94 protein-coding genes and 2 tRNA genes (1 of these 96 running past the window's edge) are annotated in these 115,343 nt (G+C 52.3%); 50 read left to right on the top strand and 46 right to left on the bottom strand.

Annotated features, from left to right (window positions below; translation table 11 throughout):
* A protein-coding gene (locus X474_RS04570) for a phospholipid carrier-dependent glycosyltransferase (RefSeq protein WP_044347075.1) crosses the window boundary here: on the top strand, nt 1-1,209 show its final stretch. It extends 2,118 nt beyond the left edge of the window; 1,209 of the gene's 3,327 nt are visible here — the last part of the coding sequence; the start codon falls outside the window, past its left edge; the stop codon is at nt 1,207-1,209.
* A gap of 3 nt (nt 1,210-1,212) precedes the next feature.
* Here X474_RS04570 and X474_RS04565 read toward each other — a convergent pair whose 3' ends face one another.
* The 5 genes from X474_RS04565 to hisC form a co-directional block, all read right to left on the bottom strand.
* Nucleotides 1,213-1,992, bottom strand: coding sequence for an EI24 domain-containing protein (locus X474_RS04565; RefSeq protein ID WP_156360622.1), 780 nt, complete (start codon nt 1,990-1,992; stop codon nt 1,213-1,215).
* Between the two features lie 30 nt (nt 1,993-2,022).
* Nucleotides 2,023-2,904 (bottom strand): signal peptide peptidase SppA, encoded by an 882-nt coding sequence (gene sppA / locus X474_RS04560; RefSeq protein WP_044347073.1) that lies wholly within the window; start codon nt 2,902-2,904, stop codon nt 2,023-2,025.
* A 6-nt stretch (nt 2,905-2,910) separates the two neighbouring features.
* A complete protein-coding gene (locus X474_RS04555) occupies nt 2,911-4,743 on the bottom strand; it encodes a 30S ribosomal protein S1 (RefSeq protein ID WP_044347072.1) in 1,833 nt (610 codons plus the stop codon).
* Nucleotides 4,744-5,006: 263 nt separating this feature from the next.
* Nucleotides 5,007-5,663 (bottom strand): (d)CMP kinase, encoded by a 657-nt coding sequence (gene cmk, locus X474_RS04550; RefSeq protein WP_044347071.1) that lies wholly within the window; start codon nt 5,661-5,663, stop codon nt 5,007-5,009.
* Nucleotides 5,660-6,778 carry a histidinol-phosphate transaminase gene (gene hisC / locus X474_RS04545; RefSeq protein ID WP_044347069.1) on the bottom strand — a complete coding sequence of 373 codons (1,119 nt, stop codon included), beginning with the start codon at nt 6,776-6,778 and terminating at the stop codon, nt 5,660-5,662. Before hisC ends, cmk begins: the two co-directional genes overlap by 4 nt.
* 455 nt (nt 6,779-7,233) lie before the next feature.
* Here hisC and X474_RS04540 point away from each other — a divergent pair, with 455 nt between their 5' ends.
* From X474_RS04540 to X474_RS04525, 5 genes are all read left to right on the top strand, one after another.
* The gene (locus X474_RS04540; RefSeq protein WP_044347067.1) at nt 7,234-7,986 is read left to right on the top strand and encodes a cyclase family protein; all 753 of its coding nucleotides are present in this window, start codon (nt 7,234-7,236) and stop codon (nt 7,984-7,986) included.
* A 5-nt stretch (nt 7,987-7,991) separates the two neighbouring features.
* Nucleotides 7,992-8,930, top strand: a complete 939-nt coding sequence (locus X474_RS04535; RefSeq protein ID WP_044347065.1) for a beta-keto acid cleavage family enzyme — start codon at nt 7,992-7,994, stop codon at nt 8,928-8,930.
* A 20-nt stretch (nt 8,931-8,950) separates the two neighbouring features.
* Nucleotides 8,951-9,124, top strand: a complete 174-nt coding sequence (locus tag X474_RS26005; RefSeq protein ID WP_156360620.1) for a hypothetical protein — start codon at nt 8,951-8,953, stop codon at nt 9,122-9,124.
* A 19-nt stretch (nt 9,125-9,143) separates the two neighbouring features.
* Nucleotides 9,144-10,202: a TAXI family TRAP transporter solute-binding subunit gene (locus X474_RS04530; protein ID WP_044347063.1), complete on the top strand. Its 1,059-nt coding sequence runs from the start codon at nt 9,144-9,146 to the stop codon at nt 10,200-10,202.
* A 200-nt stretch (nt 10,203-10,402) separates the two neighbouring features.
* Entirely contained in the window at nt 10,403-12,331 is a 1,929-nt protein-coding gene (locus tag X474_RS04525; RefSeq protein ID WP_044347061.1) for a TRAP transporter permease, read from the top strand.
* Between the two features lie 87 nt (nt 12,332-12,418).
* Here X474_RS04525 and lpxC read toward each other — a convergent pair whose 3' ends face one another.
* From lpxC to speB, 5 genes are all read right to left on the bottom strand, one after another.
* Nucleotides 12,419-13,336, bottom strand: a complete 918-nt coding sequence (gene lpxC, locus X474_RS04520) for a UDP-3-O-acyl-N-acetylglucosamine deacetylase (protein ID WP_044347059.1) — start codon at nt 13,334-13,336, stop codon at nt 12,419-12,421.
* 327 nt (nt 13,337-13,663) lie between these two features.
* On the bottom strand, nt 13,664-14,281 hold the full coding sequence (mobA, locus tag X474_RS04515) for a molybdenum cofactor guanylyltransferase (protein WP_044347057.1): 618 nt from the start codon (nt 14,279-14,281) through the stop codon (nt 13,664-13,666).
* A gap of 184 nt (nt 14,282-14,465) precedes the next feature.
* Entirely contained in the window at nt 14,466-17,414 is a 2,949-nt protein-coding gene (locus tag X474_RS04510) for a glycosyltransferase family 39 protein (protein WP_082464143.1), read from the bottom strand.
* A gap of 632 nt (nt 17,415-18,046) precedes the next feature.
* Nucleotides 18,047-19,135, bottom strand: a complete 1,089-nt coding sequence (locus tag X474_RS04505; protein ID WP_044347054.1) for a homospermidine biosynthesis protein — start codon at nt 19,133-19,135, stop codon at nt 18,047-18,049.
* A 10-nt stretch (nt 19,136-19,145) separates the two neighbouring features.
* On the bottom strand, nt 19,146-20,006 hold the full coding sequence (speB, locus tag X474_RS04500) for an agmatinase (RefSeq protein ID WP_044347053.1): 861 nt from the start codon (nt 20,004-20,006) through the stop codon (nt 19,146-19,148).
* Between the two features lie 308 nt (nt 20,007-20,314).
* Here speB and X474_RS04495 point away from each other — a divergent pair, with 308 nt between their 5' ends.
* Together X474_RS04495 and X474_RS04490 are read left to right on the top strand one after the other, a co-directional pair.
* Nucleotides 20,315-20,887, top strand: coding sequence for a pyruvoyl-dependent arginine decarboxylase (locus X474_RS04495; RefSeq protein WP_044347052.1), 573 nt, complete (start codon nt 20,315-20,317; stop codon nt 20,885-20,887).
* Between the two features lie 22 nt (nt 20,888-20,909).
* Complete coding sequence (locus tag X474_RS04490; RefSeq protein ID WP_044347051.1) at nt 20,910-21,554, top strand: hypothetical protein; 645 nt, start codon at nt 20,910-20,912, stop codon at nt 21,552-21,554.
* Nucleotides 21,555-21,567: 13 nt separating this feature from the next.
* Here the strand turns inward: X474_RS04490 and X474_RS04485 are convergent, their stop codons facing one another.
* Both X474_RS04485 and X474_RS04480 read right to left on the bottom strand, forming a co-directional pair.
* Complete coding sequence (locus tag X474_RS04485) at nt 21,568-22,740, bottom strand: serine hydrolase domain-containing protein (protein ID WP_044347050.1); 1,173 nt, start codon at nt 22,738-22,740, stop codon at nt 21,568-21,570.
* A 56-nt stretch (nt 22,741-22,796) separates the two neighbouring features.
* Entirely contained in the window at nt 22,797-24,284 is a 1,488-nt protein-coding gene (locus tag X474_RS04480; RefSeq protein ID WP_197281971.1) for a serine hydrolase, read from the bottom strand.
* Nucleotides 24,285-24,725: 441 nt separating this feature from the next.
* Between X474_RS04480 and X474_RS04475 the strand changes: the two genes are divergently transcribed.
* The 5 genes from X474_RS04475 (at nt 24,726) to X474_RS04460 (ending at nt 28,692) form a co-directional block, all read left to right on the top strand.
* Nucleotides 24,726-25,556 carry an AraC family transcriptional regulator gene (locus X474_RS04475; RefSeq protein WP_044347049.1) on the top strand — a complete coding sequence of 277 codons (831 nt, stop codon included), beginning with the start codon at nt 24,726-24,728 and terminating at the stop codon, nt 25,554-25,556.
* A 10-nt stretch (nt 25,557-25,566) separates the two neighbouring features.
* Nucleotides 25,567-26,175 (top strand): LysE family translocator, encoded by a 609-nt coding sequence (locus tag X474_RS04470; protein WP_044347047.1) that lies wholly within the window; start codon nt 25,567-25,569, stop codon nt 26,173-26,175.
* 185 nt (nt 26,176-26,360) lie between these two features.
* Nucleotides 26,361-27,071: an Abi-alpha family protein gene (locus X474_RS04465; RefSeq protein ID WP_044347045.1), complete on the top strand. Its 711-nt coding sequence runs from the start codon at nt 26,361-26,363 to the stop codon at nt 27,069-27,071.
* Between the two features lie 562 nt (nt 27,072-27,633).
* On the top strand, nt 27,634-27,993 hold the full coding sequence (locus tag X474_RS26000) for a hypothetical protein (protein WP_156360619.1): 360 nt from the start codon (nt 27,634-27,636) through the stop codon (nt 27,991-27,993).
* Between the two features lie 33 nt (nt 27,994-28,026).
* On the top strand, nt 28,027-28,692 hold the full coding sequence (locus X474_RS04460) for an RES family NAD+ phosphorylase (RefSeq protein WP_197281977.1): 666 nt from the start codon (nt 28,027-28,029) through the stop codon (nt 28,690-28,692).
* A gap of 131 nt (nt 28,693-28,823) precedes the next feature.
* Here the strand turns inward: X474_RS04460 and X474_RS04455 are convergent, their stop codons facing one another.
* From X474_RS04455 to X474_RS04400, 12 genes are all read right to left on the bottom strand, one after another.
* Nucleotides 28,824-29,609, bottom strand: a complete 786-nt coding sequence (locus tag X474_RS04455) for an aspartate/glutamate racemase family protein (protein ID WP_044347043.1) — start codon at nt 29,607-29,609, stop codon at nt 28,824-28,826.
* 58 nt (nt 29,610-29,667) lie between these two features.
* A complete protein-coding gene (locus X474_RS04450; RefSeq protein ID WP_044347042.1) occupies nt 29,668-29,868 on the bottom strand; it encodes a 4Fe-4S dicluster domain-containing protein in 201 nt (66 codons plus the stop codon).
* A 1-nt stretch (nt 29,869) separates the two neighbouring features.
* Nucleotides 29,870-30,739 carry a succinate--CoA ligase subunit alpha gene (gene sucD / locus X474_RS04445; protein ID WP_044347041.1) on the bottom strand — a complete coding sequence of 290 codons (870 nt, stop codon included), beginning with the start codon at nt 30,737-30,739 and terminating at the stop codon, nt 29,870-29,872.
* 4 nt (nt 30,740-30,743) lie between these two features.
* A complete protein-coding gene (locus X474_RS04440) occupies nt 30,744-31,874 on the bottom strand; it encodes a succinate--CoA ligase subunit beta (RefSeq protein ID WP_044347040.1) in 1,131 nt (376 codons plus the stop codon).
* Between the two features lie 23 nt (nt 31,875-31,897).
* Nucleotides 31,898-32,440, bottom strand: a complete 543-nt coding sequence (locus X474_RS04435; protein WP_044347039.1) for a 2-oxoacid:acceptor oxidoreductase family protein — start codon at nt 32,438-32,440, stop codon at nt 31,898-31,900.
* Between the two features lie 17 nt (nt 32,441-32,457).
* A complete protein-coding gene (locus tag X474_RS04430) occupies nt 32,458-33,255 on the bottom strand; it encodes a thiamine pyrophosphate-dependent enzyme (RefSeq protein WP_044347037.1) in 798 nt (265 codons plus the stop codon).
* Nucleotides 33,252-34,397: a 2-oxoacid:acceptor oxidoreductase subunit alpha gene (locus tag X474_RS04425; RefSeq protein WP_052514860.1), complete on the bottom strand. Its 1,146-nt coding sequence runs from the start codon at nt 34,395-34,397 to the stop codon at nt 33,252-33,254. The genes X474_RS04430 and X474_RS04425 overlap by 4 nt, the downstream gene beginning before the upstream one ends.
* A 66-nt stretch (nt 34,398-34,463) precedes the next feature.
* Nucleotides 34,464-35,636, bottom strand: coding sequence for a pyridoxal phosphate-dependent aminotransferase (locus X474_RS04420; RefSeq protein WP_044347036.1), 1,173 nt, complete (start codon nt 35,634-35,636; stop codon nt 34,464-34,466).
* Nucleotides 35,637-35,811: 175 nt separating this feature from the next.
* Nucleotides 35,812-38,421: a TRAP transporter permease gene (locus X474_RS04415; protein ID WP_052514859.1), complete on the bottom strand. Its 2,610-nt coding sequence runs from the start codon at nt 38,419-38,421 to the stop codon at nt 35,812-35,814.
* A 322-nt stretch (nt 38,422-38,743) separates the two neighbouring features.
* Nucleotides 38,744-39,736 carry a TAXI family TRAP transporter solute-binding subunit gene (locus X474_RS04410; protein ID WP_044347035.1) on the bottom strand — a complete coding sequence of 331 codons (993 nt, stop codon included), beginning with the start codon at nt 39,734-39,736 and terminating at the stop codon, nt 38,744-38,746.
* 27 nt (nt 39,737-39,763) lie between these two features.
* Nucleotides 39,764-40,942, bottom strand: a complete 1,179-nt coding sequence (locus X474_RS04405; protein WP_044347178.1) for a M24 family metallopeptidase — start codon at nt 40,940-40,942, stop codon at nt 39,764-39,766.
* 70 nt (nt 40,943-41,012) lie between these two features.
* Nucleotides 41,013-42,110 carry a mandelate racemase/muconate lactonizing enzyme family protein gene (locus X474_RS04400; protein ID WP_044347033.1) on the bottom strand — a complete coding sequence of 366 codons (1,098 nt, stop codon included), beginning with the start codon at nt 42,108-42,110 and terminating at the stop codon, nt 41,013-41,015.
* A 782-nt stretch (nt 42,111-42,892) separates the two neighbouring features.
* Between X474_RS04400 and X474_RS04395 the strand changes: the two genes are divergently transcribed.
* Together X474_RS04395 and X474_RS04390 are read left to right on the top strand one after the other, a co-directional pair.
* A complete protein-coding gene (locus X474_RS04395; RefSeq protein WP_052514858.1) occupies nt 42,893-43,642 on the top strand; it encodes a GntR family transcriptional regulator in 750 nt (249 codons plus the stop codon).
* Between the two features lie 296 nt (nt 43,643-43,938).
* Complete coding sequence (locus X474_RS04390; RefSeq protein WP_044347031.1) at nt 43,939-45,087, top strand: M20 family metallopeptidase; 1,149 nt, start codon at nt 43,939-43,941, stop codon at nt 45,085-45,087.
* A gap of 84 nt (nt 45,088-45,171) precedes the next feature.
* Here X474_RS04390 and X474_RS04385 read toward each other — a convergent pair whose 3' ends face one another.
* The 6 genes from X474_RS04385 to X474_RS04360 all read right to left on the bottom strand — a co-directional run bounded on the left by X474_RS04385 (nt 45,172) and on the right by X474_RS04360 (nt 50,265).
* On the bottom strand, nt 45,172-45,441 hold the full coding sequence (locus X474_RS04385; RefSeq protein ID WP_044347030.1) for a DUF6538 domain-containing protein: 270 nt from the start codon (nt 45,439-45,441) through the stop codon (nt 45,172-45,174).
* A gap of 97 nt (nt 45,442-45,538) precedes the next feature.
* Nucleotides 45,539-45,633: transfer RNA gene (locus tag X474_RS04380), tRNA-Ser, on the bottom strand.
* 16 nt (nt 45,634-45,649) lie between these two features.
* Nucleotides 45,650-46,123: a tRNA adenosine(34) deaminase TadA gene (tadA, locus tag X474_RS04375; RefSeq protein ID WP_269433160.1), complete on the bottom strand. Its 474-nt coding sequence runs from the start codon at nt 46,121-46,123 to the stop codon at nt 45,650-45,652.
* Between the two features lie 217 nt (nt 46,124-46,340).
* Nucleotides 46,341-47,303 (bottom strand): putative metalloprotease CJM1_0395 family protein, encoded by a 963-nt coding sequence (locus tag X474_RS04370; protein ID WP_197281970.1) that lies wholly within the window; start codon nt 47,301-47,303, stop codon nt 46,341-46,343.
* A gap of 163 nt (nt 47,304-47,466) precedes the next feature.
* Complete coding sequence (sat, locus tag X474_RS04365) at nt 47,467-48,681, bottom strand: sulfate adenylyltransferase (RefSeq protein ID WP_044347028.1); 1,215 nt, start codon at nt 48,679-48,681, stop codon at nt 47,467-47,469.
* A gap of 399 nt (nt 48,682-49,080) precedes the next feature.
* Nucleotides 49,081-50,265 (bottom strand): DegT/DnrJ/EryC1/StrS family aminotransferase, encoded by a 1,185-nt coding sequence (locus X474_RS04360; RefSeq protein ID WP_044347027.1) that lies wholly within the window; start codon nt 50,263-50,265, stop codon nt 49,081-49,083.
* Between the two features lie 233 nt (nt 50,266-50,498).
* On the opposite strand from X474_RS04360, the gene X474_RS04355 reads away from it, so the two are divergent.
* The 18 genes from X474_RS04355 to X474_RS04270 all read left to right on the top strand — a co-directional run bounded on the left by X474_RS04355 (nt 50,499) and on the right by X474_RS04270 (nt 76,117).
* The gene (locus X474_RS04355; RefSeq protein WP_044347026.1) at nt 50,499-51,248 is read left to right on the top strand and encodes an SIR2 family NAD-dependent protein deacylase; all 750 of its coding nucleotides are present in this window, start codon (nt 50,499-50,501) and stop codon (nt 51,246-51,248) included.
* Nucleotides 51,249-51,623: 375 nt separating this feature from the next.
* A complete protein-coding gene (pseC, locus tag X474_RS04350; protein WP_044347024.1) occupies nt 51,624-52,820 on the top strand; it encodes a UDP-4-amino-4,6-dideoxy-N-acetyl-beta-L-altrosamine transaminase in 1,197 nt (398 codons plus the stop codon).
* Between the two features lie 276 nt (nt 52,821-53,096).
* The gene (locus tag X474_RS04345; protein ID WP_044347022.1) at nt 53,097-54,470 is read left to right on the top strand and encodes an MATE family efflux transporter; all 1,374 of its coding nucleotides are present in this window, start codon (nt 53,097-53,099) and stop codon (nt 54,468-54,470) included.
* A 220-nt stretch (nt 54,471-54,690) separates the two neighbouring features.
* On the top strand, nt 54,691-56,058 hold the full coding sequence (locus tag X474_RS04340) for an MATE family efflux transporter (protein WP_052514856.1): 1,368 nt from the start codon (nt 54,691-54,693) through the stop codon (nt 56,056-56,058).
* 450 nt (nt 56,059-56,508) lie between these two features.
* A complete protein-coding gene (locus tag X474_RS04335) occupies nt 56,509-58,014 on the top strand; it encodes a hypothetical protein (protein ID WP_044347018.1) in 1,506 nt (501 codons plus the stop codon).
* Nucleotides 58,015-58,031: 17 nt separating this feature from the next.
* The gene (locus X474_RS04330; RefSeq protein WP_044347016.1) at nt 58,032-58,547 is read left to right on the top strand and encodes a hypothetical protein; all 516 of its coding nucleotides are present in this window, start codon (nt 58,032-58,034) and stop codon (nt 58,545-58,547) included.
* Between the two features lie 11 nt (nt 58,548-58,558).
* The gene (locus tag X474_RS04325) at nt 58,559-60,151 is read left to right on the top strand and encodes a hypothetical protein (RefSeq protein WP_044347014.1); all 1,593 of its coding nucleotides are present in this window, start codon (nt 58,559-58,561) and stop codon (nt 60,149-60,151) included.
* A 58-nt stretch (nt 60,152-60,209) separates the two neighbouring features.
* Entirely contained in the window at nt 60,210-63,689 is a 3,480-nt protein-coding gene (locus X474_RS04320; RefSeq protein ID WP_044347012.1) for a hypothetical protein, read from the top strand.
* A 63-nt stretch (nt 63,690-63,752) separates the two neighbouring features.
* Nucleotides 63,753-64,844: a hypothetical protein gene (locus tag X474_RS04315; RefSeq protein WP_044347010.1), complete on the top strand. Its 1,092-nt coding sequence runs from the start codon at nt 63,753-63,755 to the stop codon at nt 64,842-64,844.
* 265 nt (nt 64,845-65,109) lie between these two features.
* Nucleotides 65,110-66,762: a phosphoglucomutase (alpha-D-glucose-1,6-bisphosphate-dependent) gene (gene pgm, locus X474_RS04310; protein ID WP_044347008.1), complete on the top strand. Its 1,653-nt coding sequence runs from the start codon at nt 65,110-65,112 to the stop codon at nt 66,760-66,762.
* A 118-nt stretch (nt 66,763-66,880) separates the two neighbouring features.
* Nucleotides 66,881-68,314 (top strand): sigma-54-dependent transcriptional regulator, encoded by a 1,434-nt coding sequence (locus X474_RS04305; protein WP_044347006.1) that lies wholly within the window; start codon nt 66,881-66,883, stop codon nt 68,312-68,314.
* An 87-nt stretch (nt 68,315-68,401) separates the two neighbouring features.
* Complete coding sequence (locus tag X474_RS04300; RefSeq protein ID WP_052514855.1) at nt 68,402-71,158, top strand: PAS domain-containing hybrid sensor histidine kinase/response regulator; 2,757 nt, start codon at nt 68,402-68,404, stop codon at nt 71,156-71,158.
* Between the two features lie 485 nt (nt 71,159-71,643).
* A complete protein-coding gene (locus X474_RS04295) occupies nt 71,644-72,570 on the top strand; it encodes a CoA transferase subunit A (RefSeq protein ID WP_044347004.1) in 927 nt (308 codons plus the stop codon).
* 34 nt (nt 72,571-72,604) lie between these two features.
* A complete protein-coding gene (locus X474_RS04290; protein ID WP_197281969.1) occupies nt 72,605-73,330 on the top strand; it encodes a CoA-transferase subunit beta in 726 nt (241 codons plus the stop codon).
* Nucleotides 73,331-73,503: 173 nt separating this feature from the next.
* Nucleotides 73,504-73,713, top strand: coding sequence for a DUF2080 family transposase-associated protein (locus tag X474_RS04285; RefSeq protein ID WP_044347002.1), 210 nt, complete (start codon nt 73,504-73,506; stop codon nt 73,711-73,713).
* A 21-nt stretch (nt 73,714-73,734) separates the two neighbouring features.
* A complete protein-coding gene (locus tag X474_RS04280) occupies nt 73,735-74,160 on the top strand; it encodes a GNAT family N-acetyltransferase (protein ID WP_044347001.1) in 426 nt (141 codons plus the stop codon).
* Nucleotides 74,161-74,790: 630 nt separating this feature from the next.
* A complete protein-coding gene (locus X474_RS04275; protein WP_044346999.1) occupies nt 74,791-75,093 on the top strand; it encodes a hypothetical protein in 303 nt (100 codons plus the stop codon).
* A 166-nt stretch (nt 75,094-75,259) separates the two neighbouring features.
* The gene (locus tag X474_RS04270) at nt 75,260-76,117 is read left to right on the top strand and encodes a phosphodiester glycosidase family protein (protein ID WP_044346997.1); all 858 of its coding nucleotides are present in this window, start codon (nt 75,260-75,262) and stop codon (nt 76,115-76,117) included.
* Nucleotides 76,118-76,418: 301 nt separating this feature from the next.
* Here X474_RS04270 and ftsZ read toward each other — a convergent pair whose 3' ends face one another.
* The 15 genes from ftsZ to mraZ form a co-directional block, all read right to left on the bottom strand.
* A complete protein-coding gene (gene ftsZ / locus X474_RS04265; RefSeq protein ID WP_082464139.1) occupies nt 76,419-77,612 on the bottom strand; it encodes a cell division protein FtsZ in 1,194 nt (397 codons plus the stop codon).
* 23 nt (nt 77,613-77,635) lie between these two features.
* Nucleotides 77,636-78,862 (bottom strand): cell division protein FtsA, encoded by a 1,227-nt coding sequence (gene ftsA, locus X474_RS04260; protein ID WP_044346995.1) that lies wholly within the window; start codon nt 78,860-78,862, stop codon nt 77,636-77,638.
* On the bottom strand, nt 78,859-79,758 hold the full coding sequence (locus X474_RS04255) for a cell division protein FtsQ/DivIB (protein ID WP_044346993.1): 900 nt from the start codon (nt 79,756-79,758) through the stop codon (nt 78,859-78,861). Before X474_RS04255 ends, ftsA begins: the two co-directional genes overlap by 4 nt.
* Nucleotides 79,751-80,704, bottom strand: a complete 954-nt coding sequence (gene murB, locus X474_RS04250; RefSeq protein WP_082464138.1) for a UDP-N-acetylmuramate dehydrogenase — start codon at nt 80,702-80,704, stop codon at nt 79,751-79,753. Before murB ends, X474_RS04255 begins: the two co-directional genes overlap by 8 nt.
* Nucleotides 80,646-82,034, bottom strand: coding sequence for a UDP-N-acetylmuramate--L-alanine ligase (gene murC, locus X474_RS04245; RefSeq protein WP_044346990.1), 1,389 nt, complete (start codon nt 82,032-82,034; stop codon nt 80,646-80,648). The genes murB and murC overlap by 59 nt, the downstream gene beginning before the upstream one ends.
* On the bottom strand, nt 82,034-83,137 hold the full coding sequence (gene murG, locus X474_RS04240; protein WP_044346989.1) for an undecaprenyldiphospho-muramoylpentapeptide beta-N-acetylglucosaminyltransferase: 1,104 nt from the start codon (nt 83,135-83,137) through the stop codon (nt 82,034-82,036). Before murG ends, murC begins: the two co-directional genes overlap by 1 nt.
* Nucleotides 83,134-84,204, bottom strand: coding sequence for a putative lipid II flippase FtsW (gene ftsW, locus X474_RS04235; RefSeq protein ID WP_044347168.1), 1,071 nt, complete (start codon nt 84,202-84,204; stop codon nt 83,134-83,136). Before ftsW ends, murG begins: the two co-directional genes overlap by 4 nt.
* A 61-nt stretch (nt 84,205-84,265) precedes the next feature.
* Nucleotides 84,266-85,615: a UDP-N-acetylmuramoyl-L-alanine--D-glutamate ligase gene (gene murD / locus X474_RS04230; RefSeq protein WP_044346988.1), complete on the bottom strand. Its 1,350-nt coding sequence runs from the start codon at nt 85,613-85,615 to the stop codon at nt 84,266-84,268.
* Between the two features lie 5 nt (nt 85,616-85,620).
* On the bottom strand, nt 85,621-86,703 hold the full coding sequence (gene mraY, locus X474_RS04225) for a phospho-N-acetylmuramoyl-pentapeptide-transferase (protein WP_044346987.1): 1,083 nt from the start codon (nt 86,701-86,703) through the stop codon (nt 85,621-85,623).
* A complete protein-coding gene (locus tag X474_RS04220) occupies nt 86,703-88,097 on the bottom strand; it encodes a UDP-N-acetylmuramoyl-tripeptide--D-alanyl-D-alanine ligase (RefSeq protein WP_044346986.1) in 1,395 nt (464 codons plus the stop codon). Before X474_RS04220 ends, mraY begins: the two co-directional genes overlap by 1 nt.
* Nucleotides 88,090-89,637, bottom strand: a complete 1,548-nt coding sequence (locus tag X474_RS04215; RefSeq protein ID WP_044346985.1) for a UDP-N-acetylmuramoyl-L-alanyl-D-glutamate--2,6-diaminopimelate ligase — start codon at nt 89,635-89,637, stop codon at nt 88,090-88,092. The genes X474_RS04220 and X474_RS04215 overlap by 8 nt, the downstream gene beginning before the upstream one ends.
* Nucleotides 89,637-91,619 (bottom strand): penicillin-binding protein, encoded by a 1,983-nt coding sequence (locus X474_RS04210; protein ID WP_044346984.1) that lies wholly within the window; start codon nt 91,617-91,619, stop codon nt 89,637-89,639. The genes X474_RS04215 and X474_RS04210 overlap by 1 nt, the downstream gene beginning before the upstream one ends.
* Complete coding sequence (locus tag X474_RS04205) at nt 91,616-91,936, bottom strand: cell division protein FtsL (protein ID WP_044346983.1); 321 nt, start codon at nt 91,934-91,936, stop codon at nt 91,616-91,618. The genes X474_RS04210 and X474_RS04205 overlap by 4 nt, the downstream gene beginning before the upstream one ends.
* Nucleotides 91,933-92,874, bottom strand: a complete 942-nt coding sequence (gene rsmH / locus X474_RS04200) for a 16S rRNA (cytosine(1402)-N(4))-methyltransferase RsmH (RefSeq protein ID WP_044346982.1) — start codon at nt 92,872-92,874, stop codon at nt 91,933-91,935. The genes X474_RS04205 and rsmH overlap by 4 nt, the downstream gene beginning before the upstream one ends.
* Before the next feature lie 10 nt (nt 92,875-92,884).
* The gene (gene mraZ, locus X474_RS04195; protein WP_044346981.1) at nt 92,885-93,325 is read right to left on the bottom strand and encodes a division/cell wall cluster transcriptional repressor MraZ; all 441 of its coding nucleotides are present in this window, start codon (nt 93,323-93,325) and stop codon (nt 92,885-92,887) included.
* A gap of 585 nt (nt 93,326-93,910) precedes the next feature.
* On the opposite strand from mraZ, the gene X474_RS04190 reads away from it, so the two are divergent.
* The 13 genes from X474_RS04190 (at nt 93,911) to X474_RS04130 (ending at nt 109,068) form a co-directional block, all read left to right on the top strand.
* Complete coding sequence (locus X474_RS04190; protein WP_052514851.1) at nt 93,911-94,198, top strand: HU family DNA-binding protein; 288 nt, start codon at nt 93,911-93,913, stop codon at nt 94,196-94,198.
* A 403-nt stretch (nt 94,199-94,601) separates the two neighbouring features.
* A complete protein-coding gene (locus tag X474_RS04185) occupies nt 94,602-96,866 on the top strand; it encodes a chemotaxis protein CheA (RefSeq protein ID WP_044346980.1) in 2,265 nt (754 codons plus the stop codon).
* A 304-nt stretch (nt 96,867-97,170) separates the two neighbouring features.
* On the top strand, nt 97,171-98,052 hold the full coding sequence (locus tag X474_RS04180; protein ID WP_156360616.1) for a CheR family methyltransferase: 882 nt from the start codon (nt 97,171-97,173) through the stop codon (nt 98,050-98,052).
* Nucleotides 98,053-98,054: 2 nt separating this feature from the next.
* The gene (locus X474_RS04175; RefSeq protein WP_044346978.1) at nt 98,055-98,540 is read left to right on the top strand and encodes a chemotaxis protein CheD; all 486 of its coding nucleotides are present in this window, start codon (nt 98,055-98,057) and stop codon (nt 98,538-98,540) included.
* On the top strand, nt 98,537-99,388 hold the full coding sequence (locus tag X474_RS04170) for an HDOD domain-containing protein (protein ID WP_044346977.1): 852 nt from the start codon (nt 98,537-98,539) through the stop codon (nt 99,386-99,388). The genes X474_RS04175 and X474_RS04170 overlap by 4 nt, the downstream gene beginning before the upstream one ends.
* Nucleotides 99,389-99,409: 21 nt before the next feature.
* On the top strand, nt 99,410-99,829 hold the full coding sequence (locus X474_RS04165; protein WP_044346976.1) for a response regulator: 420 nt from the start codon (nt 99,410-99,412) through the stop codon (nt 99,827-99,829).
* On the top strand, nt 99,786-100,259 hold the full coding sequence (locus X474_RS04160) for a chemotaxis protein CheX (protein WP_156360615.1): 474 nt from the start codon (nt 99,786-99,788) through the stop codon (nt 100,257-100,259). Before X474_RS04165 ends, X474_RS04160 begins: the two co-directional genes overlap by 44 nt.
* A 93-nt stretch (nt 100,260-100,352) precedes the next feature.
* Nucleotides 100,353-101,402, top strand: a complete 1,050-nt coding sequence (locus tag X474_RS04155; protein ID WP_044346974.1) for a protein-glutamate methylesterase/protein-glutamine glutaminase — start codon at nt 100,353-100,355, stop codon at nt 101,400-101,402.
* Nucleotides 101,403-101,443: 41 nt separating this feature from the next.
* Nucleotides 101,444-101,989: a type I restriction enzyme HsdR N-terminal domain-containing protein gene (locus tag X474_RS04150; RefSeq protein ID WP_082464132.1), complete on the top strand. Its 546-nt coding sequence runs from the start codon at nt 101,444-101,446 to the stop codon at nt 101,987-101,989.
* Between the two features lie 166 nt (nt 101,990-102,155).
* A complete protein-coding gene (gene gltX / locus X474_RS04145; protein ID WP_044346973.1) occupies nt 102,156-103,583 on the top strand; it encodes a glutamate--tRNA ligase in 1,428 nt (475 codons plus the stop codon).
* A gap of 128 nt (nt 103,584-103,711) precedes the next feature.
* Nucleotides 103,712-103,788: transfer RNA gene (locus X474_RS04140), tRNA-Arg, on the top strand.
* A gap of 1,235 nt (nt 103,789-105,023) precedes the next feature.
* Nucleotides 105,024-108,347, top strand: coding sequence for a response regulator (locus X474_RS04135; RefSeq protein WP_197281968.1), 3,324 nt, complete (start codon nt 105,024-105,026; stop codon nt 108,345-108,347).
* 25 nt (nt 108,348-108,372) lie between these two features.
* A complete protein-coding gene (locus X474_RS04130) occupies nt 108,373-109,068 on the top strand; it encodes a response regulator (protein ID WP_044346972.1) in 696 nt (231 codons plus the stop codon).
* A 29-nt stretch (nt 109,069-109,097) separates the two neighbouring features.
* Here X474_RS04130 and X474_RS04125 read toward each other — a convergent pair whose 3' ends face one another.
* Complete coding sequence (locus tag X474_RS04125) at nt 109,098-110,213, bottom strand: ABC transporter substrate-binding protein (protein WP_052514847.1); 1,116 nt, start codon at nt 110,211-110,213, stop codon at nt 109,098-109,100.
* Between the two features lie 791 nt (nt 110,214-111,004).
* Here X474_RS04125 and X474_RS04120 point away from each other — a divergent pair.
* From X474_RS04120 to X474_RS04110, 4 genes are all read left to right on the top strand, one after another.
* Nucleotides 111,005-111,442 (top strand): MarR family winged helix-turn-helix transcriptional regulator, encoded by a 438-nt coding sequence (locus X474_RS04120; RefSeq protein WP_044346970.1) that lies wholly within the window; start codon nt 111,005-111,007, stop codon nt 111,440-111,442.
* A 62-nt stretch (nt 111,443-111,504) separates the two neighbouring features.
* Nucleotides 111,505-112,764 (top strand): MFS transporter, encoded by a 1,260-nt coding sequence (locus X474_RS04115; protein ID WP_052514846.1) that lies wholly within the window; start codon nt 111,505-111,507, stop codon nt 112,762-112,764.
* 479 nt (nt 112,765-113,243) lie between these two features.
* Nucleotides 113,244-113,372 carry a hypothetical protein gene (locus tag X474_RS27000; RefSeq protein ID WP_269433157.1) on the top strand — a complete coding sequence of 43 codons (129 nt, stop codon included), beginning with the start codon at nt 113,244-113,246 and terminating at the stop codon, nt 113,370-113,372.
* 237 nt (nt 113,373-113,609) lie between these two features.
* Nucleotides 113,610-114,809 (top strand): DUF4344 domain-containing metallopeptidase, encoded by a 1,200-nt coding sequence (locus X474_RS04110; protein WP_197281967.1) that lies wholly within the window; start codon nt 113,610-113,612, stop codon nt 114,807-114,809.
* Nucleotides 114,810-115,343: the final 534 nt, after the last annotated feature.

Raw genomic sequence — 115,343 nt, 5'->3', positions numbered from 1 at the left:
CATAATTTCACGGGTTATCATCCGGCTCTACTCAGGAGGTCCCTTTCACTTTGTTTTGTGCCGGATTTTGAGCCCTCAGGCTATGCACCCAGACAACAAACCTTTAAAGGCAAAGATTTCACAGGGGTGTATCTGCGTAAAAATGCAAGTCATAATCATGGTTGGTTAAAGCTTCTACTTGAACCTCCTTTCCCCAAGGGAGGGCTTAAGGCCCGTTTCCACCTCACCATGGCTCCCGGTGAAAAACTTGCCCCTCAAGACCCGGTTGTCAGACTGGAATTTTGGGAGGCGAACGGCAAAAACAATACACGCCTGGCCTCCAGGCTGTTGACCCGGGACGAAATATCTCAAAGCCGCAATCCTTTTGAGCTTGCCTTTATGAACCCGCGGGAGGGCGCGAAACTCCAGGCCAGGCTGGTATTTCTAACCAGCAGGGAAATACTTTTGGAGAAACTGGAATTGGGGGTTAACCTGGCCGCACATATGCGGCATGTGTTGCGCTGGTATTATGATGCCTGGGGCAGGGTTTCACTTAATACCGGCTCTTTTCAAAGGGCCAGGCAATCCTTTGACTCCCTTTTGGCCCTTGACCCGGATTTCAGGGATGCCTATCTTCCCCTGGCCAAAACCCTTTTGGACAGCGGACAGACGAGCCAGGCTTATGATAGAACCAAATCAGCCGAACTTTTGTTCCGCGCCAATCCCGAACAGCTTTTACAGGTCAGAGACCTGTATCAACTTATGGGCAAGGCAGGGGACGTAGCCAGGGTGGATGACAGTCTGGCCCACTTGCGCCCCTCCTTGAAGCTGGAAGCGCGTTTTGCAGCTGGATTGGAACTGCTGGGGTATGACCTGCCCAAAGCGGAAGTGAAACCCGGCCAAAAACTGGACGTGAACTACTATTGGCGCTGCTGGTCCAAGCCACCGATGAACTATTTCATATTTGTACATTTAAGAGGCATGGATCGCACCGTCACCTTTGACCACCTTTTGGACCACGGCAGGCAGTTCATGACCGAACTGGAGCCGGGACAGGTCATCAGGGAAGACTATCAAATCCGGTTGCCGGAAAATTTGGCGCCGGGCGAGTACAAGCTTGTGGTGGGTATTTGGGACCCACGCTTTACCGGTAAAGGAGTGCCGGTTATTCGAGGCGCTGGTCAAGGCTCCGAAGAAGTGGTGTTGGGCAAGGTAAAGGTCCTGCCATAACGTTTATATTCGGCCATTGGATTTGACCGGATTCTTCAGATAATAGAGCGTGCCCCCAACCGCGGCGACCGGCAAAAAGGCCAGATTCAGAAGCGGCACCAAAAAACCAGCCATTACCGAAGCCCCGAAGAAAAGGCCGCCGAGCTTCAAACGCCAGGCATAGGCCAGCTTGGCTTTCAGGGAAAGTCCTCTTCTTTCCAGTGAAAAATCCATGAATTCCAGGCAAAGAAAAAAACAGGTCACCCAAAAGGCCAAGATGGTGTAGAAAACCGAGCCCAGAACAGGCACCAGGTGAAAAACCAAAAGTCCTGCCATGATCAGCAGATAAAGCACCATTTTTTTTGCTTCTTGAAAAAGCACCCTCAAGATGCCTTCCCAAAAACCAAAATCCGGCGCATTATGGCTGCGCCCCAGGGCAATGGTCTCGGTGCGTCTGGTCAGAATCTCCAGAAATGGGGCCGCCAGAATTCGGCCGACAATTACAAACAGGTAAACCAAAAGCCCTAAAAAAGCCAGAATCACCAGAACAAAAAGCAGATAATATAAAAGGGACCACCACCAGGCATCACCTGTGGGCAGCCAGGAATGAAGCCAATTTTGAAAGGCGAAAATGCCAAGCCAAAGAGCGAGGCCGAACAACAGAATATTCAAAAAAAAGGGGGCTAAAGCCAAAAGCCATAGCCCCCGGTTTCCCAAGAGAAATATAATTGCCCGCCAAGGCGCAATAAGTCCGGCCACGGGTCCGTCGGGGAGTATGCCTGGCCCGTTATTAGGCAAAACCATGGCTGCACCTTTTCTTTTGTTCACCGGCCTTTAGTCAATTTGCCAGCGGTAGTCCAAGCCCCTTCCATAAAGCTCCAGCTTGATCCTTTGGATCAGCCATTCCGCTTTTTCCTCAAACATTCGGTCAACCCAGTTCTTTTTAGCGGATTCGGGCCGCATCAACTGCGGGGTGTCTTTGATGCCCGCCATATCGGCCGCCATTTTTACGGCAGTCTCAAAGCCGCCCAAGGTGTCCACCAGCCCCAAATTTTTGGCCATTCGGCCTGTGTATATGCCGCCTGTGGCCAGATCCTGCACCCTGGCCAAGGGCATTTTTCTGGTCTCGGCCACATCCTTGACAAACTGGGCATGGGTGTCGTCTATGGCTGCCTGCAACATGGCCCGTTCGGCAGGGTTGAGCGGCCGGGATATATCGCCTGTGCCCTTCAGAGCCCCGCTTTTTACGGTCTGCATCTTGATGCCGAGCTTATCAAACAGTTCTTTGAGGTCGGGAAAGGATATTATAACACCGATCGAACCGGTCATGGTGGAAGGATTAGCCACAATCTTGGAGCAGGCGCTGGCAATATAATAGCCACCGCTGGCCGCCACGGCTCCCATGGAGCACACTACGGGCTTCGCTCTAGCCAACCGTTTAACTTCACTGAATATTTCTTGGCTGGCAGCGGCTCCGCCGCCGGGTGAATCTATCCGGATGACCACAGCTTTGATACTGTCGTCTAAACGAAAGGCCTTGAGATCGCGATTTATCTTTCGGGAATCGGTGATAGTCGCGATTATCTCTATTACGCCCACCTTGTCGCTGAAAAGTGACTTTTCAGGGTTTTTGCCCATGGTCATGAAGACCAGGGCAAAAACCCCTACGATCAAGGCGGACACCCCGACGGCCAGGGCCAAGGGGTGTTTCCTCATAGAGCTTTATTCCTCGGTTTTGTCGTCGTCGTCGTTTTGAGCGGCCAAGCCCTGTTTCAGCAGTTCGCCCAGGTTGCTGGTGGCAGCCTGAGTGGAATTCAGGTACTCGCTGTAAACAGCGCGATCGGCCTCGTCCTCCAGCCTGCGCAGGCTAAGGGCTATCTTGCGGTCACGTCTGGAAACGGCCACCACCTTGGCAGTGACATTTTCGTTCACGTTGAACATGCCCACAGGAGTCTTCACCTTCTCATTGGAGATCTCGCTGACATGGATCAGGCCCTCGATGCCCTCTTCAAGTTCAACAAAGACGCCAAAATCGGTGACATTGGTGATAAGGCCGGTGACAGAGGTGCCGACTTTGTATTTCTGGGGAATCTCGTCCCAGGGATCCACCTCGAGCTGTTTGATGCCCAGGCTGAAGCGCTCGTTCTCGCGGTCGATATTAAGGACCACGGCGCGGACTTCATCGCCCTTCTTGTAGATCTCGCCGGGGTGTTTGATGCGTTTGGTCCAGGAGATATCGCTGATGTGGACCAAACCGTCGATGCCCTCGTCGATGCCGATGAACAGACCGAAATCGGTGATATTCTTGATGCGGCCCTCGATGGTGGTGCCGACGGGGTATTTCTCGGCAATGACGTCCCAGGGGTTGGGCTCGACCTGCTTCATACCCAGGCTGATGCGCTTGGCCTCGGGGTTGATGGAGAGAACCACGGCCTCTACCACATCGCCCACGTTCACTATCTTGGAAGGATGACGGACTTTCCTGGTCCAGGACATCTCGCTGACGTGAATCAGGCCCTCGACGCCTTCTTCGACCTCCACAAATGCGCCGTAGTCGGCCAGGGAGACCACGCGGCCCTCAATGCGGGTTCCCACGGAGTATTTTTCGGCCGCGGCGATCCAGGGATCTTCCTTGAGCTGCTTCAGGCCCAGGCTCACCCGCTCGCGATCGCGGTCAAAATTCAGCACCTTGACGTTGATCTCGTCGCCAATGCCGAACATCTCGGAGGGATGACCCACCCTGCCCCAGCTCATGTCGGTGATGTGCAGGAGGCCGTCGATGCCGCCCAGATCCACGAACACACCGTAATCGGTGATGTTCTTGACCACACCTTGCATAACCTGGTTGGTCTCCAGGACTTTCAAGGTCTCGGTCTTCTTGACCTCGCGCTCTTTCTCCAAAAGAACCCTACGGCTAAGCACGATGTTGGAGCGCTTCTTGTTGAACTTCAAAATCTTGAAGTCAAAGGTCTGCCCCACCAGGGCATCTAAGTTGCGCACCGGGCGCAGGTCCACCTGGGAACCGGGCAGGAAGGCGGGGACGCCGATATCGACGCTCATGCCGCCCTTGACGCGGCCCACGATGGAGCCTGTGATCTCGCCGTCGTCGTTGTAGACCCGGCTGATCTCGTCCCACACCTTGATCTTGGCGGCCTTCTCCTTGGAAAGGATGATGGTGCCCTCATCGTCTTCGGTGCGCTCCAAAAGGACGTCCACTTCCTGACCCACCTCGGCCTGGATCACGCCGTCGACGTCCTTGAATTCATTAATGTCGATCTGACCCTCGGACTTGTAGCCGATGTCCACCACGACATAGTCTTTTTCCACCGCGACGATCGTACCTTTGGCGACCTCTCCCTCCTGGATTGTACGGAATGACTGTTCATACAGCGCCTCCATATCCTCCATGTTCAGGTCATCCTCGGACGAGGGAGCCTCTTGGGCCTCTGCTGCCTGCGGAGCCTCTTGCTCTGCCGGGGTTTCCTCCACCGTCTGGCTTGCGGTCTCTGCGGTTTTTTCCGCTACTTGGTCCTTGTTCAGATCGTTGTCTGCCATCTCGATTGCCTTGTTAAAAGTTTGGGTTAATGGTTTTGGTCAAACATCCGCAAAGCGGCTCTTCCGCCATCGGATAAAAAATGCCTGTAAAACTATATTGTATTACCAGAATCGTGCGGCTATTACTACCAGAATCATCAGCTTAAAACAAGGATTCTTTATACCTTGCCTAAGGTATGACGATCCCAAAAATCAAGCCGCGCAACCAGGCTTTTTGAGCCGGGCGTCCCGGCATCAAAACCCATATTTAAACCAAGCGGTGACTACTTGGTTTTGATCCGTTTATTCATCACCTGGACAACCTGGTCCAGGCTCAGGTCGGTGGTGTCCAGAATCTCGGCGTCTTTAGCCGGTTTCAACGGACTGAGCTCTCTTTGGGCGTCCTGTTCATCCCTCGCCTTGAGCTCCTTTTCCACTTTTTCCAAGGTAAGCGAAGGATCCAGGTGTCTTAGCTCCAGCCAGCGCCTTTTAGCCCTTTCCCGATCGGAAGCAATGAGAAAAAACTTAACCTCCGCCTGGGGGAAAACCACTGTTCCCATATCCCTGCCGTCGGCCACCAGATCACCCTTGGTCCCCGCCATGCGCTGCATATCGAGCAGATACTCGCGCACCGGCCCCAGCTTGGAGATTTGGCTTGCCTTTTTACCAATCTCCTCATTGCGGATAAAGGGTTCCACATCCCGGCCACTTAAAAGAACCGCAAACTTGCCACCGGTAAGCCGGATATCCAGCTCAACCTTGGTGAGCCAGGCCTTGAGCACCGGCAGGTCGGTGAAATCCAGTTGATCCCAGTCAGCTGCCAGGGCCAGGGCCCGGTACATGGCCCCGGTGTCCAAATGGGCGATCCCAAGACGACGGGCCAACAATTTGCTCACCGTTGACTTGCCCGAAGCCGACGGGCCGTCGATGGCTATAATCACAGGCCCGGGCCTCCTGTTGCAATACTTTTAAGTTCTTCTATAAACCTCTGGTTTTCTTCGGGCAGCCCTACTGATATCCGCAAAAACTCGGGCATGTCGTAGGAAGCCATGGAGCGGATTATCACACCCCGCTTTAAAAGCTCCCCGGCGACCTGTACTGCCTTCGGGCCTATTTTGACCAGCACAAAGTTGGTCTGGCTGGGTACATAAAAAAGCCCCAACTCATCGAAGCAACGATACAGGTCACTTAAGCCCTGATGGACCAGATTCCTGGTCTTTTGCAGAAATTCTTTATCTTCCAAAGCGGCGACCGCCGCAGCCTGGGCAGGCAGGGAAGTATTGAAAGGCTGACGCACCCTGTCAAAGGCCCTGATCACCTCTTCGGGTCCCAGGGCATAGCCAATGCGCATACCGGCAAGGCCTGCGCTTTTGGAAAAGGTGCGCATAACCACCACGGGTGTTTTGGGATGGTTCAGGAAGTCGCAACCGTTTGCGCAATCTTTTGCGCTTGCAAAATCTATATAAGCCTCGTCCAGAACCACCAGCACCCCTGAAGGGACTTGATCCAGAAAATCGCGCATGGCCTCCCCTGTGAGGGCGGTGCCGGCGGGATTATTGGGATTATTCATGAAAATAAGGCGGGTGTCTGAGGTAACCGCATCCAGCATTCCCTGGGCATCTATCGTAAAGTCCCGATTCAGGGGCACTTCAGCGAAAACGCCGCCGGCGACCTGAACCAGTTTGGAATACATGAGGAATGAAGGCGCGGCGGCCAGGGCTTTTTGCCCGGGCCTTACATAGGCCCTGCACAGAAACTCGATTATCTCGTCGGAGCCGTTACCCAGGCAAGTCTCTTCAAACTTCACTCCAAAACGCCTGGCCAGAGCGTCCCTAAGTTCAAACCCGGCGCCATCCGGATAGCGATGCACATCTTTGAGCACCTCTTGCATGGCAAGAACCGCCTTAGGACTGGGCCCCAGAGGGTTTTCGTTGCTGGCAAGCTTGACAGCGCCTCTAATGCCCAATTCACGTTCTAATTCTTCGATGGGTTTACCGGGCTTGTATGGCTCCAGATTCTGAATCTCAGGAGGGAGCGCAGGAGTTTTGATAGTCATTGTTTTGGTGTTTGAAAACCTGTTATTGCCTGGGGGCAGCCGTTTTAAGTTTCTTGTGTCCGCCTATTTGAGAAACCTAGGCTAACCCGCTTGGAATGCGGTGTCAAGCCCGCATTTGAGAGGAAAGCAAAAAGTCGTCATTTTGTCCTCTCTTTTTCACTTGGCGTTACCTTTTTACCGGAAAACCCTATTTTTTAAAGCTTCAAGTTCCCCAGCAAAGACCCAATTTTTGAAGCAGGAACCATTTTATTATCATTTTTCGGGGAGTTGCCTTCCCTATCCAGATAATTCCCCTATTTACCCTTGACATAAGTGAATTAATTGAGACAGTATGTCAAAAATTCCATCTAATGTCAGACATCATATATCAAAACAATAAAACTAACCCACCGAACCAGACAACCTCATCTTAAAGAAGGCGAAGGCGGTTTCATCTCACGTTCAAGGGGAGGCAAATGACCAGAATCATCGATCTCAGCCTGCCGGTCACCACCAAAGGAGATTTGCGCTTCATGCCTGAGGTGCAAAGTTTTAACCACAAGACCTATGCGGAAATGCGCAAAAAACCACTGGGCCTGGATCAGGAAGGTGATCTGCCCGAATGGGGGTTCTGCGCCATTGAAAAGGTGAGCATGACCACCCATGTGGCCACCCACTTGGATGCTCCCTGGCACTTTGCACCCCAAAGTGAAGGCAAGCCCGCCAAGACCATAGACCAGGTTCCGTTGGAATGGTGTTACGCAGACGCCTGTGTGCTTGACTTTCACCACTTTGAACGCAGCCGCCCCATTTTAATTCAAGACCTTAAAGAGGCGCTCAACACAATCAAATACCGACTGAAGCCCAGGGATATCGTTTTGATCCGCACGGATGCCTCCAAATACTATCCGCAAGAAGGATATGAAAACCAGGGGGCCGGGCTCACTGCGGACTCCACCCGCTGGCTGATCGATCAGGGCATAAAGATCACCGGGATCGACTCCTGGACCTGGGACCAGCCCTTTGACGTGATGCTTGAAAGGCCCAGGCCCAAACGCTTCCTGGAAGCCCACTGGGTCGGCGCGGAAATGGAATATTGCCATTTGGAAAGTCTTGCCAACTTGGATGCCATTCCTCGGCCCTTTGGATTCAAGGTGGCGGCCTTTCCCATAAAGATCGAGGGAGCCAGCGGCGGCTGGGTGCGGGCCGTGGCTATTATCGAGGAGTAGTTAAATTGGAAAAGCTGATAATAAGCGCAGCCTTGACCGGCGGAGGCACCATACCCGCCCAAAGCCCCTACATACCCTTGAACCCGGATGAGATAGCAAAGGAAGCCCAAAGGGCGGCTGACGCGGGCGCAGCCATTGTGCATATTCACCCCAGGGACCCGGAAGAGGGCTTCCCCACCGGCGACCTCGATATTTATGAAGAGATCCACGTAAAGATCAAGGAACTCACCAATGCGGTGATCTGCACCTCGACCGGCATGTCGCACCGCTTATCCGCCGAACAGAGGATAGCAATAGTCTCGAGAGTCAAGCCTGAGATGGCCTCTTTGAGCCTTGGCACCATACTGATGAACAGGGATCCTCTCTATAAAAGGCTCAAAGACAAAGACTATCGCTTTGGCTGGGAAAAGGAGCACCTTAAGAATTACCGCAAGGGCCTTTTTGCAAACACCCTTCATGAAATAGAAATGTTCTGGGACAGCATAATAGAGGCCGGAGCCAAACCCGAGATCGAAATCTTCGACCTGGGCTGGCTCACCACCTTGAAATACCTTTTACAGACCAAGGGCAACTACCCCGTCCCCATATGGCTCCAGTTTGTAATGGGCGCCTTTGGCGAGCACCCGGCCCAGGTGGAACTTTTCCCCAATCTGAAACACACCGCCGACACTTATCTGGGTTTGGGCGGCTACAAATACTCAACCATCGGCATTGGCTATCCCAACCAATTTCACATGGCCTGCACATCCATCATGATGGGCGGCCATGTGCGGGTGGGTTTGGAAGACAACCTTTTCATAGAAAAAGGAGTGCTGGCCCGCTCCAATGCGGAGCAAGTGGAAAAAGTGGTGCGCCTGGCCGGGGAATTGGGAAGGGAGATCGCCTCCCCGGATGAAGCGCGCAGGATGCTGGGGCTCAAGGGTATTGACCGGGTGGGGTTTTAACGGCCTTTGGAGAAAGCCTGATGAAAAACAAGGAAGCGTTTCGCTGGCTGGCCTGGGCCGCAACCATGGCCCTTCTTATCTGGGCCGGAGCAAGCCTCTGGCATTTAAAGCACATGGAGTTGTTTCTTCTGCTCTTCACCGCAGGCAATGCCTGCCTGGTTGTTTTGTTCAGGTTTATGAGGGAAAAGCCATAATGGAAAGGAGCCGAGAAAAATGCACAAGAAATCAGGCCTGTTGACTGTCTTTATCAGCCTTTGCCTTATCCTGGGCCCGGGCCTGGGAGCCATGGCCCAAACCAAGGCTCCGCCGCCCAAGCCCAAACCCGGGGTGGAGATGCCCAAGTTCCTCAGGGCCAAGGTGTACTTTGGCAAGGGCACGGCCGGCGACTCTGTGGCGGAATCCCTTTTACGCGGCATCAGGGAGACTTATCCCAAAATTAATATTCGCACCATCCCCGGAGGCAGCAAGGCTGCGGTGGAGAGGATACTGGCCGGTGAAGCGGACCTGGGAGTGGGCCTGGCCACCTTCAGTTACAAAAGCTGGCTGGGGGAAAAGCCATTCACCAAGCCGGAAACCCAAAAAGATGCCTGGCTCTGGCAGATGCCCGTGGGCCTTAAGATGACCTGGGTGGTGATGGCCGACTCGGATATCAAATGCGTAAAAGACCTGGCAAACAAGCGCATCAACTGCGCCGCTCCGGGCACAGGCGCAAATATGTCCATGATCCCCGGAATCCTGGCCGCAGACGGTCTGAGCTACGACAAGATCAAACAAAACGGCGGATTTGTCCATTCAGGACCCATGTCCACCGCCATGGAGATGCTGGTCTCGGGGCAGCTCGACGCAGTGATGGTGAGCGAACCCCATCCCAGCAAGACCCTGAACCGTTTTGCCCTGACCCACAAACTGCGTCTCCTCCCCCTCACCCCGGCGGAACAGAAAAGCGCCTGTGACCCCAAGACCGGCAACCTGGCTTACCAGGCCGCCATAATCCAGGCCGGAACCTATGCCTGGCAAAAAAAGGATATCCCGGCCATGGCAACCATGATGGGGCTTAACTGCCGCAGGGAACTGCCCAAGGATGTGGTCTACAACCTCATGGCCGCAAGCTGGGGAGGTTGGCACAAATGGCAGAATCTTCACCCCTCTTTCAAGGGAGTGGATTTCCCGTCTCTGGCCATCACCTTCATCCCTATTCCATTGCATCCCGGAGCCGAGGATTTCTGGCGGGACTGGGGCATGAAGATCCCCACCCCTCTGGTCGAAAAATAACCGTTCAGAAAGCAACCGACAGGGCCGGGGAGGCGACCCGGTTAACTGCGATGGTTTCTTTAATCAAATAATTATAGCCGCTTGGCAAAACCACCCTTTTGCCAAGCGGCAACCGGCAAGGTCCGAAAAACACTTTATTGGGAAGCTGTAGACGCTCTAAAATGAGCCCCTTCACAATCCACATCAAGGATTAAAGATAAATGCCCGGAATGAAACCTAAAAAAAGTTGGGGCCAGGGGAGTGTGACCGAGGCTGTCTTGACGGACAATGAACTCTGCGTTCCCCGCCTGATACCTCTAGTAATGATGACCTTCATTGTCATGATCGGGCTTTTTCATTTATTCACCGGTTATTTCGGAGGATTAAGCCCTTATCCCCAAAGGCTTGTCACTTTAAGTCTCTTCATATTATTGGGTCTTTTCTTTTATCCCCTGGGCAGGGAAACCTGGAAAAGCAAGCTGACGCCCTGGTTTTTCCTGGACTTGGCCCTGGCCCTGGCGGTTTTGGCCGGCACGATCTATGTACTTTTGGACTGGGAGCACTTCAGCGCCTTTCGCATGTCCTCGTCCCTGCCCGTGGACCGGCTGGTCTCAAGCATTTTCATAGTTGTGCTTTTGGAGCTGGGCAGGCGCTGTCTGGGTTGGCCCATCGTCGCCATCAGCCTGTTTTTCCTTTTGGTCAATCTTTTCTCAGACCATCTCTGGGGCTGGCTCTATGGTTTTCCGGTCAGCTGGAAAATGACCTGCGAGGTTATCTTCATGCAGCCGGAAGCAGGCATATTCAGCATCCCGCTTACGGTCTGCACCAATTACCTGGTCACCTTTCTGATTTTTGTGGGTTTCCTTTTAGTCTCCGGAGTTGACCGACAGTTTGTACTTCTGGCCAACGCCCTGGCCGGGCGCTATTCAGGAGGACCGGCCAAGGTGGCGGTTATCGGAAGCGCCTTTGTGGGCATGATGCAGGGAGCGCCTTCGGCCAATGTGGCGGCCACCGGCAGTTTCACCATACCCATGATGAAAAAACTGGGGTTTGACCCCGCCACGGCAGGGGCCGTGGAATCCTGCGCCTCCACCGGCGGTCAGATGGTTCCGCCGATCATGGGCAGCACAGCCTTTATCATTGCCGCGTTCTTGGAGATCTCCTATCTTGAGGTCTGCGCCAATGCCCTGATACCAAGCCTGATTTTCTATTGCTGCGTTATCTTTGGGGTGCATTTCTATTCCCAGCGCAAGGGGCTTTCCGGCCTGCCCGCCGCAGAAGTGCCGGGGCTGGCTAAAAGTCTGGCTCAGGGTTGGCCCGTATTTCTACCGTTTTTGGTTCTACTGGGCCTAATGGCCAAAGGTTACGGCCTTGGTCTAGTGGGGGTCTTGTCCGTGGTCAGTTTATGGGTGGCCTCCTCCTTTAAAAAAGAAACCCGCCTTACGGCCCAAAGTGTGTTGCATGCCCTTGAGATAGGAGCCAAAACAGGGATTGTGGTCACCATTGCCTGTGCAGTGGTGGGAATCATTGTAGGCACCTTTTATGTCTCGGGCTTAGGTGACCGTCTCTCCACGGCTATTGTCTCAGCCTCGGGCGGCAACCTGGTCCTGGGGCTTTTACTCACAGCCGCGGCCTGCATTATCCTGGGCATGGGCATGGTGATCCCGGCGGTTTATCTGATGATGGTCTATATCAGCATTCCCGCCCTGATTGAGATGGGAGCCGCACCGATAGCAGCCCATTTCTTTGTCTTTATGTTCTGCGTGGTGGCTGCCATCACCCCGCCGGTGGGCCTGGCCCTTTACGTGGCCTCTGGCATATCCGGGGCCAGTGTCATGAATATTGGCTGGCGGGCCATGCGTCTGGGCGTTCCCTTGTTCTTGATTCCCTTTTTTATTGTCTGGGACCCTGTTCTCCTGGGGTTGGGCAATCCCTGGCTGGTTGGGCTGGCCCTTTTGAGCGGATTGATTGGAGCGGCCTTTTTGGAAGCTGGATTTGAAGGCTGGTTCATTAAGAAAGCCAATATTCTGCAAAGGGTCTTCTTTGCCCTGGCCGGGGCCATGCTGTTGGTGCCGGAGCCTTTTACAGACCTGGCAGGATTGCTGCTCGGCCTGGCTACCTTTTGGGTTAACACCAGGCAACAAAAATAAAATCAACCGGACATAAGAACAAAAAGAGCCCGCTTGTCTGTCTTAAACAAGCGGGCTCTTGATTTTTTACTTTAAGCCGGGGAGATATCAGGCCACGGCCTGTTCCAAAACCGGAGCAACCGAAGGGATTGCCTGCAACTGGGGTTTTTCCGGAGTGACCAACTCCCAGGCCTGAGGATCGGCCAAGAACTTGCGGAAAAGCTGGTTGTTCAGATCATGCCCTGATTTATGAGCCACAAAGGCTCCCACAATGGGGCGTCCCACTAAGGAAAGGTCGCCGATAAAGTCCAGAATTTTGTGGCGCACAAACTCGTCGGGGAATCTGAGGCCGTCTTCGTTCAGAACCTGATAGTCATCAACCACAACCGCGTTATCCAGGGAACCGCCCAAAGCCAGGTTATGCTCCTTGAGCATCGCCAGATCGGAGAGGAAACCAAAGGTGCGGGCCCGGCTGATGTTCTTGTCATAGTTGGAAGAATCCAACTCAAAGCCCATGCGCTGGGTGCGGATCAGGGGATGGTCAAACTCTATGGTAAAGTCCACCCGCATCTCATCCGCGGGCATGACCGTTACCTGCTTGTCCCCCTCGGAAATGGTGACCTTGCGTCTTACCTGATAGAACTGGCGCGGAGCCCTTTGAGAAGTCAGACCTGCGTTTTTGATCAAAAAAACAAACGGCGCGGACGATCCGTCCATAATGGGGATCTCCGGCGAGTCCACTTCCACCAGAACATTGTCCACCCCCAGGCCGGCCAAGGCGCTCATGAGGTGTTCCACAGTGGAAATCCTTAAATCGCCCCGGCCAACAGTGGTGCAGAAGCGTGTATCCACTACATTGTGAACGTCTCCAGGAATAAGCGCGGATCCCGGCACATCGGTCCGCTTAAACAGAACCCCTGTGTTGGGCTCGGCGGGCCTTAAGCTCAAGGTTACCTTTTTGCCGGAATGAAGACCAATGCCTGTGCAGGTTACGGGACGTTTCAATGTCCGTTGGAAATAGTGCATATTGCTTAGTTGCCTTCTATGCAAACCCTTTTATGGGCTGAAGTTCAGATCAATGGGGCGTCCCACCTTGCTAACAGGAGCCGCACCCGGTTTCCCCGTTTTGTCCCCGTGAGAGCCGACCCGATCAACCCCCCGGTCGATTGGTCGGCATCCGGCAATTTTTATAAGCAATAATCAAGCCAACTCGATGCAATAAAAGAACGAAACAAAAAAAGTATTTACAAACAAATAGTTATGTGGTTTAGCCTAGCCTTATAATTACTATTAAAACACATATACTTCAGACTTCTTTCGTGTGGTCAAAACCACACACACCCACCCAGTGTGTCAAACACCACACTTTTGAGCTAAGAGCTGCCTGGCCTGCTCCAGGTCTTCGGGGAAATTGATATTCAGAAAACCGGTGCCCTTCGGGTCCAGGTCTTGAACCTCCTGCCAGGATATGAGGCCTGCCTTGAGCAACTTCAAAAAAATCCTGGGTCTTCTTTCGCCTTGTTCCAAAAGCCTCAGGGCATGGGGCAGACAGGATCTGCGATAAAGGGCCAAAAGGGGCTGAGGGCCCCTGGGGCCCATGGGGGCCACGGCCGACTGGCCCGGGGACCGTTCAATTATCAGCCGTAAAAGAGACGGATCCACCAGAGGCATATCCACCGGCATAACCAATATTTCCTGGGCCTCTGTATCCATAAGGGCTGTGGCAATGGCTGCCAATGGACCCTGGCCGGGCCAGCGATCGGCAATGATCCGGCAGGGCTGATCGGCCATGGCAGCCGCATCGCCCGTAACTATCACACAATCAGGGCACACCGACTGCAAGGTGCAAAGGGCAATATCGATCAGCCTTTTTCCGCCTATGGTGCGCCAGGGCTTACCGCCTCCCAAGCGCCGCCCCGGCCCGCCGGCCAGAATAACACCCAAAGGGAGGTTGTTTTGTTCTTCAAGCAAAATAGCAACTCCGGATCTTTATATTTTCCTGTCATTCAAAGAATCTTGAGACGGGCGGCCACCCGTAAACAGCCTGTTGAGCGGGGCGGCGCATAGTTTTATTGAATGATAGTTTATACCGCCCAAACCGGTTCTATTGCACCTTTACCGGCTTTTTCAGGGCATTTACCCTGTCAGATACAGCTCAAGGCAATTCCGCCCAAACAGAGCTGAAAATATCACAACGCCACTCATGCTCTTTTTTAAGATCAGGCGACACCTTGACCTTGGCAAGCTCGATGCTCGAAATTTCCTCTGATTCCATCACCACCTCCAGCCTGAGCGGCCCCCTGGGGAGTTCAAAAGAGAGGTCATATTCCCCGGCGGCGGATTGCTCAAGCTCCAACTTGGCGAGGTCCTTGGTAAAATAATGGGCGTAATGCCCCACCACCCTTATCTTGACCCTTTTGCCCGGTTTTGCCGCGTGGCCTTTCCGAGTCAATACCAGCTTCATCTTAGCGAACCCCGGCAGATAAAGATCAGGCAACCAAAGATGATAATACCCTTTTTTATTGACCTCCTGGCCCAAATATTGGCCTTGTTTCTGGCGGAGCTTCCTTTCCAGATCAGAAAGTGGCCAACCGGCGTTTTCCACCTCCAAATATGACAAGGGCACAGATGCCATATCAGCCAGGGATCTTAAAAATTCTTGGCCTGATTTTTCCTGCATTTTTCTATAGTTCGCCAAAAATCCGGGGTGCTTTTGCTTAAGTTCCTCAATGGTTTTCCGGGCCTGGCTCCCTTTACCCAAAGCCTTTTGAGCTACGGCCCTGAACAAAAGGGCCTCTGGGATATTTTTTTGCCTTATTTCCGAATTTTCCCAGGCCTCAAGCACACCTGCCCAGTCTTTAGCCCTGGCCAAAAGGGGCATCATCTGAACCGGTGAAGGATACACCCCCATCCAAAGCACCTGCTTTTTATCCACCTCATTCAAGCTCAGACCGTAGGCATTGGGGGTTAAGGGCAATATTTTTCTCACCGGGCTGAAATAGCCCCTGGCAAGCCCGCCGGACTCCACTTTCAGGGGAAATCCATAATGCGGTCCCATGAAAAAGCTGGTCTTGGCATGCCCCAGGGCCAGGTATCCCATTCGCCCCAGGCCGTGATTGGCATAAATCAGGCTTTTCCTTGGCTTGGGCGTGCAATAAAGATCCATGACCCGGTCCCAGTCCCAGGGTGTATTCATGAACCATGATTTCTGGGGCATTATCCGTAGATGGGTCCTCAAGACCAGGGGATCGTATTTTCTGGCCCGGCAGTTGAAAAAGCTTATCTGCGGGTTTTCCCAGTAACCGCTGCGCAGCTTGAAAACCTTTAAGGGCTCGGCCAGATCGGTCCTTAACAAATCCTGGTTCCAGACCCTTTCTATGGCCAGCATATCATGGGGCTTTACGGATTTTGGACATGCCTTTTGCCGCAAGACCTTTTCAACCGTTGCAGGTTTATATTTGACTTTGGGCAGATAATGAGGCCAAAACGCCATACCGCTGGAAAAGGGGGCCTCTGCCCACAAGATGGAGCCTTTGGGCATATACTTTTGCATCCAGTCCAGGGCAAAGCCGCGGGTGTCCGGCTGACGCGCCAGCCAGGCATCGCTTATTCCACCCATTCCGTGCAGTAAAAGAGCCACCAGGCCCATCACCAGGACCACCCTTTTAGCAGCTATATTCCGATTGATTCTTTGCCAGATGAAAAAGAAGCAAAATGCCGCACACAAGGATAGGTAAGGTGTGAGATTCACCAGATCCCAATCCCTCAAGTAACGCAGCCTGAAGCCGAAGATTAAAACCAGGGAGCACAAGGCTGGCGCCAAAAAAACCCAGTCCGCTTTTTTTCGCCTGGACAAAAGAGCCAAAAGCCCGCCCAGGCCTGCGGCCAGCCACCAGGGGGAGAGCCGATATGACAAGGCCTGCCAAAAATAGGAAAAGCCCAACCACGGGCTGTAGCCTCGACCGGCCCTGTATTGGCGTGCAGACTCCTCCTGCAGATTGGCCCACCATCCCATGGGGTCCAGCCAGGCATAGGGTGTGCAAATTAAAGCGCCCAGGGCGGATACCAAAAGAGCTGCCAAAAGCAGTTTATGATCCCGGTTTGGCTTCAAAAAGTGAGCCGCCAAAACCGCTATGAGGATATAGCCGCCATAAATCTTGGTGGCTGCGGCCAGACCGGCCGCCAATCCTGCCGCCAGGTAGTCATACCAGTTATCCTCCTGAAAAATGCGCACGGAGAATAAAAGGGCCACAAAGACCCAAAAGGTCTGGGGAACCTCGCCCATTGCCTCCCAGGAATAGGTGAGGTGCAGGGAATCAAAGGCAATCAGAAAAGCGGCCAGGATGCCGACGCCCCTTCCCCACAAACGCCGGGCCACTAAAAAGGCCAACAGCGGAATGCAGGCCCCGATCAGGGATTGGAATCCCCTTACCAAAAGGATATAAACCGAAAACTCAGGCAGGGTGAAACTGGTGAGCACGGCTGAGGGTTGTTCCAGGGGCAGAACAGCGAAAAGGGCCTTTAATATGGCGGCATACATATAAATATGCCCCACCGGGTAGCTCGTGGGCGGTATAAGGTCCCCGGCCATGAAACTCGGCAAAAGGGCCAGTTGTTTGGGTGTGTCGCAATGGCAGATAAAATCCGGCAGCCCATGGACTATGCCGCTTAAACGCAAGCCCAAACCGGCCAGCAATACCAGGCCCAGCAAAAAAGGCCACAAACGGTCCAGGGAATCTTGGCCGGTTTGGTATTTCCCCCACAGCAGCCCCAGGCCCAAAGCCAGTAAAAAGGGAAGAAGCAGCAAAAAAAAGAGCCCTTTTTCCGCGAGGGGCTCCCAGAAATACCAGCCCAAAAGGGCTACTATCAAAAGGGACCAGAAAAGGCTTAAATTGATGCGTTCCTGCCAGCTCGGGGCAATGCGTTTCAGCGCCCTGGCCAGGGCATAATCCAACAGGCCAAGCAGGCCGCCTCCCGCCGCAAAACCAATAGCCAGTCGCAGAAAAGGCTCTTCCCAAGACACATTGCTCAGATAATACAACTGTGATCTGAGCCCCAGTAACGCACCGGCCAGCACAGCCGGGACCACGGACCATATTCGCATTTATCAATCCCAAAAGAGAGGTGGGGCAGGCGTCTCAATACAGAGGGCCGCGCGGTTAAGCTTTTCCCCGGACGCGGTCGGCATAAAAATTGCCCGAGCTTTTCTTTTCCAAAAGGGGATGATCAGCCAATAATATGCCTTCAGGCAATGAAACCTCCCCCCCAAAAAGACTCAATCCCGGTTGGATTTTTCCCCTAATTTAATTCAACGGACTTTTTTCGATACTTATTTAATGCCGGATTCAGCGCGTATCTGCAAATAAAAACGACGTTTTACCATTGTTCCGGCACAAAAATTATTTCCGGCTAAACTTGTATCCTGAATTGACAGCATGTTACAGAACATACTTTTTTGTCAACCGGCATTTAAGTGTAAGGATGTGCAGATACTTGTTTCAGCAAGGCAGGCGGGAATCGATATTATTCAGCTTGTGCATTTGTTTTTATCAGGCTGTTGGCAAACAGCCTGAAAGCGGGCCATAAAACACCTCGAAAATCTTTGGTTTTTCGGGTGTTTCATGGCCCGTCGAATTGCGAGGCTTTCTTAAGACGAGTAATTAAAGCCACTTGGCAAAACCCAAGTTTTTGCCAGATGGCCTCTGACAAAGCCCAGGAGGACTTTGTCAGCAAACATCATTCCCTAACAGCCGAGCCCGCTTCTCTTTTAAGCAGGTCAAGGGCCTGATCCCTTTGGCTATAAAGGCGTTTGGGGGTTCTTTCCCCCCTGGTTTCAATAAGATAAGCAGCCATCATCGGCAGGGCTATGGTGCTGTCCGTATAGCAGACCACAGTATGGGGCAATGCGCCTGGATCCACCTTGCCCCAGCTAACCGCCTCGGAAGGTGTGGCCCCGCTCAAACCGCCGGTATCGGGTCTGGCGTCTGTGACCTGCAGGAAATAGTCATGGCCTTTTTCATCGATGCCCAGGACCTCCTGCAAATGGGGCTCTGTCTGCAGCATGAAGTTCTTGGGCGAACCGCCGCCCAAAATCACCACCCCGGTCTTGCCGCCCTGACGTTTGGCGTTCAGGATAAGGGCCGCGGTTTCATTGACATCCCGGTTCACATCCCAGTCCGGACCGATCCCTTTCAGTTTCATGGCGGCGGCGTTCATGCCTATGGAGGAGTCGCCCGGGCTTGAGGTATAGACCGGTACATCCATCTCCTGGCAGGCGCTCAAAAGGCTCACATCGCCCAACCCCAGGATGCGCTGCCGCTCTCCCAGGTAACGACCGATATGGTGATGGAACTCGGCCGACCCCATGGTGCGGTTGAACTCCGGGGCTTCCAAGACCTTTCTGAAAAAGGCGTCTGTCTTAAGCAACACCCTGTAATCCATTACTATATCGTAGATGCGCACCAGGCCCTCTTCCCTTAAGCGGCAGTCATCCGCATAGGGGCTGGACTGGTGGAGATCAAGCCCCAGGGCGAAATGGGCATCGTGATACAGATTGGCCCCGGTTGAAATGATGAAATCCACAAACCCCCGTCTTACCAGGGGAGTAAGGCAGGATGCCCCCAGGCCAGCCGGAGTGAGCGCGCCGGTCACGGTCAGGCCCACGGTTACATCTTCCCTGGCCATGAGATTGGACCACAGCATGGCCCCTTCCCTGAGCCGGGCCGCGTTATAAGCGGTGAAATGGCTTTCGACCATTTCCTTGATGGTCACCCCCGGGGTCATGGGAGGCGGGGCAATGGAAGGCCCCTTGTTCAGATGATTCATTATCCCTCCTCTAAAGAGGCCTGCACCCCAGGGCAAGTCCCAGGGCGCGGTAAAGCAGCCTGGCGGCGGTGAAGTCCGAGACCGCCTGACCGGCCAGGGGCGCCAGTTCCACCACATCCAGACCTATGATCTCGTGTTTTTCCGCCACAGCCAAAAGCCAGTCTGTGAGCTCATGCCAATAAAGCCCGCCCGGTTCCGGAGTGCCGGTGGCGGCCAGACAGGACGGGTCCAGGCCGTCCAGGTCCAGGCTCAGATAAACCGGCCCTTGTATACCGGAAAGCGACGTATTTATCCAATCCGGATTTTTGCGTATCATATGGGCCCACATGGGCTTGAGGCCCTTTTCCTTTACCAGCGCAGCCTCAGGCGCGGAACATGATCTGGCGCCCAGGTGCCGCACATCAAGCCCCAGGTCCAGGGCCCGTTTCATCACACAGGCGTGGGAAAGTTCTGTGCCCTCATAGGACTCGCGCAAATCCAGATGAGCATCCAACACCAGCACTGTGAAGTCCGCACCCCTTTTGCTGGTGAGAGCCCTTAAGGCTCCCAAGGTAATGGTATGCTCCCCGCCGATCATGGCCGGCAACCTGCCCGCCTCAAGCTCCTTGGCCACTGCCTCCTCGATCCGGGCAAGCGCCTTTTCCGAACCGCCCCGCACATCAACCGCAGGCAAAGTCAAGATGCCCTGGTCTATGGGTTGGGTCATCAGCACTTCGTCATAGAGTTCCATCTGGCAACTGGCCATGACAATAGCGGCCGGGCCGAGGGATGTTCCGGACCGGTAGCAGACAGTCTCTTCCAGGGGAACCGGAATAAGCGAGGCCCTGGCTTTTTCAGGATGCGGCCCGGGTATTCCTCCAAATGTCAACATTGAAGTTTCTATGACTGATCCTCCTTTTAAAACAGTATGTTGGCGACAGTATAGGACCGGGTTGCAAAGGCTGCAACAAAGGCGCAAAATTTAAATTTCAACCCGCTATATTTTAAAGTTGACTAGCTATATTTTACCGGTAAAGTAAGTCGCGCTGTGGCTTATATTGCCCTTTTTCAGACCCCTTAAGATTATAATCAGAACATAGGTCCTGAACTGACGCGAAAGATGTGTTTTTTACAGGAACCGGTCTTAAGAGCATCCTTTATTTAAGCCCCCAAGGCTTGTGCGTGGAAAGGAGTGAGGCAATGCTTGTACCCAAGTACATCTACCTCACCAAAGGTAAGGGTATCCACAGGGAAAAACTGGCCAGCTTTGAATTGGCCCTGCGCGATGCAGGCGTCTCGGCCCAAAACCTGGTCTATGTGTCCAGTATTTTTCCCCCGCACTGTAAACTTATCTCCCGGCAAAAGGGAGAAGCCATGCTCAAGCCTGGCCAGATTCTTTTTTGCGTCATGGCCAGGAACCAGACCAATGAGCCGCACAGGCTTTTGTCCTCTTCCATAGGCCTGGCCCTGCCTGCCGACGGATCCCACTACGGGTATCTCTCCGAACATAAGGGTTTTGGCGAAAATGCCCGTCAGACCGGTGATTACGCCGAAGACCTGGCCGCTGAGATGCTGGCCAACTCCCTTGGCATTGACTTTGATATTGACCAGAGCTGGGACGAAAAAAAGCAGGTTTTCCGCCTTTCCGGAAAAATCGTGCGCACCAGCGCCTGCACCCAAACCGCTGTGGGCCCCAAGGAAGGTAAATGGGTGACCACAGTGGCGGCGGCGGTTATGATCATGTCCTGGATGGAGACCGAAAACAACGGTTAATCATCTGATCTGAGAGAGGCCCATGTCCAAGGCAAGTGACTGCGGAGTTTTGCAACTGCTGACCGGCCTGGGCCTTGCCCGAATAAAGACCAAACCTGATTACAGGCGATTTTCCGGCCAGGTGCATGCCATCTGGCCGGAAACTTTTGAAGCCGAACTTGTCCTCGAGGGAATTCAAGCCCCTCACCTGGCCTGGACCATGCTCTTCCGCACCCTGGTAAGGGGTTTAAGGGGTAATCCTCTGCACCCAAGGCCCCTGGACCAGGACAGTCCCGAACTTGCCGAAACCGTTTTGACCTTTGTCAAGCTACATCTAAGAATCCAAAAACACCTGCCCGACCTGGTTCTCTGGCCCGAACAGGGGCTTGACGCAGACCAGCTCATCGGAGACGGAGGCTGGTGCGACCTCTGCGGCCAATGCTGCTGCCACGCAGGCACTGTGCCCCACCCGCCCCAGGGCATTGACTATCCGCCCTTTTTTTATCACGCCCTGGCAGGCGAGACCCTTTACCCCCAACCCTTTTGCCCTTTCCTGTTCCAGGCGATGGGCCAACCCGCCTTTTTCTGCGGGATCCATCCCGTCAAACCCATTGCCTGCAGCCGGTTTGACAAAACCGATTGCGAAAGGGGTAGCCAAGGGAGAGGGTGCATCACAAATGACAGTTAAGGACCAGATACGGTTACAACCCAAGCACTTTTATCAATTTGGCATAAATATTTGAGGCTTTGGAGAGCTTGGGGTTTCCGTTTTTGGCCTGGCCATTGGCCATTATCACAATGTCGTATCCCTTGTAATGCATGACAATACAGGTATAGGCATTGCTGTAATTACCGGTGTGCCCCACCCCGCCGTGAAAGCGGGCCAGGCCCAGGCCATAGGCAAGACCAGCCGGTTTTTGGCAGTTCAGAAATTCCCTTTGTAGAGCCCTGGTCTTGCGCTTTATTAAGCTTCCCTCTGCCATGGCTTGCGCCCAGACAAGCTGGTCAGAGCCTGTTGAAAGCATGTTCCCGGCTGACCAGGCGACCGAAGGCTGCATGGGGCAGACAGACTTCACCACCTTGCCCTTTTGGAACAGATAACCCTTGGCAAAGGGTTGAGGCATGGCGCAGGAGACGGCAACCAGGGTTTGTTTCAGGCCAAGGGGTTTGATTATGCGCTTTTTTACCTGCTCGCTGAAACTGCTCTTGGTCAGCTTTTCTATGATCATGCCGAGGATTATGTAATTGGCATTGTTGTAATCAAACCTGGTTCCAGGGGCGCAGACTGTGTAATTGCTGAATTTGACCAACTCCCCGGGGGTGAAGTTGCGGTTGGGCTCGTCCTCCATCAATGCACCGAATTTTTTATTAAAACTGTAGTTTCCCAAACCGCTGCGCATTTGAAGAAGATGTCGAATGGTGATCTTATTGCCGCCTGTAATGGGAAAATCCAGGTAGTCGGCCAACGGCCGGTCCAAAGCCAGGAATCCTTCTTCCCAAAGTTGAAGTATCACCATTGCGGTGTAGGTCTTGGTCACACTGCCGATTCGCATATGCATAAAAGGCGACATGGGTATTTTTTGAGCTAAATCAGCCCAGCCTGCCGCACCTTTCCATATGCGGTCTTTTGGGCCGCGCACCCAGGCGATGACTCCAGGCACCTTGAACTCAGATAAAGACTCCTGCAGACACTTATCCAACCTCTGGGCCAGGGCGGGATTGAATTTGGCAGGTTCGGCCCAGGACAAATCCGCTGTGAAGAGCAAGATTAAAACGACAACAATATGGAAAACCGGTTTAAACCGGAGAGGAATACCAACAAATAAACCAGACAGCCTTGCCGAATCTGTTCTCAGGGGCCTTATCTGTGCCATTCTGATTCTCCTTACGGAAAAAAGCCGCCCACAAATCAGTTTAAACAGCCGCAAAATTATTTATTCACTGCCCTGGAAAAGCGGGCCATAGACTCATCAACCATAAAAGACGCCTTGCCATTTGAATCCAACTCAAAGGTGACCAGTTCTATGCCCGGTTCTTCGATCGACCAGTTGGGCCGTTGAAAGGAGTTGTAATGCCAATGGGACAACCCTACTTCTTTTGTCTGGTACCGGTAACAGAGGCTTTCCTTTTTCAGGCTGATCTGCACCTTGCCGAAATATGGATGCTCATACTCCCCGCAGAAATCCTTTAAGGCCAGGCTGGGTTTGGTGTCTTTTTTGCGGGCCTTGCGGCGTTTCAGAATGCCCTCTTGCACCGCAGCCCGGTCCATTTTCTCCAAAGCCATAAAATAGCCATTCCAGTCAGCCTGTCTGCGGCCCAGCAAACGGTCCAAAAGTTCATACATCAACACATCGCGCAACCGGGTGCAGTCCAGATTGCTTAAAATAACAAAACCGAAATCCTTTTCCGGCACCAGGGCGACCAAGGCGGTCATTCCGTCTATGTTGCCACCATGGTGAACCACCTTTATCCCTTGATAATCCTGTAAAAACCAGGCCAGGCCATAACCCAGAAAATGAGCCCCGGGCAAGGCCTCGGTTGGATAGGGTATGGGCATGCTTATCTGAGGCGAGCGCATTTGATTGACCGTTTTGGGTTTCACCATGGTCTTGCCCTTCCACACGCACCCGGCCAACTGAAAACGAAGCCATTTCGACATATCCGTGATATTGGAATTTATGGCCCCGGCCGGAGCCATCATATCCACGCTGCGGTATTTGATCGGCTCAACCTTGCCGTTTTCCAGCACATGGGGAGCAGCCAGATTCTTTTGGCCGGAGAGCTGCCTTATGCTGGTGTTGCTGCTTTTCATTCCCAAGGGGGCAAAAATGCGTTTCTGAATGAACTTGTCCCAGCTCACACCGGTTAGCGCGGGAATCATCTGGCCTGCCGCCAAGAACATCAAATTGTTGTAATGCCATTTGGTGCGAAAAGGAAAGGCCATGGGCTCATATTGCATGCGCGCCAGAATCTGCTCGCGGTTTAAGTAGTTCTCTTTCCATATCCAAAGGATATCGGCTCCCTTTAAACCGCTGCGATGGGAGAGCATGTCGCGCAGGCACAATATGCCGCTCACCCAGGGATCGGAAAGCCGAAACCGCGGCAATATCCCCACAACCGGGGTGTCCCAATCAATCTTTCCCTCATCGACCAACATGGCCAGGGCGGTTGCGGTGAAGGCCTTACTGGAAGAACCGATCGCAAACAAGGTCTGCGAATCAACCGGAGCCGCCTCCCCCAGCTTACGCACCCCAAACCCCTTGCTGAAAACAAGCTTCCCATCCTGCACAATCGCCATGGCCAGGCCGGGCACCTGCCACATTTTCATTGATTTTTCGACATCTGCCTCAAAACCCTCCAGGGACAAAGCAGATGAATTAACAGGTGTGAAAAGAGCGATAAGCCAAATCAGTATCATCAACTTGAACCTGAATTCCCGCTGAAAAGATCTAAGCAAGGCAAGAGGTCGCTTAAAATGCGTGATCAACAAAACCATGATTCCGCCCTTCTTATGTTGCCTGGGGGCTTTGTTTGACAGAGGGAGGCAAATACTATGAAACAGATCGAGTCAGGAAACATAATCGCGCTTAAGTGAAGAGAAAGTCAAATAATTCCATGATGGTGGGGGGGATTGGATCAGGTCGGGGAAAAGAATTTGGTTTGTGTTGTTGTTTGACGGAGTTTTTGCTTTGTTTAAACGGATGAATGTGAGAGACGGAAAAACTAAAGGGGATTTTACTGATTAGGTAATTACCTCCGATCTGCCCGGCCAGGGGCTGAAAAACACCTGAATCGAGCAACTTTGTCCAAGCTCTTCTTTTCCGAGTTGTGTACCATGACAGACAACAGAGGATGAAAAATGGCAAAGGCAACCAACAGTTTCAAATTTCTGGATACAGGGCGCTCAAGGGGAGTGACGGTCCTCAATGCGGTTATGTCGGATTTTTCCTACGGCAAGCACGCGCATGAGGAGTTGGCCATTGGGGTGACCACCAAGGGCGTACAGGAATTTTCCTGCAAGGGAAGCAAATTCAGGAGCTTGCCCGGCAATATCATTCTGTTTAATCCCGGTGAAGTGCATGACGGCAACCCCGGCCTGGGCCAAACCATGAAATATACAATGCTTTATCTGAATCCGAGCAAGTTCTACCCGCTCATGGGATGCGCAAGCAATCAGGACTTGAACGAATACCGGATTCCCCGAACACACTTTGCAGACCCTGTTCTGAGCTCCCTGGTTTTAGAGATATCCCGCAATGCTCTTGAAATAAATAATTCCCCCTTGGAGTGCGAGCATGGCCTTTACAGGATAGCTAGCCGGGTTTCCAAGATAATGGGCATATTTCAGCCCAACAACTGGACCGGGGTGAAGGATGCAGAGCTCTTGAGAGTGCGGGATTATATTCACGACAATATTGAAGAAGATATCTCAATCGATGATCTCAGCCGGGTGGCCAATATCTCCAAATATCACCTCATACGCATATTTCGCAGCCAGTTTGGCCTGACTCCCCACCAGTACATCCTTAACCACAGGATCAACCAGGCCCGTGAAGTATTGCGAAAAGGCTTTTCCCCAACCCGGGTGGCCCATGAATTCGGCTTTTACGATGCAAGCCATATGAACCGCCATTTCAAGCGGGCATATGGCGTCACGCCCAAACAATACCAGTCCCAATTGACTGCATAAGGTTTCACCCATGCTCGGAATTCTGCTTCTAGCCATTGGCGTTATGTACACCCCCGGCCCTGTGAATATCCTCAGTTTGAACTGCGGAGCCCAAAGAAAGGTCAGCGCCCACGCGCCGTTTTGCCTGGGCGTGGCGGTCGCCCTGTCCTTCTGGTTTATCCTGATCGGTTATACGGGAAGCATGGTTATCAATGAAAATCTGCTGCCGGTCATTTCCGGTGCGGGAGTCTGCTTTATCCTGTATCTGGCCTATAAGATATTGACGAGCAAGGTCCAGACCAATGGCGCGAGTGAACCTCCTGCCCTGCTTACCTTTAAAGACGGATTTTTGATGCAGCTTTTAAACCCCAAGGCCATGCTGGTGGTCCTGCCTGTCACCACCATCCAGTTCCCGGCAGCCGGAATACAAGGCATATGGATCACTGTCTGGTCCGTCGGCCTTGGCGCGCTGGGCTTTGGCGCTCCCATGCTCTACGCAGCCTTAAGCTCTTTCATCACCCGGCATATCAGCGGCACAGGTTATTTGAAATACTTAAACATCGTCATGGGCCTTATGCTGATCGCCGTTGCGGTGGATATGGGTTATCACCATGTGTATGCGGCGATTTTGGGGCGTTAGAAGGATTCCTTTTTGTGGGTCTTAAGTTCTAAACTGCTCAGTATTTCAATTTATGCAAGAAAATATTGCCTCTGTCTCGCAGGAAACACAAGATACAAGTTGAATTGCATTCTTCCATTGAAGTATATGCTGTTGTAAAATCAGTAAAAAGGATTCGGTTAAAACCCTAATCGTAGAAACCAAATATGGCCAAGGAAAAAAAAGGTAATCTTAAGCCTGTAATCAACGGTATTGATCAAATCATTATAAAATTGAACGATCAGTGGTTAATCCGTTCAGGAATAGCATTTATTCCTATTTTTGGAATACCAGTAAACGAGTTCCTGTCATCAAGGGCTAATAAACTCACCCTACAAAGGTGGGAAATTTTATTCCAGGAAATGGCAGAAAAGGTATCTAAACTTGACGAAGTGAAGATAAATAAAGACTTTTTAAAAACAGAAGAATTTTATGACCTACTTCTCAAGGCTATGGATGGGGCCGCTAAAACTAGGCACAAAGAAAAGATAAAAATCTATACGCATATTTTGGTGAGCGCTGCCATTGAACCAGATAATTCGAACCAAGATCCTGAACTGTACTTGACCATACTGACAGAGCTTTTACCCATTGAGTTAAGAGTGATTAAGGATCTGTACGAGCTACAAAAAGACAAGCCACTCTCTGGCGAAAAAATAACCGAATGGGAAAGATCTCATAGCTGGAAGAAACTTTCAGAATCTACTAACATTGAAGAATTCACACTTAGAATGATCTTACAGCGTCTTGAAAGGACCGGTTTAGTAACCCAATTGATTGGATACGTCGATACAATGGATTCCGAAGGCCACTTTATTATTAGTGACCTCTTAAAAGACTTAATTAGCTTCTTGAACAAACCCGACTTGATGGAGTAACATACCATATGTCCTTTTCAATTTCCAAAAAACTCCCCCTAAATTGTTCGTTTTTATTACTCGGGATATAGCTTACACTACGGATAGATAATACACACTCCCCGGTCGAGTCAAACGGACGGGATTATAGATAATTTTTACTTTACTGTAACAGAGTCTTGTAATAGTATAGTGAATTTATTGTCCTTTTTACTTATTAAGTAATAAAACCGAGGAGAAATAAAAAGATGACGAGAAGAGCTAATTTTTAGTTGCATTATATAATTTTTAAAAAGTAAAAACATACCACAGTGAGTAAAACGAAACACGATGGCGCATAATATAATCAAGCTGTACCCACGTCCCATGAATTGAAGAGAAGATCCTTATACCTCAGGAAAACTTATCTTATTAAATCTGGGTTCTATCTGGCAGTATTAGAGTGAAAGTCAGGTTATCTATGGGATATTATTTTCAATATGTAGCCCGACAGTATCTTGACATTTTTCATCTTACACAACATTTTATATCACTTAAAAAATGATAATTTTAATTTCATGGATAACCACTTAGTTACAGAAAAATGACCAAATCGCTCAAATACATCGCTTGCAGCTCTTGTTTTAAAAACCAAGGATTACAGTTAATTGCCAGTTCACTTGGAGAAAAAACACCTGATGCTTGTCCGAATTGTGCTGCAACTGAAGGAGCTAAACTCACCGAAAATTTATTAATAAAAATGGCCCGCTTATTCTTCGAGTGGGGATCTTTTAGGCGAATGGACTATGGAGGTGCTCCGCTCATCAAACTTAATGACCGCCGCAGCGATAGTGAGGTAAACTTCCCTTATCCTTTGTCGAATGATGTAGATTTATTAGAGGATCTTTGCGGTATAGAACTATTTTATTACGGAACTAGATTATGGATGATCGGAGAAATATAACCTCTTCGTAAACTCCAGAATCCAGCAACCTACATAGAAATTATTGACCGTATTTTTATAGAATACCCATCTGTAATATTAGAACCAGACGCACCTTTCTATCGTATTAGGAAAGATCCGAAGAGAGCAGACTGTCCTGAAGAATACGATAGCCCACCTATTGGAATAGCGGGCAACGGACGTTTTGACGCACCAGGTTTTCCCGTATTGTACGCATCTCCAGACATTGAGGTATGTGTTCACGAATGCCGATTTACGGCTGAAGATGAACTTTATGTGGCAACTTTAAATGCAACCAACTCCTTGAATCTGCTTGATCTCACGGCCATTCTCGAAGAAGATGGAACAGAATTTGAGAGCCTAGACATCGCAATAAACATGTTATTCCTGGCTGGTAAGCATTCTTACGATGTCACCCGTACGCTAGCGATGGCTGCAAAATCAGCAGGATTTGATGGCTTGACTTACCCATCCTATTTTTCTGAATTAAAAACGGGAGTAAGGCCATTGAGGACAACATATGGCATATCAAACAGAAAAGTTCCTCATTACCAACAGATAGAACAATCATTGTCAGTGCCAAACTATGCGCTTTTTGGTTACCCGATAAAAAGTGGCCGTATTTCCGTGAAGTGCATCAACAAAATGTTTATTAGTCAGGTGAAGTATGGATTTCACTTTGGACCTGTCAAAATCTAGTAAATTATTCCAGTGAATTCTCAATGCTAAAGTAGAGTGAGGACGCCCCGAAAGCAGTCTCAGCCACTAGGTTAGGATTTGGCCCTTTTGAGGCGCCCCCAAGAATATGCTTGCTGCTTCTCTTGGCTTACTTAAAGTGATTTCAATTTTTCCGGGTAAGTCTCTTTGATCAAAGAACGGGCCAGAATCCGGGCAGGGTCAATCAAACCGACACCCGCATGAGAATCGGCCGGCAAGGCCAGTGGCAGCTCGGTGCAGCCCAGGATCACCGCAGCCGCACCCTGCTGCCCGAGGGCCCGCACAGCTAATTCCACCGTTTTGCAGGCCATCGGGCTAACCGGGTTTGATTGCGCCTTTATCCCATATTCGGGATGGTATATTGCCGAGTGGACTTCTTGAGCCAAGGCTTCGTCGGGCAGGATTGTGGGGATGCCGCCCCGGTCCAGATAGTCCTTATAAAGACCGCTTTTATAAGTGCCCATGGTGTTGAGCACACCGATGGGTGCATGGGTGCCGAATTTTGCCTTCAGTTCCCTTACCACCTCTGAAATCATATTTAGCAGCTTGATGTGGTGTCCGCCCTGTTTTAAGCTCGCCTCTATCTCGGGAAATATCTCTGTGGCATGGGCCGTGTTACAGGGAATCCCGGCCACACAGGCTCCGACCGATTCCAGCATTACAATGATCTCATACAAGCTCTGGGCGGGGTTGGCTACATCACGCTTCAACAAGTAGCGGGTGCGGTCATTTATATGAGAGGGCAAGGAAGCCAGAATCACCGGCAAATGCTCCTGGTCGCTACGGGCGATAGTGTGGTCGTAAATCTTGCGATTTAGATCCAGTCCGGCATAGGGCCCCACCCCACCGACAATTCCGATAATCTTTTCTTTGCTTATTCTCTGTTCAGCTTGCTGCATAATCTGAAGTAATGCGATCCCCAAATAAATTTAAGCCCAAACCAAAAACCATTGTCTGTCAGGAACAGACCCAAATCGCCAGATCCGGGCAAATATCTTGACAGATGCCGCAGTTGACGCATTTTTCCGGATCCGTCTGTTCCACATAGCTGGCACCCTTGGCGTTGCGCTTCTGGGATATTTTCAACACCTGCTTAGTACAACTGACCACACATAAGCCGCAGCCCTTACAGACTTGCTCATCCAGGCAGACGCTCATATCAGACTCCAATATTCTTTAGGATTTTAACTATTTCTTGGGGAGTGCGGGCAGTGCTCGCGCCAGCCTTGGAAAGGGCGGCGAGCTTACTGGCGGCAGTGCCTTCCTCGCCTTCCACTATGGCTCCGGCATGGCCCATCTGCGCTCCGGGAGGTGCCGAACGTCCCACGATCATGGCCACAACCGGTTTGCTCATATGTTCTTTGATGTACATGGCCGCGCGGTGCTCCAGCTTACCGCCGACCTCGCCCAGCAACACCACCGCCTTGGTTTGGGGATCGTTTTCATACTCCCGCAGCACCTCTTCATGGGTGGTGCCCCAAATCGGGCCGCCGCCGATGCCCACCACTGAAGACTGCCCAATACCCGCTTCTGTCAGCACCCGGCAAACCTCATAGGAAAGCGACCCGCTTTTGGAGACCACACCGACTGATCCTTCCATTAGCATCTGGTGGGGGTGTACTCCCAGTTTGCACTTGCCGGGCGAAATCAAGCCGGGAGTGTCCGGCCCCAGCACCCGGCAGCCGGCGAGTTGGGCATAGCGCATGATGCTTACAATGTCGTTTTCCGGTATCCCCTCTGTAGTAAGCACTAAAAAGGGAATCCCAGAGGAAATAACCTCATAGGCCGCCATTTTGGCAAATGCGGCCGGGACATAGCTGATAGCCGCATCTATTTCGTGTTCAGCCACTGCCTGTGACACAAGATTATAAACCGGGATGCCGTACACTTTTTGTCCGCCCTTGCCCGGCGTAACCCCAGCCACTATTTTGCTCCCATACTCCTTCATGATGCTGGTCTGGAAAGACCCTACATTTCCGGTAATCCCCTGAACAAGAATACGGGTGTTTTCATCAATAAATATAGGCAAGATATCATCTCACAACCTGAACAGCCTGACGGGCTGTTTCAAATAGATCCGCCTGGGCCTTGATGCCGTGAGCGGCCAGAATTTGGATGCCTTCTTCAGCTTTTGTTCCGCACATACGCACGGACACCGGCACTTGGCTGGGATTCTTTTTTAGGTATGCGTCTATGCCTTCGGCCACCTGATCCATACGAGTAAGTCCGCCGATCAGGCTGATAAGCAGAGACTTAACCCCGGTATTCGCCATGACGATCTCCATGGCCTGCTCAGCCGCTTCGGCAGCCGCCTTGCCGCCCATCTCGCAAAAATTGGCCGGTTTGCCCCCCAAGTCCTTGACTAGGTCCAAGGTGAGCATGCCGGTTCCGGCGCCGTCAGCGATAATGCCGATATCTCCATCCAAAAGTACATATGAAATTTCATACTTATCGGCCAGCTCTTCAGCATTTGAGCGCTCTTGGACTATGCGGTCGGACTGTTCTTCCTTGAGTTTTTGCCTTTGTTCTTTGAAGCGGTAAGCGGCATTATCATCAAGGATAATTTTCCCATCCAGGGCGCAAGGGCCCTGATTCGTGATGGCCAAGGGGTTGATCTCCACCAGGGTGGCATCCTGATTACGGAGGATATTCCATAAACCCCGCACAACCTTTTTGAATTCCGCATCAGCCGGTATGCCCAAACCCGCAGCCAAGCCCTGGATGTCATAATCCATGAGCCCTACCAAAGGATCTATCCTTTTATGTAAGATCTTGTGGGGCGATTCCTTGGCCAGCTGCTCGATATCCACCCCGCCTTCCCGACTGGCCACCAGCATGGGCCGGTTGGCCTCCTTGTCATTAAGGCAGCATAGGTATATTTCCTGCTTTATATCCACGGCCTCTTCGGCCAGCAGGGTTTTAATCCGGTAGCCCTTGACCTCATTGTCAAGCAATGCTTCGGTTACGCTCCGCGCCTCATCCAGGCCATTGACGAGGTGCACTGCACCTGCCTTACCCCTACCGCCCACCGGAATCTGGGCTTTTAAAACCACAGGATACGACAACCCCTCAAGGTCTGATACTCCCTCAACCAGTTGAGATGAGGGAATTGGTATCCCGTTTTGGGCCATAATTTTTTTTGCCTGAAATTCTAGTAGCTTCATGGCTAATTATCATCCCACTCAGGTTAGTTTTCCGCAGCCAGCCCAACGCCGCTTTCAGCAGCCTTCAGGTTGGCATCCAGGAACTTGGCAGGAACATTGGCGGTTATGATCTCCAGGAGGTCATCTTTGCCGAACAATCCGGTCTTTTCCTGGAGATAGCCCAACATCACCATATTGGCCGCCAGCTTCACCCCGATATCCGTTGCCATGCGGGTTGCCGGAACCTCCCATATGGTGATGTCGTCGCGCTCTGGTTTTTGCACGAACTCAGGATCAATGATCAAAGTACCCCCCTGCTTTAGGGTTCCCAGGAACTTGTCCAACGCGGGCTGGGACATGGCAACCAGCATGTCCATGACGTCGGCCAAGGGTGATTCGATCTGACCGTCTGAAACGATTACTTCTGCCTGGCATTCGCCGCCTCGGGCTTCGGAACCGTAGGACTGCATCTGCACCGCGTTTAAACCAGCCTTTGTAACGGCGGTGGTTCCCAATATTACGGCCGACAAGACAATGCCCTGGCCGCCGAAACCGCAGAATCTGATATTCAAATTTTTGCTAGTCATGCTGATCCTCTCCCTTGTCAACAGACAGAACTGCCCATAAAGACAGGTTTTTGTTTGTTTACAAAGGTTCCCTGCACGAATTTGCCTTCCAGCTCCGCCTGTGACATGGTTTCGGCTTTTTTAATAGTCACGGAGTTTTTCTTGATCCACTCCAGACCGTCAACCGCGCTGCCGGTCCCCAAAGCCCGTCTACCAAAATTGGTGGGGCATTGAGTAACGATCTCCACCAGGGAAAAGCCGGTATGGTTTATGGCTTCCTTTATCGCCTTTTTAGCGCCTTTTGGCTTGGCGGTGGACCAGCGGGCAACATAGGTTGCACCAGCGGTCTCGGCCAGCTTACAGATGTCAAAGGGCTCTTCCGCGTTACCGTAGGGCGTGGTGGCCGACTTAACGTGCAGCGGAGTTGTGGGGGCCATCTGACCGCCGGTCATACCGTAGGTAAGGTTATTGACCACGATCATGGTCACATCCAAATTACGGCGGCAGGCGTGAATAAGGTGGCCGCCGCCAATGGCGCTGGCATCACCGTCTCCTGCGAATATCACCACCTTGAGCTCAGGTTTGTGCAGCTTGATGCCGGTGGCCCATGGGATAGTTCGGCCATGCACTCCGTGCAGGGCTTCGGCGTCTATATAAACCGGAATCCGGGCTGCGCAACCCACCCCGCCGATACCGACAAACTTGTCAAAATCCAGATGGGTCTCATCAGCCGCCTGCAAAAAGAAGTTGAGCACCTGGGCCGCTCCACAGCCCGGGCAAAAGAAATGCGGCAAAGAATTGGGCCTGAGATATTTCCATAACGGATGCTGTGTCACTTGGCCGCCTCCTCGATTGCGCTAAGAATTTCGGTGGTGGTGTGTATCTCACCGCGGTTTTTCAATATCCTTCCGGTCTCGCAATTGGGACCACAAACCCTTTCCACCTCATTGGCATATTTGCCGATATTCATCTCCACCGTCAGCACCTTGCGCACCTTTTCCGAAAGGGTTTTCAGGTGCCGCTCCGGCACCGGCCATATGGTGTCCAGCTTGAGCACCCCGGCCTTGATTCCTTTATCGCGGGCCAGCCTTGCGGCTTGGCGCGCAGGCCTGGCCACGCTGCCATACGCCACCAAAGCGATATCAGCATCATCCAGCAAAAACTCCTGAACGCTAACTATGTCATCATAATTAGCCAGCACCTTGTTGGTGATGCGGTGGTAAAGATCCTCGAACACATTGGGGTCCCATGCGATGCCGCCCTTTTCGTCATGGGGATTCAATGAATGTAAAATTCGATAACCGTCTCCGAAATCGGGCAGAGGTGGAGCTTGGTTATCCGTGGCCTTAAAGGGCAAGAATTCTTCTTTGGGTACGTTTGGTTTTTTACGCCGTTCAATATGAATTTCATCCTCCGGCGGAATTACCAGCTTTTCCCTCATCAATGCGATTGTGGTCTCGGACATGACCATGACCGGAGTGCGATATTTTTCGGCCAAATTAAAGGCCCGCACCGTGAAATCGAACAACTCCTGTACTGATGAGGGAGCAAGCACTATATGTTCGTGGTCACCACTGGCTCCCCAGCGGAACTGCATGACATCAGACTGGGTGGCATAGTTCTCACCCCGACATCGCATCACATCCACCATTACTATGGGTATTTCGGAGGCCACGGCATATCCGATGCCCTCTTGCATATAGTTGAATCCGGCGCTGGCCGTTGCGGTCATTGCCTTGGCTCCGGCCAGGGACGCCCCGCTCAAAGCGTAGATGGAGCAAAGCTCGTCCTCGCCCTGAAAGAAGACGCCGCCGGTCTTGGGCATTCTTTGAGACATGTACTGCGATATCTCATTGGCCGGGGTTATGGGATAACCCGCGAAAAAATCGCAGCCTGCGGCCAGGGCCCCCTCCACCACGGCATGGTTGCCCAGCATGAAGTGGGTGCCCGATAGAACCTTTTTATCCGTGTTTGGCATATCAGTTTCCTATTTTCGTTATGTCCGCCCAGGTCCTTGCCGGATCAGGCGATTTTGTTGCAACCTTTAGAGTTCCTTAAAAAAGCTTTCCATCCGGGCCATGCACTCTTTGATTACTTCAGGGCTGGCCGCATAGGAAAGACGCAGGAACCCTTCAGCGCATTCCCCAAAGGCCACTCCGGGCACACATGCCACGTGGCGCTCATCCAAAAGCCGGGTGGCCAGTTCCACCGACCCCAGATCACTCTTGTAGGAGGGGAAGCAATAAAACGCGCCTTGAGGCTCAACTGACAAATCCAAATATTCAGATTGCGTGATGAGTTCAATCATCAGTTCACGATTTTGGCGGTAGATTTCCTGCATCCCCTTTATCTGACCGGCGCTCTCGCTGCTGGTCAAAGCCTCGATGGCGCCCCATTGGGCGAATGAGGTCACACTGCTGGTGGAATGGGAATAAATCTTCAGCATTCCTTCCACGACCTCGGGCGGGGCAACCGAATAACCCAACCGCCATCCGGTCATGGCATAACTTTTGGAAAACGCGTTCACTGTGATGATGTTGTCAAAATCCGAGCCCGGGGAGTAGTGCTCCTGCCCGTAGATCTGGTATTCGTAGACCTCATCCGACATAAGCAATGCCCCGTACTTGGCGGCAATTTCGGCCAGAGAGCCCAAGGTCTCCTTGCTGAATACCGCGCCCGAGGGATTGCAGGGCGAGTTGACCACCACAATCTTGACCGTATCGTCCATTACCACAGAAAGACGGTCCAGATCGGGGGAGAACCCAGTATCCGGGCTGGATGGCACCCGGATAACCTCGGCCCCGTTAATCTGAGCGGCGGCCTCATAGCTCACCCAGGCCGGGTCCAACAGCACCACCTTGTCCCCTTTCTGGAGCATAGCCGTAAATGCCAGGTAAATAGAGAATTTACCTCCGGCGGTTACCACTACTTGATCGGGGGTGGCCTTGATGCGGTTTTCCTTTTCAAGCTTTTTGCATATGGCTTCCCTGAGAGGCAGTACACCCGCTGTGGGCTGGTATTTGGTCTCACCCCGCAAAAGAGCCTGGATGGCGGCCTGTTTGATATTATCCGGGGTATCAAATGCGGGCTCACCCACGCCCAGTGACAAAATGTCATCCACCCCTTGTTGTCTCATTTCCTTAACCCGGTTATCCACTGCCTCGGTAGCCGATGCTTCAAGCTCCACTATGGGACCTGCCAGGTATTTAAACTCCATTTTGTCTCCTTTTTGCTGCGCCAAAGGCCCGTTGGCGGCAACAGTCCCTGGCGCCGGCGCAGACTTTTCCCGTAAAAGTCTTTTTTCGGCATACGTAGCGATAAAATAAAAACTTCTGTTAAGATGGAGCCACTAGGGCTCATATAATATTTTGTTTACTTACGACATAGGCTGTTTAAGCCGCCGCACTTTGAACGGAACTTCCCTCAGACAATGCCTGACTTTTCGGCATACGCCTTTTTTGGAAAAATACTATTAATGCAATAACCAGGAAGGCTGGTAAATAGAACCACTGTTTGGCGATCCGCTCTCTGGGCAGCTGCATTTGGTACAACTCCCAACCGGACATAACACCGCTTTTCGCTATTTCCCTGCCGGGTAAAACCGCAGAGGCTATGACCTTTTCACCCTCAACCTTGAACACAACTCCCGCATTCCTGGAGAGGCGCTGTTTTCCCGGCTTGCCAGCAGCCCCCAAAGGAGTCAGAACCACCCTGCTTGTATCCTCACCGCTAAAATTACGCCCCCTGAATAACAAGCGTATTTTCTGTCCGTCTGGCTGCTTTTCGGCGATTTCCATAATATTCTTGACCGGAACCTGGGCATATTTTTCCTGAATCTGATCAAGCCAGAACGAAGGGTAGAACAGGGTGAAGGCAGCGAGCAACAAAACCGCGCTTTCCCAAAGATGGCTTTTGGTTATGAAATACTGTTGGCTGGCGGCGGCAAATACCAGTATGGCGACCACAGCGATTATGAATACGAACAGGCCATACCAAAATGAACTGACGCCAAACAGGAGCAGTTCCTGGTTGAATAGAAAGATAAAGGGCAAAATTGCGGTGCGCAGACTGTAGCCGAATGAAATAATGCAGGTCTTCATGGGGTTGGCTTTGGCAACCGCTGCACCGGCAAAGGCATCCACAGCCACCGGAGGAGTGGTTCCCGAAATCAGGCCGAAATAGAACACGAAAAGATGTATGGCGAACGGTTCCACAGACAGCCCGTTTTGGGAAGCAAGCTGCACAAAAGGCTGGGCCATAACCGATGCCACCACAATGTAGTTTGCCGTACTGGGCAATCCCAGACCGAGCACTACACACATGACCGCGGTGAACAAAAGCATCAAGAGTACATTGTTGCCGGAGACGGTTGATATGATGTCGGTCATCAAAAGACCCACACCTGTGAGAGATACAACACCTACGATGAAACCGGCAGAAGCCATTGCGATGGCCACCGTGACCATGTTGCGCGATCCGTTCACCATTCCATGGAACAGGTCTTTAAGTCCCTCCTTGAACATTTCCGGAGTCAAACTCTGTTTTCTGAACAGGGCAACCAAAGGACGCTGACTGATCAGCATCACCAGCAAACATAAAATGGCCCACTGGACTGAGAACCCAGGTGAAAAACGCTCCACCATCAGGCACCAAATAAGCACTCCCACCGGCACCACATAATAAGCTCCGGCCAAAAGAATGGACTTTACGCCCTTTTGCGCCTCTAAGGATATTTCGTCTCCCAAGAGGTTATCCGGCTGACGAGAAGACAGATACAACAACAAAAGATAGGAAACCGACACCAGTAAGATAGCCGCCCACACAGTGTAGTCTCCAAACACGAACTTGAGCCCGGAGATGACAAAATAAATACACACACTGCTGACGATGACCAGAATCAGACAAGTTGCAAAAAGAAAGGCCTTTTTGAAGAAAGTGGATTCAACCACCCGCTTGGCCACTGGGATATTTTCTTTCAAGGCCTCAATATGAACAATGTAAAAAAGGGCCATGTAGGAGATGACCGCAGGCACGAAGGCGTGTTTGACCACGTCGTAGTAACTGATGCCCAGCATTTCGGCCATTACAAAGGCTGCCGCTCCCATGATGGGCGGCATGATCTGCCCATTCAAGGATGAAGCCACTTCGATGGCGCCCGCTTTCTCAGGAGAAAATCCCGATTTGCGCATAAGCGGAATCGTGAAGGTCCCGGTCGTGACTATGTTGGCGATGGTGGAACCGGAGATGAGGCCTGTCAGCCCCGATGAAACCACAGCCGCCTTGGCGGCCCCGCCACGGTAATGGCCCAGAAGCGCCATTGACAACCGTATGAAAAAGCTTCCCGCCCCGGCCCGGTCCAACAGGGAGCCAAACAGTACATACAGAAAGATAAAACCGTTGGATACGCCTATCGGCAAACCGAATATGCCTTCGGGAGTCAACCAAAGATGGTCCACAAATCTGTTCAAGGAAACCCCGGCATGAGCTATCACCGAGGGCATATACCTACCACCAAAAGCGTAGAGCGCGAAGACAGAAGCAACCAACACCATCGGTAAGCCCACTATGCGGCGGGTTGCCTCCATCAGACACAAAAGGCCAATTACCGAAATAACAATTTCCGCTACTGTGTGGGTTCCTCCCAAGCGTTCGGAGATGTCATCATAGAAAACCGTTACATACAGGCAACTGACAACGCCGGCAATACACAGGATCCAGTCAATTTTTGGAATCCTGGATTTAGGTGACTTAACAAAAGCAGGGAAGGAAAGTAATGCCAGAAAAAGGCCGAACGCAAGGTGAATGTTCCTCTGCTGATTATCATCGAACAGTAAAAAGTCCAGCTTGAGGGGCAATGGAGAAGCTATATATAACTGATAGCAAGCCCACAGAAAGGCAACCCCAATAAGAAGCCGGTAGATGTAAGGCCCGGGAGTTCTACCCCCGAAATCTTTTGCGGCCAAGGATTCTAATACGTTACTGTCCAAATCGTGATCCTGCACGCCAGTCTCCTAACCGGAATTTCAAATTTACCTAGAGAGTTATTAATGGGAGCGTTCAAGGAAGTTGCATCCCGTGCACCAACTTTTATGTCTAAGTAATGAGAGATAACCATGATTTAAACAAAAAAGCCGATTAGCATTCAATTTATATGCGGAGTATTTGTTGCTCCTCTCAATAAATACTTGTTCCAATCGGCCCTAAATTCACCAGCAAATCTGTTCCTGATTATGGGGAAGTACTCTACACTGGTATTTCGTCGGAATAGACATAACCACCAATGCAGTTGTACTTTCCCCGTAACGTTATTACTTTGGCCCTAAGCTACTTGACCAACCCTACTTCTTTGTAGTATTTCAAGGCGCCTGGATGGTAAGGAGCACTCTGGCCGTTTTTGGCTGAGCCTTCCCTGGTCATACCCACGAAGAGCGCGGACTGTTTTTTGAATTTCTCGAATTCATCGAAGACCGCTTTGGTCAAAAGGTATGCATCCTTCTCATCCAGGTCAGAGGTGGTGACCACCGTGGCCGGCATACCCCAAGACTTGACAGTGCGTTCTTGACCTGGATATGAGCCTTTGGGGATTTCCATGCGGCTTAGGTAGGGAATCTTGTCAACCCATTTGTATATGGTTTCATCATTCCAGTCAGCCAGTTGGGCGTCGCATGAGTTGGTCGCCTCCACGATGCTGGCCGTACCAATCGCAACCGGGAAAAAAAATGCGTCTATCTTGCCGTCGCATAAGGATAAAGCCTGCTCACGGGGAGTGAGTTTGGTGTCCTGTTTGAAGAGTTCCTTGGCGGTTGTGTTGTATTGGGAAATCGCCTCGTAGATTGTTGCTTCGGTGCCGGAGCCCACATTGCCGGTATTTACGATCTTGCCCTTGAGATCTTTGAAATTTTTAATATTGGCCGCTTTGCGGGTGACTAGATGCATGGGTTCGATCTGCAGAGAAAAAAGGAACCGGATTTTGGGGTTGGGGCCGACTTTTTTAAACTTGCTGCTGCCGTTAAAGGCGTGGAACTGCCAATCCGCCTGGGAAAAACCGACATCGATATCACCGGCCCGGAGCGAACGGAGGTTGCCAACCGACCCGGCGGTGCTCTCCACCGAACAATGGATGTTGTGGCCGTATTTTTCCCTGGTCTTATTGATGATATTGCATACAAATCCGCCGGCGGGGTAGTAGCCGCCGCCTATTCCGCCGGTGCCGATGGTGATGAATTTCTTTCCGGCAGCCTGGGTCGTCGGGGGCGTAAGTACGGCTGTAAGTCCCAACACCAAGATAATCGAGAGAATTTTCCCAATTTTAAACATTACTTCCTCCTGCAACTTTCTTTGCATTTATACAACTAACAATTCCCTTGGAATACCGGACAGTGTTTTGCACCCACTGTCGGTGACTATGGCAGTCTCACTGACCCCCACCGTAAAGACGCCATAAATCCTCAAGGCCGGCGGTATATGAAAGACCATTCCCGGTTTCAAAACCGTCTTAACGTCTGTGTAAAGGCTCAGAACGTTGCCCTCTCCCCAATCAGGGGCAAAGGCGGTGCCTATGCTGTAGCCCGTGCGTTTTTTGTAATTTTCCGTGTAGCCGTCGCGGTCTATCACTTTCTGGCATGCATCGTGGACCTGCTCGCAAGTATTGCCGGGTTTCAACATGGCCAATGCCTCGGCCAAACCCTCCAGGCAGGTGTCCATCATCCTTCTGGCTTCATCCGGCACCTGCCCGATCCAGGCTGAACGCATCAGTGCGGCATGATAGCGGTCATGGCAGGCGGCCATCTCCAGGAACACGGGCTCACCGTCCCTGAGTTCGTTTCTGCGCCAGGTGCCGTGGGGCACACCGCAACGTTTACCGCTGGCCATAAGGGGTTCCATTCCCACATACTCGCAACCTGCGGCAATAGCTTTCCCCATCATGGCCGAAACCACGGAGTTTTCGTTGTTCCCGATTTTTATGGCCGCCATACCGCCACGCATGCCCTCATCGACATACTTGGCTGCTTGCTCGATTTTGGCTAACTCGGCGGGGCTTTTGACTGCCCTGAGGCCTTCGATGATGCCGGTGGCATCTTCCAATTGGCCAAGTTGTTTCTCAAGGGCCTTGAAGATTGCTGCGGGGAAAAACCATTCCCGTTGGCTGATGGCGATCCGTTTGTCACTCCAGCCAAGTTTGGTGATTACCTCAATGGTAACGTCTACGGGGTCGGCATTGTCGGCGTAGGGATATACATTGTTGATATCAAGACGGGTATTGGCGATCAGGTTGTTGAGTTCAAGCTGGCGCACGATAAACAAAGGCGCCCCGTCTTTGGGCAACAGCAGGGCCTGGTAGGTGTAATAGCCCGGCGACTGTTGGCCGGTCAGATAAAAGATATTCTCCGGCCCGGTAACCAGCAGGATATCGATTCCGCGGTCTTCAAGCTCCTGCCTGGCGGCCTGTTGCCGCTGTTCTATTTCCTCTTGCGGGAAAACGCATTCGATTCCCGGTTCCACAACAATACTTGGTGATGTCATGATTTCTTCTTTCATAAACAGGTATCTATATTATTAAGTGGCTCCATATCCTGTTCGGGAATTGAAGAGGCTAAACACTCTTCTCCCATAGGCAGGCGTCAGGCATTCGGTTAAACCGGACTCCTATTCCCAACCTATCCTTGATTATCACCTTGCCATCCTCATAGCCGATCTCGCCCAAGACATCGTCCTGCAAGCCGTCTGCGCCATACAATTCTGCATACTTGGGCTTGGCTATTATTGCGCACTGGTAGGCGGCTGCGGTGGCGCCGCTGCCCTCGTTCATTTGCCCGATCATGAGAATTCTCTGGTTGCGATTGATGATATCGGCTGCCTCGAGCAGAGGCGTGATACCGCCAATCTTCACTATTTTCAGATGCACAGCCAAATTTTCATGGGTGTCCACTGCTCTTTTGACATCATCCAAAGAAGCGATGCTTTCATCCAGCATGATCGGTATGGGAGATTTTTCGGCCAGATCGCCAAGCTTATGCCAATCACCCGGAGCAATGGGCTGCTCCACATAAGCGATCCCCAGCTCTGCGAGCCGGTCAATGTAGTTAAGGGCTTGTTGGTGATTCCAAACACCGTTTGCATCCACCGCCAGTTTGACACCAGAGCCCAGCTTCTGGCGCAGCATTGATATGCGTTTGATATCCCTGTCAAACTCCGCGATACCAACCCTCAGCTTCAGTTCCTTGAAATTGCGGTTAAAATACCCTTGCGCCATTTCCAGACAGTGATCATCCGAACACCAAAAGATACACTGGTTAGTACCGTGGTAAGGGCTGAACGAATGGCCCAGGTTCTCAGACACACTAAGGTTGTTTTGTCTGGCCCACCAATCATGCATAGCACTGTCGACCAATGCCCTGGCCACTGCGGGATGGTTCTCGGTTTGGGAGCGGAGATCCTCAATAATCTCCTGTGGCCCAGCCTCCCACCTGATCTCATCCAACAGTGTGGCTACAGCCGCACGAACCTGCTCCAGATCAAGACCGTTAAGATAGGCTATATTTTCCCTTACTTCGCCGATACCCAGCACCTGTCGATTTTCTTCAAGCACCAGATAGAGTTCCGCCAAATGCCCAACAGCCCCGGAAGAAGCAGTGTGCAGCACAAGGCCGGGATGGTAGTGGATATGGTTTTGCAACAGGCGAATTCTCATTTGGCTTTTCCTGACCAGCCGACCTCTATGCTCAGCGCAACTAAAGTGGCTTGGGATTAATTTAGAGTTTTATCAGGGTGAAATAGCTCCTTAGTATATTTTGTATATTGTATAGGAATACAATCATATCAATATTTTCTTGTCAATATAAAAAAATCCGCACATCAATTTGGCTATTTTTTCATCGGCCAATTCCAATTCGATAAAAAATTTTATACACATATATATTTGATATTACTTTTAATTTAGCAATCAACTATTGTATTTGCTTTAGAAAGCCGTTCAAAACAACACGGGAGCCTTGATATGGTTTTTCAGGACTTAAGTAAAACTGTATATAATCGACAAACAAACAAAACAATATAGGTTAGTAGAAGCTAACTACTTGTTTTGTTTGATATTTTACGAGTACAGCTTTTACAGGGGTAGTGGTGCGGTTAATTTTACCAGCCGGAGCTTAATTTCATTTAGTTGATTTAATTCAAGTAGTTACAGATATAAGCGAATTCACTGTCATCGACTGTATCTATTAAAGTTTCCATCGGAACTGCATGAAAGAAGAACGGGTATAAAAAAATCCAAGACATAGAGCCTCGACGTCTAGTTCCTTACCCTAGGCTTACCCATGCTTAAAGAAATGAAGTTAGACTTAATAGAAATATTCTTTAATATCAATGTAATATAATTTTTTCTCGTTTTTTGCCAATTTTGGCTCAATTTGTAGTACTATACACACTATATACACTATATAGTTTTTTATTGATTTCATACTTGGAGTCGCCATGGTCGTGAAAAGACAGCCTAAACGTTTGGGAGAGTATGCATACCAAGAAATTAAGGAATTAATACTGAAAAATAAGTTGGTTCCAGGGCAGAACCTTTCCATAGGCTATCTGGCTGAAACTCTTAACCTCAGTCAAACTCCCATACGTGAAGCCTTGGGCAGGCTGAATGCTGAAGGCCTGATAGTTCACACCGCACATAAGAAAATACGTGTATCAGAGATAACCGACGAGGACTTGCTCCAAACCTACCAAGCCCGAAAACTGCTTGAACCGCAGTTGGTGGAGATCTTGACTCAATCGTTGTCCAAGGGCAGCACCTTTTTAAGGGCTGCCCAAAAATTACATAAAAATATAAACAAGGTCCTTGAATCTGACATGAGTGAAGTCAATATCGACCTTTACCTGCAAATTGATAAACAGCTTAACGATCTGATAATGCTGCCGGTGCGCGGAACCTTAACCGGTGACCTACAGCTCACCATTAATGAAAGGTCCTTGAGATTCCGTAATTACGCCGAGACATTTGCCACCGAGGATACTCAAAAAGAAAATATGATCAGGGTTATTTCAAGGGAACACCTGAATATAGTGCAAGCCATCATAGCCCAGGATTCGAATATGGCCAAAGCGTATACTCTTATTCACCTGGAAAACAGCAAACAGCGTACATTCGCTTCTTTGAAGCACGCAAATAATTTTCCACTCGAATCTGGCGCGACGCACAAGGTTGCGGGCATTGGGAGTTAAATCTTTAGGCAACAAATGAGGCCTAACGATCTGCAAATACACGACGTCAATCATGGGGGGGGGACAGCCCCTCTTGCAGACAACCACAAAAGGGTTTGCTGTCTATAGTGGACGGCATTCGGCTGGCCGTGATGACAACTGGTTCTAGTAGCGCTTCACTCTGCCCCATATTGCAACATGTTCATCGTGGGGAAGACGCTCCTAGCATGAATTAATTTGCGCGGATGGGCATTTTAGGCCCTCTGTATTTTTTTTCCAGATATAGTGCTGCCGATTACCAAACAGGAGTTATTTTCATGAGTACTGGTTTCAAACCTATAATTGACAGGCAAAAGGACGATATTCTGGCCTATCTTGAACAACTGGTCAAAATTGAGAGCCCTAGTACTGATAAAAACCAAGTTAATCTGGTGATCGATACTCTTGAAAGGGACTACCAGGAGTTGGGTTTAAACACCCGCCGCATTCATCAGGATGAGTTTGGAAGTCACCTGGTGGCTGAAACACCGCGTACAGATGGGCCGACAGTATTACTTGTAGGCCATGCTGACACCGTTTTCCCCATGGGCACCTTGTCGACCGATATGCCGTTTCACCGTAAAGGAGACACTCTGTATGGGCCTGGTGTGATGGACATGAAAGGCGGCCTCACCACCATGCTTTTTGGTGTTAAGGCACTGCTTGAAAGTCAAAAATCCATCAGGGGCAATATAAGGGTCGTTGTCAATTCGGATGAGGAACCCGGATCCCCCACATCCAGGCCCCTGTGGCCGGAACTAGCGGGAGATGCGGATTGGGCGTTTGTTTTTGAGTGGGAGCCGGAGCAAGGCGCCCTGTTGGCGAACCGCAAGGGCGTGGGCGTATTTCATCTGGACTTTAACGGTATCTCCGCCCATGCCGGCGCAGAGCCGGAAAAGGGTGCCAGCGCTATATTGGCCATGGTGGATAAGATCCAAAAGCTCAATGCATTGAATAACTTTGACATTGGCACAACCTTGAATGTGGGGGTGGTAAGCGGTGGTGAACTGCCCTATGTAATCGCTGACAAGGCCAAAGCATCTATTGACATACGGGTCTGCAACAATAGTGAGCAGCAAAGAATTCAACGCAGCCTGGAAGAAATATGCAGCAATGACAATCTACCCGGAACCAACTGCACATTAACCGGCGAGTTTCACCGGCCACCGCTTGAACCGATTGAGGCCACCAAGGAGCTTATGGCCCAGGTTGAGGAGGTTGGCCACAGTCTGGGACAAGATATATCCTGGATTAGCGCCGGCGCGGTATCGGACGCAAACAATATTTCTGCGGCAGGAGTGCCAACCATTGACGGTATGGGGCCCTATGGGGGCCGAGCCCATAGCCCGGATGAATTTATGAGCATTCCATCTTTATTTTATAAAACCACTCTCATAGCCGGTATACTGAAACGCCTGGTGGGCTGATTGTAAGATTGGCGCTGTAAATACAGCGCCAATCTAGCTTGCTGGCCTTCTCTTTCTTGGCCTTCAACTTTTCCCATGCTCAACTTAAGTTTTTGTTGCCCTTTGCTCAGCCTCAACTACAGCCCTGGCCTGTTGAACCAGCCTTTGCCCGGCTATTTTCCTTCGGTGTTCCTCAAATTTCAGATCCACTTCAACCGCAGCCACTCTCACCAGCTTCACGGCTTCCCGGTAGTCCCTGGTTTTAAGCGAGAAGGTCTTTTCACTCTTGGGGTAGGAGTCCTTGATGTCGGCGGGGATGGAAGCACGGTGATAATAGACGTTTCCACCACGAACCAGGCGGCCCATTTTGGACATGATTTTTCACTCCGCTGTAACAGGGAACTGTAACAGTTGAGCAAATTTGCGGTGGATTTTACTGATTTATAAAGAAATGCAGCAAGATAAAGAAGGATGGCGGAGAGGGTGGGATTCGAACCCACGTAGCGGGGTAAACCGCTAACCCGATTTCGAGTCGGGCCCGTTACGACCGGACTTCGGTACCTCTCCGCACTTTGAGACTATATTATTTGCTTTTTCGCCTTTTGGCAAAAAACTCTTTTAACAACTGGGCGCATTCATCGGCCATGAGCCCGCCCTGGACCTCCGGGTGATGGTTCAGGCTCGTTAAAACCGAGAGGTCCATGGTGGATCCCAAAGCGCCTGCCTTGGGATCATAGGCCCCGAAGACCACCCTTTTTATCCTGGCCCAGACCAGGGCCCCTGCGCACATGGGGCAGGGTTCCAGGGTGACATACAGGGTGCTGCCGGTTAGCCGGTAGTTGCCCGTGGCTGCGGCGGCCTGGCGCATGGCGTTCATTTCAGCGTGGGCCGTGGGGTCTGAGGCCGCAATACTGCGGTTATAACCGGAACCCATGAGCTTGCCGGTTTCATCGACCAGCAAGGCCCCCACCGGCACTTCCCCGAGTTTTCCGGCTCTTTTGGCCAGGGTCAGGGCCTTTTGCATATATTGCCGGTCTGATGCGCTGAATAAAACCACCTCCGATAAGTACCATAGGGCTATCGCCTCTGCAACAACCCCTCAACAAATCTTTTTGCTGAAAAACCGGGGGTGACGACCCCCGGTTAAGGATTCTTGATAAAGCCCTGCCGGACTTTGACAAACGCCATTTGGCAAAAGCACGCTTTTGCCAAATGGCGCGATTGACTCATACTTAAAATATTCGCAACTCGGCGGGGCATCCATGGCCCGCAGCTCAGATAACCAGGTTCAAGCGCTTATTCCGCACGGAAAAAGGCGGGGGAGCATCTCCGGTGCCGGGAACAGGAAACGGGTTTTCCCGGTTTATCCCTTTCGCCGGGGTGGTTGCACCCTGTTCCAGGTTCTCTTGCGCTCCCCCTATATTTTTCGGGCTGAAGCCCTTGGAAGCCAGGTCCCGGGCCGCCAACTCTGCTTGCTCCTGTTTTTCCTTACTCAGCTCTGTCTGGGCCTCACGCCCCATCTGGGCGGCCTTGGCGGCCACTGCCCTGTCCTGGGCCGAGGGGCTGGCCGGAGCCAGGGCGGCTTTCTGGATAATGGCGGCCTTTTGTATGGTTGCCTCGGGCGTCTGGGCCTCGGAGGCATCGATACTCACCTCGCCGCCTGTGGCATATTGTCTGCCGTCCGGTCCGGTTTCAAAGCTGAAGCGGGCCCCTCCCCCCACATACTGACCACCGGCCGCAATGTGGGCCTGTTCATGGGCCCGCACCTCCTGGTCCCTTTGTTTCATCTCACGCACCACGGCCTCCTCTTTGGGAGTCAGTTCTTCCTCAATAGTGGAGGTCTGCCTTTTCTCCTCTTCTTCCCGGCCAATGGCGGTTTTTTGTTCCGAGTCCGTGGATGAGCTGTTTGGCTCCTGATCTTCATTTTGAGTTTTAATGCAGATGCAGGGAGTCTGACCACAGGTGCAAAGAACTGTTGCCTGGTTGTGGCTTTCTCTTTGTGTGGGATCCGGATTATTCTTTTGCGGATCTTTTCGAGTTTTTAAAGACTCAGAGGTGTTTTCGACCGGCCTTGGGCTCTGTGAAATGACGGCAATATCCACACCGGCCTGAACGGGCGCTTCCGGCCGGGCCTGGACAGCACGGGAGCTGTTCTGCCCCGCCTTCTCCTGAGGCTCATTTGCCACAGGAGGAACCATGGGGTAATCAAACCCGGCAGCTAGTGGATTGATACTCATGCCCTCACCCTCCCACAATTCAAAGCAGACCTTTTACATTACTCCTTAATTGGCTTATCGGCTTACAGGTTGGAATACTTGAATTTTATTTTACAAATTCATCAAAAAAGCGGCAGCCCCAAAGGGCCGCCGCCAAACAACGAATACTGACAGGAGAAGGAGCTTACTTTTTCACATCACCAGTGGCCGCGCCGTGGAGCTTAATCTCCACCTTTTCATCCAGGGACTGGTAGTACTCCTGCAGGATTTTAACAACTTCAGGACGGGAGAATTCCTTGGGCAGCTCGCCGCCTTCACTCAAGGTCTTGCGGACCATGGTGCCGGAGAGCAAAAGTCTGTCTTCCTTGCCGTGGGGGCAGGTCTTCATGGAGGCCATGCCTTCACATTTACGGCAATAGAAGGTCCAGTCAATGGGCAGCGGATCCAATACCAGGCTGTCCTCAGGGATCTCGTAGAAAATCTTCTGGGCGTCAAAGGGGCCATAGTAGTCCCCCACACCGGCGTGGTCGCGACCGACGATCAAGTGGGAGCAACCGAAGTTCTGGCGGAATACGCCGTGCAGCAGGGCCTCTCTGGGACCGGCATAGCGCATTTCCATGGGATAGCCCTTGCTGACCACAGTGCCCTTGACAAAATAGTTGTCGGTAAGAGCGTTGATGGCTTTGACCCGCACCTCAGCCGGAATGTCACCGGCTTTGAGTTTGCCGAGCACCTGGTGGATGATCACGCCGTCCATGACCTCCACCGCGATCTTGGCCAAGAACTCATGGCTTCTGTGCATGGGGTTGCGGGTCTGGAAAGCGGCCACGCGGGACCAGCCAAATTCTTCAAAAATAGCCCTGGTCTCGGCGGGCTTGGCATAGAGTTCGCCGTATTCCTCGGGGAATCCGCCTTCGCTCACAACCTTGACCGGTCCGCCCAGGTTCCATTTTTTCTGGTCCATGACCTTTTGCACGCCAGGGTGCTCCAGATCGTCGGTGGTAAAGGTCTGGCGGCATTCCCAGGCCTTGTCGATCTCGTATTTTTCCTTGACCTCCATGGTGGCCACCAGGCCGCCATACTCGCCATTGTAAAGGGCAACCATATCGCCTACTTCAATGCCCTCTTCGTCACCGGCGCTCACGGTCACGGGTAAAGGCCAGAAGACGCCGTTGGCCAGCTTCATCTCGCCGCAGACGCCCTTCCAGTCGGCTTCGCCCATAAAACCATCCAAAGGAGTAAAGGCGCCAATGCCCAGCATGAAGCAGTCGCAGGCTTCACGAGTGGTCACTTCCAATTTTTTGTAGCCCTCGGCCGCCTTTTTCTCGGCCTCCAGAGCAGCACCTTCCAGCAATAGCGGCTTGAGATCGCCTCCGCCATGGGGGGGAACCAATGCCATAAGAATCCTCCTTAGCTTGAAGTGACTGCGCCCAACACCTTCGTAGGTCAAAGCTGCGAATCGGCGGTTGGGCTATTAAACCGGGTGGCATAATAAGCTAACTATGCTACCAGCTTGTGCCAAAATGTACAATATGCAGCCAAATAATAGCGCCAAATCAGGAACAATCCGTGAATTGGCGACCCCTCACTGTTGAACCATCTTAAACCTGGAAAACCTCCAGGCTTAATTCCTCATCAGCGTTAAATTAGAATTCACCCGCATACTATGTCAAGTCTTATTTTTCACAAACTCAAAAACCAAAAGGAATCAGGCTAAAAATTATTCTTATGCAAAGGAAGTAAAAGAGGTGGTTAATAACAGGCCCGCCCGGAGGATCCGCAGGCGGGCCTTTACTGATCAGGCGTAAAATTCACTGATTACCTCGACCACACGCTCTTTTTGCTCTGTTGTCAACTCCGGGTAAACCGGAATGGCCAAAACTTCCGCCGCGGCCTTCTCCGCCTGGGGAAGATCACCTTTTTTACCGCCCAGGGAGGCGAAGCATTCCAAAAGGTGCATGGGTATTGGATAGTAGATGGCGCAGCCGACCTTGGCCTGTTTAAGAGCCGCCATTACTCCGTCCCTGTCCTTGGCTCGGATGACATACTGATTATAGATGTGGGAGCGTTCGCACTCCGGCCATTTACGGAAAGGTGTACTCACAAGCTCTTTGTCCAACAGGCCCGAATCCTTGAACAGCCGGTTATAATGTTCCGCGTTCTCCCTACGGCCCTGGCTCCAGGAATCCAGGTGGGGCAATTTGGCGGAGACCACAACCGCCTGCAGGGCATCCAGCCTGAAGTTGCCGCCGAGATAAAGGTGACGGTATTTTTCCTGGGGATGGGAGCCGTGGGTGCGCATGGAGCGTAATTTTGCCGCAAGCTCATCGTTATTGGTGGAGATCAGGCCGCCGTCACCGGCTCCGCCCAAATTTTTGGAAGGGAAGAAAGAAAAGCAGCCGGTGGTGCCGATTCCGCCGATCATAATATCTTTTCCGGCGATCCGGGAAGGATAAGCGCAGCTTATGGCCTGGGCCGCGTCTTCCACCACATAAAGCCCGTGCTTGCCCGCCAGCTCCATGATTTCGTCCATATCCGCGGGCTGGCCGAAGAGATGCACCGGAATTATGGCTTTGGCCTTGGCCGGCTTGTTTTCCCCCTCCAAAAGGGCTTCCAGCGCCTTGGGGTCTATATTATAGGTATCGGGATCTATATCCACGAAAACCGGTTTGGCGCCGGTGCGCATTATGGAACCCGCGGTGGCGAAAAAAGTAAAGGGGGTTGTGATCACCTCATCGCCGGGACCAATGCCAAGAGCCATCAAGGAGAGTAAAAGCGCGTCCGTGCCCGAGGCCACGCCCACGGTATGACCAACTCCCAAGTAACGGGCCAGTTCCTCTTCCATGTCGGCCACAGCCGGGCCCAGGATAAAGGCCTGTTTTTCAAAAATCTCTCCCACCGGCCGCATGATCTCATCTTTTATCTGGGCAAACTGGGCCTTTAAGTCCAACATTGGCACTGTTACCGGATTTGTGGCGGACATATTATCTCCTTTGGCTTAAAGCCGTGGTTTGGATATAATCATTATTAATAGCCATGTTAGGCAGACCCGACCAACCCGAGCAAGTCTTCTTCATTGTCAAAAGCCAATATCAGAACTTCTTGGCGGCTTCCACTGGTCAGGTAACAAAAACTGATTTTATCACTATACACCTTGTGTTCCTTGGCGACGATTTTGTCAAGCCTTGAAGGGTATGGGGTGAAAAGGCGTATTACATGAAGGAAATGATCGGTAAGGTAGCTGGCTTTTTCAATGGAATCCAAAACATAGTAGTCCTGACCGGAGCAGGCATGAGTGTGGACAGCGGAATTCCGGCCTTCAGGGGATCCCAGGGGCTTTGGAGCAAATACGATCCCATGGAATACGCCTCCATAGACGCATTTTGCAATAACCCGGTAAAGGTCTGGAAAATGCTCAAGGAGCTGGACGAAGCCGTGGCCTGCGCCGAACCCAACCCGGCCCATTACTCCCTGGCCGAGCTGGAAAGAATGGGTCGAGTTTCACTTTTGGTCACCCAGAATATAGACGGGCTGCACCAGGCCGCAGGCAGCCGTCAGGTGGTTGAGTTTCACGGCTCCCAGCGCAGGTTGCGCTGCCTGAGCTGCGGCCGCACCTTTTCCAGAAATGAAGTCATGATGTTAGAGGATCCCCCCCGATGTCTCTGCGGAGGGTTGATAAAACCGGATATTGTGTTTTTTGGTGAGGAAATTCCGGAGCGAGCTATCAAGGCGGCCTTTGCCATGAGTTCCATTTGCCAGCTCATGCTGGTGGTTGGTTCTTCCGCCCAGGTGGCCCCGGCCTCTCACCTGCCCCTCCTGGCCAAACAGGCAGGAGCAAGGGTGGTGGAGATAAACCTGGAAAAAACCGCCCTTTCCGAAGAGATTTCAGATGTTGTACTGCTGGGAGACGCAGGGGAAATACTCCCCGAGCTGGTTGAACAAATACGCGAAAAATGCGATGATTAATAAAGGCGTTACAGGTTAATGCAATATGAAAAATGAGCCCGAATAGGGCAACCTGTCATTATTTTTTCCGGCAACCCAAAAATAGATCAGACTTTTCATTCCGGGTTTATTACCCAAAAGCCCGCTGTTTTTTCAGATAAAAAGCTTTATAAAAGCCGACAATTCTTTCTACCGGCATGCGATCTTTAATTTCAAAGAACCAAGCCATGCCAAGCCCTGTTTCCAGACTCGACCCGGCTTTTAAAATAGTCTCTAAAAAACCACAAAAGCTTTTCTATAATGCTGGCTCCTTTCCTTTACTGGGAGTAAAATGACAAATTCGTATCTCAGGGGATGAATTTTCCCTCGCAGCACCAGATGATCCGGAGGAAAGAAATGCAGAGCACCAAACTGGCCTTGGAAGGCGGGACACCAGTACGCACCCAAACCCTGCCCTATGCCCGTCAGTGCCTGGATGAAAAGGATCTCCAGGCCATGCTTCAAGTGCTGCGTTCAGACTGGCTCACCACTGGCCCCAATGTGGCGGCTTTTGAAGAAGGACTCACAGACCTCACCGGGGCATCGGAGGCTGTAAGTGTCTCCAGCGGCACAGCCGCCCTGCACACGGCCATGGCCGGAGCCCAGGTTGGCCCGGGCGACGAGGTTCTGGTCACGACCATGACCTTTGTGGCCAGCGCCAACTGCGCGGTTTACCAAGGAGCCACCCCTGTATTTTGCGACGTGTCAAGTGACTCCCTTTTGATTGACCCGGACAGTGTGGCCGAGCGCATCTCTCACAAGACCAAAGCGGTGGTGGCGGTGGACTACACAGGCCAGCCTTGCGATTACGATGCCCTGAAGGCCATCTGCGAGCAATACGGATCCGTTCTGATAGGAGACGCGGCCCATTCCCTGGGCGGATCGTACAAGGGCCGCAAGGTCGGCACCCTGGCGGACTTAACCGCCATGAGCTTTCACCCAGCCAAACACATCACCACAGGTGAAGGCGGGGCCGTGCTCGCCGAAGATCCGGAAGCGGCCAAACGCATGCGTTCTTTCCGCAATCACGGAATTGATCTGGACCTCAAGCAAAGGGCGGCCAAGGGCACCTGGCACTATGAGATGACCTCTCTGGGCTATAATTATCGGCTGAACGATTTTCAATGCATCCTGGGACTGAGCCAACTGGCCAAACTTCCGGCTTGGGTTGAACGCAGAAAAGAACTGGCCAAACGTTACAACCAGGCCTTTGCCGATATGCCCGGCCTGGTTACCCTGGTGAATGCACCGGACCGCGAAAACTCGCAGCACATCTATGTGGTCAAACTGGACCTGACCCGCCTCAGCGCAGACAGGGACCAAATATACAAGGCCCTGCGGGCAGAGGGCATTGGGGTTAACGTCCATTACACACCAGTGCATATGCACCCCTTTTACAGGCAGAACTTCGGCACTAAAGAAGGCACCGCGCCCAGGGCGGAACAAGCGGCCAAAGAAATCCTCACCTTGCCGCTCTTTCCCTTGATGTCAGATGCGGATGCGGATGACGTGGTCATGGCCATGGATAAAGTGCTGAAGGCCTACCTGCTCTGACAAAAGGAAAACCAAAAGCCATTACGAGCACCTGACCACCCGGATTCAGCTTCAAGGCAACCCACAATCCGGGTAAAGGCGCTTGGGTTTGAATGAGTGATCTCTCAGGCCAGGTAGGTCCAGCGCCGAAATAAGTAGTTACCTAATCAAGTTTTAATAACTAAATTATTTCCCTTAAATTTGATCTTACCTGTCTGTTTGCTAAACACCGCCGCTTGGGCAGAGGCCTTTTCCTGCTCGACCCGGCTTCCTTGCATCCCCGGCATGGTGACTTAAATGTGGAAACACTGGAATCAACCCGGCGGATACCGCCGCATATTACAGATAAGCCTGCCCCTGGTGGCCAGTATGGCCTCCACCACCATAATGGAGTTCACAGACCGCATCTTCTTGGGGCACTACTCCCTTGAGGCCATTGCAGCAGCCTTGCCCGCGGGGATCTTACATTTTGTGATTATTTGTTTTTTCATGGGAGTAATCAACTACACCAACGTGTTTGTGGCCCAGTACAGCGGAGCCGGTGAGCCGGAAAAGGTCGGGGCCTCGATCTGGCAGGGCCTTTACTGCGCCATGCTGGGAGCCTTGTTTCTCCTGGGGGTTTCTTTTTTCTCAGAAGAACTTTTCATCTGGGGAGGCCATGGACCGGAAGTCAGGAAACTGGAGGCGATCTATTTCCGCATCCTCTGTTTCGGCGCAGGCCCGGCCCTGATATCGGTTTCCCTGTCCTGTTTTTTCTCGGGCAGGGGATACACCAGACCGGTTATGCTGGTCAATCTTTTTGCCGCCTGCATGAACATCCCCCTGGACTACGCCCTGATAAACGGCAAGTTGATCTTTCCTGAGCTTGGCATAGCAGGTGCGGCCCTGGCCACCACCATGGCCTGGGGCATCACGGCCCTTTGTTTTATCTGGCTGGTCTTTACCAAAAAAAACAACCAATTGTTTGCGGTTTGGCGGGCCAGGAGATTTGACGGCGAACTTTTTGGCAGGCTCATGAAATTCGGGCTTCCCGGCGGAGTCCAGTTCTTCATGGAGATTTTCGCCATAACCTTTTTCGTGTTCATGACCGGCAGGCTCGGCAAGCTGGAGCTGGCCGCCACCAACATAGCCCTTACCATCAACTCCCTGGCCTTTACGCCCATGCTGGGTTTTCATGTGGGCATAAGCACCATTGTGGGCCAGGCCATAGGCAGGGGTGAACCGGCGATCGGAGCCAGGGCGGTGACCAACAGCCTGCACCTCACCTTTACCTACATGGCCCTGGTGGTGATGGTCTTTCTTTTTGTCCCGGAGTGGCTCTTAAGGCTCTTCAGGCCCCAAGGCATGGGAACAGTGGAATTCGAGGCCATGGTGGAGACAGGGGTGGTGTTATTGAGGTTTGTCTCGCTTTACACCTTTTTCGACGCCTTGGCCCTCACCTTCTCCGGCGCATTGAAAGGCGCGGGCGACACCCCCTTTGTCATGAAGACCATGCTCTTTTGCTCAATCGTCATCATGGTCATTCCGGCCTATCTGGCCGTGGAGGTGTTTGGGGGCGGACTTTTCGAGGTGTGGTGCGTTGCCACAGCCTTTATCTCTAGCCTGGGCATTGCCTTTTGGCTGCGCTACAAATCCGGCAAATGGCAGGGCATGAATGTGATCGGAAGATGAGGTTTTGTTTTTCCGGGAGATCGTAACCTTTTTAAAATCCCGGAGACTCTCTTTTAGAACGCCTTTTTCGCCCCCTGCTTAGGGGAAAGGTAACCCAGGCTTCCGCATTTTTACTTTTCAAAAAGATATAAGGCACTTTTGTGTCTTTAACCAAATATAGGGCAGGGTCTGGTAAAGAGCGCCAAAGCTCTTTGATTCAGACCCTGCTATGGATAGAACAATGATACAAAGATGGAACGGACCGGGCGGTTACCGAGATGTGCTTAACATCGGGCTGCCTCTGGTGGCCAGTATGGCCTCCACCACGGTCATGCAGTTTACAGACCGGGTGTTTTTGAGCACCTACTCCCTGGACGCCATAGCCGCAGCCCTGCCCGCGGGTATTGCCAATTTTCTTTTGATGACTTTTTTCTGGGGAGTTATCAACTACGTAAACGTATTTGTGGCTCAGTATACAGGCGCGGGTAAAGATGAAATGGTCGGGGTATCCCTGTGGCAGGGAATCATTTTCGCCTTGGTTGGGGGCGCGGTGCTGGCCTGTTTCTGGTTCCCGGCCGAGGCCTTTTTCAACGGGGCCGGTCACTCGCCGGAGGTTGCCAGGCTTGAGATAACCTATTTTCGGGTTCTTTGCCTGGGTTCACCTTTGGCCCTGCTTACTGTTGCGATGTCTTCCTTTTACACCGGCAGGGGCCAAACCAGGCCGGTGATGGTCACCAATATTGTGGGCACCTTATTCAACATTCCTCTGGACTATGTCCTGATAAACGGATTGTTCGGTTTGCCGGAGATGGGAATTCAAGGGGCAGGCCTGGCCACGGTCGCCTGCTGGGGCTTAAACACCCTTTTTTTTACAGGCCTGGTCTTTACCAAAAAAAACAACCAGCTATATGGAGTATGGCGCAGCCGGGGTTTTTATCTGCCTGTTTTTAAAAGGCTCATGAAATACGGACTTCCGGGCGGGGTGCAATTTTTCCTGGAGATCACGGCGGCCACTTTCTTTGTCTTCATGACAGGGCAACTCGGCAAGCTGGAGCTGACGGCAACCAATATTGCCTTTTCCATTGAAAGCCTGGCCTTTTTGCCCATGGTCGGCCTGCATTTGGCTGTGACCACCCTGGTGGGCCAATCCATCGGCAGGGCGCAGGTGGCGGAGGGCGAAAGATCGGTAACCAGCACCCTGCATCTGGTGTTTGCCTATCAGATCTGTCTGGCGCTGTTGTTTGTCCTGGCTCCGGAACCTTTATTGGCCTTATTCAGGCCCAAGGGGCTCAGCCCTTCCGAGTACAGCCCAATCATGGATATGGGTATTGTGATTCTAAGGTTTATCGCGGTCTACATCCTTTGCCAGGGTTTGAGCACGGTGTTTTGCGGAGCCATAAAAGGCGCGGGAGACACCCGTTTTGTCATGTGGACCCTGGTGGCGGCCTCCACCTGCGCCATGATTGCACCAGTCTATACGGCTATTCATTTTTTTCAGGCCGGACTATATACGATCTGGACCTTGGCCACGGTTTACATGGCCTTTTTGGGGATAACCTTTTATTTCCGCTACCGAACAGGCAAGTGGAAAAGCATGAAGGTCATTTAATTTATAATGCCCCTGTCTTTTGCCTAAAGGCAGGGGCACACCATTTCTCAAATCGTCTTTCATGGATAAGTAAGTGTCCGGCCCAAATTTATTAGCTCTTTTAGCACTTAAGTATTAATCCAAAAGAATCACAGAAAAATTATCCAAGGCCTTTCCATGACTTGCAAACAGAAGGCTTTCGCGGCATTTTCTTATCGTTAAACAAGACCCAAACCCAGAGCCGCACGTTGAATAATTTAGCTTGAACCAGCTATTTAATTTAGCTTGACAATAAACACCGCCTTTCCTAAGGTTGGGCTGGGTCATGATTGCCCTCCAAGGAGCAGCTTCGGCTGCCCGTGGGGGGCTTTTTTATTTTCAGCACCCCACAGAACTCAAAGGAAAAATTTTTTATTTTCAAATAATTACACAAAAAATCATATTTTTGTCAGAGCTTTTGGGAGACTTAATTTGCCGGACATTAAAGAAAACTGCACCAAGCCTGCCTGGTTTTTCGTTGCCCTTATTTTGGCTGGGCTCGGCCTCATAAGCGCTTGTCAGGCAGACCCGCCCCATTGCCTGCCGCCCGAGGCCGAATTACCAGAACTACGCAAGGTGTCACGCCGAATAACAACCAATCCTTCAGTTTCCCCAAAGCAGCCCCAAAAGCTGATGATCTATTTTGACGGATCAGGCAGTATGCGGGGATTTGTGCCAAAAAACCAGGAGCGTCAAGGCTACCTTTATTGCGAATTCGTGGAAATGCTAGCCAAAAACAGATACCTGGCAGACGCCCAGGTGCAGTTCAAGGCCTTTGGCTCCTGCTTGAGGGAAATAAACGTATCCCGCGAACTGTACCCCATGGTGGGATTGGTGAAAAACGGACGCCGTCATGATTGGTACAGAAGAAGAGAACCCGAATCAGATGGAAACGCCCGCCTGCCCTTTAACGCGGTGAGCCGCCTGGACCTGGTTTTGGAAGAAATAAAAGAGTCGCCGCCGGAAGTTCTTTCGGTGGTGGTGACGGATCTTTTTTTAAGTCACGAAACCTGTGTGGCCGAAGTGATCCCCACTGTGGACCTGGTGCGCAGTATCATGACCGGTTCGGAAAACACACCGCCCAAAACAATCGGCATCATGGGAGTGGTGAGCCGGTTTGAAGGAAGGATCGACGACCTGCCCGGCATACCCACCTTTTCCCTAAATTCGAGCCTGCCCTTTTACATACTGGTGATCGGCGAGAATAAGGCTGTCGTTAACCTGCTGAGCAAACTCAAGGAAGACGGTCGTTTTCTGCTGGCTGAAGATTTTGAAACCAAAATTAAAACCGCTGTCTTCTTACCCAATCCCATAAGCAAAACCATTACCATGGACGATCTCAAACAAAAAGACTGCCTCACCACAGTCGGTGCAACCCATACCGCCGAACTGGTTAAATGCCGGGAAAGAACCCATATCCTAAGCGAAGATCAGCAATTCAACCTGATTCCCGGTCAAAAGGGCAACCAAATTGAGATAAAGCTGGGAAACGAGATGCTTCCCGACTGCATTGAAGTATCCCACATGCGTAAAACAAGGGAGCAGTGGTGGCGCTATCACCCGGAACTTAGCGGAGACTGCAAAGAAAAGTGGCGTTATCTAGGCATGGCGGGGGATTCTTTTCCAATAAAGTCCAGGTTGGTCCGGACGGCTGAGGGAGATTGGAAGGTCTTGTTGAAAGGCCCCGGCCCCAAAAAACAAACCACCAGAAAAATCTTCTATGGGGAAATAACCCTTGGCATCCAAAGACTAAACGCAAGAAACAGCCAATGGATGCGTGCCTGGAACCAGGACCTCAACCTTCCCATTGACCCTGGAGCGGAATTCCAGCGCACCCCCCACTTGGGAAGCCTTCATCGCACAATGACAACTCTAATGAATCACAAACTAGGAAATCGGAATTTCGCCCTGTTGGGCCTTGCGTTCGGCATTGAATAAAGCCGGGGAGGATATTTATGATTCCCGAAAAAATAACCGTCAAGGCGCTTTTGAGTCTGGTTTTGAGTGCAGTTTTCAGCGGAATTTTCAAGGTGCTTGTGAGTTGGTTCGGCGGCCGGGTTTTTGAAAATTTCTTCCTGAACTACACGGCAGTCAACGAATCGAATCTCAGTGTTGGTTCGGCTGTGGGCATAGTGGCCCAAAACCTGGGTGACAACCTGTTCGCAAGCACTGCCCTGGTGGCCGCCTGTTCTATTCTCATTCTTTGGCTTATGTTCAAAAAGACCCCCAACGGGCCTGATACGGCCCGCAAAAACACCAATTTTTTCAAAACATTATTCTTCATTCTTCTCTGTCTGCCCGTGGGTGTCTTCAGCATTCTTATCGGCTTGGACGATTATTTCAGCTTGCAGGGAAAAATCACGGCCATATTGCTGGCCATCTTTTTTCTCAGCCTGCCCTATTACTTAAGCACCCAATTTTTCGCCCCGGTGAGTTACAGGCCCCTGTTCAGATGGCCTTTGCAAAAATAGGAGGTTCGCCCATGGAAGTGGATTGCTATCTCATAGGCATAGGAGGCACTGGGGCCAAATGCGTGGAATCCTTTATCCACCTTGCCGCTGCCAATCTTTTGCCGTCTTCGGTGCGCATAGGCCTGGTGGATCAGGATGAATCCAACGGCAACCTGGCCCGCTGCAAGGACACCTTAGGCCTTTACACCAAGCTGTACCAGGATCTGCGTTCCGGTCACAACAGCCTGAAGGGATCACCGTTTTTAAAAACGGATCTTACCTATCCCTATGACAAACAAGGCGATCCAGGCGAAATATCGGTCTGGTGCCCGGTGAGTTCAGTCAGAAACTTAGACGCCCTGTTTCGCTCAGAAGCAATGTCGCCTGAAGTCAAATATCTTTATCAATGCCTTTTCAGTCCCAACGACCGTATTGCCGACCTCAAGGTGGGATTCAGGGGCAGGCCCTACATAGGAGCGGCCGCCTTTCTGGCCAGCACCATGGCGGGAACCCCTTTTGACAAAATGATCATGCAAAAGGTCAAGGACTCCATCCAAAAGGGCAATCAGGCCAGGATATATCTTCTTGGCTCCATATTCGGCGGAACCGGCGCGGCGGGCATGCCGGTTATAGCCCGGCGGCTGCACAAGGCCATGAGTGGGCTGGGGCGCAAGGAATCCCTTAAAATAGGCGGCTGCATGATGCTTCCCTATTTTCAGTTCGGCTCCAAACGTGAAGAAGATATGTTGGCGGCCAGTGACGGGGCCTTTATTGAACAGACCCAGGGGGCCCTTAAATACTATCACCGGCTCTTACTCTCCGAGCATTACGAAGAATCGCCGCTTTTTGACAGCCTTTCTTTTCTTGGCTGGAACCCCTTGATCAATTTGGGGTACTTTGCCGAAGGCAACCAGGCCCAGGTCAACCCCTCGCTTTTGCCGGAGCTCTATGCGGCCCTGGCGGCCACCCGGTTCTTTGCAAACCCCTTGCCCGGCAATCTCATCGCCAAAAGACCGGAAGAAAAAATCAGCTGGTACGACCTGCCCGCCCTGGATTACGGAAACCCCTCCGGCTTGACCGTGCGTGAAGGAGTCGGCAGTCTGGTCCGATTCTGTTTTGCCTATCTGGCCTCTTATTTCCCATTCATGAAACCTGAAAATGCCTCCAACTATGAAAATCAACCCTGGTGGCGCAGACTTTTAGCCAAAAAGCAGGTGAGCCCCACAGATGCCACAACCTCGGACACCCTACAGAGCCTGGAAAAATACAGCAAGATGGTCCTTCAGTGGGGCGCCTCCCTTTCCTATCTACCGCTTCCGGAGAGTCAGCAAAGAGCGGATCTGTTCCAGGTCAAGGCCTTTGCCCAACGCCCCAGGGCTCTCCAGCCCGGGCAGGTGCAACTGATGGATTACAGAGGCTTTCAGCGGGAGGAATTCTCCGACCTGGTGAAGATGGGGAAAGGCCTGAGCTTAGAAGATGTCTATGAAAAGATGTGCACCAGGCAACAGGGAAAATCCATGGCCTCCAAAATGGAGCTGGATGGTCTGGGATGGTTTGTTGGTCACCTCTATCACCACTGCCGGATCTACGACGACCAGAAAAACCGGTTTAACCAAGCTGCCTGAGAAGAGTTTCTTCATGCCTTGAGTTCTCGAGAAAAACCGTCCAAGGGGAGTTTGATAAATGGCCGAGAAAAGACATAACAGATTAGCTCTACCCCCTTTAAAAGAAGATCACCAAATCTCACCTTCCCAAAAACAAGGCCATTGGTCTTCTGAAGGAACAGGGCCCAAGTTCCTTAAAATCCTGTCAGAAGCCCTCAACGTCAACCAGTTCGCCCCCCAAGACGCCACCATGTTCTCCATCCCGGACGCATGGGCCCAGCCTGAGTTGTTCGCAGCCGGGCTAAGCACCGAGGACCATCCCCTTAAGGCCAGATGCCTGGAGGAATGGCGGGGCCTGATCTCGGTTCTGGGGCTCTCCAAATTCTGCGGCCTGGATATCTCGGTCAGGCCGGTTTCCCTGGGCGAAATGGAAAAAAAACCCAATGCGGTAATACTCACCAAAGGGCCCTACAAAAACCTGCCTTCCGTCTTAAGGGAACTGCCGCCTGTGGAGGTGCTGGTAAGCGGTTCAAACGGAAGAGAAGCGCTAAGGCAAGAAAAAAGCCCCTGGGACAGCCTGGGGTTCATACTCTACGGTCAAAAGGCCATCGGCATGATCGTACCGAGCACCCTGATCTGCCCGGCCAGAGGTGCGATCAATATAAACGACCCCAAAATACCCTGGATAAAAGGCGGTAAAATACACGATCCCCTGAAGGTGCCCGGATTGACGGACCTTGATCTGAAGGCTTTGTTTTTTTACCTGAAGAACCTAAACAACACCCTCACCAGGCAACAGGACAGGCTCACGGATTATCTGGCCCTGCCCCTTATCCAGCATATTGAATCCTTTATGGCCGATATTGCCGCCCGGTTGGGGGGAGCATACGAAATAGACCTCAAAGATGAATCATCAGCCCTTTTAGAAATGCCGGACGGCGTTCTTTTCAAGGCCTTGAAAACGGTCCCAAGCCCCTTGGAACAGGCGGATTCCGACCTGTTTTTACGCCCCCGCTCCTTAAACGGCAGCAAAGACAACAACATATCCCTTGTGCTGGTAGACAAAGACCTCGCTGCAGCCATTGGCAAATTAGAAAACCAGATAATGGTCTGGGGCAGAATCTCGCTGCACGAGTATTACCAATACTCAAACGAGGAGAGAAAGGCCCTGATGCAAAGGCTCTGGGAAAAGGGTGTGGCCCTTAAAGAGCCAAAAGACTTTTTCACTAAAAGGGTCTATCACTTAAGGGGCAGCCGCCTTAAGGGGCACGGAAGAACCATGACAAGCTGGCTTTATCCTTTGAAGCCTTGGGTTTTATTCCTGCTTGGCCCCAAGGCCCTGCGCGAAAATTTTTCTCTGAGCCATGCCGAGGACAAAAAGCGGGTGGAGGTGAAACTCGCCATTAAGGTTCATTCGCCCAGAAGCAACCAACACGAAATCGTGGATCTGAGTAAGATATACAGAGACGATGAAATAGTGGAGATGGAACACATTGAAAAAGAACGTCCCTCTGGCATAAACGCGATCTGGCCCAATCTGCATAATTCCGGGTTAAAGCATTTTTTTTACTATTACAACGGAAACCCAAGATCTCAACTTCTCTTGGACCACCCCTTAAATCCCCAGGTTATGTCCGGGATTTTGGAATCATCCAACACGGAACAAGACAGGCTGAACCGGGTCTTTGATCTGGGAGCAATGTCTTATCAATCCGGCCAGCTGAACGAGGACATGGCCTTTTGGAGTAATCAAACCGAAGGGATGACTCAGACGGTGGTTTGGGGGGCCCACCCCTGGGAAGCGATTCTATGCTCGGATAAAAGGGTGGCGCGAAAATATTCAGACGATCCCCAGGCAGGAGTATTGCTATTGCCCGAACTCCCCCCTGCCGGAGGAGGCGACACCGGCTGGGAGATCGCCATAGATTTCGGCACCAGCAACACCGCGGTTTACTTCAGGCCTCCGGACAGGGAGCCCCAGGCCATGAGTTTCAGCAACCGGGTCTCCGGCCTTTTCGGGGAAAACTCCAGGGTGGACTGGGAAAATATTCTCACCAAATATTTCATTCCTCCCCAGGATCAAAAAGTCCCCTTCCTCAGCATCCTGGCCAACCGGCAGCAGAATCCGCCATCCACCCACCCACCGGTTCTCACCAGCCTGGTTCATTTTGGTGAAGACCTCAGCACAACCCTGGATTTGATCCAGGGAAACGACAAATCGATCCAACCCCTGTTCAACCTGAAATGGGATGAGAGCGAAGAAAAAATAAGGGCCATGGAAAGATTCATCTCCCAGGTGGCCTTGCAGTCTCTCACCGAGGTTGTGGACCAGGGCGCAGACCCCAAGCTGGTGACCTGGGCCTTTGCCTATCCCCTGGCCATGAAGGGCAGATCTCAAGATTATATGCATAGTTTCGAGGTTGCCCTGGAAAAGGTGCTGGGGAATGGCGACCCCATCGAAAAAAGATATGAAAGCCTGCCGGAGAGTGTGGCCTCGGCGCTTTATTTTGCCAAGCATAAGGAGGCCCATTTTTCCGGTAATGTAATCACCATTGACATTGGCGGCGGGACCAGCGACCTGACCATATGGCAACACCAAAAGATGCTCTGGGAAAGTTCCCTGCGCTTAGGCGGCAGGGACACCCTGATCGCAGTGTTGGCACACCGTCTGGATCTGCTCAACACATTGGGCCTGGATGAACCCTATGATCAGCTAAGGGAGTACGGCCCTAATGAACCCAAATTGATCAACAGCCTGGAAGGCCTGGTGAATAACCCGCTTTTCAGCCCTCTGTTTGAAGAAAACCTCTATAAATACCGGGCTAATAAGTACAAAAACGTGGTGGATATCGGTAAGCTGGCCTTGGCGGGGACACTCTTCTACCTGGGTTTGATGGTGCGCCACCTGAGCAAGGTTGGCCTGTTTAACCCGCTGACCAAGAGTATGGATATCTGCCTGGGCGGCAGGGGCAGCAAGCTCTATAGCCTCATTAAAAAGCCACAGTCAAATGAACCAAAATTCCTGGACCAGGCCCGTAATTTTTTCCAAAAGGCCTCCGGCTTGAACGGAGAGGTCAGGTTCATCTTCAGCCGTGAGCAGAAACACGAAGTCGCCTGCGGACTGCTCTCCCGTAAAAATGCGGCTTCCCTGGATTATTCCAATCCCCGTTATGAGGTTTTGTGCGGGGAGGACGCCATAGCCGCAGACAATGAACTGGGGCATATGGAAATCCTGAAAGCCGAGTATTTTGACGATAACTTAAGGGTTCACCCGGAACTCCCCCAATTAAGCGGCTTTATCGCCATGTATGAGGAATGCTTTGGTCAAAACGTCAAGGCCTATCCTGAGCTGAAGAGAAAACTGCCGGCTTACGTTAATGACGAGCTGAGTGAATTCCAGTCCTGGCAAAAGAAAAAACAATCCGCAGAGGATAATTCAAAAAGCATGGTGATATCGGAAAGGCAGATTCGTCAATATTCAGCCACAGAGGGAGAACCAGTATTCATCATTGCCCTTAAAAAGCTGCTTAAGCTGCTTATTGTGAACAGCAGGGATTAAACAACAAGACGGCAAAATTACAAGGAACGACAAAAAAAGGACCCCCTTGTCGGGCGGATAAGCATGGATATAGACAGCACTTCTTTTGTCTTTGGAACGATAAGTGGGATCGCATTATCGATACTAATTTATTTTGCCGTGGTTTTCCTGAAAAAACTAAAAACAGTCTTAAGCCTAAAACTTAACCTGCGGGATGAAAACGGAGAGAGCATAGATGATGGAGGTGAAAGCAGTAAAAAATCCAACACGTTTTTATTACTGGAAACGCTAAGAAATGATTCGCATAACTACTTTGGCGAAGGACGACGCCATTTTAAAAACGAAGGGAAGAGACACGAAGAAAGCATAGAATATTTAGTGAGAATTATTGAAATCCTTCAAAAAAAGTTGAATTACAGGACATCGGTGGACACGGGGGAGCCTAGCCATGGCCAACACGATGGGAGCAGCAGCCCCCTGATTCAAGATAAGTATAAACACCATACGCCCCTGGGCCCTTATTCTGCCGAGCCTAGGAATCCATCGGAAACCGATAGCTTCGTGGACGAGAGCTCTCCCCCCCCGGACTATGAAAAATTTTATGTGGGGCGCGACTCCTCGGTCAGCTTATCAGAATCCTCAAAAACAGTGAGAACAGAGCCCAACAATCTGTCAGGGGCACCGGAAAAAGAAACTGAACCGATTGTTGACCAGCCCAAAAACCATAACAGTGCGCCCAAGGTAAATGACTGGTCAGAGGAAGATAAAATCTGGGACAGCATTTACATGGAATACAACCAGATGTTGACCTCGGCAGACCCCAGGCAGCAAAAAGAGTTTCTAAAGAAGCATAAAGCCGACATCTTTACCATGCTTAACTATGAGAACCGTGGGAAAGACCTGGGGCTCCCCCCTCAATTGCGTGTTGCTCGTGAACGTGACAGGGAGCATTTCCTGGCCCTGCCCGTTAAAAACGGCAAATACCTGTTTTTACTCTCTGCCACCGCTTCTGCGGAAAACAACGTGTTGATCACGGGGACCATACCGGGCAAGGTGCCCTGGCTTTGGGGCATATTTCAGGCGATAAACGGCGAAAAGCTGGAGATTGCCAAGCCGGCGATAATGCAAAACAAAAAAATAGTAAGAACCGGTGTTGTGAAATTGCCTCAATATTGACTCCGTATGTTACAGAGCCGCTGCCGCTTGGACATCACCAGCCATCAGGACTTCCAAACCGACCCATTTTAAGGCCTTAATCATTTCACCTTAAATTCAGTCCGCACCTGCTTTGAGTAACTTCTCCAGGCCTTTCTTTGCTTGGGCGGCAAAGCGGACTCTGTTATGCTTTACTTCATAAATTCTGATTTAAGTAAAACACCTGCCGAGGCCGGACGCAGCCTGAAGCCCGGCCCGTATTTTTCAAGCAGGAAAGGAATGCCACATGGCCGCGCATGAACTGGCGGGAAAACCCGCGCCCAGGGATATACTGATAAACACACCCAGGTTGGTAAGCGCTTATTACACCCATAGACCAGACCCTGAAGACCCTTCCCAAAGGGTCTCCTTCGGCACCTCCGGTCACCGGGGTTCTTCAGAAAAAAACAGTTTTAACCAGGACCACATCCTGGCCATATCCCAGGCCATCTGCGAAGTCAGGGCCCACAATAAGGTGGATGGCCCCCTTTTTCTCGGCATGGACACCCACGCATTGTCCGAGCCCGCCCTGGCCAGCGCCCTGGAGGTCTTCAGCGCAAATAAAGTGGAAGTGATGATCCAAAAAGGCCTGGGGCACACCCCCACCCCGGTGATCTCCCACGCTATTTTGACTTACAACCAAAACCATGAGGACCATCCCGCAGACGGTGTGGTGATCACCCCCTCTCACAACCCTCCGGATGACGGCGGCTTCAAATACAACCCCCCCCACGGCGGCCCGGCCGGGGGCCAGCTGACCAAAGTAATAGAAAACAGGGCCAACCGGCTCATAGGCCAGGGACTGACAGGGGTTAAGCGGATCAACTACGAGCTTGCCCTCAAGGCAGAGACCACCCATGAGTGCGACTATATCCTCCCCTATATCAAAGACCTGGCCCAGGTGGTGGATATGGAGGCCATAAAACGGGCGGGGCTGAAAATAGGGGTCGATCCCCTGGGCGGATCCGGCTGGGCCTATTGGGAACCCATGGCGGAACTCTACGGACTTGACCTCACTGTGGTCAATCCGGTGGTGGACCCCACCTTTTTCTTTATGTCCGTGGACAAAGACGGTAAGATCCGCATGGACTGTTCCTCGCCCTATGCCATGGCCGGGCTGATCGGCTTGAAAGACAGCTTTGACATAGCCTTTGCCAATGACCCGGACTATGACCGCCACGGCATTGTCACCAAAAGCCACGGCCTTTTAAACCCAAATCACTACTTGGCCGCCAGCGTATGGCACCTTTTCCAGAACCGTCCCCAATGGCCCGAGGCCTGCGCCCTGGGCAAAACCCTGGTCTCCAGCTCCATGCTGGATCGGGTGTCCGCCTCCCTGGGCCGCAAGCTGGTTGAGGTGCCGGTGGGATTCAAATGGTTTGTAGACGGGCTTTTGACCGGTGACTTCGGCTTTGCCGGAGAGGAAAGCGCAGGCGCCAGTTTTCTACGAAAAAACGGCCGCGTCTGGACCACTGACAAGGACGGCATCATCATGGATCTCCTGGCCTGCGAAATAACCGCGGTCCAGGGCAAAGATCCGGGTGATCTGTACCTTGAACTTACCGAAAAATTCGGAGACCCGATCTACGAAAGAATCCAGGCTCCTGCCAATGCCGAACAGAAAAAAATCCTCAAATCGCTTACGCCCGAAGCAGTCAGCGCCGAAACCCTGGCCGGAGAAAAAATAACCGCCAAAATCACCAGCGCCCCGGGCAACCAGGCTCCCCTGGGAGGCCTCAAGGTAACTACAGAAAACGGCTGGTTTGCGGCACGGCCTTCCGGCACTGAAGAAATCTATAAAATTTATACCGAAAGTTTTAAGGGCAAAAGCCATCTAAAACGGATTCAGGAAGAAGCTCGAGCCATGGTCAAGGAAGCTTTCACCAAGGCAGGGGTTTAACAAGGCCAGAATGTTCTTGATTCCAAGACCGATACCCGGCTATCCTCAAGCCTGCCGACCAGGGAGCGAACGAAAGAAAATTAAAACCATTATGTCAGAGCGGGAGCAGGCTTAAAAAATGGGCCGGGTATTGGTAGTTGACGATGAACCTATGATCTGCCGCCTCTTGAAGCGGGAATTTGAAAAACTGGGGCACAATGTAGATGAAGCGGGCGACCTTACCCAGGCCAAGGAGTTGGCTGCGCAAATTCCCTTTGAAGTGATTTATCTTGATGTCCAGCTACCGGACGGCAACGGCATCATGGAGATACCGGCTTTTCTGAACAGCTTGGGATCGCCTGAGGTCATCATTATGACCGGTTTCGGTGATCCGGACGGTGCGGAACTGGCCGTAAAAAACGGGGTTTGGGATTACATTGAAAAGCCCCCCAACCTGGAGCGCCTCAAACTGGCCTTAAGCAGGGCCCTTGAATACCGCAAACAAAAAAGCCAGGCCAAGCAGCCGGTGGTGTTGCACAGGGGCGGCATAATAGGCAACAGCCCGGCCACCAGGGAGCTCCTGGATCAGGTGGCCCTGGCCGCCAATACGGACGGCAGCGTCCTGATCACCGGCGAGACAGGCACAGGCAAGGAACTCACCGCCCAGGCTATCCACAAAAACAGCCGCCGCAAAGACAATCCCTTTGTAGTGGTGGACTGCGCCTCCCTGCCGGAGACCCTTTCTGAGGGCATCTTGTTTGGTCATGAAAAAGGAGCCTTCACCGGAGCGGACCGGCAAAGGCCGGGCCTGGTGAAGCAGGCCCACACAGGCACCCTGTTTTTGGATGAAATCGGAGAACTGCCCCCCAGCCTGCAAAAAAACCTGCTCAGGGTTTTGGAGGAAAGGCGCTTCAGGCCCTTGGGCGGAGACAGTGAGGTGCAAAGCAACTTCCGCCTGGTGGCGGCAACAAACCGGGACCTGGACGCCATGTGCGATCAGGACCTGTTCAGGCCGGACCTACTTTACCGCTTAAAAGCGCTCAGCATTACAATAAAACCCTTGCGCAAAAGGCGTCAGGACATCAAACCCATCACCCTTCACCACGGCCAGAGGCTCTGCGACCAGTACGGGCTGCCCACCAAGGGTTACTCAGCCGACTTTTTCGAGGCCATGGAGGCCTACGACTGGCCAGGCAACATAAGGGAGCTGGTAAACACCCTGGAATGGACCATGGCCAGGGCCCAGAACGAACCCCTTCTCTTTTCCATGCACCTGCCGGTGGCTGTAAGGGCCCAGCTTGCCAGGCAGGCCTTCAGCCGAAAAAAAGACGCCGCCCAAGCCCCAGTGGGAGCCTTCACCCCACCTTCCCTCAAAAACGTGGATCTGGACCAGTTCCCGGATCTAAAACAGTTTCGCCAGGCAGTGATGGACCAGGGTGAACTGTTTTATTTAAATGAACTTCTGGAAAAGACCGGCAGCGACCTCAATCAATGCCTGCGCATCTCAGGTGTGGCCAGATCCCAGTTTTATAATAAACTTAAACGCCACGGCCTTTCTTTGAAAAGCAACTAGGCCTTAGGGAACCGGGAACACAAGCTGTATTCCCCCCGCTAAACCTGAAGCTTTGCGTGCCGGAATATAAACCGGCAGGAAAAACCAATGCCTGGCAGTTCAAATCATAACAACCCCGCGCCCAAGGGACCGGGGAAGTCACCTCGGCAACAGGAAATCACCCCGGAAAGCAAAATGGAGAGGGCCTATCTGGCCCTTAAGGCCGCCAATCAGGGGGTCTGGGACTGGGACCTTGCCAAAAACCAGGTCTATTTAAGCGCCCGTTATATGACCATGCTGGGTTACCAGGACAGGCCCTCTGTAATGTCCCCTGCCGAATGGGGACAGATGATGCATCCCACCGACGCACCCAACGCCTGGCGGGCGGCCCTGAACCACATGGAAGGCCTCACCCCCTCCTATGAAACAGAGATACGCCACCGCACCAAAAACGGGGGCTGGCTTTGGATGCTTGACCGGGGCAGGGTTGTAACCCGCGATTTCCATGGCCGCCCTTTGCGCATGGTGGGGACCATGGCTGATATAACCCTGCGCAAAATGACCGAAAAATCCCTGGAAAAAAGCGAAGAGCGCTGGCGTCAACTTTTTGACAAAACCAACGACGCCATTTTTGTGCAGGCCATAAAAAGTGATGGAAATCCGGGACGTTTCACCGAGGTGAACGAAGTAGCCTGCCGCATGCTGGGCTACAACAAAGAAGAACTCCTGGCCATGCCGGCAGAGAAAATCATAAACCAAATAGGGATGGTCACCACCTGGCCCGGTGAAGAAGGGCCTTTTCGTCAGGGACAGGTGGAGATAACGGCAAAAAACGGCGGGAAACTGCGGGTTGAGATAAAAAGCCATGCCTTTTCCTTGCAGGGAAACCTGACCTGCCTGTCCATTGCCAGGGACATTACCTGGCGGCACAAGGCGGAGACTGCCCTGCGGGAAAGCCAGGAGCGTTTCCTGGCCGCTTTTAAGGCCCAACCGGACGCCCTGGTAATCACCTCCCTGAAATCAGGCAGGCTCATAGAAGCCAATGACCATTTTTACCGCCTGACCAGGCTTAAACCGGCCCAGGCGCTGGGGCGCACCACAGTTGAATTGGGCATATGGCCGAGTAATGAAAAAAGACAAGATCTTATAAAGAACATCAGCCACGAGGGACGTTCGGACAACCTGTACATTTCCTTTAAAAACCAGGTGGGCAGCACCAAACACGTGCTTATCTCCACCAGGGCTCTCTCCACAGAGGATAACCGCTATCTGCTCTCCATTCTGCGGGATATCACCGAAGAAGTGGGATTAACTGAATTCCAGAAGGTGATCCTGGACGCGGCCGATGCCATGGAAGTGGGCATAGGGGTTCTGCAGAAAAGGAGAGGCAGGGAAAATTCCCTGGTCTATGCCAATAAGGCCCTGGCGAAAATGCTGGGTCTGGAAGAAAGCGACCTCTTGGAGCAGGTGAGCCTTAAGGATTTCACCGATCCTGAAGATCGGAAAAAACTGGAAGGATTTTTCCGAGCCAAATCGGGCTCCTTGAAAACCCTGCCGATTTTGCACTGCCGCCTGCTCAGAAAGGACAACAAACCGGTGCTTTCCAGGGTGGTGTCAGCTCAAACCGAATTGGAAGGAAGGCCGGCGCTGGTGCTTTTCTGCCAGGATATCTCAGAAGAACAACGTCTGGCCAAAAGCCTGGAGCATGCCCAGAGGATGGAGAGCATCGGCACTCTGGCAAGCGGCATTGCCCATGATTTCAATAACCTACTTACTATCATCATGGGTTTTACCCAGGTGGCGATAAACGAGCTCAAACAAAATCACAATCCCCAGGAAGACCTTGAGGAAGTTTTAGCCGCCTGTGAAAGGGCCCGGGACCTGATCAAGCAGATGCTGACCTTTGGCAGGGTGCGCGAAGGTGACCGCAGGCTGATGAACCTGGAAACCCTTTTGAAAAGCTTCCTGAAATTCATCCGTTCCCCGGTTCCGGTGAACATAGAGATCAAACTCAAAATTGTTGAAAAACAGGCCCTGGTGGTGGCAGATCCCACTCAAATTCAGCAGATTCTTTTGAACCTGTGCACCAATGCGGCTCAGTCAATGGAGCCCGGTCCTGGTGTTTTGGAGATCACATTGGGCAAGCGGGAGCTTGCCTCCAAGGATCTGCACACTTTTCCCAATCTGGCTAAAGGCTCTTATGTGGAGCTAAAGGTCAAAGACAACGGTCAAGGTATGAAACCGGAGGTGCTGGAAAGGGTTTTTGAGCCCTTCTTCACCACCAAGCCCAGGGGACAGGGAACCGGACTGGGACTCAGCGTGGTTCACGGCATTGTGACCAGCCATGGCGGATCCATCACCGTAAAGAGTAAACCCGGAAAGGGCGCTGAATTTACGGTGTTCTTGCCTTCCGCATCCGCAGATCCCCTGCGGGAAGAAACAACCAGCCAGGCTTTGCCCCTGGCCATGGGCAAAGAACATATCCTGTTGGTTGATAATGAGCCCCAGGTGGCAGCCGCTATCTCGGGCAACCTGGAGGAACTGGGCTATCAGGTGACTGTTTTCAACCACGCGCTCAAGGCTCTTAAGTCTTTCGGTAATAATCCGGAAAAATTCGCCTTGGCGATTTTAGACTTCACCATGCCCATAATGGGCGGGCTTGAGCTGGCCGAGCAAATGCTCAGCCTGAAAAAAGACTTACCGGTTATCCTTTGCACCGGTTATGGCAGGGACGTGATGCAGGACACCCCCTTACCCAAGGGAAAGGTAAACTGGCTCAACAAACCCTTCAGTCAATTGGAATTGGCCACAGCCATCAAAAACATTCTGCATCCCCGGGAGAGTCTTGAAAAAGAACGAAAATAACGCTCCCAAAGCAGACAACCATTTAAACTTCATCTCCTTTTGGCGGCCCCTCCCCTAGGAGCCCGGGAAAAAATGGAAGCACTTGCTTGAGCAACTCCACTTTAAAAACCTTTTGCATCAACAAATCCCGGCAGATCATCCCAAATAACCTCCGGTTAAAAACCCCGGCAAAGCGGACAATAAAAGAGCAGGCCAAAAGCAATCAGCATCCATTTGGGTGTTTTTTGGTTTTTTAAAAGAAATTTTCCCGCATTGCCCTTCACGAGCACCTCGGCCCATTTGTGTTTTTTTTGACATTCAAAAAGCTGAATTTATTCGATTTTCAAAAAGCCACCTTAGCCTTGTGATTACGATAACTATTCAGACAGCCTAAGTCCACCTGTTCAGGAGCCTTTTGGCAGGGCCGGCGCCTTGCTGTTTGCCCCTTCAATCTGCTATGAATTTAAAGTACTTATTATTTTTCATTTAAGGCAAGGCGGTTTTGCATGGCCGATGCCCCGGACAAGGTCAGTGATCTGGCTTCCGCAATATCAACCCTGGTGCAACCTGGCATGAGCCTGGCCCTGGGATGCGCCCTGGAAGGGCTTATCCCCTATGCGGCGGCCCACGAGATAATCCGGCAAAAGAAAAGGGACCTCACCCTGATAGGCCCGATATCCAACATCTGTTTTGACCAGATCATCGCAGCCGGGCTGGCCAGGCAAGTCATCGCCGCCTGGGTGGGGAATGTATCCACAGGCATAGGTTACTCATTCCGCCGGGCGGTCGAGAAAAAAAAACAACCGCAACTCAAGGTGGTCAACCACAGCAATTTCAGCATCAGCCTGGCCTTGGAGGCGGGATCCAGGGGGCTTCCCATGGCCGTGGGCATCTCTCCGGCAGGCAGTGACATCGTAAAGGGAAATCCCCATTTCAAGGACTTAATCTGCCCGCACAGCGGGAAAAAGCTATTAGCCATAAAGGCCTTAAATCCGGATCTGACTATCCTGCATGTACAAAAGGCCGACTCATACGGCAACTGCAGGTTATGGGGGGCCAGCGGCATAAGCAAAGAAGCCGCTTTGGCAGCCGAAAAAGTCCTTATCACCTGTGAAGAACTCGTCTCGACCAAAGAGGTGCGCAAAGACCCGGACCGCACCTTTTTGGCGGGATTTTGCGTGGATGCGGTCTGCCCCATAGCCTGGGGGGCCCATCCGGCTCCGGTCCAGGGCTATTACGGCCTGGATAACCTCCTCTACCTTGACTATGCAAAGGCCACTAAGACCAGGCAAGGGGCCGAGAGTTGGCTTGACGAGTGGATTTACAATCTGAAAGACCATAAAGCCTACCTGGAGAAGCTGGGCATGGGACGTCTTGCCGCACTTACGGTTCAGAATTCCCGTTTATCCACTTCCCTGGAATATGATTGGTGAGGCGATGGCAGGCGATTATTCAGCAGGGGACCTTATGGTGACAGCCGCCGCAAGGGAAATCAAAGACCACGAGGTGGTCTTTGTCGGCATGCGCCTGCCGCTTCTTGCCTTTTGCCTGGCCAAGGCAACCCATGCTCCCCATGCCATAGGAATATTTGAAAACGGCGTTATAAGGGACACTCCGGCCAAAGGCCCCATAGTAACCATGGCAGACCCGCCGAACCAGACAGAGGCCCTGAGGCTGTGCCCCTTGAGCGAGGTAATGACCATTTTAAGCAGAGGCAAGGTAAACCTGGGATTTATCGGCGGAGCTCAGGTGGATATTTACGGGAATGTCAACACTCACCTGGTGCGGGGTGAAGCCGGGCCTGTTCGCCTGCCCGGCTCGGGCGGCGGCGCGGATATTGCCTGCCTGGCCCGGAAACTGGCCATTATCATGCCCCATGAAAAAAGGCGTCTGGTGCCAAGGGTGGATTTCATAACTTCTCCGGGCTGGGGCGACACACCTTCCTGGCGGGCGGAACAAGGCCTTGAGCGTGGCGGGCCCAATGTACTCATAACCACCCTGGCGGTCTTTCGTTTTCCCCGGGGCCGGGCCCAACTGGCCTCTATCCATCCAGGCGTTGACGCCGAATACCTCAAGGCGGAGACGGGTTTTCAATACCAGGTGCGCCCGGAATTGGAAGTCACACCTGCTCCGACAGGGGAAAAACTGGAAATAATACGTTTTTTTGATCCGGACCGTTTTTGGACCGGATAACTAATTTTTATATTGACAAGCTGTTTGGGCTTTTTTATCGTCACATTATAGCTGTAATGTAATTACAAGCTGGACGCAGTTTCACCCAGCCGGCAGGTTTGACTTAAAAAAGCTAGCGCTCTTGCTCTCGGCTTAAACAGACAACCCCTAAATCATGCAGGAAAAGGCTATAAATGGTCAAAAACCAACAAGCCGCGATCACCGGCGCAAAAAAACAGGGGAACGATAAAAAAGCTGAGAACAACGCCGCTCCCAAGGCCAAGTTCGAAGTTTACGGCGAAGAAATGATCGAAAAGGAGGTCCGCCAAAGCGGCAACTCCGGACGGGTCTATCTTCCGCCTGAATGGGTAGGTAAAAACGTAAAGATAATCCGCATTGACTAACTAAGCCCAAGGATGAACCAAGTGAATTTTCGCCGCATGAATTCAGAGGATCAGACTGACGTGATCGCCATTCAAGAGGAAATCACTAGGCGCAGCGTAACGGACCAATGGCGCGAGATGCTCGGTGACCACGTTGATAACCCGCTGAGGCCGGCCTTTGTCGCAGATGAAGAAGGCCAGGTAGTGGGATTCATCCTCGGAGAGATCAAGGTCGGTGAGTTTGGCAACGAACTCAGCGGCTGGTTGGGAATGGTCGGTGTGAAACCAAATCACATGGGCAGGGGCACCGGCGCCCACCTGGCAGAGGAACTGTTCCGGGATTTCAAGGGGAAAAAGGTCCAGGAGGTATTCACTGCCGTGCCCTGGGACTCAGGCGACATGCTGGCCTTTTTCAAAAACCTGGGATTCGACCGAAGCGCCTTTATCAATCTGCAGCTCGGTTTGTAAAAAATGCCTTAAAAGGGGGCTTCCCCCTTTAGGGCAAAGGATTCAATCCGCAGAATTTTAAAATGGGTGGCACCATGGGTGGATAGGTGCGTCTTTAACAGGCAAGTTCAGGTTCCCTTGTCGTCTTCCACATCACTTGGGTTAAACCAGGCTTAAGTAAACCACATCCTCAAATTTTATCTCTGAAGCAAAGTTTTTTCTTTTGACTGTGAAACCGAATGCGCACCACTGTGCAAGCCGCTTCACTATCAATCAAACCGGCTTGGCTTCTGGAAGAATATTTGAGAGTGCCCTCCCGTTAAATTTTTCAGACTCAACCCTGCCCGCATTCAACTCGCACTCAATTGGCGGATTGGCCGGATCTTCCTGACGGCCTTAGTAAGACCGCCTTCCGACTGGAGATTACCAATTTACGAACCGTCTTTTTGTAATAACTTCCCCGGCAAATAGCCGCCGCTTTTTGGCCAAAGGCGGCACAAGTTGTTCTTCTGCCATATTTTTGACGGAATTTTTTTCCATCATCCTTTTGGGTTACTTTTTTATCCTCCGGTTTTCATTCATCTTTTTTTCTTTCCATCATATGGCCCGCAATTTGCATAAATAGAAACCGAATTCAGGCTGGAGCAAAAAATGAACTTGAATGATGCAAATATCGGCGGCTTGACCAAGGTGATACTCGAAGCCCTGATCACCATAACTCCCGAAGTGGTGGAGTCCGGAGAAACATGGTCTCCCGAACTCCTGGATGCGGTTGAGAACAAGGTGCACGAGGCGCTGAGCCCGAAAGGCTCCGGAAAAGAACAGATCTTGTTTGATTTTCTCTTTGCCCGCAGCTTCAAGGAGGCCAAGACGCTGTTCCTGGAGGTCGTCTCCATGCCTATCCATGATAGCGCTGAGATGGGTGACCTGGGCTTAAGACAGGCCATGGCCTGAGACACCTGACTTAAGGCCAAAGGCCTTTCGCACAAATGACATTAGAGCCGCCTCAATTCCGGCCCTCACCGGATTTGAGGCGGCTTTCATTTTAAAATCAGCTCCTTATCAAACGTATTACCCTAGCCACTTGCAAGACCCGTCTTTTGAGGGATAGAATCCCGTTATGGGATCAAAACTAAAAAAGAATTTCCTCATCTTACCCATTGCGGCATGGCTGGCCTTTTCACCCGGCTCAGCCCTGGCCAAGCCCGACCTATCCTGGCAAATCTTGCGCCCGGGCCTTAGCCTTAGTGTGATCCAGGCATCGGATACAGCCAGGACAGGCAGCGAAGATGTCATACTCCTGAAGATCAATCCCCAGGTCCTGGGCTTCAGGGTTCTGGCCGCCCCCAATGGTGAAAGGGGCTACGATGCCGGGGACTGGCGGAAGAAGACCGGTGCTCTGGCAGTGGTCAACGCCGGATTGTTTACACCGGAAAAAAACTACCTGGGCCTTTTGATCAAAGACGGCCGGAGGCTAAGCCGCCTGGCTTCCAGACCGGCAGGCCTGTTTGTAGCGGAACCCGACGATCCTTCCCTCCCCAAGGCAAGGGTGCTGGATATGCAGTACACAGCCTTGGATATCGAACATCTGCCCTATCGGCAGGCTGCCCAGTCCATCATGCTTCTGGACCGCTTCGGCAATATCAGGGTCCGGCGTACGGCCCATGTGGCCAACCGAACCGCCCTGGCCGAAGATTCTTCGGGCAACATCTTGGTGATAATCACCAAAGGTGAACACACCCTTTGGGAATTTGCCGACTATCTGGCCAAATCCGGATTGGATATTCGGGAAGTAATGTGCATGGATGGCGGGCCTGAAGCCCAACTTGACCTTAAGGTGGGAGATTACACCCTTACTCAATACGGAAGCCCCTCCGGCAGTATGGGACTTCCCTGGCCCAGCGCCGCCCTGCCTGTTGCCTTGGGTATCTTCGCCCCTCCCCCGAAGAAACCGGTCCAATCCTTTAGAGGACGCTGACCCTGTTCGTGCCATTTTTTTGACAGTTTTCGCAACTTATTGAATCAACTAATAAAGAATGGCCGCCGGAACCTTAATGGAGGGTGGTCCCGACGGCCTCACATGTTAGGACAGGTGCGATCACCTGCCTTTTTATGACGCCGGGTAAAAGGCACAACCGGCTATCAGAGAATCCGGCTCCCTTTTTTAGCGTCACACTACACCCGTTAACCCGAAAACGAATAATTCTCCGGTGGATGCAAGACAGAGGTCAAAATTTTCCTGCCTCTATCAGTAGTTATTTCATGCCCCTTATATGCTGCTAGTCCGCCTGCCTCCTCAAAAAGGTGGGAACGTCATAATCATCGCCATCACCCAGGGGATAGGCCGCAGCCTTGGGAGAACCGGGAGTGGACGGTCCGCGCTGGTCCACATTTCCCCCCATATTCCTGGCATAGCGGGCAATCTCAATATGATCCACCACACTTGGGTCCACATTGGCTCCGTTCACCACACTGCGCATACTGCCCGGGTGGACGGCAGCCTCTTCCTCCGAGCCAATGCCGGTGGCAATAACCGTGATGCGGATATCGTCGCCCATGGAATCATCGATAACCGTGCCCCAGAAGATATTGGCATCTTCGTGGGCGGCCTCCTGGATAAAGGTGCTCGCCTCTGCCACCTCGGCTATGGACATATCCTGGGTGGCGGTTATGTTCACCAGTACCCCTCTGGCTCCATCGATCTTCACATCATCCAACAGAGGATTACTGATGGCAGCCTCGGCAGCCTTCATGGCCCTGTCCTCGCCGGTGGCCTGACCCGTGCCCATAAGAGCCACGCCCATTTCACTCATCACGGCCCGCACATCGGCAAAGTCCAGGTTGATCTGGCCGGGCGCCATGATCAGATCGCTGATGCCCTTCACCGCATACAAAAGCACTTCGTCCGCGGTCTTGAGCATATCCAGAAAACGGGCGTTTTTAGGAGCCAGGCTCATCAAGCGGGTGTTGGGGATCACGATCAAGGTGTCCACCACCTTTTTCAGCTCCTCTACACCCCTAAGAGCCATCTCCTTGCGGCGCTTACCCTCGAAATCAAAGGGTTTGGTCACCACCGCCACTGTGAGCGCGCCAATCTCCTTGGCAACCTCCGCCACCACCGGGGCCCCGCCGGTGCCGGTGCCTCCGCCCAGGCCGGCTGTGACAAAAACCATGTCACTGTTGCTCAACAGCTCCTTGATCTTGTCCCGGTCCTCCAAGGCCGCCTGACGCCCCACATCGGGGTTGGCGCCTGCGCCGAGACCGCGGGTCAGGTTGCGTCCCAACTGGAGTTGCACCCTGGCCCTGCTGTTCTCCAGCGCCTGGATATCCGTGTTGGCCGCAATAAACTCAACACCTTGCAGACCGGACTCGATCATGTTGTTCAGGGCGTTGTTGCCGCCCCCACCGATTCCGACGACTCGGAGTTTAGCTCCAGCGCTCAAGTTATCCATCATCTCAATTTCCATAGCCATTTCGACCCTCCTTCGAAAGGCGTTTAAATAATATCCTTAAACCATGTACGCATGCGGGTGGTTATACGGTTGAAGATATTCACGTCTCTGATCCGGAATTTCTTCTCCGCCGTATTGCGGGCGCCGTAAAGCACCAGCCCAACCGCGGTCGCGTACATTGGATTATTCACGACTTCCTTCAGACCTCCCACACCGGTCGGGTACCCCAATCGGGCGGGAAAATTAAATACCTGTTCAGCCATCTCCACCAGCCCCTCCAATAAAGAGGAGCCGCCGGTAAGGACAATGCTGCCCGAGGCCTGCTGGGTCACCCCGCTTCTTTCCACCTCCATCTGCAACAAAGTCAGTATCTCTTCCACCCTGGGCTCCAGGATCTCACTCACAATGGCGCGCTTGATCCTGCGGGGACGCTGTCCTCCTATGCTCTCCACCTGAACCACATCGTCTTTGGCAACCAGGGAGACCAGGGCCGAGCCATAGTGTTTCTTGAGTTTCTCCGCTTCTTTAAGCGGAGTGCGCAGACCCATGGCCAAATCCGTGGTCAGGTTGTTGCCGCCCAAGGCAAGCACGCCTGTGTGCTTGATGGCCTCTCCCTGAAAAATGGCCAGGTCTGTGGTGCCTCCGCCAAAGTCCAGGAGCACCACACCCAGGTTACGCTCCTCGTCTGTCAAAACCGCCTCGCCGCTGGCCAGGGACTGTAAAACCAGGTCATCCACATCCAGTCCGGCCTGATTACAGCATTTGATCAGATTGTGAGCGCTGGCCACGGCCCCGGTGACAATATGCACCTTGGCCTCCAGTCTCACTCCGCTCATGCCCACCGGGTCCTGGATGCCTTCCTGACCGTCCAGAATAAACTCCTGGGGCAGGATGTGCAGCACCTCCCGGTCCGTAGGTATGGCGACCGCCCTGGCGGCGTCTATCACCCGCTCAACTTCCCTGCGGGTCACTTCTTTGCCTTTCACGGCTATTACGCCGTGAGAATTAATTCCTTTTATATGGCCGCCGGCTATTCCGGTGAGAACCCCGGTTATTTCACAGCCGGCCATCATCTCCGCTTCTTCCACGGCCCTTTTTATGCTGTTCACCGTGGTTTCGATATTCACCACCACTCCCTTGCGCAGCCCTTCGGATGGATGGCTGCCCATACCGATTATCTGTATACCTTCGTCGGTGAGTTCACCGACAACGGCACAGATTTTGGTGGTGCCGATATCCAAACCAACAATGACCTGGCCTTCGACACTCATAGGGAATCTCCTCTAAGGCGAACAAAAACCCGCCTTTCATCGCTCAGATCAATGAGCAAAACCCGCTTCAACTCCTGCCGCCTCAGAAGATCGGACTTGACCTTTTCAAGCCTCGCCAACCTGGTTTTGAAATCTCCCCTGCCAATTCGCACAGTCGGGAAGAGATCGGAAAAAACCAGACTCAAGCCCCAGACCCGATCCAGATGAATTTCACTTAAGCTTCCCCCTGCCTTTTTTTCTTTGGCCGGAAGGCAATTCAACAACTCCAAAGATGCATCTAAAAGAGCCCTGACGTCATCATCAGGATCCACCAGATCAGCCTTGGTCAATCCGGTCAAAAGGGGAAGATCCAAAGACGGCGCCACCCCCATGGGTGCAAAGGCCCGCATGGCGGCGTCGAGATAGTAAAAACCACCCTCAACCAAAGCCAGTTGTTTGGGTTCATACTCCTTTATGGTTATGCGCACCTGATCCGGCAGGACCCTGTTCACGCTTGCCTCCCGGACCCAGGACATCTCGGTTAATTTCTTTTCAATAGCGCCCACAGGTAAAGACAGGATGTTTGTCCTGCTGCCTATGCCCGCGGTGCGTAAGATTTCCAGTTCGGGAAGCCTCTTCACTCCCTTTATCTCGGCCCTTTTGACCTGAAACCCCGGATGGGTGGCCAGGGATGCATAGGCGGCCAAAAGCCCGCCCGAAACCAACAGGGTGATCACAGCCATGGCAAAAACCCTGAAAAGGCCCTTCCAAAAGGCCTTGCCCGCCGGGCTCATCCCCTTGGGCTTCTGAGAAGGACGGCGCTTGACCTTCTGGCGGTTGAGCCTGGGAGAGACACTTCTCGCCTTTTCCACCCGCCCCTTGGTCAAAGAGCCTTTTTTGGCGGAGAGTTTAAACACGCCCCACCACCTCCACTTCAGGCTGGAGTCTGACGCCTGCTTGAGATTTAACCCGGTCGGAGACCACCTGCATCAGTTCTATTATCTGGCTGGCCGTGGCCTTGCCCCGGTTCTCGATAAAGTTGGCATGGCGCACGCTCACCATGGCATCTCCCACACTGAGTCCCTTGCAACCAGCCTGTTCGATCAACCTGCCCGCATAATCGCCGGGAGGATTTTTAAAGACCGAACCGGCGGTGCGCTTAATCAGGGGCTGCGCGCCCAAACGCCTCTCCAAAAGTCTTTTCATGCGCCTGTGAATCATAGCCGGATCATCCGGTTTAAACTCCAGCAGGGCCTCCAGCACCAGGCTTTGCGCAGGCAAATCCAGATGCCGGTAGCCGCTTTTTATCTCTTGGCCCTTAAAGGCCTTTATCTCACCGTTCTCAAGCAACAGGCTTATCTGGTCGGTGATATCGCTCATCTCAAAGCCATTGGCCCCGGCATTACCGGCTACGGCCCCGCCCACAGTGGCGGGAATTCCCACAGCCCACTCCAGGCCGCTCAATCCATTCACCGCGGCAAGCTTCACCAAAGCGGGCAAGGAGGCCCCCGCACCCGCCTTTATGGTTCCGTCCTCAAGCTCAAGTTTGGCCAAGGGGCCTGCCAGACGAAGCATCACACCGGGATACCCCTGATCCGAAACCAGGAGGTTCGACCCGCGGCCCAAAACCATCCAGGGAACCTTTGCCTGCTTGGCCAGGGATATCACCTGGGCCGCTTCCAAGGGGGTGTGCACCCGGCAATGAAACCGCACCGGACCGCCGACGCCCCAAGTGGTGAGGCGGTCCAGATCAAGGTCAAACCGGGCTCTTTTGCCCAAAAGTTTCACCAGTTCCCTTTGGAAATCAGGCTTCAATATCATCTCCCCGGCCTGATGCCAGCTCTTCTCCCAGATGATAGACATCACCCGCGCCCATGGTGAAAACCACGTCCCCGGGCTCCAGGAGCTTTTCCAGGCGCTCTTTGGCCTGGGCCTTTTTACCCACATACTCAACATTACGATGGCCGTGATCCCTGATGGCGTCGGCCAGGGCCTCGGCCGAAACCGTGGGGTCTTTTTTCTCACTGGCCGCGTAGATATCCATGACCAAAAGCAGGTCCGCCCCGTAAAATGAGGTGGCAAAGTCATCAAATAAAAGCCTGGTCCTGGAATAACGGTGAGGCTGGAAGCAGATAACCAGCCTGCGGTCTGGCCAGCTGTTTCTGGCAGCCTCCAAAGTGGCCTTGATCTCAGTGGGATGGTGAGCATAATCATCCATGATCAAAGCCCCGTTCCTTGCCTTGCCCTTAATCTCGAACCTTCTTTTCACCCCGCCGAAATCCAGGCAGGATTTCATGGCCGTCTCCATATCCATGCCCAGCTCATGGCAGGCAGCCAAAGCGCCCAGGCAGTTCAACACATTGTGCCTGCCCGGCACCGGGATCGTAACCCGTCCTGTTTTTTCGCCCCTCACATAAAGGGTGAAGCTGGAATTGACTCCCTCAAACGAGATATCCCTGGCCTGATAATCGGCCTGAGAGGCCATGCCGTAGGTAATCACCCTCTTGCGCACCTTGGGTATCAACCCGGCCAGGCGGCTGTCGTCCAGGCAAAGGATGGCCGCCCCGTAAAAAGGCACCTTGTTCATGAACTGCACAAAGGCCTCATCCAAGGCCTCGTCGGAGCCGTAATGGTCCATGTGCTCCCTGTCCATGTTGGTGACAACCACCACCACGGGGGTGAGCCGGTTAAAGGAGCCGTCCGACTCATCGGCCTCGGCCACCAGAAAGTCTCCGCTGCCAAGGCGGGCGTTGGACCCCAGGGCCTCCAGTTTGCCGCCGACCACAACCGTGGGATCAAAGTCTCCGGCAGCCAAAAGCACCGATATCATGGAGGTGCAGGAGGTCTTGCCGTGGGCTCCGGCCACAGCCACCCCGTATTTAAGGCGCATCAGCTCGGCCAGCATTTCAGCCCTGGGGATAACCGGGATGCGTTCACCCATGGCGGCCACCACCTCGGGGTTGTCATCGGAAACTGCGGAGCTAACCACCACCGCGTCGGCATCCCTCACATAATCCGGATGATGCCCGCTTTTTATCTCCGCCCCCATATCGGCCAGACGCCTTGTGATATCGCTTTCCCGCAAGTCGCTGCCGCTGACCTTATGACCCAGGTTAATCAAAAGCTCGGCAATACCACTCATGCCGATGCCGCCTATTCCAACAAAATGTATATGCTGGCCCGCTTTATACATCAGGGCCTTCCCTTCATTAGTTCAAGGCAATCCGCGGCTATATTCATGGCTGCTTCGGGCCTGGCCAATTCAAGGGCACGTGCCGCCATGGCATCCAAGCCCTGCGGGTTGTCGATCATTTCCTTTATTGTCCCGGCCACCTGGGAGCCGCTCAATTCGCTGTCCGCGATTATACGGGCGGCGCCTGCCTTGACCAGGCTTTGCGCGTTTTTGGTCTGGTGATCCCCGGCCGCATGGGGATAGGGCACGCATATGGAGGCCCTGCCCAAACAGATCAGCTCTGTAAGAGTGCCGGCTCCGGCCCTGCAGATCACCAGATGGGCCCGGCCGTATAGCTCGCCCATATTTTGGAAGAATCCGGCGACCTGCGCCTTAAATCCCTTATCCTCATAAACCTGGGCCACGGCCTGTTCCTGAGACCGGCCTGTCTGATGCACGAAATTAAGCGTTTCCTTATAAGGCTCAAGCTCGTCCAGGCTCTGGACCATGGCCTGATTAATGCTCTGAGCGCCCTGGGACCCGCCGAGAATCAAGACATTGAAACACTCTTCCCGGTTTGGCCTTTGGGCCGAGGCCTTTTCACCCTCTGCCAAAAGGTCCAGCCTCACCGGATTGCCCAACAGGCGGCACTTTCCACTGGGAAAATGGTCTTTCGCCTCTTTAAAAGAGATAAAGACCATACGGGCCAGCTTGCCCAACATACGGTTGGTAAGCCCGGGCAGGGCGTTTTGCTCCTGCACTGCCAAAGGCACGCCCCAGATGCGTGAGGCGCATCCCAGGGCAAAGGCCGCATAGCCTCCCACCGCCAGAACCATATCCGGCTGATATCGATTCAAAAGCCGCTTGGCCTCGAGCAGGGTTCCCGGCAGACCGGCCAGGGATAGAACCCTGCCCAAAATGCCCTGCCCTCTGAAGGCTTTGGCCTTTATGCTCTCCATTTCATAGCCCTGGTCAGCCAGGATGGACTTTTCCAGCTCTTTTCCTGCACCAACAAAGACCAGACGCAGGCCGGGGTCCTTTTTCTTCAGAGCCTGCGCCACGGCAATGCCCGGGAAAAGATGGCCGCCTGTACCGCCACCGGCTATGAGTACGGTTTTATTCATGCACGTTTTCCCTTATGGGACGCCACTGAAAGCAAAAGCCCCACGCAGGCCAGGTTAACCAAAAGGGATGAACCTCCATAGCTTATAAAAGGCAGGGTCAATCCCTTGGTGGGCAAAAGCCCCATCACAACCGCCACATTGACAAAGGCCTGCAATCCAATCACCAGGGTGCAGCCCAGGGCCAGGTAAGTGCCGAAAAGATCCCTGGCTTCCAGGGCGGTCTTGATGCCGCGCCAGATAACCACCATGAAAAGGCCCAGCACCAGGGAAACACCCCAGAATCCCAGTTCCTCACCGAGCACGCTGAATATGAAATCCGTATGCGGCTCGGGCAGATAAAACAACTTCTGCTTGGAAGCGCTGAGCCCGGCTCCAGTGAATCCGCCGGAGCCCAGGGCCAAAAAGCTGTGAATAATCTGCCACCCCGTTCCCTTGGGGTCGGCCCAGGGGTTTAAAAAGGTCAACATGCGCTCCAAACGCCAGTTCACCTTGAACAAAAGCAGCCCCAATACGGGCAAGGCCAAAAGTCCCATTGCCCCAAGATAGGTAAACCTGGTTCCGGCCACAAAAAGCACTATGGAGGCCAGGGCCATCAGGGTCACTGCGGTGCCCAGATCCGGTTCCAGAACCACCAGGAAAGTCAACACGCAGGCCACGGCGATATTCGGGAAAAAACCGCGGCTGAAGCTCTTCACCTGGTCCTGATGGCTGGAAAGGGAATAAGCCAGGTAAAAAACCAAAGCCAGTTTGGCCAGTTCTCCCGGCTGCAACCTGATGAATAAAAGGTTCACCCAGCGATAGGCTCCGCCCGCCTTGTGCCCCACCACAGGGATAAAGACAAGCAAAAGAGCCACAACCGTACCTACCAATATCGGATAGGTCATTTTATGCAAGCGGCCGTAATCCAGCCGGGCCAGGGCCAGCATTACCAAAACCCCCACGCCCAGGTGCATGGCCTGCCGTTTCAAAAAATAGGCGGAGTCGGCATAGCGTTTATCCGCCAGTGAACTTGAGGCGCTGAAGACCATCACCAGACCAATGGCGGTCAAAACCACCACCGCCACCATAATCCAGGGGTCCACCTCACGGAGGCTGAAGGCGTAGTCTTTTTTGTTGGACCGCACCGCCTCAGTTCCCACTAAGCGCCTCCAAAACCAGGGATCTGAAATGATCCCCCCTTTGACCATAACTTTTGTAAGCGTCAAAACTGGCGCACCCGGGCGAAAAAAGCACCATATCCCCGGGCCGGGCAATTCTTCTGGAAAGCTCAAAAGCCGTGGCCAGGTCTTCGACCAGATGACCCTTTATATAAGGCTGCAACTGTTCGCAAATTGTGGGCCCGGCCTCGCCAAAACAGATCAGCCCCTTGAGGCGGGGGCCCATAAAGGGGGCAAGGTCAGCAAAGACGCCTTTTTTATCCCTACCTCCCAAAAGAAGAATCAAATCCCGATCTAAAGACCCCAGGGCAGCCTGTACGGCCCCCACATTGGTGGCCTTGCTGTCGTTGACATAATCCACCTGATTAATGGCGCCCACCAGTTCAACCCTGTGGGGCAGGCCCTTAAACTCCCTGACCACCCGATTCATGGCGTTCGGCCCGACCTTGCAGGCCTTGGCCGCCATACAGGCCGCCAGCAGATTCAACCGGTTGAAGGTTCCCTGCAAGGGTGTTTGGCTTGCGTCGACGCGCATCTGTTCCTGATCCCTGGCCGATATGACCAGGTCATCCCCTTCCAGCCAGCCTCCCGGCCTTAAAAGAGCGGACTCGCTGAAATATTGAATCTGGGCATTGGCCATGGGGACCCTTTTTGAAATCTCCTTATCATCGGCCTTGAAGATGGCCACATCCTCCGGGCCCTGGCGCAGAAAAAAGCTGAATTTGCTGTCCGCATAAGCGGTGAAATCCCGGTACCTGTTCAGGTGGTCCTCGCTTATATTCAACAGCACCCCAACCTTGGGAACCATGGTTGGGGCGGTGTCGGCCTGAAAGGAGCTGACCTCCAGAACCGCCCAGTCAACCCGGCGGCCCGAGTTTATAAGGCTGCAAAGGGGTTCGCCCAGATTGCCGCCGGTAAAGACCTCAAATCCTTCAGCCTCAAGCAAAAGGCCTATAAGGGTGGTTACCGTGCTTTTACCGTTGGTGCCGGTGACCATGACGCAAGGGGATTCAAGGAATCTGAAGCCAAGCTCCATTTCACCCAACACAGGCATCCCCTTGGCCTTTGCCGCGCAGACCTCATCCAAACGGGGATCTATGCCCGGAGAAAGCACCAGTAAATCACAGGAAGTAAAATCATCTTCCCTGAAACCGCCAAAGTGCAGCTCTGCACCGGAGGACTTAAGCTCTCCGGCCTTTTCCGATCCCGCGCCCTGATCAGTGACCGTAACCCGGGCCCCCCGGCCCAGGCAGAGCCTGGCCGCGGCCACGCCGCTCACCCCGGCTCCCGCCACCAATACGCGCTTCTCCTTAAGCTCCACTTCTCTTACCTCAGCTTTAAGGTGGATATGGCCGCCAGGGCCAACACCACCGCTACAATCCAGAAACGCACAATCACCTTGGACTCGGGCCAGCCCTTTAATTCAAAATGATGGTGCAAGGGCGCCATGCGGAAAAACCTTTTGCCATGGCTTACCTTGAAAAAACCCACCTGGATAATCACGCTCAGGGCCTCAACCACAAAAATGCCGCCGACCACGGCCAGCAGGATTTCATGTTTGGTAACCAGGGCAGCGGTGCCGAGCATGCCGCCCAGGGCCAAGGAGCCGGTGTCTCCCATAAAAACCTCGGCCGGATGGGCGTTGTACCAGAGAAAACCCATTACAGCGCCGACCACCGCGCCAAGGAAAACCGTTACTTCACCCACGCCGGGCACAAAAAAGATCTGCAAATAAGTGGCGGCCTTGTAGTTTCCGGCCAGATAGGAAAGCACCAGATAAGTGCTTGCCGCCACCAGGACCGGTCCTGCGGCCAGGCCGTCGAGCCCGTCGGTCAGGTTCACCGCATTACTGGCCCCAACCAGGATAAAAACGGCCAAGACCACGTATCCCCAACCCAGGTCCGGGACCACCAGCTTGAAAAAAGGCACCGAGAGCTGGGTGTTGTAACCCGGGTGGTAGTAAAGAGCCAAGGCAATGGCCAGTGAGACCATACTCAAAAGCAAGAACTTGGCTTTGGATGAAAGGCCGCCCTCATTTTTGCGGGAGACCTTTTTCATAAAATCGTCAATAAAACCAATGGCTCCAAAGGCCAAAGTAGCGCCCAGGATCAGCCAAAAGAAAAAGTTGTCCAGCCTGCCCCATAAAAGGCTTGAGACCAGCACACTGAAGATGATCAAAAGCCCGCCCATGGTGGGGGTGCCCGCCTTGGCCTGATGGCTTTTCGGGCCCAGCTCTCTTATGTACTGGCCCATCTGCATTTTCCTGAGCATCCTTATCAACCAGGGGCCCAACAAAAGGGAGAGGGTCAGGGCGGTGAGCGCAGCCCAGATGGTGCGGAAAGTTATGTAACGTATAACGTTGAACCCGGCGAAGATATCCCGCAACGGGTATAGCAACTCAAACAGCATTAGGAGATCTCTCCGCTCACCAGGGCCTTGACCACGCGCTCCATGCGCATTGCCCGGGAACCTTTTATCAAAACGACCTCTTCACCGGTGAGCACCTCGAACGAAGCCTCGACCAGTTCCATAAAATCATCAAAAGCCAGGGCCATATCTGGCGAAAGACCAGCCTCTTGAGCGCCTTTCGCCACCTGGGGGGCAAACCCGCCCAGGGCCATGACCAAATTGCAACCCGCCTCCACGGCCATGCGGCCGGCCTTTTCATGCAGACGAGGGGCATCCGGCCCCAACTCCAGCATATCGCCCAGAATCAAGCCCTTGGGCCTGCCCGAGGCTATGGGTCCCAGCGCTTCCAACCCACCCTGCAGGGAAGAGGGATTGGCGTTATAGGTGTCATCCACCACGGCATAGCCCCACATGGACTTTTGGTAATGCAGCCTGCCTCTTACCGGGGCAAACCCCTCCAGACCCTTTTTTATCTCCTCGGCGGAGAATCCCATGGCCCAGGCAGTGGCTGCGGCGGCAAGCGCGTTTTTCACGTTGTGGCTACCCGGTGCGGCCAGGCGCACCCTTTCCAAAACTCCTTCCGGCAATACCAGGTTAAAGGCCTGCCTGGTACCTAAAGCCGAAATATCCCGGCAACTTACCTGAGCTTTTTCACTCATGCCAAAGGTAATGGCCCGATCAGCCATTTTTTCAGCCCACGGCGCAAGCAGGGGATCATCTATATTCACCACTGCCCTGGCATGGTCACCCAGCCCTTCGAAGAGCTCGGCCTTGGCCTTGGCCACTGCCTCAAGTGAGCCCATGGGACCCAGATGGGCCGCGCCCACGTTGGTGATTACCCCCACGTCCGGCACGGCTATTTGAGTAAGCCTTTTTATTTCGCCCGGCGCATTCATGCCCATCTCCACCACGCAAATTTTGTGGAGAGGCGAAAGGCCCAGGAGAGTCAGGGGCAAGCCAATTAAATTATTAAAATTTCCTTTATTCTTCAGCACCTCCGACCTGGAAGAGAGGATAGAGGCCAACATTTCCTTACTGGTGGTTTTACCGTTTGATCCGGTGACCGCGGCAACCGGCAGGGAAAACCGACTCCTCCAGGCCGTGGCCAGCTCACCCAGGGCAAACAGGGTGTCCGGAACCTGGAAAAGGCATGCATCCGGATTATCCGGCAGCTCAAAACCTTTTCGCACCACGCAGGCGGCCGCACCTTTTTTCAAGGCATCGGCCACAAAATCATGGGCATCGAAGTTCTCGCCCTTAAGCGCAACAAACAAAGAGCCCTGGGGCAGATCGCGGGTATCTGTGGAGACCTTGGAAAAGGCTTTTTCCGATAACTTTCCCCGCACCTCGGCCCTAAGGGCGTTTTTAACGAAATCAAAATTGAGTTCAGGCATTTGCCGCCTCCTTTGGCCAAACCAGGCCCAAGGCTCTGGCAGCCTCCTGACGGTCATCAAAATGCCTCTTTTCACGACCTATTATCTGGTAGTCCTCGTGGCCCTTGCCGCCTATGAGAATCACATCTCCGGGACCGGCCGATTTCACGGCCAAGGCTATGGCCTTGGCCCGGTCGGGTTCGGTTACATAGGCCCCTGATTGGGCGTTCGCCGGATCCAGGGTCTTAAGCGCCCCTCCCTCAACCAACCCGGGCTCTATCATTTCCATGATGGAGAGGGGGTCTTCGGTGCGGGGGTTATCGCTGGTGAGTACGGCCAGATCAGCGCCCCGGGCCACGGCCAGCCCCATAAGGGGACGCTTGCCGTGGTCCCTGTCTCCGCCAGCGCCAAATACGCAGATCAGCCTGCCGGGGCAAAGGGGCCTCAGCACACTCAAGGCCTGGCGCAGGGCATCGTCTGTATGGCAATAGTCCACAAACACCAAAGGCCCTTGGCTGGAGACGCCCACCTTTTCCAGGCGGCCCGGCACTCCTTTTAAACTGCAAAGACCCTGAGCCACCAAGGCGGGTTCCATTCCCAGCCCCAATCCCACAGCGGCCCCGGCGAGCAGGTTGGCGGCATTAAAACGCCCCACCAGGGGAGAATTGACCATAAAAACCCCCATGGGGCTTTTAACCGTGAGTTTTATTCCCTCTATGGTCAGTTCCAGGTCAACCGGTCTGATATCAGCCTCTGAATCAAGCCCGTAGGTCAGGGTTTCCACCCCCAGGGCGCGGGTCTCGGCAGCCAGGCCCGCCCCCCTGGCGTCATCATTAAAGACTACGGCCAGGCCCTTTTTACCGGTTTTTTTCCACTTGGGTAAAAGCTCGGTGAAAAGTCGTTTTTTGGACTGGAAGTAATCTTCCATATCCTTGTGATAATCCAGGTGGTCACGGCTTAAGTTGGTGAATACCGCGGCGTCCAAGGCAACATTGTCAGCCCTTTTCTGGGCCAGGGCATGACTTGAGACCTCAAGCACCGCCTGGTCCGCCCGGTCCGCCCGCATCTGGGCCAGGGCGGCGTGGATATCCAGGGATTCGGGCGTGGTCATGGCGGCAGGCTCTCTGTGCCCAGGCCACCTCAAGTCCACGGTTCCGATCACTCCCACTGGCCCCTGCTGGGCCAACACGCTTTCAACCAGGTAGCTGACGGTTGTCTTGCCGTTGGTTCCGGTAATTCCCACGGTGCGCATATCACGGCTGGGCCTCTGGTAAAAAACATGGGCCAGCCTGGAAAGGGCCGCACGGGTGTCCGGAACCACCACCTGGCAAAGATCCGCCAGGGAGGGATCTTCGGTCTCCACCACCACAACCGGGCTTCCGGCCTTGGCCGCCTGAGCCAAAAATGCGTGACCGTCTGCGGCAAGCCCTTTTAAAGCCACAAATATATAACCGGGACCCACCTTTCTGGAATCATAGGCCAAGCCCTTGACCTCAAGGTCCGGTGCGGCGCCGATGATTTGGACGGGGTCTAATTCTTTTATAAGTTCACTGAATTTCATTAAGCACCTTCCCCCACCGGCTTCAGGGTTAGTTCCAGTTCCGTGGCAACCGGATCGCCCACCTGGGGGTATTGGGAAACCACTCTGCCCCAACCGCCGACCTTGACCTTGATTCCGTTTTCAGCGGCCAGGGCAAGCACTGAACGCAGAGTATGTCCTCTAAAATCCGGAGTAACTCCAACACCCAAAGATTTTTCCAGCTCTTCTTTGGATACAGGCTCTGTAAACTGATTGGCCTTGGTCAACACGCCGGAATTTTTCCCGGTGGCCTTACCAGGGCCGGGCCAGGTTACGCCCAGGGAATTCAGGGCCGCCCTGGCGATTTTCACAAAAGCCGGACCGGCGACGGTTGAACCGTAGTACCCTTTTTTAGGCGTATCAATAACCACACAAACCACCACCTGGGGATCCAGGGCCGGCAAAAAACCCACAAAACTGGCTATATAATCTCTGTGTGAGTAACCTCCGCCGGGCTTGACCTTTTGGGCGGTGCCCGTCTTGCCCGCCACATCAAAAGGCTCCACCCTCACCCTTTGGGCGGTGCCGCCTTCTTCGGTGACGGCCATCATAATTTTTGTCAGCCGCCTGGCCACCCCTTCGCTCAAGACTCTACGCACCACCTGGGGGTTAACCTCCCTTTTGATGCGCATGTCGTGATCCAGTTCGGCCTTGACCACATAGGGTTTCATCAAGACCCCGCCGTTGGCAATGGCGGCCACTGCCTGAGCAAGCTGGATCGTGGTTATGGCCACGCCCTGACCAAAGCAGATATTGGCCAGATCCACGGGTCTCCAAGACTTGTAAGAGCGCAAAATACCCGAACTCTCGCCGGGCAGATCAACTCCTGTCCTTTGGGCAAATCCAAAGGACTTTATGGACTCGGACAGGGCCTCGGCTCCCACGATAAATCCCACCTTGGCTATTCCAATATTGGAGGAGACCTTCACAATGCCTGCCAGGTCCAACTCTCCATGGGGGTGGGTGTCATGGATGACCTTTCCGCCCACCTTCCATTTGCCCTCTTCACAATCAATAAGCTGGCCATCCAAAACCTTGCCGCTTTGCAGCGCCCCGGCAGCCACAAAGAGCTTGAATGTGGAACCGGGTTCAAAGACATCCTCCACCAGCCGGTTGCGGTATTGGGAGCGGGAGTAGCGGCCAAAGACATTGGGATTAAAAGTGGGCCACGAGGCCATGGCCAGAATTTCCCCGGTCTGGGGCACCACAACTATGGCCTGGCCTGATTTGGCTTTTCTTTGCTCAATTGTTTCAGCCAAAATTTTTTCCACCTGATACTGCAATCCCTTATCCAGGGTGAGAACCAGGTGATCGCCCTCGGGCAGCATGGTAAAGGCCTCTTGGGTCAGGTGTATGGTGCGGCCCAAGGCGTCCCTTTGACTGATTATTGTATGGCCCTGACCGCGCAGAACCTTGTCGTAACTTTTTTCCAGACCCTCCAGCCCCTTGGCCTCATCTCCGGCAAAACCCAGCACATGGCTGGCCAGGGAAGTGAAGGGATAAATCCTCTTGGGCTCTTTTAATATCCCCACACCCTTTAGATTCAGACTCTTCACCTTGGCCGCTTTTTGGGGGCTTATGCGGCGGGCTATCCAGACAAAACGCTTTTCCCCGGAAAGGGCCTTCACCACCCTTGCCTTGGACAATTGAAGCGCCCCTGCCAGGGCGCGGCCTGTGGCCTTGGGGGTCTTTATCCTTACCGGACAGGCAAAAACCGAATCCGTATCAACACTTACCGCAAGTTCGTCCTGATTGCGATCAAAGATGATCCCCCTTCTGGGGTGCATCTTTATACGCTTCATAAGTTCGCGACCGGCCAGGCTGGTAAGGTGATCGTGCTCAAAAAGCTGCAGATAGGCGGCGCGGCCCCACAACACCAGGCAAACAAGCACGAAAAACACCCCAACCGCCTGCAAGCGGATGCGGATCCAGCGCCTGTTTTTCAAATCTCCCCGGTGGATCATGGCAACTCTCTGATCTGCTCGGGTTGAACCCGGACCAACCCCAGGCGCACTGCTTCCTTTTCCAGACGCGCCGGGGATTTCAAGTGGTTCAGCTCCACCCTCAGACGCCTGGTGGACTCCCTGAGGTCTTTTTGGGCTTCCAGGGCCCGGCTGGCCTGATAACGCATGCGCCGGGTCTCTTCCCTGATGGCGGCATAGAACATGGCGGCACAGGTGGCCACCACCACCAAAAGGATCACGGAGAACAAACGAACCCCTGGCTGGTTCTTTTTCTCCTTGACCTTTCGCTTGTTGGCCACCCTGGCGCTGATGCTCATATCGCCGGTACCTCGGTGCGTATGGCTATTCTCATACGGGCTGATCTTGCCCTGGGATTCTCCTCTACCTCACGGTCTCCCGGGCTCATGGATTTTTTCCGGGGCAAGACAACCAACGGCTTTTTACCGCATACACAGACAGGAAGATCAGTGGGGCAGGTGCAGGGATTCGCCCATCTCTGCATGGCCTTTTTCACCCGCCGATCCTCCAGCGAGTGATAACTGATGACAACCAGCCTGCCTTTGGGCCTTAGGCATGAGGGCGCTTTTTCCAAAAAACGTTCCAGCTGACCCAGCTCATCGTTTATCAAAAGGCGCAGAGCCATAAAGGTCTTGGTTGCGGGGTTCAGCTTGCTTTTCCGTCTGGCTGCAGCCGGATAGGCCTCTTCCACTGTCTCGGCCAATTGGCCGGTGGTGGTGAAAGCCGTAATCTGCCTTTTTTTAACCACCGCCTTGGCAATGCGCCTGGCAAGGGGCTCTTCACCCAGGGTCTTGATCACCCGGGCCAGCTCAGCTTCCTCGACCTCGGCCAGCCACTCGGCGCAGGTTTGTCCAACCGATCCCATCCGCATGTCCAAAGGACCGTCAAATCGAAAGGAAAATCCCCTTTGGGCCTGGTCGAACTGCATGGAACTCACACCCAGATCCATCAGGATTCCCGCCGCCCCCTTGGGATCGACGGAGAAAACATGCTCATCTATATGATCGAAGGTGGTGTTGACCAGTTGGACCCTATCCTTAAAGGGAGCCAGGGTCTTTTGCGCCAACAAAAGGGCGCTTTTATCCCGGTCCAAGCCCAGAAGCCTGAGGTTCTCTGTGCCTGCCTCCAATATTTCTCTTGAATGACCAGCCGCGCCCAGGGTGCAGTCAACAATCAAACCGTCCGAAAGAGGTCTGAAAGCCTCCAACACCTCAGCCAGCATCACTGGCCGATGCATCTCCCACACCCTAGATTCCCAACTCCGCCATGGCGGTGCTCAGGTCGTCAAATTCCTCGGCTATCTTACGCCGCTCTTCGTAGAAGAGGTCCTTATCCCAAATCTCAAACGTCTTTTGCATCCCGGCTAAGAGAACCTGGCCGTCAAGGCCGGCCATGTCGCGCAAAACCGGCGGAATCAGAATCCTTCCCTGCTTATCCAATATGCAAGGCGTGGCTCCGCTGATAAAATATCTACGAAAGGCTTGTGCTTTTTTATCAAGCAACGGCAATTTGCTGACCTTATCGGTCAGCACGCTCCATTCCTGATCCGGGTAGCAGACCAGGCACTTGGTGGAGGTGGTGACATAAATCCCCTGACTGCCTTGTTGATTCAGGATACTCCGGAACTTGGCCGGAATGGCCAGGCGCCCCTTGGAGTCAAGGTTATGTATGGACCAACCTCCGAACAATTTTGTTGACCATCTCCTAAATATTCTACCCCACAATTCACCACAATCTACCACTGCTCCCTACTATAGGGGGCAAATGTTGTGCATGTCAAGAAGAAAACAAGGAAAATTCGGCAGCATCCCCTTGAAATCGCGAAACATTACTAGTATTCACCCGTACTTTATAATAATTAAAATTTTTTATTTCATTTTTCTCGTAACCTGTTTAAAAAAATAACTTTTCCTCAAAAATCCGTTCAAAGGCCTCTCAAAATACGCATAATTTCCCAATTTATGTGTGGCGTCAGGTGGGGAAAGGCTTCACTCCAAGTTTGGGTAAAAAAGAGAAGAAAAAGCACTTTTCTTTTGGATCACCCTGAAAAAAAAGGAAAAGTCAGGTTGACGCTTTCCAGAAGCTGGTGTTATGCTTCCAATCGTAGCTCCTCGCAGTTGTGGCCGGCTCTGTGCCGGCCACTTGCTGTACGGGGTAGTTATCGACCCCCGCCTTTTCTAGGGGAAGTCGTTTACAGAGAGGGGGCCCTGCCAATAGCGGCCTCATGGGCTTACAGACCATTTAGTCAGGTGAAATCCTTCTAAGGAGTAAACATGGCGGACAAACCAATGACCAAAGCTGAAATGATTGATCGAATCGCCAATGATGCCAGCATTTCCAAGGCAGCAGCCAAAGCCGCGTTGGAGGCCTTCATTGAAATGTGCCGCGAGGAAGTCAAGGCCGACCGTCCTTTTCGTGTCGCCGGCCTGGGCACTTTTGTGATGAGAGAATCCAAGGCTCGCAAAGGCGTGAACCCTGCGACCGGCGAACCCATCGACATCAAGGCCCAGAAGCGTATGGCCTTCAAGATGAGCTCTGTTGTAAAAGACATGCTCAACTGAGGCCCGGAGCCGGGGAAGGCTCACGAAAAGCCTTTCCCCGGTGCGCATATAAAACTATTGATCACAGTTTAAGGACCGGCTCCCCCGCTTGAGACGGCCTTTTAGTCGACTAAAGCCTTTTTGCCGCTCATTTTACCGCATCCGTTCGACTCCATTATTCCGCTTGCCTGCCGGGGATTTATCCCGGAGGGATTGGTTTTCCGCACCAATCAAAGGTATTATTTAAAATGCTCCTGCGATCAAGGTCCCGTTAATTAAAAAGATATGACCTGATATCAGGTACGTGTTAATTTAGAAGATAAATAACACCTTTTGGCAGTAGTGTGTTTTTACTTGCAAAAAACGCACCCAAAAACCCGAAAAGATATTTCAAGACAGCAAGGGGCTGAGAGGAATAGATGCCATGAGCGACCAGAAAGCAGTAATCGATTCCATCCTTGACCAACTAGCCTCCCAGGTCGTGGTGCTTGAACCGGGTGACCTGATGTCCTACGGAGAAATACTCTCCAGCCTCGAGCAGCTGGCCGTAGTGGCCGACGGAGCTACAGAGCCCTGCCTTACTGATCTGGCTTCATCACTAAAGGAATTAATGGAAGGCATGATTCTGGGAGAAGTCCCTGATCAGGATAAAGGTGTTTCCACTATCACGGCCGGAGTCAGCCTGGGGCAGGCTTTTCTCAGAAACGACGCAGGCAAGGAAGACGTCCATGCCTTTTTAGCGGAAAAAGGCATGACCAAAGAGGCAGAGCCCCAGGATCAGGCACAGGTTTCAGATGAAGCCGCGCCGGAAAAGCCCGCAGAACAGGCCGAGGAACCGCCTGCGCCGACTCCGGAGCCCGAAGCGCCGGAAGGCCCGCCCGCGGCTGCGGGAGTGGCTGATGAAGTATATGCGGCCGAGGATCTGGAGCTCTTGGAAGGATTTGTCACCGAGGCTCTGGAACACCTGGAATCCATAGAGATCAACGCCCTGGTTCTGGAAGACACTCCCGAGGACCAGGAAACCTTGAACGCTGTTTTCCGCCCCTTTCACACCATCAAAGGTGTCAGCGGCTTTCTAAATTTGGGGGACATCAACAAACTGGCCCACGCCCTGGAAAACGTCCTGGACCAGGCCAGGAGCGGTGCTCTCATTATCGAAAGTGCGGCCATAGACCTTATCCTGGCCGGGGTGGACATGCTGCGTCAGATGATCACCGAGGCCCAGGATGCAGCACTGGCCAAAAGGCCGCGCACCTTGTTCGACATATCTTCTCTGCTTAAAAGAGTGGAAGACCTGCTGTCAGGCGGGGAAGCCACACAGGAGGCACCGGGCAAGCCCCTGGGCGAGATACTGGTGGAAACCGGGATAGTGGAAAAAAACGCGGTGGACCAAGCCCTTGAAACCCAGAAAAATCCGCCGCACCGCCCCTTGGGCGAACTTTTGGTCAAACAGGGAGCTGTCCAACCGTCGCAAGTGGCCAGGGCCATAAGCACTCAAAAAACCCAGGCCACCACGCTCAAACCCACGGCCCAGTCAGTCAAGATCGACACTGCCAAGCTTGACAACCTTCTCGATATGGTGGGAGAGCTGGTCATCTCCCAAAGCATGGTCCAGGCCAATCCCAATATCCAAAAGCTGAAAGACCGCAAACTCTCCCGGGATCTCTCCCAGCTGGGCCGCATCACCTCCGAACTGCAGAAAAGCACCATGTCCATGCGCATGGTTCCGATCAAGCAGACTTTCCAGAAAATGGTGCGCGTGGTGAGAGACACCTCGCAGAAGGCCCAGAAAAAAATAGAGCTCAAACTTCAGGGCGAATCCACCGAGATAGACCGCAACATGGTGGAAAAATTCTACGACCCCTTGATGCACATGGTGCGAAACTCGGTTGACCACGGCATTGAGACCCCGGACGAGCGGCTCAAGGCCGGCAAGCCCGAAACCGGCACGGTTATCCTTTCCGCCTATCACCAGGGCGGCAACGTCTGTGTTGAGATCAAAGACGACGGCAGGGGTCTGGATAGGGAAAAAATCCTGGCCAAGGCCCTGGAGAACGGAATCATCACCGAGGCCGACGGATTAAACGACGAGGAGGTTTTCAAACTCATCTTCCAGCCCGGATTCTCCACCGCCCAGGTGGTTACCGAGATCTCAGGCCGAGGCGTGGGCATGGATGTGGTGCAAAAAACCATTGACGAGCTCAGGGGCAAGGTGAATATCGTAAGCGAACCCGGTGAGGGGACCACCTTTACCATCGCCCTTCCCCTCACCCTGGCCATTATTGACGGCATGGTGGTTGAGGTGGGGCAGGAACGCTATATCCTGCCGACCATATCGGTGGCCGAGTCTCTACGCCCCAAAAAAGAGGAATACTCCACTGTACAGGGGAGAGGTGAGATGATCATGATCAGGGGCAGCCTTATCCCCCTGATCCGCCTTTACGAAGTGGTGCAGGTGGACCCTGAGAAGAGAGAACCCTGGGAAGCCCTGGTGGTGGTTATAGAGCACCATGGCCAACAGCGTTGCCTTTTGGTGGACCGACTGGTGGGCAGGCAGGAGGTGGTGATCAAATCCCTGGGGCACAGCCTTAAAAAGGTAAAGGTTCTGGCCGGAGGCGCCATTATGGGCGACGGCCGAGTGGGGCTGATCTTAGATGTTGAAGGCATCTTCAAGCACCAGGACAAATAGACCAATATTACCGCGAAGAGGTCCATTCTCTTTCGCGCAATCATACGGTTCATCAAAACGGACAAGGGAAAACCTCTCCACCTTTCAGGAGAGGTGCACCCTCAGACAGCCACGCCTTTTGCGGCGCATCTCTTCTTGCTTGAATTCTTTTGTTTTATTACATGCTTTTTAGGGCTGACTCTGGCAAAATTTATTATAAGTTTATATGGATAGTCCCCTGAAACCTGCGAGGGCTCTTCTAGATATCAGATATCTTAGGGGGGATTAGTTACAATAAAATACCATTTTGTTTTGATTGATTCGCATGTTGGCCAAAAAGACAAGACGCAAAGATCAAATCCAACCCGGCCAAGCCTCCGGGGGAATTGCAATCTCAGACGCCCAGTACACCAAACTGGCCAGTCTGGTCTATTCCCTTTGCGGCATAAACCTGGGCACCAGCAAGAAAGAACTCTTAAAAGCCAGACTGGTGAAAAGGCTCAGGGCCACCGGGATTTCAGATGTAAGAGCATATATGAATTATCTGCAGCAAGATGCAGACGGCTCTGAACTGATTTCATTTTTAGATTGCATTACCACGAATAAAACAGACTTTTTCCGCGAAAACCAACACTTTGACTTCCTAGCCGGGGACATCCTGCCCAACTTGAAAAAGCTCTGCGGGCCAAACGAACCCCTGCGAATCTGGTCTGCGGCCTGCTCCACCGGTGAAGAGCCTTATACCTTGGGTATTGTACTTTTGGAAAACCAATCACTCTGGAGAGACAGGGGGGCCGAGATTCTGGCCTCGGACATAAGCACCAAAGTGCTCTCCCACGGCAAAAACGGGGTCTACGCCCTGGAGAGACTGGTGCCGATCCCCAGGCCGATATTGCGCACTTACTTTCAAAGGGGGGTCAATCGCTGGGAAGGTCACGGCAGGGTCCGGCCCCAGGTCAGGTCCCTGGTTGAGTTCAAACGCATCAATCTTATGGAGCCATTTACCTTTGAAAAACCATTTCATGTGATATTTTGCCGAAATGTAATGATATACTTTGATAAGCCCACAAGAGAAAAGCTGGTGGGCAAATTCGGCGAATGCCTGGTCCCCGGCGGCTATTTGTTTGTGGGGCACTCGGAAAGCCTTACTGGAATTGAGCACAAACTTAAGTTCGTGCGACCTGCCGTGTATCGTAGAGAGGTCTGAGCTTGAAACCAAGAATCACCGTAGGCGTGGGAGACGTGGCTGTCTCCGATGATACCAGCAAGGAGATAGTTACATTCTCCCTGGGCTCATGCATCGGGGTGGTTTTGTATGACCCAAGGGTAAAGGTTGGAGGGCTGTTGCATATCATGCTGCCGGATTCAAACCTTAACCTGGAAAGGGCCACCAAACAACCGGCGGTCTTCGCAGATACGGGCCTCCCCATCCTTTTTCGATCGGCCTATGCCCTGGGGGCAAAAAAAGGTCGCATGCGGGTTGTCTTGGTGGGGGGCAGCCAAGTCATGGACGCAACTGGCCATTTCAATATCGGCAAGCGCAACTACACAGCGGTGCGCAAAATTTTCTGGCGCAACAACGTACTGGTGGATGCAGAGGATATTGGAGGCAATGTCAACCGCACTGTGGGGATTGACGTAGCCACGGGCCAGGTGTGGGTCAAGACAAACGGCATGGAGGTCAAGGCATTGTGAGCCTGATCAAACGAATACTGAAACAGGTGGATCATCTACCGGGTGTACCCGCTGTGTTGCAGCAAGTTCTGAGCCTGGTAAATGATCCGGAATTTTCATTTGAGGAGTTGGTGGAGGTGGTCCGGGTGGACCCGGGCATTACCGCCCACGTGCTTAAGGTGTGCAACTCGCCTTATTACGGATTAACCAGAAAGGTCTCTTCCTTACAGCAGGCCATGACCTATCTGGGAGTCAACAAGGTGGTTGACATCATCTTAACCAGCGAGGTGGTCTCCTATTATAAAAATGACCAGACAGGCTACCGACTCAAAGGTGGAGAACTTTGGCGGCACAGTGTGGCTGTGGCGCTCCTGGCCCAGGAAATGGGCAAACAGTACGGATACAAAGACCTTTCCACCCTGTTTACCGCCGGGCTTTTACATGATGTGGGGAAACTCATTTTAAGCGAGTTTGTGGAGGAAGAGTTTAAAGAAATCTTAAGGCTGGTTAAGGAAGAAGGCATGAGCTTTCCGGAAGCGGAAAGAAAGGTGCTGGGAGTGGACCACGCCCTGTTGGGGGCCAAGGTGGTGCGCAGCTGGAACTTTCCCGAGCCTATAATTCGGGCCATTGCCTATCACCATGATTTCAGCCAGACCAATAAAGACCGCAAACTGGTGGCCCTGGTAAACTTGGCCAATCTTGTGGTCCTTAGCATGGGCATTGGCGGCGGAGCACAGGGGCTCGCGGTCCGGATGCCTCAGGCACTGATGGACGAGCTGGGTTTAAAGGCGCGTGATCTTGATGATCACCTCTTGGCGGTGAAGGATATCGGAGAAAAAGCAGAAGAATTGTTGAGCATGGCTAACTAGCCGGCTCAAGGGGTGAAAGTGATGTCTTTAAGGGTATTGGTGGTGGATGACTCCAAGGCCATGCGGGCCGTGATCAAGAAAACCTTGAAAGCGGCCGGTTTTCCGGTGCAGACCTGCTATGAGGGTGCCGACGGATTGGAGGCGCTGGAAATCCTGCGCAATAATGAAGTGGACGTGGTTTTAAGCGACCTTCATATGCCCAACATGAACGGACTGGAACTTTTAAATGCATTACAGGCAGAAGGTCTGACCCCGCGCTGCTTCATATTGGTTACAACCGAGGGCCGCAAGGAAAGGCTGCGCGAAGCCCTGGCCCTGGGGGCCAGGGGATATGTGGTCAAGCCTTTCCAGCCCGAGGGTCTACGAAAAATTCTGAGCCTGTTTGTGGGAGAACCTGATGGAAGTGCAATGGAGGAAAGTCCTGAAGGACTCGATTTCTGAAGCCTTCAGCACCATGTATTTCATGGTGCCTGAGGAGATGCCGGATCTGTTGGATGAGCGCGGCGATGATTTCAAGGGATCCTGGTTTCAGAGCAACTTAAGCGCCAACCGCGATTCCATTACCATAAAAATATGGGCCTGGGGCCCGGCTGAGCTGGCCAGAATACTTTCGGCCAACATCCTTTCCTGCGAGCCCGAGGAGGTGGAAGACTCGGACATGATGGACGCCTATGGCGAGATGTTGAATATTGTTGTGGGCAGCGTGCTGACAGCCATAGACCCCAAGGGCGAGTGGCAAATGGGGCTGCCTGACTCCTCCCACGTCCCGGCCGAAGACCTGGGGCCGGCTTTTGCCCAGGCCCAAGAGCACCTTTTCTATGACTTGGAGGAATACCCGTTTATCTGCGGCTGGCGGTTGCACCGAAAATAAAAATTGCAAAACTTTTCAACCCCTTCTTGAGCATAAAAGACGATATATAGAAAAATCTGATTTTGCCCAGGGTGAGTGCTGGAGGGATACATCATGGTATTGGGCGCAGGGCGGCCAATCAAGGTTTTAATCGTGGACGACTCGGCTGTGGTCCGGCAGGTTTTAAGTAAAAGCCTGGCCAGGGTTTCTGATATCGAAGTAGTCGGGACCGCCACCGACCCCTATGCAGCCCGCGACAAAATCCTTTCCCTGGAACCCGATGTACTCACCCTGGATGTTGAGATGCCCCGCATGGACGGCATCACCTTTTTACGCCGCATTATGCAATACCGCCCCATGCCGGTGATCATTCTTTCCTCCCTCACCCAAAAAGGCGGCAACCTGGCCTTGGAGGCGATTGAAGCCGGTGCGGTGGAGGTCTTGAGTAAGCCCGGCGGCTCTTTCTCGGTTGGTGAAATGGCCGACCAGCTGGCAGACAAAATCCGGGCCGCGGCCCGGGCCAGACCCAAGGCGGTCAATCTGGCGGACCACACGCCGGAAACAGAGCGCATTGCCTCCACCAACCTGGATTTCACCAATAAAATAGTTGCCATCGGGGCGTCCACCGGCGGTACGGAGGCCATAAAGGAAGTGCTCACCCGCCTGCCGGCCACAGTACCGGGTATTGTGATTGTGCAGCATATGCCGCCCCGATTCACCACGGCCTTTGCCGAACGCTTAAACAGCCTCTGCGCCTTTGAGGTGCGCGAGGCAAACGACGGAGACTCTGTGTTTCCAGGGCGCGCCCTCATCGCGCCGGGCAACTTTCACATGCTTTTGCGCCGCTCGGGCGCCCGCTACTACGTTAATGTAAAAGACGGCCCCATGGTGCATCACCAACGTCCGGCGGTGGATGTGCTCTTCCGCTCGGTGGCCAAAAGCGTCGGTGCAAACGCTGTGGGGGTTATCCTCACCGGCATGGGGGCCGATGGCGCGGCCGGGCTGAAGCTCATGCGCGACGCCGGTTCGCCTACAATCGGCCAGGATGAGGCGTCGTGCGTGGTCTACGGCATGCCCAAGGCGGCCTTTGACGCGGGCGGCGTGGAGACGGTGGCCACCCTGACCAAGATACCCCAGGAGATAATGCGTCAGGTCGGGGCCTGAGTCCTGCCCCGCCTAGCCCGCAAAAAACAGGTTCACGGCCAATGACGACCTTTCGCCAAAGGTGCCTGACCATGGAAACCTATACCGACCTGATCACCGGTAAATCCATCCCCTATAATGACGATGAATATGTCCGGCAAAAGGTGGAGGCCATTTTGCTGGAAAAGGGATACACAAAAGACCAGGTGGAGGTGGACGCCTACCGGGAAATGACCCTGGAAGACCACACCATAAACTTCAGGGCAGACATACTTATCAACTGTAAAGACCGGCCGGGCCTGATTTTGCGCTGCGCCAGAGGATCTTTGGTTACCAGGGAGCGGGAAACCATAGCCACGGCCTGCCTGATAACAGACCCTGCCCCGCCCTTTGCCCTGGTCTGCAACGGCGAAGACGCAGAGCTTTTGGAGGTGGTCACCGGCAAGGTGCTGGAAGAGGGGCTCAAAGCCATACCCACAGCGGGAGAGCTTGCACGCATGGTGGCGGATACCGAGCCATATCAACCATCTGAGCGAAAACGCATAAACGCGGCCCGTATTTACGCGGCCTATGCCTTTTTACAATGCCCACCTGCTTGCCGGGTCTGACTTGCCTTGCAGGCCGGTTTGGGATATCTTGCCTTTTCAAAAGGAAAATAAAGAGCTGATTGCTCCTTAAAAACCATAAAACTCATACGCCTCTTGTGAGCTTAACAAAAGGGGCGTTTTTCATTGTTCCACCTGCCTTGCCGGGAACGGAACATGGGAGCCTTAGATGAGCCAAAACCAGGACAACACCCCCAGGGTGCGCACCCGCTTCCCCCCCTCGCCCACCGGAGCCCTGCACCTGGGCGGGGCCAGAACCGCGCTTTTTAACTGGCTTTTTGCCAGGAACTTGGGCGGCGAGCTGGTTTTCCGCCTGGAAGACACAGACCGCAAGCGTTCCAAAGAGGAATATACCCAATCCATAATCCAGGCCATGGACTGGCTGGGCATGTCTTATGACGACGGCCCCTATTACCAGACCAAGCGCTTTGACCGCTACCGCCAGGCCATTGACCAGCTTCTGGCCGAAGGCAAGGCCTATTGGTGTCACTGTACGCCCGAAGAGGTGGACGCCAAAAGGGAACAGGCCAAAAAAGAGGGCAAAAAGCCCATGTACGACAGCACCTGCCGGGAAAAAAACCTGGGCCCCGCGCCTGGAGCGGTGGTGCGCTTCAAAAGCCCCAAATCCGGCCAGACCGTATTCAAAGACTTGGTCAAGGGCGTGATCTCCTGGGACAACAAGGAGCTGGACGACCTGGTGATCCTGCGCAGCGACGGCACCCCCACCTATCATCTGGCTGTGGTGGTCGATGATATTGACATGAAGGTGAGCCACGTTATCAGGGGTGATGACCATGTGGCCAACACCCCGCGCCAGATCCTTTTATTCGAGGCCCTGGGCGCGCCGCTGCCCCAGTTCGGCCATGTGCCGATGATCCTGGGCCCGGACAAGACCAGGCTCTCCAAACGCCATGGCGCCACCAGCGTGATGGAATACAAAACCCAGGGCTTTTTGCCCGAGGCCATGGTCAATATGCTGGCCAGGCTGGGCTGGTCCCACGGCGATCAGGAAATCTTCAGCGTTGAAGAGCTGATCAAATATTTCGGACTGGAGCATGTGGGCAAAAGCGCGGCCGTGTTTGACATGGATAAGCTGATCCATATCAATGCCCATTACATCCAGAATTCAGACGACGCTTACCTGATCGAGCTGGTGCAGCCGTTTTTGGCTGACCTGGGCATAGAGATGGACGAGGCTAAAAACCGTATTCTGGCCATGGCCCTGCCCCATCTCAAACCCAGGGCCAAAACCCTGGTGGAGCTGGCCGACGCTGCCTCGCCCTATCTGGTGGATATGCCGGAGATGGATGCCAAGGCCGCCAAAAAATTCATGAAGGCCCAGAACGCGCCTATCCTGGAAAAGGTGCGCGAACTGGTCGTCACCCACGGGGCCAACAACATGGAGGCCATGGAACACGCCTTCCATGAACTGGCAGAAGAGATGGAGTTAAAACTCGGCAAGGTGGCTCAACCCACCAGGGTTGCCTTAACCGGCCGCACCTTCAGCCCGGGCATCTTTGAGGTAATGGACATCCTGGGCCAGGACTCCACCTTGAAAAGGCTGGACCGCGCCCTGGAACTCTGCAATCAGGCATAGCCCAAGGCGCTGAAATAATACGATTATGGGTAAATAACAGAAAAGTTTAACCCAATGGCGGCTTTGCCTGTTGCCAAAAGACACCATTCTGTTATAATCCACTGTCGTTTCGCTGAAAAAGCATATATGCGCCCGTAGCTCAGCTGGATAGAGCGCCGGACTACGAATCCGTAGGCCGCCTGTTCGAATCAGGCCGGGCGCACCAAAAAATACACCTGTCATAAACAGGTTAAGGCCTCACCGGAAAAACGGTGAGGCCTTTTTATTTGGTGCATATCCCCCCATTTCTGGGTGAAACCGGGCAAAATTGACAACAATTCGACAACACGTGTTATCAAATGTGCCGGATTGATTCCGCTTTTATCTGCTCCCCCCAAGTTGCCTGGTGAAGTACCTCCACGCTTTCTCGCAATGTAGCAAAAACCCAAAGGCCGGGCGTTTTACCCAGTCGCGGATAGTTTCATGAGCACATGGCTTTACATCTTAAGATAAGTTTTAACTTGTAAGATTATCTTTGGCTGATGTTATATTAAGTAGCCAAGAGGTTGGTACACACATTACTCAGACTTGAAGATATGCTTACAAATTTTTATTTTCTTCGGATTTCCATCTTTCACATTGCAGGAAAGCGACCTTTAATCTTGCAGCTCCTCATAGGAAAAGCCATAAAGTAAAAAATGTTCTAATACAGCCGAGATTGGCAATTGCCTGATGCCACGGATTGATCATGCTGGTTTCGCCCAACCAACAGGCGTAACCAAACTTTAAAAACCAACAAATCCGAGACAAAGATGATGGTCCTGGGTTGATCTGCCAGATCCATATTCCATGACACTTCATCCTCGGAATGTACACCACAAGGATAGTTACGTATGGTTTGACGGCCCACAGAACCAGGACAAGCATGCCAGGCGCTACATGCCCATCAGATTTGAGCTGTCCAGACCCGATTTAAGCTCCAGGTCCATAGATTGCCTCGACATTGCTTGAAATTCCTGGTCTGATGCGGCCCGGTTAGCCGGGACTCCGGCTTTATTCCACTTTGGGCATAGTTCAGGCTGTTATCTACCCCGGCAACTGGAGAGCAACACCCTGAAACCATGCCCAACAAAAACCATCAACAGGTATTCGGGCATCCGGGCAAAGTAACCACTGCCATGAAAATTACCAAGAAATAAACGACGCATATTGAAAAGCGCTCAAACTTGGGCTTTACGTCTTGGGAAAAAGCTGCTTAAACCGGCAATTTTGAGGGAAAGTGTCTGTTGAAAAATGCAAAAATCGTCTCAACCATCCTGGAAACGTACAATCCCGAATAGACTCCGGTCCAAGATAAATTTCGCCATTATAATTACCTGCCTGGTGCTTGCAGGTATTTTTAGCTTTTTTTTAACTGTTTACGAAACTCACAGGCGAGAAGACGCGGTCGATAAGGTGAAGGTGACTCTACAGGACATTCTGGCCCAACACAACCAACAACTCAGTAACGAACTTTTTGCCGAGCACGAGCTTGCGGTGAAAGCAACGCTTGATGAGATGGCCAAACGTGAAGAAATCTTATCTGCAACAGCGTTCGATTTAACGGGCAAGCCTTTTGCCGGCACACAAAGCACCCTGCCTCAGGCGTTGCCAAAAGACAAGCTGAAGGGCCTGACTAAAAACGCGACCTTCGAGACCCATGTTCCGGATGATCAATTGGTTTTAACCTATACCTCCATCCTCAGGGCCTATGGCGAAGATGTGGGCTTTTGCCGCATAAACTACTCACTGGCGTCTTTGAACCGGGAAACATGGACCATTGTTTCCATTTTCGCAGCCTTACTGGTCACCATGTTTTTGCTTATGTCTTTGCTTTTGAATTGGATGCTCTCCCGTCTTGTGCTCACGCCGGTTCGCATCCTTAAGAACGCAATGTCCAATGTCATGGATGTAAACAAAAGCGCCGATGAGGCGGAAGATAGGGCGGTCAGGGAAATTGTCTACTCCTTTGAAAGCCTATCCAGGGAACTGGAACAGCTACAAGGTTCCGGTGATGAAATAGGTTCCTTGGCGCAATCGTTCAAGCAGATGACCTCCTATCTTCGGGTTGTTTATGCCGATTTGATAAATGCGGAAGAAAAATACCGCGGCATTTTCGAGAATGCGCATGAAGGCATTTTCCAAATGACCCACGAGGGCCGTTTTATCCGGGCGAACTTTGCCATGGCCACCATGTTTGGCTACGATTCCCCCAAGGAGCTTACGGATTCCATCTCTGACTTTTCCAGGCAGTGTTACGCAAATTCTAAAGAACATTCTCAAGTGGACCAGGCCGATAAAAAACAAGACCGAATGGCCGAGATGGAAACCGAATTCAGGCGCAAAGACGGCAGCGTTTTCTGGGGTTCGATTTCCCAGCGCGGCGTTTATGATAACCAAAATCAATTGCAATACTTCGAAGGCTCGATCGTAGATATAACCGCCAGAAAAGAGCGTGAAAAAGCAGAACAGGAACGACTTCACGCAGAGGTTGAACGTGAGGCCGCCGAAGCCGCGACCCAGGCCAAGAGCGAATTTTTAGCCAACATGAGTCATGAAATCCGCACCCCGCTCAATGCCGTAATGGGCATGACCGAGCTTTTGACCAAAACCAGCCTATCCGATAAGCAGCTTAATTATTTAAAAAAAATTACCATTTCTTCCCAGACCCTCCTCTCTGTTGTAAACGATGTACTGGACTTTTCCAAAATTGAAGCCGGGCGCCTGGTGCTTGAGCAAACCGAGTTTTCGCTGCAAGAGGTTTTGGCCAATATTTTGGAAATGTACTCTCTTAGCGCCCATGAAAAGGAAATCGAGCTGGCCGTTTCCATCAGTGATGACATCCCCCTTGACCTGATCGGCGACCCGGTGCGCCTGGGGCAGGTGCTGATCAATCTTACGGGCAACGCCATTAAATTCACCCAAGGTGGGGAGGTGGTGCTAAGTGTACGCTTGGCTAAAACCGCTCCCCCAAAACCCGAGCTGACGGTACTGGAGTTTTCCGTAACCGATACGGGAATCGGTATAGCGCCGGACCGCCTGGACGTCATCTTTGAGTCCTTTAGCCAGGCGGATTCATCAATTACACGCCGCCACGGGGGAACCGGCCTTGGATTGGCCATTTGCATGCAACTCACGCGGCTCATGGGGGGAGATATCTCCGTTAAAAGCACCCTCGGCCAGGGCAGCACCTTTACTTTCACCGCCATATTTGGCAAGCAGGACGAGGACAAGCAGGCCCGTTTCCTGACTCCCGGCGATATGCGTGGACTCAGGGTTTTGATTGTAGACGACAACCAAACCTCGCGAGATATACTGGCCGCGGGGATTCAATCTTTTCAGATGGAGGCGCACACAGCCGCTTCCGGTGAAAAGGCCCTGGAAATGATATCCGGGGATGATCAGTCTTTTGACCTCATTCTCATGGACTGGCGAATGCCCGGGCTAAACGGCATTGAAACCGCCCGCCGAATCAAATCGGAAATGAAACTGGTGAAACTGCCTATCATTTGCATGGTGTCAGCTTATGGGCGACAGGACCTCCTTCAACAATCAGAGAAATCCTTGCTGGACGCCTTTTTGCACAAACCGGTTAATCCGTCATTACTTTTCGACACGATCATGGGATTGTTTGATCGCCATCCAGACCAAAGGGATTCCACGGTTGAACCGTCCGGGTCTGACGAAGGTCTGGCCCCCGAACGCTTAGCCGGAGCGCGCGTCCTGCTGGTGGATGACAATGCCATAAATCAAGAAGTGGCCTGTGAATGGCTGAAAAGCTGGGGCATTAAAGTTAAGACCGCAGATAATGGGACAGCCGCGCTAAAAACCCTTGCCAAGAACGATACTTTCGACGTGGTGCTCATGGACATCCAAATGCCGGATATGGACGGCTATGAAGCGACCCGCCGTATACTTCAAGACAAATCCATAGACGCGCCGCCCATTATCGCCATGACAGCCCACGCCATGCAGGGCACTCGTGAAAAGTGCCTGGAGGCGGGCATGAGTGATTATGTGACCAAACCCATAGCTTCGAAAATCCTCTTGGGCGCGCTTCTGAAATGGGTGGAGCCAAAACAGCCGAGCGCCGCACCAAGTTTTTCTCAAACCAGCGCCCGGGAAAGCAAGCCCTGTCTGCCGGAATCAATCGCCGGGATAAATCTCTCGGATGCCCTGGAAAAAGTTGGCGGAAATGAGGAAACCTACAAAAGAATATTGATCAAGTTTCTGAAATCCAACAAAACGATAGCCGGTGAAATAGAACAGGCTTTGACAAATCGTGATGTTGACCTTGCCGGGCGCTTAGCACACAGCCTGAAAGGAGCCGCCGGCAATCTGGCCGCTGATGACGTTTATCGAATAGCCGTAAATGTTGAGGATCTTATTCATTCAGGAGGGATCGAAGAAATTCAATCCCTGTTGATTGAGCTCGATGCTTCGCTGGGCGTCATCAGAAAAGCGGTTGATGAACTCGAGCAAAGACCAGGCGCTTCTGAGGACAAGCAGGATCAACCGACTCTGAATCCTGAACAAGCTCGAAATCTTATATTAGAGATCGCCCAACTGTTGGACTTAGACATCTCCGCAGCAAAGGAGAAGGCAACCCAGCTGAAAAAGGTAATGAAGCCATCACAGCGCCTGGATGAAATTGAAACAGCGCTTGAAGAATATGACACCGAAACAGCCATGAAGTACATTGTTCAAATGGCCGAGGAAATGAATATCGCGCTGCCGGCGGATTAAAGTATATATTTAGGGGGACAACCAAATGGACAAAAAAAAATTGCTTATTGTCGATGACGTGGCCGAGAATCTCGATATCCTGGTCGCCTTGTTGAAAGATGAATATATGATTGCCGCCGCCCGCAACGGGAAGCGCGCTCTGGAACTTGCCGAAAAGAATCTGCCGGACCTGATCCTGCTTGATATAGTCATGCCTGATATGGACGGATATACGGTCTGCCACAAACTCAAAGAAAGGGAAAGCACAAAAAACATACCGGTCATCTTTATAACAGCGGTTTCAGAGGCAATGGACGAGGCCAAATCTTTCAGCTTGGGGAGCGTGGACTATATCGCCAAGCCTTTTTCCCCGCTTACGGTAAAAGCCAGGGTTAGAACTCATTTAGCGCTTGCGGCGGCTCAAAACAAACTGGAGCAAAAAAACGCCGCCTTGGTTCACGAAATCGAACAGCGCAAACTGGCGGAAGCCAAACAGGCGCGGCTCATAGAACAACTTCAGGAGGCCCTGACTCAAGTAAGGCAACTTTCCGGGCTATTGCCCATCTGCGCCAACTGCAAAAAAATCAGAGACGATGACGGGTACTGGAGCCAGGTTGAAGACTACATCGGTAAGCACTCCGAAGTTCAATTCTCCCATGGCATTTGCCCGGATTGTGCAAAAAAACTTTACCCCACTATTGCCGAAAAAGTACTCGGCAATAGTGTTAAGCCCAAAAAATAAGCATAGTTTGCAATACCACCGGGAGCTTTCTATTTTACCATTTGCAAGAATTGGCTTTTACCGCTGGTTATTTCCATTACAATAGCCGGCCGGTCTGGATTGCCTGTTTCATTAAAAGAAATTTGGCCGGTTACGCCAACAAAATCACTTAAAGAAGCCAATGCACTGCGTATTTTTTTGCGGTCCAGTGAACCTGCGTTTTGAATAGCCTGCGCAAGTATCATAACCGCATCATAGGTCAATGCGGCGGACTCGTTGACTTCGTAGGTTCTTTGGTAATTCTTTACGAAGTTCTTGGACTTGGGGCTATCGACGTCTTTTGTCCAATGGCAGGTATAATATCCCTTTTTTAATTCCATTCCGCCTTTAGCGAAAAACTCACGATAGCTCCATCCATCCCCGCCCAACATGACGGCATCAATGCCCAGTTCCTGGGCCTGCTTCACGATCAAACCACTCTCGTCATACCCTGGGATCAAGAGCAGGTCCGGGTTCAATTTTTTGGACTTTTTTATAATTGAAGAAAAATCTTTTTGGGTTTGCTTATAGTTGAAGACGCCAAGGATTTTTTTACCATATCCTTTAAACTTCTCCTGAAAAGTCCGGCTCAAGCCCATGCTATAGGCAGAATCAATGCATTGTATAATGACAGCATTTTGGGCATGAAGCGTTTGAGATGCGAACTCCGCCAAAACCCGTCCCTGGAAAGTGTCTACAAAGGCAACCCGGAAAATGTAATCACCAACCTTAGTGACAGCAGGATTTGTGGAATCCGGAGTGATCATGGGTATGCCCTGTTTTTGCAGAACCTTGGCCACGGCCAGGGAGTGATCGCTCCAGGAACATCCAATAACCGCCGTAACCCCAAGTCTTACGGCCTTTTTCGCGGCCAGTTTTGATTGTATGGGAGAGCTATGGTTATCGAGTTCTATCACTTCGATATTCTTTCCTAAAACTCCTCCTAATCTATTTAGCTCATCAACGGCATAACGCACGGCCTGAAAATGATGGATGGTTGATTTGGATGCCTCTCCGGATTTTCCGAATATCGCCGCAATCTTGATGCTATCCGCAGCATAAGCGGAATGAGCGGCCACCCCGGATAAAAGTAACAATATGGAAAAAACAAGAGCTATATTTCGCATTCTTCAATTCCTTATTTATCCAAGTTGTGATTCCCCACAGTTCGCACAGGGTCCGCATGACAGGAAGAATACACGGCCTCAGCCACGGGGACGTAATCTTAAACAAAAACATCGGTCGGGACAGGGATCATATCTACTTACCATGGGCGTTCGCCCCACAGTAGCACCGGATGAAATTGTCCTAATTTTTAAAGGCATAACTGCCCTTTCCTTGGAACACCCCGTATGATGCCAAGTGTGTAAAAGAGCTTGGAGCGGAGAATTTGGGACTGACGGTTACCATGCCACAGCGACGTGCTAAAAGAGTCGACCAGGACAGTTTCAGCGCTTAGCCAATAATCAAGGTCTTACAAATTACACCTTACGTCAATTAAAGCCCTTCTGCTTTCATAACCCTGAGCCACCCAGGGTTTTTCATTCCCAGTTCCTCTATACCGGTTGACATTATAAGTACGCGGCGAAATGCTTGTCAACGACTGGTGGCTGTTGTTTAGGCTTAAATTGCTAATGGGGAAGGTCCCGATTGTTGCGGAGATTATTTTGGTTGGGTTCGTTTGCCCGGGCCGGGTGCTGAATCTGATTCTGGTGAGGTTCAACGACCGGATGCTTTCTCCCGTCAACTATTATTAATCATGGGAGGTTTACATTTTATTTCACCATGAAAGATCATCACTTGGGCGGATGAGATGATCCATGCCGCAAAAAAGCCGACTAATTTTAAGGCAGGGTTTTGGGTTTTCACTTGACATTAACGTATGGACACCATACGTTTAAAGACAAAGGAAGTCGACATGCACAAAATCGTGAAAAATTATCTTTCGCTCTTTGAAAAGATCTCCAACATGAGCCGCCAGTCCAAATCCTTTGATACGGACGTGAAGATATATCGCAGCGAAATCCATGTGATCCAATTCATTGGCGACAATACTGAACTTTACGTATCTGAAATATCAAAGCTAATTGGTGTCACCAAGGGAACGGTCTCCCAAATCGTAAAGCGGCTTGAATCAAAGGGGCTGGTGCGAAAAAAAACAGATGAGGCTAATAACACCCGCCAGCTTGTGCGGCTGACGGAAAAGGGAAAAACAGCATATGCGGCCCACAACCGCTATCACCTGGAACAGAATATTGAAATGGAAAATTATTTAAAAACCCTGGATGCGGATCAGCTTGCGCTTCTTGAAGAATTTATCCATCGCGCCGGGGAGATGATAGAGGACCATATTTAAACCCGTTCTTTTTTTTATTTTAAACGTATGGACACCATACCTTTTCAGGAAAAACACTAATCATGAAATTGGAAAACAGAATCGTCTGGATTGCGGCGATGATCCAGTTCGTCAACATCATTGACTTCATGATGGTCATGCCGCTGGGGCCGGACATGGCTGCAAGTTTACCGATAACTAATGGCGACATAGGCATTATCTGCGGATGCTATACCCTGGCCGTCGGTTTCTCGGGAATCTGCGCCGCGAAATTCTTGGATGCCTTTGACAGGAAAAACGTCGCCCTTGTGGCCATGGCGGGCTTATCCCTGGGAACGATCAGCGCCGCCTTTGCCGGAGACCTGCTCTCCCTGGTCGCCGCCAGGGTGCTCGCCGGAATGTTCGGCGGACCGGCCGCGGCAATATCCCTTTCCATGGTGACCGATATGGTGCCGCCGCAAAGGCGCGGCAAAGCCATGGCCATTGTCATGGGCGCCTTTTCCGTCTCTTCCATCGCCGCCATACCCTTTGGCCTGGAACTCGCCCAGTGGGGGTCCTGGAAAACGCCTTTTTACGGCATATTCATCCTCGGCTGCATCGTGCTGGCGGTTATCCATTTCTTTACCCCCTCGATGAAAGCGCATCTGAGTGAAAAAAAGCAGGCCATCTCCTTTCTAAAATTTTTGAAAGATTATCGATATGTGTTTGCCTTTGTCATGATGTTGACCGCAATGGTCTCGACCTATTCGGTTATTCCCTGCCTGTCAGCCTATCTTCAGCTTAATCTTGGCTATCCCCGGGAGTCATTGGGTTTCCTTTACCTGGTCGGTGGTGTTTTCAGCCTGATCCTGATCCAGATCGGCGGCAGGTCATCCGATGCCATCGGCCCCATTCCAACCAATGTCATAGGAACTGTTTTTTACGTTATCTTCCTTTATGACGGTTTTGTTCACACCCCGTTTTCCCCGGTTCTGCTTATCTTTGTCATGTTCATGGGGACTTCCTGCTTCAGGAATGTATCGGCAACAACCGAGGCATCGAAACTTCCCCGGCCTTATGAGCGCGCCGCCTTCATGTCTCTTTTGACTTCCATGCAGCATATTGGCAACGGCATCGGTGCATTGGCCGCATCAGCCATTTTAAGCACAGGCCCAAATGGTCAACTGTTGCATATGGAGTGGGTGGGGATCCTGGCCATTGTCATGGCCCTGTTTCAGCCGGTGCTCCTGGTGATCATACGCAGGTCAAGAAAAGCAACGGAACCTGATAGCGTGCTTCAGCCAGCCAAAGGCCCCGGCATCTGCAAGGCGGGCGTTGAAACAATTGGAATCGCCAGAGAATAAAAGCCATGATCCCGGCGTTCTGTCCGCTGGATAGAGCGCCGGTCAACGAATCCGCAGCCAGCCTGTCGGGAGCGGGCCGGGTGCGTCCAAAATATCAAGCAGTTAGTCTGAAAGGGCTAACTGCTTGATATTTTTTTCGTTTCCTCTTCCCACACTTTCCCTGCTATTTAGTTTGCTTTTCATGGGTGATGCACAACATTGTGAGTTAATTTCAGGTCCAATGGCCAGGCTAGTTGTTCAGCTTGATAATGGGAAGCAGAGCCGAACGGCGTTTCGCCTCTGAGAAAACCAGTGAATCTGTTTTGACCTTGGGTCCGAGCCCGGAAACAGTGCCCCTCATTAACTCGAAAGCCTGACGGTTTGATTAAGTTCGATTGCGTAAAGCGGTTTTATCCTCTTCGCCATCAGGTGTGAAATTGCTATAGTTGGGAGGTCGCGATATGCCGGTCCGTCTGAGCCTTTAGCTGGAGTTGATTATCATGGATGCCGACCGACCTTCCGGCCCCGGATATTGGTTTACAGCCGCCCAGGCGGTGCAAGAACTCATCAAATTCCACACCTGGCAAAGAAGACCCTTTAATATTGACGCACGCATATTTTTCAGGTGAATCCAGTATCTCAAAACAAGGAAACCAAAGGCCATGAAGCGATTTGTTTGTTTTTTAGTTTTCGTATTCATCTGCTTAGCTCAGTTTTCCTTTGCTCAACAGCCACCAGACAGTACGACTTTGAACTTCACCACTTCAGGAAGAAACGCAAATGTAGGGAATTGGGATGATCAACCCACAAGAACGCCTACGCCTCAACCAACCAGGCCCCCTGCCCAAAGGCCGGTTAATCAGCCCTTGACTCAGCAACAACTTGCAGAGCTGCATTATTTAGGCGGAATTTTGGGGCTGTTTTTCCATGAGCTTGGGCATTGCCTCATTGATGCGTTTCAACTGCCCATTACCGGTAGAGAAGAAAACGTGGTGGATGAATTTTCCACGCTTTTGCTCTTGGAAGCCCGCAAAGAAGGCCTTAGCCAGGCTCATTATCTCATTTTGGGATTTGCAGATTTCTTTTATTTGTTGGCCAAAAACGCGGGCCAGGTTCCCTGGGGAGATGAACACCCGGATAACATGGTTCGTTTTGGCAACATCTTGTGTTTTCTTTATGGCAGCTCTCCCAATGAATTTCAGCAGCTGGCTGATCATTTCAAGCTTCCCAAAAGAAGGCAACATATGTGTTGCAGGGAATATAAAGAAAAAATAAAGGCTTGGGAAAGACTGGTGGAACCCCACACCACAGAAGCCGGAGCCACGGGGCCAGGCAAAGTTAGAGTTCGATATGATCAGGCCAGAAGCGCCTTTGGCCAAAAAATGCAAGCCGCGTTTGTTCAAAACCGCTTGTTCGACACCTTAGCCCAGGTATTGACCAAAGAATTCGCCCTGCCCTATGACATCACCATTGTTCTAAAGGATTGCGGTACAGCCAATTGCTGGTGGGACCCGGGCAAGCGTGAAGTTGTGCTTTGTTATGAAATGATGAAGTTCTATGCGGAGATGCTTCAAAAAAGAGCCCAAGGTCAAACACCTCAACCCAATAGAACTCCCCAGCCAGCACCCCAACGCACTCCACAATCCCAGCCCCAGCGCGCCCCGCAGCCCATGCCCCAGCCTCAACCTGTCCCCCAACCTATGCCCGTCCCTCAGCCCATGCCCCAACCTCAACAGGGTATGGACGCCAGAGTTGTTGGACAATGGATGGCAAGAATCAATCATGGGGTTGTGACCTATGCCATCTACACCATGATGGGCCCCCAAGGTCAGTACTACTCTAAAGTGGAAACATGGCGCCAGGATGGGGTTATGGTTGACTTTTACGAGGAAACAGGCAGTTATCAGGCCACTAATGGAGGGCTTGTAATTAAAGTTATAAGAAACACCCAAGGCCCGCAAAATCTTGAAGGCCGTTTCCCTTATATGTTCCAAAACAACAGCCTGACCATAAAAGGTCTGCCCATTGTAAACGGATACCCGGTTTCCTTTATGCGCATCCGCTAAAAAAATAAAAGAAGCAAGGCCTTGATTGAACAGGGCCTTGCTTTTGATAATTGCGATTTTAAGGAGTTTATTATTGGTTTGGTATTTTTTATCTAATATTTAAAAAGCTCTGAGATATCCAACAAAGCAACTTCATCAATTATTGGATATTTTGGATTAGCCAATTTCACCTTAGCATTTTTTAAAACCTACTCAGCACAAAGCGCCAATAATCCACGGCCTGTGTCAACCGTTCGTTGTTTTGCTAATTGGGCCGAGATGAATTTCCCCTGAATCTGAACCGTCGGCGCCATTCCCTGCTGGACCACCGCACCCCCAACCAGGCATAATTCTTGGGTGGCCACAAAGCGGTTTAAATTTCGCAGCCCAACTCAACCTTAATCAAACCGCTAAACTCTCCAACAAATAGAGTCCACTGCTCCAGAATCCACTTTAATGGTATTTTATCTTGTGTTTCAGAAAATAATTTTTTAAAAAATAGCATTTGGTAAATCTTGAGAATTAATTTTTATATAGGTAGTGTCAATAATCTTT

The sequence above is a fragment of the Dethiosulfatarculus sandiegensis genome (genome assembly GCF_000931935.2).
Lineage (GTDB): Bacteria > Desulfobacterota > Desulfarculia > Desulfarculales > Desulfarculaceae > Dethiosulfatarculus > Dethiosulfatarculus sandiegensis.
This window is presented reverse-complemented; position numbering and strand designations above follow the sequence as displayed.

Excerpts from the sequence above, each read along its gene's own strand:
- X474_RS04370 (WP_197281970.1), bottom strand. The coding sequence starts at position 47,303 with ATGAGTATCAATCCACTAGCTGCCGGGTTTGATTACCCCATGGTTCCT.
- X474_RS04435 (WP_044347039.1), bottom strand. The coding sequence starts at position 32,440 with ATGACTAGCAAAAATTTGAATATCAGATTCTGCGGTTTCGGCGGCCAG.
- rsmH (WP_044346982.1), bottom strand. The coding sequence starts at position 92,874 with ATGCATCGGCCAGTGATGCTGGCTGAGGTGTTGGAGGCTTTCAGACCT.
- X474_RS04355 (WP_044347026.1), top strand. The coding sequence starts at position 50,499 with ATGAAGGAAATGATCGGTAAGGTAGCTGGCTTTTTCAATGGAATCCAA.
- X474_RS04495 (WP_044347052.1), top strand. The coding sequence starts at position 20,315 with ATGCTTGTACCCAAGTACATCTACCTCACCAAAGGTAAGGGTATCCAC.
- X474_RS04540 (WP_044347067.1), top strand. The coding sequence starts at position 7,234 with ATGACCAGAATCATCGATCTCAGCCTGCCGGTCACCACCAAAGGAGAT.
- X474_RS04450 (WP_044347042.1), bottom strand. The coding sequence starts at position 29,868 with ATGAGCGTCTGCCTGGATGAGCAAGTCTGTAAGGGCTGCGGCTTATGT.
- X474_RS04470 (WP_044347047.1), top strand. The coding sequence starts at position 25,567 with ATGCTCGGAATTCTGCTTCTAGCCATTGGCGTTATGTACACCCCCGGC.
- X474_RS04465 (WP_044347045.1), top strand. The coding sequence starts at position 26,361 with ATGGCCAAGGAAAAAAAAGGTAATCTTAAGCCTGTAATCAACGGTATT.
- pgm (WP_044347008.1), top strand. The coding sequence starts at position 65,110 with ATGGCCGCGCATGAACTGGCGGGAAAACCCGCGCCCAGGGATATACTG.
- X474_RS04395 (WP_052514858.1), top strand. The coding sequence starts at position 42,893 with ATGGTCGTGAAAAGACAGCCTAAACGTTTGGGAGAGTATGCATACCAA.
- X474_RS04220 (WP_044346986.1), bottom strand. The coding sequence starts at position 88,097 with ATGCCTGAACTCAATTTTGATTTCGTTAAAAACGCCCTTAGGGCCGAG.
- gltX (WP_044346973.1), top strand. The coding sequence starts at position 102,156 with ATGAGCCAAAACCAGGACAACACCCCCAGGGTGCGCACCCGCTTCCCC.
- sat (WP_044347028.1), bottom strand. The coding sequence starts at position 48,681 with ATGGCATTGGTTCCCCCCCATGGCGGAGGCGATCTCAAGCCGCTATTG.
- X474_RS04205 (WP_044346983.1), bottom strand. The coding sequence starts at position 91,936 with ATGAGCATCAGCGCCAGGGTGGCCAACAAGCGAAAGGTCAAGGAGAAA.
- X474_RS04160 (WP_156360615.1), top strand. The coding sequence starts at position 99,786 with ATGGAAGTGCAATGGAGGAAAGTCCTGAAGGACTCGATTTCTGAAGCC.
- ftsW (WP_044347168.1), bottom strand. The coding sequence starts at position 84,204 with ATGGTGGCGGTGGTGGTTTTGACCGCCATTGGTCTGGTGATGGTCTTC.
- X474_RS04305 (WP_044347006.1), top strand. The coding sequence starts at position 66,881 with ATGGGCCGGGTATTGGTAGTTGACGATGAACCTATGATCTGCCGCCTC.
- X474_RS04320 (WP_044347012.1), top strand. The coding sequence starts at position 60,210 with ATGGCCGAGAAAAGACATAACAGATTAGCTCTACCCCCTTTAAAAGAA.
- X474_RS04290 (WP_197281969.1), top strand. The coding sequence starts at position 72,605 with ATGGTGACAGCCGCCGCAAGGGAAATCAAAGACCACGAGGTGGTCTTT.
- X474_RS04455 (WP_044347043.1), bottom strand. The coding sequence starts at position 29,609 with ATGCAGCAAGCTGAACAGAGAATAAGCAAAGAAAAGATTATCGGAATT.
- X474_RS04330 (WP_044347016.1), top strand. The coding sequence starts at position 58,032 with ATGATTCCCGAAAAAATAACCGTCAAGGCGCTTTTGAGTCTGGTTTTG.
- X474_RS04185 (WP_044346980.1), top strand. The coding sequence starts at position 94,602 with ATGAGCGACCAGAAAGCAGTAATCGATTCCATCCTTGACCAACTAGCC.
- X474_RS04485 (WP_044347050.1), bottom strand. The coding sequence starts at position 22,740 with ATGGCACAGATAAGGCCCCTGAGAACAGATTCGGCAAGGCTGTCTGGT.
- X474_RS04525 (WP_044347061.1), top strand. The coding sequence starts at position 10,403 with ATGCCCGGAATGAAACCTAAAAAAAGTTGGGGCCAGGGGAGTGTGACC.
- X474_RS04300 (WP_052514855.1), top strand. The coding sequence starts at position 68,402 with ATGCCTGGCAGTTCAAATCATAACAACCCCGCGCCCAAGGGACCGGGG.
- X474_RS04215 (WP_044346985.1), bottom strand. The coding sequence starts at position 89,637 with ATGAAATTCAGTGAACTTATAAAAGAATTAGACCCCGTCCAAATCATC.
- X474_RS04420 (WP_044347036.1), bottom strand. The coding sequence starts at position 35,636 with ATGGAGTTTAAATACCTGGCAGGTCCCATAGTGGAGCTTGAAGCATCG.
- X474_RS04410 (WP_044347035.1), bottom strand. The coding sequence starts at position 39,736 with ATGTTTAAAATTGGGAAAATTCTCTCGATTATCTTGGTGTTGGGACTT.
- murB (WP_082464138.1), bottom strand. The coding sequence starts at position 80,704 with ATGTCTATCATCTGGGAGAAGAGCTGGCATCAGGCCGGGGAGATGATA.
- X474_RS04150 (WP_082464132.1), top strand. The coding sequence starts at position 101,444 with ATGACGACCTTTCGCCAAAGGTGCCTGACCATGGAAACCTATACCGAC.
- X474_RS04275 (WP_044346999.1), top strand. The coding sequence starts at position 74,791 with ATGAACTTGAATGATGCAAATATCGGCGGCTTGACCAAGGTGATACTC.
- X474_RS04180 (WP_156360616.1), top strand. The coding sequence starts at position 97,171 with ATGTTGGCCAAAAAGACAAGACGCAAAGATCAAATCCAACCCGGCCAA.
- X474_RS04190 (WP_052514851.1), top strand. The coding sequence starts at position 93,911 with ATGGCGGACAAACCAATGACCAAAGCTGAAATGATTGATCGAATCGCC.
- ftsZ (WP_082464139.1), bottom strand. The coding sequence starts at position 77,612 with ATGGCTATGGAAATTGAGATGATGGATAACTTGAGCGCTGGAGCTAAA.
- X474_RS04295 (WP_044347004.1), top strand. The coding sequence starts at position 71,644 with ATGGCCGATGCCCCGGACAAGGTCAGTGATCTGGCTTCCGCAATATCA.
- X474_RS04480 (WP_197281971.1), bottom strand. The coding sequence starts at position 24,284 with ATGATACTGATTTGGCTTATCGCTCTTTTCACACCTGTTAATTCATCT.
- X474_RS04115 (WP_052514846.1), top strand. The coding sequence starts at position 111,505 with ATGAAATTGGAAAACAGAATCGTCTGGATTGCGGCGATGATCCAGTTC.
- X474_RS04425 (WP_052514860.1), bottom strand. The coding sequence starts at position 34,397 with ATGCCAAACACGGATAAAAAGGTTCTATCGGGCACCCACTTCATGCTG.
- X474_RS04510 (WP_082464143.1), bottom strand. The coding sequence starts at position 17,414 with ATGCGAATATGGTCCGTGGTCCCGGCTGTGCTGGCCGGTGCGTTACTG.
- hisC (WP_044347069.1), bottom strand. The coding sequence starts at position 6,778 with ATGACTATCAAAACTCCTGCGCTCCCTCCTGAGATTCAGAATCTGGAG.
- X474_RS04270 (WP_044346997.1), top strand. The coding sequence starts at position 75,260 with ATGGGATCAAAACTAAAAAAGAATTTCCTCATCTTACCCATTGCGGCA.
- X474_RS04325 (WP_044347014.1), top strand. The coding sequence starts at position 58,559 with ATGGAAGTGGATTGCTATCTCATAGGCATAGGAGGCACTGGGGCCAAA.
- X474_RS04555 (WP_044347072.1), bottom strand. The coding sequence starts at position 4,743 with ATGGCAGACAACGATCTGAACAAGGACCAAGTAGCGGAAAAAACCGCA.
- X474_RS04440 (WP_044347040.1), bottom strand. The coding sequence starts at position 31,874 with ATGAAGCTACTAGAATTTCAGGCAAAAAAAATTATGGCCCAAAACGGG.
- X474_RS26000 (WP_156360619.1), top strand. The coding sequence starts at position 27,634 with ATGACCAAATCGCTCAAATACATCGCTTGCAGCTCTTGTTTTAAAAAC.
- X474_RS04360 (WP_044347027.1), bottom strand. The coding sequence starts at position 50,265 with ATGTCCGCCACAAATCCGGTAACAGTGCCAATGTTGGACTTAAAGGCC.
- X474_RS04165 (WP_044346976.1), top strand. The coding sequence starts at position 99,410 with ATGTCTTTAAGGGTATTGGTGGTGGATGACTCCAAGGCCATGCGGGCC.
- mraY (WP_044346987.1), bottom strand. The coding sequence starts at position 86,703 with ATGCTGTTTGAGTTGCTATACCCGTTGCGGGATATCTTCGCCGGGTTC.
- X474_RS04120 (WP_044346970.1), top strand. The coding sequence starts at position 111,005 with ATGCACAAAATCGTGAAAAATTATCTTTCGCTCTTTGAAAAGATCTCC.
- murC (WP_044346990.1), bottom strand. The coding sequence starts at position 82,034 with ATGTATAAAGCGGGCCAGCATATACATTTTGTTGGAATAGGCGGCATC.
- X474_RS04390 (WP_044347031.1), top strand. The coding sequence starts at position 43,939 with ATGAGTACTGGTTTCAAACCTATAATTGACAGGCAAAAGGACGATATT.
- X474_RS04210 (WP_044346984.1), bottom strand. The coding sequence starts at position 91,619 with ATGATCCACCGGGGAGATTTGAAAAACAGGCGCTGGATCCGCATCCGC.
- X474_RS04125 (WP_052514847.1), bottom strand. The coding sequence starts at position 110,213 with ATGCGAAATATAGCTCTTGTTTTTTCCATATTGTTACTTTTATCCGGG.
- X474_RS04490 (WP_044347051.1), top strand. The coding sequence starts at position 20,910 with ATGTCCAAGGCAAGTGACTGCGGAGTTTTGCAACTGCTGACCGGCCTG.
- X474_RS04565 (WP_156360622.1), bottom strand. The coding sequence starts at position 1,992 with ATGGTTTTGCCTAATAACGGGCCAGGCATACTCCCCGACGGACCCGTG.
- X474_RS04400 (WP_044347033.1), bottom strand. The coding sequence starts at position 42,110 with ATGAGAATTCGCCTGTTGCAAAACCATATCCACTACCATCCCGGCCTT.
- X474_RS04530 (WP_044347063.1), top strand. The coding sequence starts at position 9,144 with ATGCACAAGAAATCAGGCCTGTTGACTGTCTTTATCAGCCTTTGCCTT.
- sppA (WP_044347073.1), bottom strand. The coding sequence starts at position 2,904 with ATGAGGAAACACCCCTTGGCCCTGGCCGTCGGGGTGTCCGCCTTGATC.
- lpxC (WP_044347059.1), bottom strand. The coding sequence starts at position 13,336 with ATGCACTATTTCCAACGGACATTGAAACGTCCCGTAACCTGCACAGGC.
- murG (WP_044346989.1), bottom strand. The coding sequence starts at position 83,137 with ATGAATAAAACCGTACTCATAGCCGGTGGCGGTACAGGCGGCCATCTT.
- ftsA (WP_044346995.1), bottom strand. The coding sequence starts at position 78,862 with ATGAGTGTCGAAGGCCAGGTCATTGTTGGTTTGGATATCGGCACCACC.
- X474_RS04285 (WP_044347002.1), top strand. The coding sequence starts at position 73,504 with ATGGTCAAAAACCAACAAGCCGCGATCACCGGCGCAAAAAAACAGGGG.
- X474_RS04155 (WP_044346974.1), top strand. The coding sequence starts at position 100,353 with ATGGTATTGGGCGCAGGGCGGCCAATCAAGGTTTTAATCGTGGACGAC.
- X474_RS27000 (WP_269433157.1), top strand. The coding sequence starts at position 113,244 with ATGGATGCCGACCGACCTTCCGGCCCCGGATATTGGTTTACAGCCGCC.
- X474_RS04475 (WP_044347049.1), top strand. The coding sequence starts at position 24,726 with ATGGCAAAGGCAACCAACAGTTTCAAATTTCTGGATACAGGGCGCTCA.
- X474_RS04130 (WP_044346972.1), top strand. The coding sequence starts at position 108,373 with ATGGACAAAAAAAAATTGCTTATTGTCGATGACGTGGCCGAGAATCTC.
- X474_RS04345 (WP_044347022.1), top strand. The coding sequence starts at position 53,097 with ATGTGGAAACACTGGAATCAACCCGGCGGATACCGCCGCATATTACAG.
- speB (WP_044347053.1), bottom strand. The coding sequence starts at position 20,006 with ATGTTGACATTTGGAGGAATACCCGGGCCGCATCCTGAAAAAGCCAGG.
- X474_RS04405 (WP_044347178.1), bottom strand. The coding sequence starts at position 40,942 with ATGACATCACCAAGTATTGTTGTGGAACCGGGAATCGAATGCGTTTTC.
- X474_RS04385 (WP_044347030.1), bottom strand. The coding sequence starts at position 45,441 with ATGTCCAAAATGGGCCGCCTGGTTCGTGGTGGAAACGTCTATTATCAC.
- pseC (WP_044347024.1), top strand. The coding sequence starts at position 51,624 with ATGCAGAGCACCAAACTGGCCTTGGAAGGCGGGACACCAGTACGCACC.
- X474_RS04340 (WP_052514856.1), top strand. The coding sequence starts at position 54,691 with ATGATACAAAGATGGAACGGACCGGGCGGTTACCGAGATGTGCTTAAC.
- X474_RS04505 (WP_044347054.1), bottom strand. The coding sequence starts at position 19,135 with ATGAATCATCTGAACAAGGGGCCTTCCATTGCCCCGCCTCCCATGACC.
- X474_RS04315 (WP_044347010.1), top strand. The coding sequence starts at position 63,753 with ATGGATATAGACAGCACTTCTTTTGTCTTTGGAACGATAAGTGGGATC.
- X474_RS26005 (WP_156360620.1), top strand. The coding sequence starts at position 8,951 with ATGAAAAACAAGGAAGCGTTTCGCTGGCTGGCCTGGGCCGCAACCATG.